Consider the following 112,630-nt stretch of genomic DNA (forward strand, 5'->3'; position numbering starts at 1 on the left):
CGGTGGTGGTCGCGGCCGTGGCACCGTGACCGCCGTGCCCGTCCCGACTGCCAGCCACCTACTGGCCGCCCTGGGCGCCGCCGGCGCGCTCGTCCTGCCCGTCGAGTGCGCCGGCTGCGGGCGGTGGGACGTGGCCCTGTGCCCGGGCTGCGCCGCCCTGCTCGCAGCGGCACCGGCGCGCTGCGACGCCGACCTGCCCCTGCTCGACGCCGCCGCCGCGTCGATGCCGGTGTGGGCGGTCGGGCCCTACCGGGGCCCGCTCCGGGCGCTGGTGGTGGCCTGGAAGAATCACCGCCGCCAGGACATCGCCGCCGACCTGCTCGCCGCGGCCCAGGCCACCGCCGCCGGCTGGATCGCCGACCCCGCGGTGCGCGCCGCCATGGGGCTGTCGGCGGAGTCGCCCCCGCGCCTGGTGCTGGTCGTGCCGGCTCCGTCCGGCTGGCGTCGGCGGTTGGCCCACCGCCTCGTCGTGCTCGACCTCGCCCAGGCGGTCGCGCGCGGCATCGCGACCGGCCTCCTTGACGCCGCCCCCGCGACCTCACCCGACGCCGCGCCCGTCGCCGCCCCCGGCTCCGCGCCCGCCGCCACCCCCGATGCCGCAGCCGACGGCCGCACCGAGGTGCTCGTCGTGGACGTGCTGCGCCGGCGCGGGGGCGCCGACCACCAGGCCGGCCGGGGCGCCCGCGCCCGGGGTGCGAACCGGGCCGGCATGGTGGTGGCGCTGGCCCCGCTGCCTGCCGAGGCCGCCGTCGTCCTGGTGGACGACGTGGTGACCACCGGGGCGACGCTGGCCGCCTGCGCGAGCGCCCTGGCCGACGCCGGCAGCCCGCCGCGCGCCGCCTGGGTGCTGGCCGCCGCGCCGCCCCCGCGGCGGGCCCGCGCAGTTCCGGGCGGTTCCCGTCCTCCCGGCGACCGCCGCCACCCGATGCCGACCACAGTGCCCGCCACGCCCTGAGACCTTGGACGTGCCCCGGCCCGAGACGGACGGCTAACGTTGGTGCATGACGGAGGGGCTCACGATCCGGGGGCCGCGCGAAGGAGCGCGGCGCAGGTCCCGGCGGGCCGCGAAGGAGGTGGTCGAGACCCCGAGCCGTCGCTGAGAGCGGCGAGCCAGCACACGTCCGGGGCCCTCGTGCCCCTACCAGAACCGATGGAGGTCATCCTCATGGAGATCGTCGTCAAGGGCCGGAACACCGAGATCGTCGACCGCTTCCGCAGCCACGTGGAGGACAAGCTCGCGAAGATCGAGCAGCTCGCCCCGCGGGCGCAGCGGGTGGACGTCGAGCTCACCCACGAGCGCAACCCCCGGCTGAGCGACCAGGCGGAGCGGATCGAGATCACCGTCCGGGACAAGGGGCCGGTGATCCGGGCCGAGGCGTGCGCCTCGAGCGAGTACGGCGCCCTCGACCTCGCCGCCGCGAAGCTCCAGGAGCGGCTGCGCCGGGCCCGTGACCGCCGCAAGGACCACCACCGGTACGCCACGCCGGCCCCGGTGGACGTCCCGGCGCCGGCCTCCGACGACACCACCGACGACGGCCCCGAGCGGCCCGTCCCGCCCAAGCGCCCCGGGGAGAGCGTGGAGGCCCAGCTGGGCGACTCCCCGGTCATCGTGCGGCAGAAGCTGCACGAGGCGAGGCCCATGTCGGTGGACCAGGCCCTGTACGAGATGGAGCTGGTCGGACACCCGTTCTACCTCTTCATCGACGAGGAGACCCGCCAGCCCTGCGCGGTCTACCACCGGCACGGCTGGACCTACGGGGTGATCCGGCTGGACACCGTCGTCGCCACTCCGGCCGCTGCGGCGGGCACGGCCACGGCCGGCCAGGTCAGCGAGGCGGTGCCGACGAGCGCCTGAGCCTGGTCGATCCCGGTCCAGGATGAGCACGACGGCGGCCGGGCCGGCCGGACGAGCGACCGGGCCGGCCGGTGAGAACGACGGCGACCGGCCGGCCGGACGAGCGACCGGGCCGGCCGCTGAGCACGACGGCGACCGGGCCGGCCGTGCGGTCCGCCGATGGGCGGTCGCACGGCCGGCCCCGGCACGTCCCGGGCGGCCCAGCCCCGTCCCGGCGCGCCGCCGGCACGGCGCCGGACCTAGAGTGCGGGACCATGGCGGGCGTCCACATCGGCATCTCCGGGTGGCGCTACCCGCCCTGGCGCGGGGTGTTCTACCCGCGCGGACTGCCGCAGCGGCGCGAGCTCGAGTACGTGGCCGGGCGCCTGTCGACGGTGGAGATCAACGGCTCCTTCTACTCCCTGCAGCGGCCGGAGAGCTACCGGGCCTGGTACGCGCAGACGCCGCCGGGGTTCGTCTTCGCGGTCAAGGGTGGCCGGTTCATCACCCACATGAAGAAGCTGCGCGACATCGAGACCGCCCTGGCCAACTTCTTCGCCTCCGGCGTGCTCGCCCTCGCCGACAAGCTCGGCCCGGTGCTCTGGCAGCTCCCGCCCGTGCTGGCCTTCGACCACGACCGCCTCGCCGCGTTCCTGGCCCAGCTGCCCCGCACCACCCTCGCCGCGGCGGACGTCGCCGCCGGGCACGACCAGCGGGTGAAGGAACCGGCCTGGACGAGCACCGACGCGGACCGGCCGGTGCGCCACGCGGTGGAGGTGCGGCACGAGAGCTACCGGGATCCGGCGTTCGCCGAGCTGCTCCGCGCGCACGACGTCGCCGTCGTCGTTGCGGACACGGCGGGCCGGTGGCCGGTGCTGGAGGAGCCGACGACGGACCTGGTGTACGTGCGCCTGCACGGGGACGAGGAGCTTTACACCAGCGGCTACACCGACGCCGCCCTGGACCGGTGGGCGCAGAAGATCCGTGCGTGGCACGCCGAGGACCGGGAGGTCTACGTGTACTTCGACAACGACGTCAAGGTCCGGGCACCGTTCGACGCCCTCGCCCTCGCCGGGCGGCTGGCCGATATCGCCGCCGTCCCGGGGTCCGCCACGGCCGGCGGCCCCGAGGCTGAAGCGGGCTTCGTGGCGGGAGCCGCGTCGGCCGCCGCCCCGGGGACTGCGGCGACCGCCGGCCCGGAGGCACCGGCCGCCGGGACGGAGGTCCGATGACCAGGGCCGCGCGCCCGGAGCGGCCGGGCGCCCAGGAGTGGGTGCCGCCCGACGGCGACCTCGCCGCGCTGCGGGCCGCCGCGCCGGGCTGCCGCGGGTGCGAGCTCTGGGCGGACGCCACCCAGGTCGTCTTCTCCGCCGGGGACGAGCGGGCCCGGATCGTCCTGGTCGGCGAGCAGCCCGGGGACCAGGAGGACCGCCGGGGCGAGCCGTTCGTGGGCCCGGCCGGCCGGGTCCTGGACGAGGCGCTGGCAGCCGCGGGCATCGACCCGGCCACCGTCTACTCGACCAACGCCGTCAAGCACTTCCGGTTCGTCGAGCGGGGCAAGCGGCGGCTGCACAAGACCCCGGGGGTCGCGCACGTCGAGGCCTGCCGGCCCTGGCTCGCGGCCGAGCTCGCCGCGGTGCGCCCGGACGTCGTCGTCTGCCTGGGCGGCACGGCCGCCCGGGCCGTTCTCGGACGGGACGTGCGGATCACCGCCGAGCGCGGCCGGGTCATGCCCGCCGGCACCGGCGACGGCGACGGCGGCGACAGCGACACCGGCGGGGACGGCACCGGTGACGGCGTCCCGGTCCTGGTCACTACCCACCCGTCGGCGGTGCTGCGGCTGCGGGGCAAAGAGGGCTGGCAGGAGGCCTTCGACGAGTTCGTCGCCGATCTGCGCACGGCGGCCGCCGTCATCGGTGGCCAGAAGGGCTGAGCTCAGTGTCGCCTAGGCTGACTGATTATGGACGGCGGCAGCGGTGACGACGGAAACGGCAGGCCAGCGCGGCTGTGACCAGCCGCGAGCAGGATGCGGTGCGGGTCTTGTTGTTGGTCGACGGCGCTGCCGAACCCCTGACCGCGTCGATCCGGGACGACGTCGCCCTGGCCGACGCTGTCGGAGTAGTGGAGGGGCAGCTTCGGCTGCAGAAGCTGGACTTCTGGCTACGGAGTCCCGACTTCCTCGCCGACGAGTTGCTCAACGTCGCCGCCGACGCGCTCGGGGTCGTCCGGATCGCGTGACCCTCGGCGCCGGACCGGCGACCGTTAGTCGGCTGACGCATCGATCTTCCCACCCGGTACGACGACCGAGAATCCTGCCGCCCGCGCGGCATCCGCCTGCCGCTTGTCATACGTCACGAACTCGGTCGCATTCACACGCTGGGCTGAAGCTACGTGAAGAGCATCGAAAGAGCGAAGGTACTGATCTGGGATGCTCATCGCGGCTCGTTCGATCCTCCGGTCGATAGGGATCAGGCTGACGCCCGCAAGCGTGTTCGCGACGGCACCCGGCACGTCATCGGCCGTGCCTTCGCGATGGAACCGCCGCGCGACCTCGACCTCTGTCACCGTCGCGGACACGAGCGCGGCGCCATGGTCGGCGACCGCCGCGTCCAGGTAGTCGACGAGGGCACTGCTCTCATTCTCGATGAGGACGCGCTTGACGACTGCCGACGTATCGACGTAGACGATCAGATCCTGTCCTCGCGCTCGGTCTCCCATTCCCACTCGCTCGTGGGGACCAGGGACGGTGTCACCCGACGGTACGGCTGTTCCGCCGGCATGAGTTCGCCGTTGTCGATGAGTGCTTGGACGTGGCGCCTCGTGCGGGCTTGCGCATCAGCAAAGTAAGCGTCCAGCGCGTCTCTGATCACGTCGGCCTGGGACCGGCGGGTACGACGTGCCTCGTCGGCAAGTGCCTTCTCACGTTCCGGGTCGAGGCGGAGATTCATGGCCATGACCGACGGTACCGCTGTGGTCGACGTGGTACTGACTCCCCGCGAGGCGTGGGGGCGCTGGTGCGGAGCGAACTTTGTGGTCGTTCACCGCCGTCAGTCCGGCAGTGCAGGATGGCGCCATGACCGACGCGCCCGCCCTCACCCCCGGACAGGCGCGCCGCATCGCCGTCGCCGCCCAGGGCCTGGACCGGCCCCGCCCAGCGCCCGGCACCGTCACCATGGCGCACCTGCAGCGGGTGATCGACCGCATCGCGCTGCTCCAGATCGACTCGGTCAACGTGCTCGCCCGGGCCCACCTGCTCCCGCTGTTCGCCCGGCTCGGCGGCTACGACGTCGCGCTGCTGGACCGGGCCACGGGCCGGGCGCCGCGGCGGCTGGTGGAGTTCTGGGCGCACGAGGCCTCCTACGTCCCGCCGCGGACCTACCAGCTCCTCCGCTGGCGGATGGATCGCTACCGCCGCCGCAATCACTGGGGCCGCGAGCTCGCCCACCACTCCGGCCTGGTCGAGGCGGTGCGCGACGTCGTCGCCGAGGCCGGCCCGGTCACCGCCCGGGAGGTGCACGCCGCCCTGGGCCACGCCCGCGGGGCCAAGGAGCACTGGGGGTGGAACTGGACGCCGGCCAAGCACGCCCTGGAGCACCTGTTCGAGGTGGGCGAGATCGCCGCGGCGTACCGCACCAGCCAGTTCGAGCGCGCCTACGACCTGACCGACCGCGTGCTGCCCGCCGCGGTCCTGGCCGAGCCGGTGCTGCCCGAGGAGGACGCCGTGCGCGCGCTCGTCGCCCTCAGCGCGCGCGCGCACGGCGTGGCCAGCGTCCGCTCGCTCGCCGACTACTTCCGGCTGCCGGCGGCGGCGACCGCCCGGGCGGTCGCCGAGCTGGTCGACGCCGGCACGCTCGAGCCGGTCACGGTCCGCGGGCTCGGCCGGCCCGCCTACCTGCACGCCGATGCGCGCCGGCCCCGCCGCACCGCCGCCCGCGCCCTGCTCGCCCCGTTCGACCCGCTCGTCTTCGAGCGCCGCCGCCTGGTGGCCGGCTGGGGCATGCACTACCGGATCGGCATCTACACCCCCGCCGGGCAGCGCACCCACGGCTACTACGTGCTGCCGTTCCTGCTCGGGGAGCACCTGGTCGGCCGGGTCGACCTCAAGGCCGACCGGGCCGCCGGGGTGCTGCGGGTGCGGGCCGCGCACGCCGAGGCACCGGCCGCCGTCCCCGGGCTGCCCGCCACCGGCGGCGGGGCGTGGCCCACGCCGGGGACGGTCGTGACGGAGCTGGCGGCCGAGCTCGCCGCGCTCGCCCGGTGGCTGGGGCTGGGGGAGGTCGTCGTGGACGCCGACGCCGGCGGTGACCTGGCCGCCCCGCTCGCCGTCCAGCGGGGGCTGCTCGGCTGAGGTGAGCCGGGGCACCGCCGGGCCGGCCGTGGCGCCGGTGAACCGGCGCCGCAGCCGGGCGGGGCCGCCGTCGGCGCAGGACCGGGCGCCGTCGTCCACACCCGCACCCGCCGACGACGACCACCGCCTACCATGGGACCGGGTGCGCCCGGCCGGGGTCACCTGCACCGGGGCGGTCCCCGGTGCCAGGAAGAGAAGCAGGAGCTCCACGCGTGCCGACGATCCTCGACAAGATCCTCCGAGCCGGCGAGGGACGCATCCTCAAGAAGCTCACCGCCATCGCCGACCAGGTCGACGCCCTCGGGGAGCCGTTCGGCGCGATGACCGACGCCGAGCTGCGCGAGGAGACCGACAAGTTCAAGGAGCGCCTGGCCGGCGGGGAGACCCTCGACGACCTGCTGCCCGAGGCCTTCGCCGCGGTGCGCGAGGCGGCCACCCGCACCCTGGGCCAGCGGCACTTCCGGGTGCAGATCATGGGCGGCGCCGCCCTCCACCTGGGCAACATCGCGGAGATGAAGACCGGCGAGGGCAAGACCCTGGTCGCCACCCTGCCCAGCTACCTCAACGCGCTGACCGGCAAGGGCGTGCACGTCGTCACCGTCAACGACTACCTGGCCGGCTACCAGAGCGAGCTCATGGGCCGGGTGTACCGCTTCCTCGGCATGAGCACCGGCACCATCCTCTCCGGGCAGAAGCCGGACGAGCGGCGCGAGCAGTACGCCGCCGACATCACCTACGGCACCAACAACGAGTTCGGCTTCGACTACCTGCGCGACAACATGGCCTGGTCCACCGACGAGCTCGTCCAGCGCGGGCACAGCTTCGCCATCGTCGACGAGGTGGACTCCATCCTCATCGACGAGGCCCGGACCCCGCTGATCATCTCCGGCCCGGCCTCCGGCGACGTGAACAAGTGGTACTCCGAGTTCGCCCGCATCGTCACCCGGATGACCCGGGAGGAGGACTACGAGGTCGACGAGAAGAAGCGCACCGTCGGCGTCCTCGAGCCGGGGATCGAGAAGGTGGAGGACTACCTCGGGATCGAGAACCTCTACGAGTCCCTCAACACCCCGCTCATCGGGTTCCTCAACAACGCCATCAAGGCGAAGGAGCTGTTCAAGCGGGACAAGGACTACATCGTCGACCGCGGCGAGGTGCTCATCGTCGACGAGCACACCGGCCGCGTCCTCGCCGGGCGCCGCTACAACGAGGGCATGCACCAGGCGATCGAGGCCAAGGAGGGGGTGGCCATCAAGGCCGAGAACCAGACCCTGGCCACCATCACCCTGCAGAACTACTTCCGGCTGTACGACAAGCTCTCCGGCATGACCGGCACCGCCGAGACCGAGGCGGCCGAGTTCGCCAGCACCTACAAGATCGGCGTCGTGCCCATCCCGACGAACCGGCCGATGATCCGCAAGGACCAGTCCGACCTCGTCTACAAGGGCGTGAAGCAGAAGTACGCCGCCATCGTCGAGGACGTCGCCGAGCGCAACGCCGCGGGCCAGCCCGTCCTGCTCGGGACCACCAGCGTGGAGAAGTCCGAGGTGGTCTCCCGCCTGCTCGCCGAGCGCGGGGTGCGCCACGAGGTCCTCAACGCCAAGCAGCACGCCCGGGAGGCCGCCGTCGTCGCCATGGCCGGGCGCAAGGGTGCCGTCACCGTGGCCACCAACATGGCCGGCCGCGGCACCGACATCATGCTCGGCGGCAACGCCGAGTACCTCGCCGTCGCCGCCCTGAAGGAGCGCGGCCTGGACCCGACGGAGACCCCGGAGGAGTACGAGGAGGCCTGGCCCGCGGCGCTGGAGTCGGCGCAGGAGGCGGTGAAGGCCGAGCACGACGAGGTCGTCGGGCTCGGCGGGCTGTACGTGCTGGGCACCGAGCGGCACGAGTCCCGCCGGATCGACAACCAGCTCCGCGGCCGCTCCGGCCGGCAGGGCGACCCGGGGGAGTCCCGCTTCTACCTGTCCCTCGAGGACGACCTCATGCGCCTGTTCAACTCCGGGCTGGCGATGCGGGTGATGGACGGCGGCGCCTACCCCGACGACATGCCGCTGGAGCACAAGTTCGTCTCCAAGGGCATCGCCTCGGCGCAGAGCCAGATCGAGGCCCGCAACTTCGAGATCCGCAAGAACGTCCTGAAGTACGACGACGTGCTGTCCCGCCAGCGCGAGGTCGTCTACGAGGCGCGCCGCCGGGTGCTGTCCGGGGAGGACCTCGAGCAGCAGGTCCGCGGCTTCATCGACGACGTCATCGCCGGCGTGGTGACCGAGCACACCGCCGAGGGCACCCCGGAGCAGTGGGACCTGGACACCTTGTTCAGCGAGCTGAAGACCGTCTACCCGGTGTCGATCACGCCCGAGGACGTCGTGGAGGAGGCCGGCAACGCCACCCGGGTGACCCGGGAGATGCTGGTCGAGGAGCTGCGCTCCGACGCCGCCCTGGCCTACCAGGCGCGCGAGGCCGAGCTCGGCGAGGCCGTCATGCGCCAGCTCGAGCGGCGCGTCGTGCTCTCCGTGCTGGACCGCAAGTGGCGCGAGCACCTGTACGAGATGGACTACCTCAAGGAGGGCATCGGGCTGCGGGCGATGGCCCAGCGCGACCCGCTCGTGGAGTACCAGCAGGAGGGCTACCAGCTCTTCCAGGCGATGAACGAGGCCATCAAGGAGGAGTCGGTCCGGTACCTGTTCAACCTGGAGGTCAAGCCCTCGGCGCCGGCCGCGGGCGCGGGTGGGCCGGTGATCACCGCGGGGTCGGCCGCGGCGACGGCGGCCGGTACCGCGGTCCCCGCCGCCTCGGGTGGGGACGGGGTGCCGGCGGGTGCCGCGCGCACGTCTGGCGACGGCGTCCCGGCGGGTGCCGCGGCAGGCGGCGGTGCGGCCGGCAACGGTGTGCCCGTGGGCGCTGCGGCGGGCAGGGGTGACGGCGTGCCGGCGGGTGCGGCCGGCTCGGGAGACGGCGTCCCGGCGGGGGCCGCCGGCTCCGGCGACGGCATGCCCGACCTCCTCGGGCTCGAGGCGCCCGAGCGGCCCAAGAACCTCACCTACTCGGCGTCGGCCACCGACGGCGCGGTGGAGACCAGCAGCGACGGCGCGCCGGTCGGCGCGCAGGGCGGCAACCGCGAGCAGCGGCGGGCGGCGGCGAAGGCGGCCAAGAAGCGCCGCTGACCGGATATTCGGCCTTTCACCTGGACCATCCCGGTCGGGGCGGAGCCGCGTATCGTGCGGTAATTCACCGATGCACGGCTTCCGGTCGGGAGGCATGCTGAAGGTCACTGCGACAAGATCCGGGGCGAGATGGTCCGAAGCGCTGCCGGACCAGGTGGGAGGAGCAACCCGTAAGATCGAGGGCACACACATTCATGCATGCAGCTTCAAGGGTCTGCGTAGGTCCAAATAGGCCAACCACCCCGAGTTTCGTCGTGACCGACGCGCAGGTTACGGAATCTGGAACGAGACGTCGTTGACGAGGATCTCGGCTAGCCAAGTATTTCCTGCGTCAGCCACAGCAACGTAGTCCTCCGCCACGGCCTCCGGCTCAGCCGTGACTGCAGCCTGAAGTAGCGATGCCGAGAACGCGAGCTCAGCGAGCTCCACCGCACCGTGGCAGCCAGCTTGGTCATTATCGCCGGCACCCTCGACCGTGTCGTAGAAGGCCTCAACCATCTCCTGGTGGTCGGCGGCCCCGCGCGAGGCAATCACCCGTTCCCAACTGCGTGTTACGAGCGGGGCTACACGCGCGGACGAAGCGCAAATCTGTGCGCCTGCAGCGGCTTCCAGTTGTTCCTGCGTCAACGTTTGTACGGCAGTGGGATCAGGAGAAGGAGTTGGAGTAGGCGCCGAGGAGGTGGCCTCAGCCGATTGTCCAGTTCCGGCAGGCTCCTCCACCTTTCGCTCTCCAGCGCAACCACCTACGACCAGTGTTGCTGCTACCAAAAACGAAAGTCCTACTTTTCGAATGTTCATGGTCCCCATCAACTGTAGTAGAAACGCGGAAAGCACCGCCAGAACGACGTGCATGCCCCGCCGACTCGATAGCGACGCGGATGTCGGAGTGTCCTCCTCACTCATCCGAGCAGCGTATGCCCGCCAAGGACTTCTGTCGAGGCTTTGCGCGGCTAACCTAAGTGTGGTTCGCGAAGCAGGTCTCGTGTGCCTCGGGCGAGTGCTGCTCGCGACTGGGCCGGGAGGGTGGGCTGGCCGGATGGGTCGGTTGTCGATCGGTGCCAAACGTGAGATCACCAAGCAGTACGCTGGCGAGGTACGCCGCGGCGGACAAGGGCAGGATTCTTGATGAACTGCGGTGCGGGGCCGGGTTGGCGCGGCCAACGCGCGCCGCACCCTGACGGTGCCATGGGGCCGGGGGGCCGAAACGGTTGCGCCGGCCATCTGCAAAGGGCACCCCTGCCGTCTACGCCATCGGGGCCGAACGACGACTGAACCGCCGCCGCCCGCTGCGCACTCTCGGGGGCAACTAGCGAGGCTCTGCTTAACGGGCACATCCTTTGGTAGGTGTTGGCCGACGTGACCCTTCCCCACCGGTGCCGCGCCTCTCCGGAGAGCGGGGCCTCCTCGAACTGATGGGCGTTTGTCCCGGTCGGAGCCGCCTTCTGCGTTGCTTCCCGACACCCTCGCCACCGGCCAGCCTGCTCAGGCGGCCGCGACCGACGCACCTCACCGACGGCCGTCAGCCGATCTCCAGCGCCGTCGCGCGCCACCGGCCACGGTGCACCTCCAGCCGCACCGCCGCCCCGCGCACCCGCTCGCCGTCGTGCAGGACGACGGCGGCCTCCACCGCACCCGGCGCGACCTCGCACACCCGGACCCGGCGCACGATGGCCGGCCGGGTGCGCACGGGCCGGCCCAGGACCCGAACAGCCAGGCCGGCGCGGCGCGCGAGCGCCTCGTAGAGGTCGGCGGTGAGCCAGCGGCCGAGCTGGGCCGCCGGCCGGACGCCGAGCAGCACCTCCACGCACGAGCGGGCGAGCGCGCCCGCCCACCGGCCCGGGTCCGGGAGCGGCTCCTCGGCCGTGACCGTGGACGGGGCGCCGGCCGCGCCGGCCGCACCCGCCGGGGCGGCGTCCGCGTCCGGCGCGGCGGGCTCCGGGGCCGGCCCGGCGAACCGCAGCCGGTCCCAGGGCCGGGCGGTGGATGTGCGGGGCACCTCTGCGGTGCCGACCCCGTGCTCGGGCGGGCGCACACCGGGCAGGGCACGGCCGGCGACGGTGGGGCGGGTGACGGTGGGGCGGGTGACGGTGGCGGTGCTCATGGCGACTCCTGGGCTGGCGGGGCCTGCAGCTGCTGGCCGGGATGGATGAGGTCGGGATCCGGGCCGATCACCGCCCGGTTCGCCGCGTACCAGCGCGGCCACTCCGCGGCGATGGCCGCGTCGTCGGCGCCGGGCGGCAGGTGCGCGGCCGCGATGCGCCACAGCGAGTCCCCTGGGACCACGGTGTGGACCGCCTCGGTGTGGTGGGGCACGACGTCCGGTGCGGGCACGGCGCCTGGCGCTGGCTCGGCTCCCGTAATCGGGGCCGGCGCCGCACCCGGTGCCGTGGCGGGGGCCTGGGTCGGCCGGGTTGGTGCCGGCGGGTCGGGCGCCGGCTCGGGCGACGGCGTGGGTGTCGGCGTGGTCTGCACCGTGGCGCCCCAGCCGAGGTCCTCCGGCGGTGGCTCCTGGTCAGCCGCCGCGCCAGCGCCGAGGGAGGACAGCCCGAGCCCGGTGGCCGCCGTCGTGACCAGGGCGTGGCGCAGCACCGGGGCTCCCCACCGCCGCACCAGCGTCTCGGCCGCGCCGATGGAGCTGCCCGCTGCCCGGGCGAGGTGGAGCGCCACGCCGGCTGCGCACGTGAGCACGTACCAGCCGGCGACCACGGCCCCGACGGTGAGCGCGCCGGCGGCGACGACGTCGGGCAGCACCGCGCCGGTGGCGTCCGGCCAGGCGCCCACCACCGCCCGCACCGCGGCCACCGTCCGCCCCGCCAGCACGACGCACAGCACCGCGCTGAGCACGAGGAGCGCGAGCAGCCCACCCAGGCCCGGTCTTGGAGCACCACGGGTCATCCCTGGCCCCTCTCAACGCGCCGATCGTGGCTGATGATGCAGTTTGGTGCTGTTCGGTGGCCATAGGTGTACGCCGACCCGGTCGCCGTGTAAACCCCTCCGGGCAGGGTCGGTGGAAAACCGCCAGGGCCAGGCCGGTGGTGGACGGGCGCAGCACGGTGGATGGTGCGGCACGGGGACAGGGGTCGGTGCGCCCTGCTGCTGGGGCCGACCTCCCTGCGCCCGGCTCCCGGGCGCCCGGGCGGCCACCGATCTCGGTCGCCCGGTCGCCGTCGGGAGCGCCCGTCGCTTCCTCGGCCGTCCCGGTCGGCGACACTCGTCGCCGTTGCCCCTACCGTGGCCGCGCCCCGTGCCTTACGGTTCCTGTCCATGAGCTGGGAAGCCCTGCTCGAGGACCTGCAAAGCCAGTTCGACGCAGCGCTGCGTACGGAGGACGACGAGCTCGTCGTCGAGCTCACCGAGGCCGAGGTGGGAGCCGTCCACCTCGCCGACCGGGTGCGGGCCCGGCTGGGCGAGGAGCTGGTGGTGCGGCTGCGCACCGGCACCCATGTCCGCGGCCGGCTGCTCGACGCCGCCCCCCAGTGGCTCCTGCTGGACGACGACGGGCGGCGGGTCCTCGTCCCGCTCGACGCCGTCGCGACGGTTTCACCGTTGGGCGCCGCCGCTCCCGACCCGGGCGACGCCGAGCGGCGCCTGCGGGTGACGCACGTGCTGCGGATGCTGGCCCGTCAGGGCACCCGGCTGCGGGTGACCAGCGAGGCCGGGGACTACGTGGGATGGGTGGTCCGGGTGGGGGCCGACCACCTGGACCTGCGCACCGACCGTGACGGGGAGGTGCTGAGCCTGGCGCTCAGCGCCGTGCTGATGGTGAGCCACCCGTGAGGGCGTCGCCGTCGGGACCGCCGCCGCGCGGCAGCGGACCGTGCGGCACCGCACCGTCGTGCACCCCGCCGTCGTGCTCCGCGCCGTGGACCCCGCCGTCCGGCTCCGCGCCGATCCGCTCCCGGGTCCGGGCGTACTGCTGCTGGATGTACTCCTCCAGCGCGGAGATCTCCACCCGCCACTGGTTCCGGCCCCCCACCTGGATGGCCGGGAGCTCGCCCGAGCGCACCAGGACGCGCACCTGCGCCACGGAGACCGCCAGGGACTCCGCGACGTCGGCGAGCGTAAGGAACCGTTGCGCCATGGCGGCATCTTCCCACTCCCGCCGGGTATCGACGGGCATCCACGCCGTCCTGTGGACAACGCCGGGCACCCTCCGGCACCCAGGACGCACCATGGAGCCTCGCGTCCACCGAGGGACCGCGAGCCCACGGAGGGAGCAGGACCGTGACGGCTGAGGACCGGGCGCAGCTGCGCCGGCTGCGCCGACCCACCTGGCGCGACCCCCGGCTCGGGATCGGCGTGCTGCTCGTCGCCGGCTCGGTCGCGCTGGGCACCTGGGCGGTGCGCGACGCCGCCGGCACGGTGCAGGTCTACGCCACCCGGGACGCCGTCACCCCCGGGGACGCCATCGACGGCGAGGACCTGACGGTCCAGGACGTCCGGCTCGGCGGCCCGCAGGACCGCTACCTACGGGTGGCGGACGGGCTGCCCGACGCCGCGGTGGCGCTGCGGGCGCTGGGCCCCGGGGAGCTGCTGCCGCGCAGCGCCCTCGGCGAGGCCACCGCCGTGGACCTGCGCCCGGTGGTCGTCCCCCTGGGGGCCGCCGTGCCCGCCGACGTCGGCCCGGGCACCACCGTGGACCTCTGGCTGACCCCACCGCCGCCCACCGGCGGCCCGCAGGACCCGCAGGCCCCCGAGCCCGTCCCCGAGATGCTCGCCGCCGACCTCCTCGTCGCCGACATCGTCCGCGAGGAGTCGATGCTCGCCGGCGGGACCGGGGTGTCCGCCGAGCTCCTCGTGCCCGCGGAGGACCTGCCCGGGGTGCTCGCCGCCCTGCCGGCCGAGGGCCAGCTCGTCATCGTCCCCACCTTCGGTGCCGGCGTCCCGGCCGCCGCGACCGGGGCCGGCTCGTGACCGTCGGCGTCCTGCTCGCCCTCACCGACGCCCGCGAGGGCGAGCTCGTCCGCGCCCTCGACGCCCCGGGGTCGGGCGTGCGGGTGGTCCGCCGCTGCGCCGACGTCCCGGAGGTGCTCGCCGCCGCGGGGGCCGGGCTCGGTGCCGTCGCCGTCGTCTCCGCGGACCTGCCCGGCGTGGACCGCACGGTGGTGGCCCGGCTCGACGACGCCGGCGTGCGCTGCGTGCTGGTCGCCGCGCCCGAGGACCTGGACCGGTGCCGGGCGCTGGGTGCCACCGCCGTCGCCGCGAGCACCGAGGACATCGCGGCGCTCGCCGACCTGGTCGCCTGGCTCGCGCACGAGGCTCCGCCGCCGGCCGGGCAGACGGCGGCCGGGCCGTCGTCGGCCGGGCCGACGGCGGCCGGGGCGGCCGGCGGGGGGCCGGCTGGGGCGGGGACGACGGGGGCTGGGGCGGCCGGGGCGGAGCCGACGGCGGCCGGAAGGGGCTGGGCGGATCGGGCCGCGGCGAACGGCATCACCGGTCGGAGCGGCCACGACCCGGCCGGCCCGGAAGTCTGGCCGGGCAACGGCGAACGGCACCCCGCCGCGCGGGGTGGCACCGGGGCCAGCGCCACGACGCCGGCGGGCGGGACGACGGTGGACGGTGGGACGGCACGGCCGGATGACGCGGGCCGCAGCGCCGCGCGGCCGGATGAGGCGGTGCGGCCGGGTGAGACGGCGCGGCCGGGTGAGGCGGCACCGACCGGTGGCTGGGCACCCGCCGGTGGGACGCCGTCGGCCGAGAGCGGTCAGCCGGCGGGCGGCGGGCCCGCGCCGCCGCCCCACGCAGGCCACAGATCCACCACCCCGGGCACCGCGGTCGTCCCGACGGGCCGCACCGCCGGGCGACCCGGCACCCGCCTGCCGGCGCCGACCGGCCGGGGCTCCGCGGCCCGTCGGCGGGAGCGGCTCGGCCGGAGCGGTGCCGCTGGCCGGAGCCGTGCCGCGGTCGCCGACCCGCCGGCTGCCCCAGCCCCGCCCCGACCTGGCCGGCTTGTGGTGGTGTGGGGGCCGGTCGGCGCCCCCGGGCGCAGCACGGTGGCCGTGACCCTCGCCGCGGAGCTCGCCGCCCTGACCGGCGGCGCGCTGCTCGTCGACGCGGACACCGAGGCCCCGTCGCTCACCCAGCTGCTTGGCCTGCTCGAGGACACCTCGGCGATCGCCGCGGTGTGCCGGCAGGCCGCCCACGGCCGGCTCGACGTCGCCACCCTGGAGCGGCTGTGCCCGGTCCTCGACGGCGGCCTGCGGGTGATGACCGGGCTGACCCGGCCGGACCGCTGGCGCGAGCTGCCGGCGGCCGCGCTCGACGTGGTGTGGGAGGTGGCCCGCGCCGCCACCGGGTGGACGGTCGTGGACGTGGGCGCCGCCGTCGACGACGACGGCCCGGACGCCACGCTGGGCCCGCGGCGGCACCAGGCCACCACGGCCGCCCTCCGCGCGGCCGACGTGGTCGTCGTCGTGGGGGCCGGCGAGCCGGTGGGGATGCGCCGCCTCGTCCTGGCCCTCGGCGAGCTCACCGACCGCGCGCTGCTCAGCCCCGGCGCCCGGCGGGTCGTCGTGGCCAACCGCGTGCGGGCGGCCACTGCCGGCCCGCGGCCGGAGCAGGCCGTCCACGAGGCCCTCGTCCGGTTCGCCGGCGTGCCCGATGCGGTCATCGTCCCCGACGACCGCGCGGCGCTGGACCGGGCCGTCCTGCAGGGCCGGACGCTGGCCGACGTCGACCCGACCTCACCGGCCTACCTCGCCCTCGCCGGCCTCGCCGCCGACCTGGCCGGCACCGGCCCCGTCCGCCGCCGCGGCCGGGCGTCCTGGCTCCGGCGGCTCAGCGCCGCACCGCGGGGCGCTGCCGCCACGCCGGCCCCGCCCGGACCGCCGCCTGCGCCGCCCCCGCCCCCGCCGGCGCCGGTCCCCTCCGCGGCAGCCCAGGACCGGTCGGACCGGCCGGCCTCCTGATACCTGGGCCGGACCGGTCCCGCCCGCCGGCGCCGAGGCAGGGGAGACTGCCCCCATGCGCCTGTACCTGCCCGCCACGACAGCCGACCTCCGCGCCGAGACGCTCGCGCCCCCCTGGGCGCACGCCGTCACGGCCGCACTGCGGGCCGCGCTGCCGGAGGAGGACGAGGAGGCTCTCGAGATGGTCGCCACCCTCGCCGCCGCCGACGACTCCGTGCGCCTGATCGCCGCGCGCGGGGCGGCGCCGCGCCGCCTCGTCGCCGCCGCGGAGGTGCCCGCCTCCGCCGTGCGGGCCGACGTGGCCCGCGGCCCGGACCAGCTGCCGAGCGTCGTCGAGCTCCGCGCGCCGGTGCCGTGGGGGTGGGTGGTGTCCCTGCACCTCGACGAGGCGGCCGCCGCCGAGGACGTCGCGGCCGCGGCCGCCGGGGACGACGACGCGTTCGAGCGGGCCGCCGAGCGGGACCTGCTGTGGTACGACGTCACCGAACTGGCCGAGCTGCGGCGCGAGGTCGCCGGCTAGCGATCCCGCCGTCAGCAGTGCACGGTCAGCGACGACCCCCCGCCGGGCAGCCGGCGCACGGCGACGCGCTCGGCGATGCGGTCCTTCAGGTCGGCGACGTGCGAGACGATGCCCACCGCCCGGCCGCCGTCGCGCAGCCGGCCGAGCTCGGCCATGACCGCGTCGAGGGTCACCGGGTCGAGCGAGCCGAACCCCTCGTCGATGAACAGGGTGCCGAGCTCGACCCCGCCCGCCTCGGCGCGGACCACGTCGGCCAGGCCCAGCGCCAGGCACAACGAGACGTAGAACGTCTCCCCGCCGGAGAGGGTGCGGGGGTCGCGCGCGGTCTCGGTCTGGTGGTCGCGCACCTGCAGGCCCAGGCCGGCCCGGGGCGAGCGCTGGCCGCCCTCGCGCTCGTCGATCCGCTCCAGCGCGTACCGCCCGTCGGAGACCACCGTCAGCCGGTCGTTGGCGGCGGCGACGACGTCCTCGAAGCGGCGCAGCAGCACGTAGGTGGCCAGCGTGGTGCTGATGGTATTGCCGTCCCCGGCGGTGGCCAGCGCGGCGGCGCGCAGCACGGGTGCGGCGCGGCTGGTCAGCTCGGCGCTCTCGGCGAGGGCGGTCCGGAGCCGGTCGGCGGCGGCGGCGCACTGCTCCGCCCGGACCCGGGCCTCCCGGGCCGCCGCGCTGGCGGCGGTGAGCGCCTGCAGGGCGGTGGCGTGTGCGGCGTCCGCGGCCGGTACATCGGCCGTCTCGGCGCCCGTCAGGCCGGCGACGGCGGGCTCGGCCAGGCCGTCGGCCACCCGGGCGAGCGCCGAGCGGTGCTGCTGGACGCGCCGCTCCAGCGCCGCCTGGTCCGCGGCGGGCAGGGTCCCGGCCCGGACGGCGGCGGCGTCGGGCAGCCCGGCGGCGGCGAGCGCGGCGGTGAGCCGTTCCTCGGCGTCGGCGAGGGCGGCGTCGGCGGCCCGGCGCTCCCGGGCCGCGTCCTGCAGCCGCCGGGCCGTCTCGGCCCGGGCGGTGAGCCGCCGGGCCCACTCGGCCACGGAGGGGGCGCCGGCGCGGCCGGCCGCGCACCGCTCGGTGTCGGCCGCCAGCTGGGCCGCCTGGCCCGCGACCCGCTCGGTCCCGGCGGCGTGGGCCGCGGCGGCGGTGGCGTGGGCGTCGGTCAGCCGCGCGGTCTCGGCGTCGAACTCGGCGAGCTCGGCGGTGAGCTCGGCGCTGCGGACGATGGCGTCGGTGGCCGCGCGCACCGCCTCCTCGGCCGCGGCCAGCTCGGCCTGGGCGGCGGGGACGTCCCGACCGCCGGCCCCGTCGTCGGCGGCGGCGAGCCGTTCCCGCAGGGCGGCCACCCGGGCGCCGAGCTCGGTGAGGGTCCGTTCGGCCGTCTCCCGGGCGGCGGCAGCTGCCTCCACGTCTGCGGTGCTGGTGCCCGGGCTGGCCGGGGCGGGCACCGGGTGCTCCGCCGCCCCGCACACCGGGCACGGGTCGCCGTCGGCCAGCCCGGCGGCCAGCGCGCCCGCCATGCCGGCCACCCAGGCCCGGCGGGCGGCCCGCTCGACGTCGGCGCGCTGTTCCGCCGTCCGGGCGGCCGTGGCGAGCTCGGTCTGGGCGGCGGTGAGCTCGCGGGTACGGTCCTCGACGGCGCGTGCGGCGGTCAGCACCCGGCCGGCCGCGGCGACCGCTGCCTCGGCACGGGCCCGCTCGGCGCCGGCGCCGCGCAGCTCCCCGAGCGCGTCCTCCCGGGCCGCGCGGCCGGCCGGCCGCACGGCCAGCGCGACCGCCAGCGCCTCCAGGTGCTCGGCGTCGCGGCCCAGGGCGGCCCGGGCCCGGGCGAGGGCGTCCGCCCGGGCCGGCAGGCCCTCCTCGAGCGTGACGAGCTCGGCCAGCGCGCCGGCGGCGGCGGTGGCGGCCTCGTGCGCGGCCGTCAGGTCGACCGACTCGTCGGCCAGGTCCGCGTCCGGACCGGCGGCCGTGGCGCCGAGCAGGTCCCGGTGGCTCGCGGCGGCCGCCGCGGCACGCTCGCCCGCCTGCTCCCGGGCCGCGACGGCGGAGACGGCCGTGGCCGCCCGGCGCGCGCGATCCAGCCGCTCGGCCGCCGTCGTCACCGCCGGCTCCGCCGCGGCCAGGGCAGCCTGCTCGGCGAGCAGCGCGCCGCGCCGGGCGAGCGCCGCGGCGAGCTCGCGCTGGTCGCGCAGGTGCTCCCGGGCCACCCGCTCGGTGTCCGCGGCCGCGTCCCGGTCGGCCTCGGCCGCGCTCGCCCGGCACTCGTGCGCCCCGACCGCCTCGTCCGCCGCGCGGGTCAGCGTGGCCGCGTCACCGTCCTCGGCGGCGCCCACCACGGCCGCCGCGTCGGTCTCCACGAGCCCGGCGGCCGAGGCAAAGGCGCGGGCGGCGGTCACCGTGCCGGCGCGGGCGGCGTCCAGCCGGCCGCGTTCCCGCCGGGCGTCCTCGGCGAGCTGGCGCTGCAGCCGCTCGTACACCGCCGTCCCGAACACCTCCTGCAGCACGGTGCGCCGGTCCTCCGGCCGGGCCCGCAGGAATGACGCGAACTGGCCCTGGGGCAGGACCACCGTCTGGGTGAACTGCGCACGGTCAAGGACCACGATGCGCCGCAGCTCGCTGCCCACCTCCTGCACGTGGGCGGAGACCGGGTCCCCGCCGTCCTGGTCCGGCCGGGCGAGTCGCCAGAGCTTCGCGCGGGCCCTCTGCGGGGTGAACCCCCCGCCCCGCTTGGGGCGCTGGTGGGCGGGGGAGCGCCACACCCGGAAGACCCCGGCCCCGGTGGACATGACGAGCTCGACGAAGGGCTCGACGCCGGGGGCGGCGTGGTGGGAGGGCAGCCGGTCCGACGAGGAGTCCGCGTCGGCGACGACGCCGTACAGGGCGAAGACGATGGCGTCGATGAGGGTGGACTTCCCGGCGCCGGTGGGTCCTTCGAGGAGGAAGAGCCCGGACGCGGACAGGGCGTCGAGGTCCACGGTGTGCCGGCCCGGGAAGGGGCCGATTGCCTGCAGGGTGAGCCGGTGGATCCGCATCAGGCGCTCCGTTCCGTCGCGAGGACCGTCTCGTAGGCCGCGGCCACCGCGGCGAGCTCGGCCGCCGTCGCCGGGCGCCCGCCGGCGGCGGCGAGGAAGTCGGCCGCCACGGCCAGCGGGTCCTGCCCGGCCGTGACGGTCCGGGCGCCCGCCCGGGCCGGTGCGTTCGCCGGCCGGTGCTGCACGACCAGGGCGTGCGGGAAGCGGCGGGTCACCTGCGCCCACAGGTCCAGCGGGCGGACGTCGTCGGTGACCGTTACCCGCAGCCAGTCCTGCGCGACGGCGTCGAGCGCCGGGCCGAGGAGCTCGGCCAGCGGGCCGGTGACGTCCCCGAGCCGGCGCGGCACCGGGGCCGGGACCAGCTCCACCGAGGTCACCCCGGCCGGGCCGAGCTCGACCAGGGCGGTGGACTTGCGGTGCCGGGCCTCGGAGAAGGAGAACGCCAGCGGGGAGCCGGCGTAGCGCATCACCGGGTCGGTGCCCTCCCGGCCGACCCGCTGCGGGCCGTGCAGGTGCCCGAGCGCGACGTAGTCCAACGCGTCAGCGGGCCCGAAGACGCCCGAGGGCACCGAGTCCACGCCGCCGACCCGGATGTCCCGCTCGGACTCGCTCGCGGCGCCGCCGGTGACGAAGGTGTGCGCGAGGAGCACGGCGGGGACCCGGGCGCCGTCGTCCCGGCGCCGGCCAGCCAGGTCCGCGTGCACCCGGCGCAGCGCGGCGGCGGTGACGGCCTGGTGGGACCGGACGGGGCGGCGGGGCCCGTCCTCGCTGGGCTCGGCCAGCGCGTCCCGGGTCAGGTCCGGGTCGAGGTAGGGCAGGGCGTAGACGTAGGCGCCGGTCCCGCCGTCGGCGTCGGGCAGGTTGACCGGGGTGGCGGCCCCGGCGACGGCGGCCCGCACGGCCAGCCGGTCCCGGAACAGGCCGGCGCCGAAGCCCAGCCGGGTGGCCGAGTCGTGGTTGCCCGGGGTGAGCACCACCCGGGTGCGGGCGGTCAGCCGGGCGAGCGCGTCGGAGAGGAGCTCGACGGACGCCACCGGCGGGACGGCACGGTCGTAGACGTCCCCGGCGACCACGACGGCGTCCACCGCCGCGGCGTCGACCAGGTCCACCAGGTGGTCGAGGAAGGCTGCGTGGTGGTCGTGCAGGTCCACCCCGTGCAGCGTGCGCCCCAGGTGCCAGTCCGAGGTGTGCAGGATCCTCATGCCGCCGACGCTAACCGCGGCCACCGACATCGCCCGGGCACGGCGCGCCGTCGGTGCTGACCGGACGGCCGAGGTCGGCGACGGCGCCGCCACCAGACCGGCCGGGGCGGTGGTGGCGCGACCCACTCGGTCTGGTCGAGACGGGCGACGGCGCCGCTCACCCGACCAGTCGGGGTGGTGGCGGCGCGACCACTCGGCCTGGTCGAGACGGGTGACGACGCCCACCCGGCCCGCCGCACCGCCCGCCTTGACAGCGCTGCCCGGCCGGGGTCTGATCAGAACCGACTGGGTCAGCAGGGCCCGGGGCGGGCGCCCGAGGGCGCACGGCGGGACCGCCCGCCGTCGGCACACGACCGGTGGTCGTGACGGAGGAGCACAACATGAGCCAGGCCGAGCAGATCCTCGCCGCCCTCGGCGGGGACGCGAACGTCCTCGACCTCGAGGCCTGCATCACCCGCCTGCGGGTGGAGGTGGAGGACCCGGCGCGGGTGGACGAGGACGCGCTGCGTGCGGCCGGCGCGTTCGGCGTCGTGCAGCAGGGCAGCGCGGTGCAGGTGGTGGTCGGCCCGCAGGCGGACACCATCGCGGAGGACATCGAGGACCTGCGGTGACCGCCCGCCGCCCCGCCGCTGCCACGTGAGCGACGCCGTCGCCCGGCTCGCCGCCACCCTCATCGAACCCGGCGCGGCCCTGCTGCTGGACATGGACGGCACGCTCGTGAACTCAGAGCCCGCCCACCGCGCCGCCTTCCGGCGGTACTTCGCCGAGCGCGGCTGGCCCCTGCCCGCGGAGGTGCTCGCCGCCTTCGGGGGGCGCCGTGCCGCGGACGTCTTCGCCGCCCTGGACGGTCCCTGGGCGGGGGAGGACGGCGTTGCGCTGGCGGCTGCGGTGACCGCCCGCCTCGACCTGGTCGCCGACCCACCGGTGCCGGTGCCGGGCGCGGCCGACGCCATTCGTGGCTGGCACGCCGCCGGTATGCCCATCGCCGTCGTCACCTCCGCCGGTCGGGCGTGGACGCAGCACGTGCTGGACCTCCTCGAGGTCGGTGACCTCGGCCTGACCCTGGTGACCGCCGAGGACACCCCCACCGGGAAGCCGGACCCGGCGCCCTACGCTCTCGCGGTGCGGCGCCTCGGCGCCGACGCCGCCGCCTGCCTCGCCGCCGAGGACACCCCCGCCGGGCTCACCGCCGCCCGCGGCGCCGGAGTTGGACACCTGCTCGGGATGACGACCTCGGCGCCGCCGGAGGCGCTCCTCGACGCCGGCGCGCACGCCACCGCGCCCGACCTCACCGCGCTCGCGGCCGCTGCGCGCGGGGTGGGCACGGACGGGTGGCTGCTGCCGGAGCCGGACGACGTCGTCCGGCCCTGATCGGGGCGCCCGGCAAGTGGGCCCGGGATCACGGGACCCCGGTGGTGGTGTCGGTGGCGCGAGTTGAGAGCCCGCCGCGATGGACACCTCTTGCTCAGGATGTGCACGGACTGTACAAGCGGCATGACTGTCGTACTATCTGTACATGAGCGCAGTGGAAGAGATCAGCGTGTCGAGTGCCCGGGAGAATCTGGCGGGCATCATCGATGCGGTGGGTGCCGAGCATCGGCCGGTCTTTCTCACACGTCGAGGACGGCGGGTCGCGGCACTTGTCGACGCCGACGACCTCGACAACCTTCTCGACCTTGCCGAGGACATGGCGGACATCCGTGCCGCCGCTGCCGCTCGGGAGGAGATGCGAAGCACTGGTCAGGAGCCGATCCCGTGGGAGAGCGTCAAGGTTGATCTCGGGCTGGCATGACTTACCGGATCTCCCTCGCACCCTCGGCGGCACGAGAACTGCGGAAGCTCGAACCGCAGGCGCGTCGCCGGATACAGGCGGCGCTCGAGCTCCTGAGCGAGAACCCCCGGCCGCCGGCGGCTACTCAACTGGTCGGGGGTGCCGGCGAGTGGCGTGTCCGGACAGGTGCGTACCGGATCGTGTATGAGATCCACGACGCGGACCTTCTCGTGCTCGTCCTCCGCGCCGCTCATCGGCGCGAGGTCTACCGTCGCTGAGGTCCGCGCCGGCGTCCTGAGGCAGGCGTGGCTCAGAAGGGGATGGGTTGGTCGGGGGCGTAGGGGTCGGGCCCGTCCCGGCCGCCCTGGTCGGGCTGGTGGGGCTGGTTGCGCCAGGGGCCGGGGGGCCGGATGGGCTGGCGGGGGTAGCGGTGGCCGGTGGGGGCGGTCCAGGTGATGACGCCGGTGGTGGGGTCGCGGGAGACGGACCACCCCCCGGAGGTCTTGGCCTCGTGGTGGCCGGTGCAGCCGGCGTGGAGGTTCTCCCTCGTGGTCTGCTCGAGCAGGCCGGCCAGGGCGTGGTCGAAAGCGGCGATGTGGTCGATCTGGCAGCGCCCGGCGGGGATCCGGCAGCCGGTGAACGTACACGTCACGTCCCGGGCGATGATGGTGCGGGTCAGGTCCGCCCCGGGGCGGTAGGTCTTGGTGCCCAGGGCGAGGAACTCTCCGGTGGCGGCGTCGGTGAACATTGCCCGCCAGGTGGCGTCCTGGGCGATCTGCCGGGCCAGGTCGGCCGGGATGGGCCCGTACCCGGCGAGCTCGGCGACCTGGTCGTCCAGGCCGAGGAGGGTGCCGGCGGCGACGGTGACCTGCAGGTGCGGGCGGCGGCCGTGCTGGGTGGGCAGGGGCGTGCCGGCGGGGCTGGTGCCGGTGTTGAGGATGCCGGTGAAGACGTCGGTGAGGGCGTCGGCGCGGCGCTGGTCCAGGGTGCGGGTCTCCCCGGGGGCCTTGGCGGCCGCGGCGAGGGCGTCCAGGGCGACCCGGACCACCTCGGCGTTGTCCGCGCGGAGGTAGGCGCTGACCCAGGCCATGGTGTCATCGGCCGGCTCGACCATCACCCGGCGCTTGGCGTAGGCGGCCTGGTGGCGGCGTTCGGCGGCGGCGACGTCGGCCTCCAGGGCGGCCCGGCGGATCTCCTCACGGAGCTGGGGGGCGGTGAGGTCCCCGGCGCCGGGCAGCACCCGGCGGTGCACGCGGCGGCGGTCGGCGTCGGGCAGGGCGGGCTCGGCGGTGCAGAGCACCTCGGCCTTGCGCGCGTCGATCTCACCGCGGGTGAGGGCGTCGGCCACGGCCGGGAAGCTCTCCAGGGTCAGGGCCAGGCCGACCTTGGCCTCGGCGGCGTACTGGGTGGTGTGCAGGCGGGCCTCGACCTCGAAGATCGCGCCCCGGTGCCTGATGCTGCTGCCCGGCCGGCCCCGGGTGCGGCGGGCGTGCAGCTCGGCCAGCGCCCTTGCCTGCTGGGAGGTCACCCAGGCGGACAGGCGTTCCCACCCGGCGATCATCTCCACCACCGTGGCGTCATCGGCATCGGCCAGGCTCGCCCCGGCCAGCCTCTGGGCCAGCCCCGGACCGGGCACGGTCCGCTCCAACGCCGCCGCCGCCGCCGAGAACACCCCCCGCACCGACGATGACGACCGAGCACCACCGGCACCAGCACCACCGCCGTCGTCAGCGCCGTCTGCGTCTGCGTCTGCGTCGTCCTGCCCGGCGGCCGGCGCGGCCTGCCCGGCGGCCGGCGCGGCCTGCTCAGCGGCGGCCTGGGCGTCCTGCCGTGCAGGTTCCCGGCCACCGGCCTCATGGTCGGCGGGAGTCAGGGTGGGGACCTCACCGTCGGGGGCGGTGGGCTGCGGCCCAGCGGGGTCGGCCACGCCGGCAGCGGCGAGCGCGGCGCCGACCTCCTCGGCCATCTCCATCGCCAGCCGTGCCTCGGCGGTGGCGACCGCGGACCACAGCACCGTCACCGCCACGAACATGCCCAGGGCGGCGTCGTTGACCACCCGGACCGAGACCGGCGAACCCTCCCCGGTCCCGCGCCCGCCCTCACCGTCCATACCCGCGACGGTAGGACCGACCACCGACATCGCCGCCCGGCCGCCGTCGGCGGCGTCGTGCTGGTCCTGCCCGTCCATGCCCTCGACGGTAGGACCGGCCACCGACATCGCCGCCCGACCGCCGTCAGTGGCGGCGCTGGCGCTGCGCTGGGGCTGTCCGTCCATACCCTCGACGGTAGGACCGGCCACCGACATCGCCGCGCAGCCGCCGTCGGCGGCACTGGCGTCGTGCTGGGCCTGCCCGTCCATACCCTCGACGGTAGGACCGGCCACCGACATCGCAGATGGCGCCTCGAGCCAGCCGGACGGGGCAGCGTCGTGGCCGCGACACCGGTGGTGTCGCGGCCACGACGTGTCGTGCGCGGGCGTCCAGGTCAGCCCTGGTCGTTCGGGCCCCGAATGGCCGCCCTATTCGGCGGAGTGCTCGTCCTCGGCGTGCTCGTTGTGGTCGTGGGCGTCGCTCTCGCCGTACTTGGTCGACCCCTCCTCGACGTTCCCGGAGATGCCGTTGATCTCGATGGGCTCGACGTCTAGCTCAGTGCTCAGCCACGTCTCGCCGGTCTCGATGTCCACGGCATGGATGGCTCGCTCGGCGGGGTCGGTGACGTAGGCCGAGCCGTCGAGCATGAAGATCGCCGGGCGCGGGGACTGCCACTCGTCGGGCTCTTCCCACTCGTCGATGACGGGGATGGACCTGACCAGCGTCTTGCTCGCCGGGTCGATGACGTGGATCTGGCCGTCGGTGCCCAGGACGAGCGCCTCGCCGTCCTCGCCGCGGGCCAGCGACCGGAAGGTGTAGCTCGCGGGCAGGTCCACGAGCGTCATCTCGCCGGTCTCGGTGTCCGTGAGCGAGACTCGCGTGGGCCGCTCCAGCTCGGCGTCCGGGTCCGACTTGTAGTCGCCGAGCACGACGCTGGACTCCTCGCTGCCGGCCTGGTTGCCGACGCGTCCGTAGGCGTCGGGGCTGTCGACCTTGGTGATGGCGCCGTCCTTGTAGATCAGCCCCCCGTCCTCGCAGCCGATCAGCACGGCCTCGTCAGCGGCGACGGCCTCGCCGTGCACCCCGGGGCACTCGTCGGACGACGCGATCTCCTCGTCGTTCTCGTCCAGCACGCGGATGCCCGTGCGTGCCTCCTCGGTGCCCTCCGAGACGACGAGGGTGCCGTCGGCCAGCTCGACCGCCACCCCGTGGTGGGCCTCGGGGGTGCTGTACCGCCGAGCCTCGCGCCCTGGGTCGGCGACGCTGCTGGCGTCAACGACCGTCACCTCCCCGGTGCCGTCGTCGAAGAGCGCGACGCGCCCCCCGTGGGCCACGACGTGGCCGGGCTTGTCCGCCTCGAGCACGACGTCGGTCAGCTCGGGGTCGGCCGAGTAGTAGTGCGAGTGGTCACCGTGCGGCTCGGCCCACGCACCGGCGTCCAGGACCCGGAACCCACCCGCGGTGGAGACCAGGAGGTGCCGGCCGTCACCGGCGCCGTTGAGTCGGTTGAAGCCGTCGAGCTCGAGCTGGCCGACGGTCTCCAGGGTTCCGGCGTCGAGCACCTGGATCCCGCCGTCATAGGTGATGGTGAGGCGGGGGGTGTACGTGGACTCCTCCGTCGCCTGGTTCTCCGCCGCCTCCGTCGTCTGTGAAGCCGCGCCATCGGCGCTAGGTGCGGCCTCGCCCGAGGAGCAGGCGGTCAGAGCTAGGAGGGGCAGGACGAGGCCGAGGGCGACCACGCCCCTCGATCGTGAGTGGGTTCGCGCGGTGGGTGTCATTCGGTTCTTCGCTCCGCCGGCGCTGGCGAGGACGGAGCTTGCTCCTTTCCTGAACGGTGCATGGAGCGGCTGGGGCCGCGGCGCAGACGCTACCAGAAATGAGAATCCTTCTCAGTTGGCCGCCAATGCCCCGGCCCGCGAGCACGGCCCCGCGATCGCGTGCAGATCCCGCCGCCAGAGCGCGATGCGGGTGCCGAATCAGTTGCCGGAGCGGGTTCCGCTGTACCGGCAGCTCGACCGACGAGATGCGGTCCAGCCACCTCCACCGGCCGCAAGCGACAGCGCTCTCGGCCGGGAGGACCGACCCGGAGGGTAAGGCTGCCGCTGCTGGTGCAGGTCGACGGCGGCCCGCCCGGCTCCGGCCACGGCCGCGGTGAGCACCGGCATGCACTGCCGGGCGAGCGGTGGCTTCGTCGGCGTCGACCTCGGCGGCTCCACCGGCTACCGGGCGCGCCTGGTGGCCCGCCTCCCGCTCGACGGCGAGCGGCACGGATCCCGGCGGGCGGAGATCGTCCGCCGGGCCTGGACGCGGAGCTGAACTCCGGCCCAGGTCCTCGGCTTCAGCCTGCCGGCGGCGGATGACATCGAGCCGGTGGCGGTCGAGAACCTCTATCCCCGGCAGGCTTGAGCGCGGGCGACCGCCGCGCCTGCCCGGCTCACGCCCGGGCCCGGATCACGTCACCCGCGTCCCCGCGGGCTCGCAGCCGTGCCCGCACCCGCGGACGCCTACGCGGGCTCCCGCCTGACGCTCCGTGCCGCGCCTACGCGGGCTCCCGCCTCACGCCCCGTGCCGCGCCCGTCTCACGCCTGCGCCCGTGCCCGGGCGTCCACCTCCTGCGCCCGGACCGCCCGCCGGACGGCGTCGAGGTTCTCCGTCACGAGGCGGCGCAGCGCGGGCGCGGCGCTGGCGTGCTCGGCCAGCCACGCCTCGGTCAGCGCCACGACGTCGACACCGTGCTCCTCGGCCAGCCCGGCCAGCCCGGACGGGTACAGCCCGATGACGATGTTCTGCGCCATCTCGTTGGTCTTCTCCGCCCACACCCGCTCCAGCGCCGCGAAGTAGGCCTCCGCCGCCGGGACGAGCAGGCCCCGGTCGTGGACGTGGGCGTAGCCGGCGATGACGTTGCTCTGCAGGGCGTTGGGCAGGGCGTCGGAGTCCACCACGTCGGCCCAGGCCCGCGCCTTGCTCTCGGCGGTGGGCACGGCGGCCCGGGCCCGCGCCGCCTGCTGCTGCCCGGCGGCCGTGGCGTCCCGCGCGAGCTCGGCGTCGATCTCCGCCTCGCCGGTCCGGCCGGCGGCGGCGAGGCCCTGCAGCAGGGCCCAGCGCAGGTCGGTGTCCACCGCCAGGCCGGGCAGCTCCTCGGTGCCGTCCAGGAGCCCGCCGAGCACGTCCGCCCGCTCGGCGGTGGCGTGCTGGGCGACCGCCCGGACGAGCTGGAGCTGGGTGTCGGAGCCGGGGTCCGCCTGGCGGGCGAGGTCGAGGAGCCGGCCGGTGACCGCGGGCACCACCGCGGCCCGGGCGGCCGGCGCCGTGTAGGACTGCAGCGCCGTGCCCAGCTGGCGCAGCAGGACCTGCACGACCGTGGAGTCGGTCTCGACGGGCAGCGCGGCCAGCACCAGGTCGAGGAAGTCCCGGGCCGGCCACTCCCCGTCCCGGGTCATGTCCCACGCCGCGCCGAGCACGAGCGCCCGGGGCAGGGACTCGGTGAACCCGCCCAGGTGCTCCGTCGCTGTGCGCAGCGACACCTCGTCCAGCCGCACCTTGGCGTAGGCGAGGTCCTCGTCGTTGACCAGCAGCAGGTCCGGCCGGGCCCGGCCGACCAGGTCGGGCACCTCGGTCCGGGCGCCGTCGACGTCGAGCTCGACCCGGGCCGTGCGCTCCAGGCGGGCGGCGGAGCCGGTCCCGACGACGTCGTAGCCGCCCAGGACGAGGCGGTGCGGGCGCAGCGTGGCGTGCTCGGCCGGGGCCTCCTGGACGATGGCCAGCGCGGTGACCGTGCCGTCGTCGTCGGTCTGCATCTCCGGGCGCAGCAGGGTGACGCCGGCCTGCTCCAGCCAGACCCGGGACCAGGAGGCCAGGTCCCGGCCGGAGGTGGCCTCGAGCTCGGCGAGCAGGTCGGCCAGCTCGGTGTTGCCGTGGGCGTGCTTGGCGAAGTACTGCCGAACGCCGGCGAGGAAGGCGTCCCGCCCGACCCAGGCCACGAGCTGCTTGAGCACCGAGGCGCCCTTGGCGTAGGTGATGCCGTCGAAGTTGACCTCCACGTCCTCCAGGTCCCGGATCGGGGCGACGATGGGGTGGGTGGACGGCAGCTGGTCCTGGTTGTACGCCCAGGACTTCTCCAGCGCGGAGAAGGTGGTCCACGCCGTCGTGAACCGGGTGGCCTCGGCGGCGGCCAGGTGGGAGACGTACTCGGCGAAGGACTCGTTCAGCCACAGGTCGTTCCACCAGCGCATGGTCACCAGGTCCCCGAACCACATGTGGGCCAGCTCGTGCAGGACGGTCACGGCGCGGCGCTCGACGGTCGCGGCGGGGACCTTGGAGCGGAAGACGTAGCTCTCCACGATGGTCACCGCGCCGGCGTTCTCCATGGCGCCGGCGTTGAACTCCGGCACGAAGAGCTGGTCGTACTTGGCGAACGGGTAGGGCCGGTCGAAGGCGGCCTCGTAGAACGCGAACCCGGCCCGGGTCAGGTCCATGATCTCCTCGGCGTCGAGGTGCTGGGCCAGCGAGGCCCGGCAGTACACGCCCAGCGGGATGGTGCGCCCGTCGGCGGAGGTCAGCTCGCCGTGCACGCCGTGGTAGGGGCCGGCCACGATCGCGGTGAGGTAGGAGGAGATGCGGTCGGTGGGCGGGAAGGTCCAGGTGGCGACGCCGTCGCCGGCCGGGGTCGGCTCGGGGGTGGGGGCGCCGGAGACGACGGTCCAGTGGTCCGGGGCGGTGACGGTGAAGGCGAAGGTGGCCTTGAGGTCGGGCTGCTCGAAGACGGCGAACATGCGCCGGGAGTCGGCGACCTCGAACTGGGTGTATAGGTACGTCTCGCCGTCGACCGGGTCGACGAAGCGGTGCAGGCCCTCCCCGGTGTGCATGTACCGGCAGGTGGCCGCCACGACGAGCTCGTTGCGGGCGGCCAGGCCGGTGAGCTGGATGCGGGAGTCGGCGAAGGCGGCCGTGTCCACCGGCTCGCCGTTGAGCGTGATGGACTCCACCGACTCGGCGATCAGGTCGACGAAGGTGGCGGCGCCGGGGGTGGCGGTGAAGGTGATCGTGGTGGTGGACCCGAAGACCCGGTCCCCGCGGGTGAGGTCCAGGACGACGGCGTAGCTCTCGGTCGCCACCGTGGCGGCTCGCTCCTGGGCCTCGGTGCGGGTGAGGTTCTGGCCGGGCATGGGTCTCCTTCGGTGGTCCGGGACGCGGGACGGGGCGCCGGCGGCGCTCCGTCGATCCTGCCACCACGGGCCGGCCCGCTCACCCCTGCCCGGCCCGACGGCGCCCGCTCGGCCCGCGGCGGACGTGCGGTCCGGGGGAGGTGGCCGACGCCGCCGCTCGCCCGGCCGCGGACGTGCGGGGGAGGATCCGTCGTCGTGCGGCGCCGGGAGTCGGTGCCCGACGGCGCCCGCCCGCCCGGCTGCCGACCTGCGGTCCGGGGGGAGAATGGGGCCATGAGCGAATCCACCAGCACGACCGAGCGCACCGACAGCACCGAGCAGGCACCCACGCAGCACGCCGACTTCTGGTTCGACCCGATGTGCCCCTGGGCGTGGATGACGTCCCGGTGGATGGGGGAGGTCCAGCGCGTCCGGAACGTCACCGTGAGCTGGCACGTGATGAGCCTCGCGGTGCTCAACGAGGGCCGGGACCTGCCCGCCGACTACGCCGAGCTGATGGACCGCGCCTGGGGCCCGGTGCGGGTGGTCAACGCCGCCCGCGAGCGGTACGGGGACGCCGTCGTCAAGCCCCTGTACGACGCCCTGGGCACCCGGATCCATCTCCAGGACCGCGGGACGGACCTCCCCGCCGTCATCGCCGAGTCGCTCGCCGAGGTGGGGCTGCCGGCGGAGCTGGCCGACATCGCGGGCTCCGACGAGCTCGACGAGTCCCTGCGCGCCTCGCACCAGGAGGCGATCGACCGGGTCGGCGACGACGTGGGCACCCCCGTCGTCGCCGTCGAGGGCGTCGCCTTCTTCGGGCCGGTGGTCACGCCGGCGCCGAAGGGCGAGGCCGCCGGGCGGCTGTGGGACGGGGCGGTGCTGGTGGCGGGCACGCCCGGGTTCTACGAGCTCAAGCGCAGCCGGACGTCCGGGCCCATCTTCGACTGAGGCCTCTCGACCGGTGCCTGCCCGCGCCCGTCTGTCCCCACCCCGTCGCCCATGCCCCCGGTGCAGGACCGTCGACCTCCGCCCGGGGACCCCGCCGGCCGGCGGACGTCCTCGCGCGGCGCCCCGGGTAGCAGCCGACGATGCCCAGGGCGGGTCGGCGGACCCGTGCCCGGGCCCGACCCGTCCTTGGCGTACCGTGTCCTGGCCCCGGCGAGAGGAGAACGGTGATGGCGGGTCGGCAGCGGCTGAGCGCGGCCGAGCGCACCCTGGTCGTGCTTGCGGTGCTGGCGATCCTGGGCTTCGCCGTCGTGCTCGGCCTGCGGCTGGCGACGGCGCCCGAGACGCGCCCGCCGGCCGACGCGGCCACCGCGCCGACGACGATCGCCGGCACCGCCGACCCGAGCGAGCCCGCCGGGGAGGACCTGTCCGGCGTCGCCTTCGACTTCGTCACGCCGAGCGGGAACATCGCCTGCACGATCGAGGCCGAGCGGGCCCTGTGCGGGATCGCCGACTTCGACTACGACGTCCCGCCGGCGGAGGCCGAGGCGTGCCCGGGCACGCTCGGGCACTTCCTCCAGGTGGACGCCGACGGCGCCGCCCTGGTCTGCGACACCTCCGGCCAGGAGCTGGGCATCGACGCCGACGGCGTCCCGGTGCTCGACTACGGCCAGGAACGCACCACCGGCGCCTACACGTGCACCTCCTCGGAGGAAGGCGTCACCTGCGCGCACGACCCGTCCGGCCACTCCTTCACCGTGCGGCGGGCCGCTTACGGCCTGTCCTGACGACCAGGCGGGGGAAGGCCCGGCGGGAATGCCCGGGGGGAAGGACCAGGGGGCGCGGAAGGACCAGGGGCGCAGCAGGACCGGGGGGCGGAGGCAGGACCGACGCCGGCCCGGCCCTGCCGGCGATCACCAGATCCGCACGCGCGATCACCAGATCCGCACGCGCTCCTGCGGGGCGAGGTAGAGGGCGTCCCCGGGGGTGACGTCGAACGCCTCGTGGAAGGTGTCCATGTTGCGCAGCACCCCGTTGCAGCGGAACTCGGCCGGGGAGTGCGGGTCGATGGTCAGCAGCCGGATGATCTCGGCGTCGCGGCTCTTCTCCCGCCAGACCCGGGCCCAGGAGTAGAACAGCCGCTGCAGCCCGGTCAGCCCGTCGATCACCGGGGCGGCGGCCAGCCCGTCGACGCCGCGGGCCCGCAGCGCGATGTCGTAGGCCTTCACCGCGATCGACAGGCCGCCGAGGTCGCCGATGTTCTCCCCGACGGTCAGCGCGCCGTTGACGTGGTGGGAGCCGTCCAGCTGGGCGGGGGAGTAGGCGTCGTACTGGGCGATGAGCGCCTTGGTCCGGGCCTCGAACTCGGTGCGGTCGGCCTCCGTCCACCAGTCGGTGAGCCGGCCGGTGCCGTCGTACTTCGACCCCTGGTCGTCGAACCCGTGGCCGATCTCGTGCCCGATGACCGCCCCGATGCCGCCGTAGTTCCAGGCGTCGTCCGCGGCCGGGTCGAAGAACGGGGGCTGGAGGATCGCGGCCGGGAAGACGATCTCGTTCATCGTCGGGTTGTAGTAGGCGTTGACCATCTGCGGCGGCATGAACCACTCGTCCCGGTCCATCGGCTTGCCGAGCTTGGCCAGGTCGCGGCGCTCCTCGAACAGGTTCGCCGCGCGCACGTTGCCGAGCAGATCGGTCTGGTCGACCTCCAGCGTGGAGTAGTCGCGCCACTTGTCCGGGTAGCCGATCTTGGGCGTGAAAGCCTCGAGCTTGGCCAGCGCCCGGGACCTGGTCTCCTCGCTCATCCAGTCCAGGGTGCTGATCGACTGCCGGTAGGCCGCCACCAGGTTGCCCACCAGCTCCTGCATGGCGGCCTTGTGCTCCGGCGGGAAGTGCCGGGCCACGTAGAGCTCGCCCACCGCCTCGCCCATGGCGCCCTCGACCAGGGCCACCCCGCGCTTCCACCGGTCGCGGAGCTGCTCGGCGCCGGTGAGGGTGCGGCCGTAGAAGTCGAAGTTCTCGTCCACGAAGGCCTGCGGCAGGTACGGCGCGCGGGCGTGGACGGCGTGCCAGGCCAGCCACAGGCGCAGGGAGTCCACCTCGGCCTGCGCCCAGGTCCGGGCGAAGTGCGTGACGTAGGACGGCATGGCGACGATGAGCTGGTCGAAGGCGCCCGCCGGCACCCCGAGGGTGGCGCGCCACAGGTCCCAGTCGAAGCCGGGCGCGGCGGCGGTCACCTCCGCCCAGGTCATGGGGTTGTTGATGAGGTCGGCCTCGCGGGACTTCACCCGGTCCCAGTGCCCGGCGGCGAGGGTGGTCTCCACCTGCATGACGCGCTCGGCGGCGCCCATCGCCTCGTCCGCGGTGACCAGGCCGGTCAGCGCCAGCATGGCGGCGACGTGCGCGACGTAGGCGGTGCGGGTGCCGGCGTGGGCGTCCTCGCGGTAGTAGGACTCGTCCGGCAGGCCCAGCCCGGACTGCCAGAAGAAGACGGTGTAGCGCTCGGGGTCGTTGAGGTCCGTGTCGACGTCGTAGCCCACCCCGCCGGTCACGCCCGTCGGCTGGAGCGCGCCGAGGGCGCGGGTGAGGGCGTCGGTGTCCCGGGCGGCGGTGAGGAGCTCCAGGTCCGCCCGCAGCGGGCTCGTGCCGAGGGTCTCGATGCGCTCGGTGGCCATGAAGGAGGCGTAGAGGTCGCCGATCTTGCGGGCGTTCTCCGGGTCGCCCGCGCCCACCTCGCCGGCGGCCGCGGCGCCGATAATGTCCCGGACCCGCTCCTCGGACAGGTCCCGCAGCTTCAGGAACGACCCGTCCCGGGCCCGGTCGGCGGGGATGACGTGCTCCCGCAGCCAGGTGCCGTTGACGTGCCGGAACAGGTCGTCCTGGGGGCGGACGCCGAGGTCCATGGCCTCGGCGTCGGTCATCGTGGGGCCGGTGTTCGTCGTCGTCATCCCCAAACCCTACGGTGCCCGGTCCGGCGGTCGGCAACGGGGGGCGACACGGCGGCACCGCGGCCGGGCTGACGGGCGGCAGCAGGCACCCCGACGGCGGCAGCAGGCGGCCCGACGGCGGCACCACGCCACGGACCGACGGTGGCACTACCCCGCGGTCGACGGCGGCCGAGCCGCCCGGTGCGCCGGCCGGGGCGCGCGAGCGGTGCCCGGCACAATGAGCTCATGCGCATCCACATCGCCGCCGACCATGCCGGGTTCGAGCTCAAGTCCGTGCTGGTCACGCACCTGGCCGCCGCCGGCCACGACGTCGTCGACCACGGGGCCGCCAGCTACGACGCCCTGGACGACTACCCACCGGTGTGCTTCGCCGCCGGCGAGGCCGTGGTCGGCGACCCGGGGTCCCTGGGCGTGGTCATCGGAGGCTCGGGCAACGGCGAGCAGATCGCCGCCAACAAGGTGCGCGGGGTCCGCGCGGCGCTGGCCTGGAACCTCGACACCGCCCGCCTCGCCCGCGCGCACAACGACGCCAACGTCGTCGCGATCGGCGCCCGGCAGCACACCACCGACGAGGCGGTGGCGCTGGTGGAGGCGTTCCTCGCCGAGCCGTTCACCGGCGACCCGCGGCACCGGCGGCGCGTCGACCTGCTCACCGCCTACGAGGCGGGCCGCCGCGGCTGAGCCCGGCCCGCCGGCGGCGGTCAGGCTCACGGCCAGCAACCGGGAGCGGAGGGGCCAGCAACGGGGGCGGAGCCCAGGCCGACACCGGGAGCGGAGCCAAGGCCGGAGCGGCAGCGGAGTCCAGGCCGACACCGGGTCGAGGCACCGGGACCGACGATCGTGGCACGGTCCCCGTGATCCGTCCGGGCTCGTTCGTCGGGGCGGCGCGGACCGGTCCCCCGGAGGGGGTCACGACGGCGTGGCGCAGCCGGGATGTCAGAGGTCGGTGCGAGGGTGAGAGCAGCACGGGTGAACCGGTCCCCGCGCCGCCCTCACGGGCCGCGGGCTGAGGAGAGGAGACCGCCATGGCCGCCATGACGACGATGGACCTGGACCTGGAGCTCGAGCTCGCGCTCGCCCCCGGGCGCGGTGCCGACAGCGGTCCGGATGTCGACGACATCGACCCCTACGCCGACCCCCTCCGGGCGTGGTGCCCGTCCTCCGACGGCCCGGCCCTGGTGCTGGACGGCTTCTGCGAGCACTGCGGGGCCTGCGACCACGACCTGTGCTGACCGCCCGCGCGGGCATCGAGCGGAGAGCCTGGCGCCCGGCCACGCCGCCGATGTCCCTTGCATGAGCGGGCGGGCGGCGCCGGCTGACCAGGCCGGCTGACCAGGCCGGGTGCCGGCAGCAGGCGTCGGCGTCAGCGCCCGTGCGGCCGAGCCGCCACGCGCTGGCCGCCGCGCATCTGCGCCACCGCCCCGACGACGGCGAGCGGCACGAGGACCAGGACGGCCGCGGGCACCGCACCGAGCAGGGCCGTCGCCGCCGCCACCGCCACGCCCTGCCCCAACCACCAGCCCGCCTGCCGGCCGGCCGACGAGCCGGCGGCAGCAGCAGCACCCGGCCGGGCGCCGTCGGCAGCCCCAGCGCTCAGCAGGCGCTGGTAGGCCCGGGCGCGCACGGCCACGGCGACGGCGCCGCAGAGCAGCCAGGCCGCCCCCGCCAGGAGAGCTTCCGGCCAGGCCGCGCCCAGGAGGGCGAGGGCCAGGCACACCAGGGGGGTGAGGGCGGCCGTGGTGAGCCCGCCCAGCACGGTGGCCCGGGCGAGCGAGCCCCGGCCGCGCGCCGCGGCGAGGACGAGGAGGCCCGCGGCGGTGACCAGGAGCCAGCCGGCGACGGTGCCGACCGCCGTGAGCAGCGCCGGGCCGGCCCCGGACCGGGCGACGACCAGGGCACCCGCGGCACCGGCCAGGACCGCGCCGCTCAGCACCAGGACCCGCGCCTGCCGCCGGGCCTTGGGGGTGTCGACGGCCTCCGCCGTGCTGCCGGACTCGGCGCGGCGGGCGGGGTCGGCGCGGTGGGCGGGGTCGGCGCAGTGCTCGCAGCCGGTCGTGGTGGTGGTGGGCTCCATCTCGCTGCGATCATAGGGGGGTGCTGCCCGCCCGGACCGAGCTGACCGAGCTCGTGCTCGACGTCGCCGACCAGGTCCCTCCGGGGCGGGCGACGACCTACGGCCTGGTCGCAGCGGCGGTCCGGGACCTCACCGGCCACGGCCACGCCCGCCACGTCGGGTCGGTGATGGCCGCCTACGGCGCCGAGGTGCCGTGGTGGCGGGTAGTGCGCGCGGACGGCACGCTGCCCCGGCAGCTGCGGGACCGTGCGCTGCGCCACTACCAGGAGGAGGGCACCGTGCTGAGCCTGCTGAGCCCCGTCCGGGTCGACCTGTCCCGCTCCGGGTGGGACGCCCCGCGGCTCTGGCGCGCCCCGGCGCTGGCCGCGCCGGCCGTGGCCGCCGCCCCGGACCTGCCCGGCACCCCCGCGCTGGACGTCCCGCATGCCTGAGGGGCACACGGTCCACCGGCTCGCGCACGCCTTCGCCGAGCTCTTCGGCGGCCAGCGGCTCGCCGCCTGCTCTCCGCAGGGCCGGTTCGCCGCCGGCGCCGACCTCCTGGACGGTCGGGTGCTGGCCGGCACCGAGGCCCACGGCAAGCAGCTCTTCCTGGCGTTCGCGCCGCCGGACGGCCACGACGGCCAGGACGGCCAGGACGGGCGGGCCGGCCCGGTCCCCGGCGACGTCGGGGTCGTGCCCGGCCTGGTGCCCGCCGGCGCCGTCGCCGGCCCGGCGGGCAGCGCCGCCGGCTCCGCCGGCGGCCGCACCGACGACGGCACCCCGGCCGAGAGCGGCAGGCCCGGCGCGGGCGCGCCGACGGCGGACCTGCGGTGGCTGCGGGTGCACCTGGGCCTGTACGGGTCCTGGACGTTCGACGGCGACGCCGACTTCCGTGCCCCGCACGCCATCGGTGCCCCGCGCCGCCGGGTCGCCGAGGAGGAGGTGGCCGTCGCCGCCGGCACCGACCAGCGGGACGGCCAGTGGTCGCCACCACCGCCGCGCGGGGCGGTGCGGCTGCGCCTGCTCGGCGCGCACGGCGTCGCCGACCTCACGGGCCCGACCGCCTGCGAGGTGGTGACCCCGGCGGAGAAGGCCGCCGTGCAGGCCCGCCTCGGGCCGGACCCGCTGCGCCCGGACGGCGACGCCGCGCGCTTCGTGGCCGCGGTCCGGGCCCGCCGCCGCCCGGTGGGCGAGCTGCTCATGGACCAGGCGGTGATCGCCGGCGTCGGCAACATCTACCGCGCGGAGTCGCTGTACCGGGCCCGGGTGCACCCGCGCCGGCTCGGCAAGGACGTCCCGGCGGCCCGGCTGCGGCAGGTGTGGGCCGACCTGGCCGAGCTCATGGCCGACGGCGTGCGGACCGGCGCCATCGTCACCACCCGTCCGGAGGACCGCCGCAGCGACGCCGACCGGTGGTACGTCTACCACCGCACCGGCGAGCCCTGCCTGGTCTGCGGCACGCGGGTCCAGGAGGCGGAGATGGCGGGCCGGCGCGTGTTCTGGTGCCCCCGCTGCCAGCGCGCCCCGCGCGGGTAGGCGCGGCCCCGAGGCGGGCGCCCGGCCGGGCCGCCCGGCCGGGCTCAGATGTAGATCGCCGGGTCGGCGTAGGGGTCCGGGGCCGGCTGGCGGGGCGCGGGCCGGGGCCGGGCGGGCACGCCCACGGCGACGGCGCCCGGCGGGATGTCCTTGACCACCACGGCGTTGGCCCCGACCTTCGCGTCGGCGCCGATGCTGACCGGGCCGAGGACCTTGGCGCCGGCGCCGATGACGGCGCGGTCGCCGACCGTCGGGTGCCGCTTCCCGCGGCTCATCGACACCCCGCCCAGGGTGGTGCCGTGGAACAGCACGACGTCCTCGCCCACCTCGGCGGTCTCCCCGATGACCACCCCCATGCCGTGGTCGATGAACAGCCGCCGGCCCAGCACCGCGCCCGGGTGGATCTCGATCCCGGTCAGCGCCCGGCCCAGCTGGGAGAGCAGCCGGGCGGGCAGCTTCAGCAGCGGGTGGGCGTGCCACATCCGGTGCGCGAGCCGGTGGATCCACAGGGCGTGCACCCCGGGGTACCCCAGCGCCACCTCCAGCAGGCTGCGCGCCGCCGGGTCGCGGCGGCGCGCAGCGCGCAGGTCCTCCAGCAGCAGCTGCCGGAAGGGCACCGGGGAGTTGTGCACGTCAGTCGACCAGGCCCTCGAACAGCACCGTGGAGAGGTAGCGCTCGCCGAAGTCGGGCAGCACGACGACGATCGTCTGGCCCGCGCTCTCGGGCCGGTTGGCCACGTTGACCGCCGCGGCGAGGGCGGTGCCGGACGAGATCCCGACGAGCAGGCCCTCCTCGGTGGCCGCCCGGCGGGCGAAGCGCACCGAGGTCTCGACGTCGACGTCGAGCACCTCGTCGTAGACGGCGGTGTCCAGCACGTCCGGCACGAAGTTCGCCCCGAGGCCCTGGATCTTGTGCGGCCCCGGCTGCCCGCCGGTCAGGATCGGGGACTCGGCCGGCTCCACCGCGACCATCCGCACGCCGGGCTTGCGCTCCTTCAGGACCTGGCCGACGCCGGTGATGGTGCCGCCGGTGCCGATCCCGGAGACGACGGTGTCGACGGTGCCGTCGGTGTCCGCCCAGATCTCCTCGGCGGTGGTGCGCCGGTGGATCTCCGGGTTGGCCGGGTTGGCGAACTGCCGGGCCAGGACGGCGCCGGGCCGCTCGGCGGCGATCGCCTCGGCCCGGGCGACGGCGCCCTTCATGCCTTCCGCCGCGGGGGTGAGGACGAGCTCGGCGCCGAACGCCCGGAGCAGGGCGCGGCGCTCCTTGCTCATCGACTCGGGCATGGCCAGCACGACCTGGTACCCGCGGGCCGCGCCCACCATGGCCAGCGCGATGCCGGTGTTGCCCGAGGTCGCCTCGACGATGGTGCCGCCGGGCGGAAGCTCGCCCGAGGCCGCGGCCGCGTCAACGATCGCGACGCCGATGCGGTCCTTGACCGAGTTGGCGGGGTTGTAGAACTCGAGCTTGGCGAGCACGGTCGCGTCCGCACCGTCGGTGATGCGGTTCAGCCGCACCAGCGGGGTGCGGCCGACGAGCGCGGTGACGTCCTGGTAGATGGTGGCCATGGTGGTCCTTCCGTTCGGGGGGAGCGGCACGACGGCGCCGTGCCAGGGCCGGTGGTCGGCCGGGGAGTGGTCGGCGGGCGGGAACCAGAGCGCCAGGCGTGCGGCAGGCGCACCCTTGAGCCGGGCGCTCTACCGACAGGAACGGCAAGCGGGCAGCGCACGGGGGCCAGCGGCGAGCGAGCAGCCCATGCGGCGTCCTTCCCGGCGTGCGGCTTGAAACCTCAACAACCCTAGCCGGTGGGCCCCGGGGCCGCACTCCCGCGCCCGGGCCCCGTCCGCATCCCCGCCCGGGCCCCGGTCCGCGCCCCCGCCCGGGGCCCCGGTCCGCGTCCCCGCCCGGGCGGCGGCACCGGCGGGCGCCTACGCTCGGAGGACCTGGATCGCGGGAGGTGAGGCATGGGCAAGCTCTCGTTCGTCGTCGGTGCCGGGCTGGGGTACGTGCTCGGCGCCCGCGCCGGCCGCGGCCGGTACGAGGCGCTCCGGCGGGCCGTCGGCGGCGTCGTGCGGAACCGTCCGGCCGAGCGCCAGGACCACGAGCGCCAGGACCACGAGCGGCCGGACCAGGAGCGGGCGGGGCGCCCCCGGCACCTGCGCCCGGAGGTCCCCGACGCCACCACCGCCCCGGGGTCGCGGCCCAGCGCCCACCCGGGCCCGGCCATGGGCAGCGCCACGGGCGCGGCCGGCGGCGACGGCCAGCCCGGCGACCCGGGGCGAACCACGCCGGCCGAGCCCTTCCCGCCGGTGTCCTGACCGGCCGGCTCGCCCGCACGCGTCAGCGTCACGCCGGACGCTCCACCACCGTCTCCCCGACAAGCCTCGGCACCGCCGTGCCGGCGGTCATGGCCGCCACCGCGCTGGTGAGCGCGGCGCCGTCGGCGCTGCGGACCACGAGCTCGACGCCGTCGTCGCCGTACCGGGTCTCCACCACCGCGAAGCCGTGCCGGCGCAGCTCGGCCTCCACCCGGCCCGCCTCGGCGTGCCCGAGCCGGACGCTCCAGAGCTCGGTGTGCTCCAGCCGGACCAGCGGGGCGGCGTCCAGCGCGGCCTGGACGGCCCCGGAGTAGGCGCGCACCAGCCCGCCGGCACCGAGCTTGACCCCGCCGAAGTACCTGCTGACGACGGCGACCACGTCGGTGACCCCGGCGCCGCGGAGCACCTGGAGCATGGGCATCCCCGCGGTGCCGGCAGGCTCGCCGTCGTCGGAGGAGCGTTCCACCCGCCCGGGTCCCGGGCCGCCGACGAGGAACGCCGAGCAGTGGTGCCGGGCGTCCGGGTAGGCGCGGCGCGCCTCGGCGACGACGGCCCGCGCGGCCGGCTCGTCCTCGGCCCGGCGCAGCCAGGCGAGGAACCGGGACCGGCGCTCGACCAGCTCGACGCGGACGTCGGCGCCGTGGGCGAGGCGAAGCTCCGTCACCCGGGCAGTATCACCGCGATGTCCCACCATGGCTGCCACGTCGCCCCACCGCGCGGCATTAGCGCCACCACCGTCGCGCCACCGGACGGCTGTCGGCCGGACCGATGCCCGCCGGACCGCCGTCGGCCCGCGCCACCGCCGTAGGAGCAACTGCCGCACCGGGGGCAATCTCACACCTGCGGTAGACTCCTCAGGCTGGCCAGCGGAACCCGTCCCGTGCGAAGGTTGCCGCTGGCGTATCCCCACCACGTACGAAAGGAGCGGCAAGGGCATGGCAGTTCCCAAGCGCAAGATGTCCCGCAGCAACACCCGCTCTCGCCGGTCCCAGTGGAAGGCCGAGCTCACCGAGCTCGTCGCCGTCCGCGTCCAGGGCCGCGAGGTCAAGGTGCCGCGGCGGCTCGCCAAGGCTTACCAGCGAGGACTCCTGGCCGACTGATCCCGGCCGGACCCGCGTCGACCCCCGCACCGCTCGGTGCGGGGGTCGTGCACGTTCGGGGCACGTGCGGCGGCTGTCAGACGTCGCGGATGGGGTTACCAGATGGGTGTGTGCGGACACCGTAGGGGCGCCGGCGGCGGCGGTGCAGAAGGGTCGTAAAGCGTTGTCATCATTGACTTCTTCGCTGTGGAGCGGGTGACCAGAATCGAACTGGCACCATCTGCTTGGAAGGCAGAGGCTCTACCATTGAGCTACACCCGCGCGGCCGTCCGGCGCTTCCGACAAGTGTAACCAGGACCGCGGGGGCGCCGTCGCCAGGCCCGTAGACTCCGCACCGGGCGCCGACGGTGCACCGGGAGCAGCCCGGGCGCCGAGCGCACCGGGATGTAGCGCAGCTTGGTAGCGCGTCCGCTTTGGGAGCGGAAGGTCGCGGGTTCAAGTCCCGCCATCCCGACCGGCGAGGCCGCGCACGGCGCGGACCCCTCGTCGGCGGCATCGGTCGCGACCGGGACCCCGCGAGCACGGGCCCCGCGGCGGTGGCGTCGATCACGGGCCCGACCCGGCCGCGCCCCGGCAGCCGCCCGTGCCCTAGCATTGGGCGGTCTGCGTGTGCGGCTCCGGGCGCGCGCGCCCACAGCACCCCGCCCTACGGGACCACCGACCACCCGATGACTGGAGACCACGCAGTGAAGAGCGCCGTCGAGAACCTGGAGCCCACCCGGGTCAAGCTGACCGTGGAGGTGTCGTACGACGAGCTCAAGCCGACCCTCGACCACGCCTACGCCCACATCGGGGAGCAGGTGAACGTCCCGGGCTTCCGCAGGGGCAAGGTGCCGCCGCGGGTGCTGGAGCAGCGGGTGGGGCGGGCCGCCGTCATCGAGCACGCGGTCAACGACGCCGTGCCGGACTTCTACACCCAGGCCGCCCTCGAGGCGGACGTCCGCCCGATGGGCCAGCCCAGCATCGAGGTGACGGAGATCCCCGCGGTGAAGGGCGCCCCCGGCGGGCAGCTGGTCTTCACCGCCGAGGTCGACGTCCGTCCCCAGATCGACCTGCCCGAGCTGTCCGACATCACGCTCACCGTCGACGACGTCACGGTCACCGACGAGGACGTCGAGGCCGCCCTGGACTCCCTGCGCGAGCGGTTCGGCTCCCTCGTCGGGGTGGACCGCCCGGTCGCCGACGGCGACTTCGTCGTCCTCGACCTCAACGCCACCGTGGGGGAGGAGGAGGTCGACTCCGTCTCCGGCGTGTCCTACCAGGTCGGTTCGGACACCATGCTGGACGGCCTCGACGACGCGCTCATCGGCCGCGAGGCCGGCGAGACGACGACCTTCACCACCCGGCTCGCCGGCGGGGATCGCGCCGGGGAGGAGGCCCAGGTCACCGTCACCCCCACCGCGGTGAAGGAGCGTGAGCTGCCCGAGCCCGACGACGAGTTCGCCCAGGTCGCCTCCGAGTTCGACACGATGGAGGAGCTGCGCACGGACCTGCGCACCCAGGCCGCCAAGGCCAAGGTCGCCGAGCAGGCCGAGCAGGCGCGGGACCGGCTCCTGGAGCGGCTGCGCGGGGACAGCGAGATCCCCGTGCCGGCCGGAGTCGTTGACGCCGAGATCGCCCGGCACCTCCAGGCGGAGGGCAAGGACGCGGACGACCCGCACGCGGAGGAGATCCGCGAGGAGATCGTCGACCTCCTGCGCGACCAGCTGGTCCTGGACGCGCTCGTGGAGGAGCTCGACGTCACGGTTACCCAGGACGAGGTGCTGCGGTTCCTGGTCACCCAGGCCCAGCAGTACGGCATCGACCCGAACGAGTTCATCCGGGCCGCGGCCGAGGCCGGCCAGATCCAGGCGTTCACCGGCGAGATTGCCCGCGACAAGTCCCTCGCCCTCGCGCTGCGCCAGGTGACCGTCACCGACACGTCGGGCAACGCCGTCGACCTGACCGAGTTCGTCGGCTCCGACAACGAGGAAGGCACGCCCGAGTCCGCTGACTCCCCGGAGTCCGGTGACTCCCCGGAGTCGGCGGACTCGCCGGAGTCTGCCGACTCGCCGGAGTCCGCCCCGTCGGCCCCCTCCGCGGAGGAGGCCGGCGACGGCGAGGAGCCCGCGGCGGAGGACGGCGAGGAGCCCGCGGCGGGGGACGCCGAGCGGGCGTAACCGCGCGAGCAGCGTATGGCCGGGGCCGGCACCGACGGGTGCCGGCCCCGGCCATCTCTTCGTGGGCAGTCGGGCGGTGGGGCGCTGGCGTGACGATGGGTGGGTGCCGCACGCGGAGCAGGTCTGGAGCGCGGAGCAGGTGTGGGCCGCGGATGAGCCCCCGCCCGGTGGTGCGCCCGGCCCGGGCCGCGCGTAGCGTGCCAGTGAACCGGGAGCCGCGGCTGCCGTCGCCGTTCCCACCTACGCCGCACGGAGAGGACGGACGATGAAGACCGCCGAGATGATGAGGACCTACCCCGCCGAGATCAACCTCGACCGGGACCTGCTCGCCCGCACGGTGGAGACCCTGGTCGCCTGCTCCCAGGCGTGTACCGCGTGCGCGGACGCCTGCCTGAGCGAGGACATGGTCGCCGAGCTGCGCAAGTGCATCCGGTCCAACCTGGACTGCGCGGACATCTGCGACACCACCGCCCGGGTGCTGTCCCGGCACACCGGCTACGACGCCAACATCACCCGGACCATGCTGCAGGCTTGCGGCCAGGCCTGCCGCTCGTGCGGCGAGCAGTGCGAGGCGCACGCCGAGCACCACGAGCACTGCCGGGTCTGCGCGGAGGCCTGCCGCGCCTGCGAGCAGGCCTGCAACGACCTGCTGGCAGCCGTCGGCTGACCGGGTGCCGGGGGCGCGTCGGCCGGACCGGCAGCGGCCACGGGCGGCGGCGTCGTCGGGGTGCCGCCCCGCGCCCTGACACGGCCCCGACGAGGGTCGGCCCGGAACCGTTCCGTACCGACCACCGCTGCCGGGCGCCGCGTCGGTCCACCCCCGCCCCCGCCGTCGTCGGGCGCGCCGACGGCCCGTCCCCCCACCGCCGTCGGCGCCGGACCGGTCAGTGCCAGACCGCCGCCCCCGGCCCCGCTCCCACCCCCGCACCCGGTGCGCCGTCAGCGAAAAGGGCCGTCCTGCGGGCGGTTCGGCGCGGCCTGCGCGTTAGTGTCCCTAGACGATCTTCCGACGGCTAGGACTGCCGGGCGGGACGCCCGGATGAAGGAGCACACGTGAGCGAGCAGATGCCGCAGGCGAGGTCCGAGAACCCCGGCATGGGCTTGAACGACACCATCTACAACCGCCTCCTCCGGGAGCGCATCATCTGGCTGGGCTCGGAGGTGCGGGACGAGAACTCCAACGCCATCTGCGCCCAGATGATGCTGCTGGCGGCCGAGGACCCCGACAAGGACATCTACCTCTACCTGAACACCCCGGGCGGCTCGATCACCGCCGGGATGGCCATCTACGACACCATGCAGTACGTCAAGCCCGACGTCGCCACGGTGGCGATGGGCATGGCGGCCTCGATGGGGCAGTTCCTGCTCTCCTCGGGCGCCAAGGGCAAGCGCTACGCCACCCCGCACGCCCGCGTCATGATGCACCAGCCCTCCGGCGGCATCGGCGGCACGGCGACGGACATCCGGATCAACGCCCAGCTCATCCTGCACATGAAGCAGGTGCTGGCCGAGCTGACCGCCGAGCAGACGGGCAAGACCGTCGAGCAGATCAACGCCGACGCGGACCGCGACCGGTGGTTCACCGCCACCGAGGCGCTGGAGTACGGCTTCATCGACCACGTCGTGGAGCACTCCGCCTCCGTCGCCGGCGGCGGCGGGACCGACAGCAAGTGACGCCGCCCCCCACCACCCCTCAGGAGCCCGCAGTGAACACCCCCTTCCTCGCCCAGGCCGGCCGGATGCCGGCCCCGACCGCGCCCGCGATGCCGAGCAGCCGGTACGTGCTGCCCCAGTTCGAGGAGCGCACCGCCTACGGCTACAAGCGCCAGGACCCCTACACCAAGCTCTTCGAGGACCGGATCATCTTCCTCGGGGTGCAGGTCGACGACGCCTCGGCGGACGACATCATGGCCCAGCTCCTCGTCCTGGAGAGCCAAGACCCGGACGGCCTCATCACCATGTACATCAACTCGCCCGGCGGCTCCTTCACCGCGCTCACGGCGATCTACGACACGATGCAGTACATCAAGCCGCAGATCCAGACCGTGTGCCTGGGCCAGGCCGCCTCGGCCGCGGCGGTGCTGCTGGCCGCCGGCACGCCGGGCAAGCGGCTGGGCCTGCCCAACGCCCGCGTGATGATCCACCAGCCCGCGATGGAGGGCGGCGGCTACGCGCAGGCGTCGGACATCGAGATCCAGGCGAACGAGATCTTCCGGATGCGCGAGTGGCTCGAGGAGACCCTCGCCCAGCACACCGGCCGGTCGGTCGAGGAGATCCGCGCCGACATCGAGCGGGACAAGATCTTCACCGCCCCGCAGGCGAAGGACTACGGGCTGCTGGACCAGGTCCTGCAGTCCCGCAAGACCCCGCAGCTGACCAGGGCCTGACCCGGCCCTGCCTCCGGCCCGGCGCCGGCGGTGCGCAACCGCCAGCGCCGGGCCGGACCGGTCTGCCCGACGGCGGCCGGCGGGGCGCCGTCGTCCGGCCCCGTCGGTCCACACTCCCGGCGCGGGAGACAGCGCCGGTGGTGGTGGTGTGGAATGGTGGGAGTCGCGGGCAGCGCCCGCTCCGCATGGACGAGACGTGAAGGTGGTGGGACCCGGTGGTGCGCACGGGTGAAGGGGCGGACCTGCTCAAGTGCTCGTTCTGTGGGAAGAGCCAGAAGCAGGTGAAGAAGCTCATCGCGGGGCCGGGGGTGTACATCTGCGACGAGTGCATCGACCTGTGCAACGAGATCATCGACGAGGAGCTGGCCGAGGCCAGCGAGCTCGGCCTGGTCGACCTGCCCAAGCCCCGGCAGATCTACGACTTCCTCGGCGACTACGTCGTCGGGCAGGACGGCGCGAAGCGGTCCCTCGCTGTCGCCGTCTACAACCACTACAAGCGGGTCCAGGCCCGGGAGTCCGGCAGCAGCGAGGACGACGGCGTGGAGATCGCCAAGTCCAACATCCTGCTCGTCGGCCCCACCGGCACCGGCAAGACCTACCTGGCCCAGACGTTGGCGAAGATGCTCAACGTGCCCTTCGCGATCGCCGACGCCACCGCCCTGACCGAGGCGGGGTACGTGGGCGAGGACGTGGAGAACATCCTCCTCAAGCTCATCCAGGCCGCCGAGTTCGACGTGAAGAAGGCCGAGAAGGGCATCATTTACATCGACGAGATCGACAAGATCGCCCGCAAGAGCGAGAACCCGTCGATCACCCGGGACGTGTCCGGGGAGGGCGTGCAGCAGGCGCTGCTGAAGATCATCGAGGGCACCCAGGCCTCGGTGCCGCCCCAGGGCGGGCGCAAGCACCCGCACCAGGACTTCCTCCAGATCGACACCACCAACGTGCTGTTCATCGTCGCCGGAGCCTTCGCCGGGCTGGAGGAGATCATCTCCTCCCGGGTGGGTCGGCGCGGGATCGGGTTCGGCGCCCCGCTGCGCTCGGCGGAGGACGCCGCCGACCTGCTGGGCGAGGTCCGCCCCGAGGACCTGCACAAGTTCGGCCTGATCCCCGAGTTCGTCGGCCGGCTGCCGGTCGTGGCCACCGTGCAGAAGCTCGACCGGGACGCCCTGGTGCGGATCCTGACCGAGCCCCGCAACGCCCTGGTGCGCCAGTACCAGCGCATGTTCGAGATCGACGGCGTGGAGCTGGAGTTCACCGACGACGCCCTGGGGGCGATCGCCGACCAGGCGCTGCTGCGCGGCACCGGCGCCCGCGGGCTGCGCGCCATCATGGAGGAGGTCCTCCGCGAGGTCATGTTCGAGGTGCCCTCCCGCGACGACGTCGCCCGCGTGGTGGTCACCCGCGAGGTGGTCCTGGAGAACGTCAACCCCACCCTCGTCCCCCGCGAGGCCGCGCCGAAGCGGCGCACCCCGCGCGAGAAGAGCGCCTGAGCCCCCGCCGAGGGCCCCTGCGCCGCCCCCACCGGGCGCCGCCGAGGGTGGCGAGCTCCCCACCGCTGTAGCACAGTGGGAGGGACCTTTCCCCCGACTCAGCGAGGTGCTTCATGCGACTGGACCGGATCACCGCCGACCTCCCCACCGACGTCCCCCTCGCCACCGTGGTGCTGGACGCCACCCGTGAGAGCGAGACCGGTGAGCAAGCCGTGCTGACCCGCTGGAAGGACCTGCAGCGGACCCTGGCGGAGAAGGGCGCCGACGACGGCACGCTGGACGCGCTCGGCGAGCGGATCCAGGCGGTGAGCCGGGGCGGCGGGCAGCACGGCCGGGTCCTGGTCGCCACCCGCGGCGAGGTCCTGCTGGACTGCGCCCTCAGCACCCCGCCGGCCGCCGACGAGGCCATCTGGGCACCCGGTCCCAACGTCTTCGCGCTGGCCCGCGCGGCCGACGAGCACGTCCGCTACCTCGTCGTCGCCGTCGACCGCTCCGGCGCGGACCTGACCCTGTACGAGTCGGCGAACGTGGCCGGCGCCGCGGGGGAGGGCACCAGCCTCGAGGGCGGGCACGACGTGGTCACCAAGGTCAACACCGGCGGCCGGTCCCACCGCCGGTTCGAGTCCCGGGCGGAGGACTCCTGGGAGCGCAACGCCGAGGCGGTCGCGGCCGAGCTCGACCGGGTCGTCGCCGCCCGCCGGCCCGAGCTCGTCCTGCTCACCGGGGACGTCCGGGCCCGGGCGCTGGTCGCCGACGAGGTCGGCGCGCAGACCCGGCAGGTCCTCACCCCCGTCGAGGGCGGCTCGCGGGCCGACGGCGTGAACCCGGACGCCTTCGCCGCCAACGTCTCCGCCGCCCTGCTGCAGTTCCGGCTGCGCCGCCGCGAGGACGTGCTGGACCGGCTCCGGGAGGCCCGCGGCCGGGAGGGCGGGGCGGTCAGCGGCCGGGACGGGGTGCTCGAGGTGCTGCGCCGCGGCCAGGTCGACGAGCTCGTCATCACCGAGGCCGTGGCCGGCCCGCCGTCGTCGCTGGCCGACCGGGAGCTGTGGGTGGGCAACGGGCCGCTGGAGATCGGGCTGACCGAGGCCGACGTGATCGACCTCGGGGCGACGGCGCCGCACCGGGTGCGGGCCGACCTCGCCCTGGGCTGGGCCGTCCTGGCGCAGGGCGGCGGCGTGACCGTGGCCGACGAGGCCAGCATCGGGCTTCCCGACGGCGCCGGCGCGGTGCTGCGGTGGAACGATGCCGCCACCCCCAGCGACCAGGTCTTCACCATGAGCGCCGACCCGCACCGGGAGGGCCGCACCCGGGTGGGCCGCCGGCAAGACCTCGACGACCCCGCTGTCTGAGGCTCGCCCCACCGCCGGCCCCAACCCCGGCCCTGGCCGTCGCCACGGCCGCGGCCGGGGAGGGGCGGTGGGCCGGGGCGGCCCGCCCCGCCCGTAGGATCGCCGCCATGACGACGCTCGGGATCCACGGCAGCCACGAGCCGGCGGAGGTGCCGGAGGGGCTGCGCGCGGCCCGCAAGACCATCGACAACATCGACGCCGCCCTGGTCCACCTGCTCGCCGAGCGGTTCCGCTGCACCCAGCAGGTCGGGCTGCTCAAGGCCCGGCTCGGGCTGCCGCCGTCGGACCCGGAGCGGGAGGGCCGTCAGGTGGCGCGGCTGCGGGCGCTCGCCGAGGAGGCCGGCCTGGACCCGGTGTTCGCCGAGAAGTTCCTCGGGTTCATCGTCGAGGAGGTCATCCGGCACCACGAGGACATCGCCGACCGCCACCAGGACGACGGCGGCGGGCCGCCGTCGGCCGCGGGCGGCACCGGGGCCGGACCTGGCCGGCCCGCCCCGGCGGCCAGCCAGCGGTAGAGGTCAGCGGGCCGGCAAGCCGGCCCGGCCCGTCGCCGGTCAGCGGTAGATCGCGTCGATCTCGTCGGCGAGGTCGGTCAGCACCTTGGCCCGCTTGACCTTCATCGACGGCGTCAGGTACCCGTTGGCCTCGGTGAAGTCCTCGGTCAGCACCCGGATCTTGCGGATCGACTCGGCCCGGGAGACCGCCGTGTTGGCGCGGGCGACCGCCCGGTCCAGGGCGGCCAGCACCGCCGGGTGCTGCGCCGCCTCGGCCACGCCCATGGCGGGCAGGCCGTGGTTGGCCAGCCAGGTGGGCAGCATCTCCGCGTCCAGGGTGACCAGGGCGGCGACGAATGGGCGCCGGTCGCCGACGACGACCACCTGGGAGACCAGCGGGTGGCCGCGCAGCCGGTCCTCCAGCACCGCCGGCGCGACGTTCTTGCCGCCGGCGGTGACGATGATCTCCTTCGCCCGGCCGGTGATCCGCAGGTACCCATCGGCGTCCAGGGTGCCGAGGTCGCCGGTGCGCAGCCACCCGTCCTCGAACGCCGCCGCCGTCGCCGCCGGGTCGTTGCGGTAGCCGCGGAACACGTTCGGCCCCTTGACGAGGACCTCCCCGCCGTCGCCGATCCGCACCGCGGTCCCCGGGTAGGGCGGGCCCACCGTGCCGATCTTGACCAGGCCGGGCCGGTTGACGGTGGTCGGCGCGGCGACCTCGGTGAGCCCGTAGCCCTCGAGCACGACCACGCCGATCCCGCGGTAGAAGTGCCCGAGCCGCTCCCCGAGCGGGGCGCCGCCGGAGACGGCGTAGCGCAGCCGCCCGCCCATCGCGGCGCGGACCTTGCCGTAGACCAGCCGGTCGGCGACGGCGCGCTGGGCCCGCAGCGCGGCGGACGGGCCGCCCGCGCGGTCCAGGGCGCGGGAGTACTCGATGGCCACCTTCGCGCCCCACCGGAAGACCCGCTGCTTGGCGCCCCGGCCGGCCTTGGCGTCGGCCGAGTTGTAGACCTTCTCGAAGACCCGGGGCACCCCGAGGAGGAAGGTCGGCTGGAAGGCGCCCAGGTCCGCGACCAGGTTCTTCACGTCCGGCACGTGGGCGAGGACGGCGCCGGAGTACACGCACAGCACCTCGACGAACCGGGCGAAGACGTGGGCCAGCGGCAGGAAGAGCAGGGTGCGCTTGTCCGGGCCGCGGACGACGTCGGCGAAGCTCGGGTCGTCGGTGCCGTTGACCACCAGGGAGAGGAAGCTGCCGTGGGTGAGCTCCACGCCCTTGGGTCGGCCGGTGGTGCCGGAGGTGTAGATGATGGTGGCGAGGGAGCCCAGGCCGAGGGCGTCGGTGCGGGCCTGGACCTCCGCCGGGGGCACCTCGGTGCCGGCGGCCGCCACCTGCGCCAGCGCGAACTCCTCGATGACCCGCACCTCGCGCAGCCCGGGCAGCTCGGCGAGCAGCGGCTCCACCAGCGCGGCCTGCGCCCGGGACTCGGTGAACACGATCGAGGCGCCGCTGTCGGTGACGATCCACCGCACCTGCTCGGCGGAGGAGGTCTCGTAGATGGGCACCGGCACCGCCCCGGCCGCCCAGGCGGCGAAGTCCAGCACCGTCCACTCGAAGCTCGTCCGGCTCATGATCGCCACCCGGTCGCCGGGCCCGACGCCCAGGGCCACCAGGCCGGCGGCGACGGCGAGCACCTCCTCGGCGAAGACCCGGGTGGTCACCGGCACGAACCCGGTGCCCAGCGCCACCTGCCGCTCGATGATGGTGCCCTCGGGGTCGCGGGCCAGCCGGTCGCGCAGCACCCCGGGGATGGACATCCCGGGCGTGAGGCGTCCGACGCCGGGGGTGCTGGCCTCGCGCCGGTCGGTCGTGACGGTCATCGGTCCTCCTCGCCTTGCCGGCTCAGCGCTTGGCCGGCGGCTCGTCGAGCTCGTGCTCGGTCACCGCGGCGACGCCGTCGGCGGTCGCGAGGATCTCCAGGTCCCCGCGCACCCGGCCGGCGGCCCGCAGGTCGCCCAGGGTCACCTGGACGGCCGGCAGGGCCGCGGCGGGCACCTGCAGCCGGGCCCGGGCGAAGGTGGTCCGCTGGGACACCTTCGCCTCGGACTTGACCTTCCGCAGCGCCGCCAGCGCCGTGCCGGTGGCATCGACCAGGGCCGGGTCGGCGCCGTCGGCCGCGGCCCGCAGCGGGGCCGGGTCGGGCCAGGGGGCCTGGTGCACGGACCCGGGGCGGTACCAGCTCCACACCTCCTCGGTGGCGAAGGGCAGCACCGGGGCCAGCAGCCGGAGGAAGGTGTCGACGGCGATCGCCAGCGCGGTGCGGGCGGAGGCGGCCTGCGCGGCGGGCAGGGCGCCGTCGCGGTTGTAGGCGCGGTCCTTGACCAGCTCGAGGTAGTCGTCGCAGAACGTCCAGAAGTAGGTCTCGGTGGTCTCCAGGGCGCGGGTGTGGTCGTAGCCGTCCAGGGCGGCGGTGGCGGTCTCCACCACGTCGGCGAGCCCGGCGAGCATGGCCCGGTCGATCGGCTCGGTGACCAGGCGCGGGTCCAGGTCGAGCGGGCCGTCCCCGCCCATGGTCAGGGCGAACCGGGAGGCGTTGAGGACCTTGATGGCCAGGCGCCGGCCGATCTTCATCTGCCCGACCTCGAACGCGGCGTCGGTGCCCAGGCGGCCCGAGGCCGCCCAGTACCGCACCGCGTCGGAGCCGTGCTCGGCGAGCAGGCCCATCGGGGTGACGACGTTGCCCTTGGACTTGGACATCTTCTTGCGGTCCGGGTCCAGGATCCAGCCGGAGATCGCCGCGTGCCGCCAGGGCAGCCCGCCGAACTCCAGGTGGGCGCGGACCACCGTGGAGAACAGCCAGGTGCGGATGATGTCCTGGGCCTGCGGGCGCAGGTCCATCGGGTAGACGCGGGCGAACAGGTCCGGGTCGCGCAGCCACCCGCCGGCGATCTGCGGGGTGAGGGAGGAGGTGGCCCAGGTGTCCATGACGTCCACCTCCCCGGCGAACCCGCCGGGGGCGTCGCGCTGGTCCGCCGTGTACCCCGGCGGGACGTCGATGCTGGGGTCCACCGGGAGCTGGGCCTCGTCGGGGACGAGCACGCGCTCGTGGTCCACCGCGCCGTCCTCGCCGACGGCGTACCAGACCGGGATCGGGACGCCGAAGAACCGCTGGCGGGAGATCAGCCAGTCGCTGTTGAGCCCGTCCACCCAGTTCTCGTAGCGCACCCGCATGAAGTCGGGGTGGAAGTCGAGCTCGCGGCCGCGGGCGAGCAGGTTCGCCCGCAGGTCGGTGCCGTCCGCCTCCCGGTAGGGGCGGCCGCCGTTGCGCAGGTACCACTGCCGGGAGGTGACGATCTCCAGCGGCTTGTCGCCCCGCTCGTAGAAGTTGGTCATGCGGGTGGTGGGCGTGGGCTCCCCGTCCAGGTCCCCGGCGGCGCGCAGGGCCTCGACGACGATGGTGCGGGCGGAGAAGACGGTCTTGCCGGCCATCTCGGCGTACGCGGCGCGACCGTCCGCGGTGGTGATCCACGGCGGGGTCTCGCGGACCAGGCGGCCGTCGCGGCCGACGACCGGCCGGGTGGGCAGGTCGAGGTCGCGCCACCACTGCACGTCGGTGAGGTCGCCGAAGGTGCAGCACATGGCGACGCCGGCGCCCTTGTCCATCTCGGCGGCCGGGTGGGGCAGGACCGGCAGCTCGACGCCGAAGACCGGGGAGGTGACGGTGGTGCCGAACAGCTGCTGGTAGCGGGGGTCGTCGGGGTGGGCGACCAGCGCGACGCAGGCGGGCAGCAGCTCGGGGCGGGTGGTCTCGACGTGGACCGGGGCACCGTCGGGGCGGTGGAAGGCGATCCGGTGGAAGAAGCCCGGGTAGTCCCGGGCCTCGAGCTCGGCCTGGGCGACGGCGGTCTGGAAGGTGACGTCCCACAGGCCGGGAGCGGCCGCCTGGTAGGCCTCCCCGCGGGCGAGGTTGCGCAAGAAGGCGGCCTGGGCGACCAGCCGAGCCTCCCGGCCGATCGTCTGGTAGTGCTGGCGCCAGTCCACGCTCAGGCCGAGGCGGCGCCAGACCGCCTCGAACTGCTGCTCGTCCTCGGCGGTGAGCCGCTCGCAGAGCTCGACGAAGTTCTGCCGGCTGACCGGCACCTGGTCCGCGGCCCGCACGGACTTGCCCTCGCCGCCCACCTGCGGCGGGGTGAAGCCCGCGTCGTAGGGCAGGGACGGGTCGCACCGGACCCCGAAGTAGTTCTGCACCCGCCGCTCGGTGGGCAGGCCGTTGTCGTCCCAGCCCATCGGGTAGAAGACCGCCTTGCCGCGCATGCGCTGGTAGCGGGCGACGACGTCGGTGTGGGTGTAGCTGAAGACGTGCCCGACGTGCAGGGAGCCGGAGACGGTGGGCGGCGGGGTGTCGATGGCGTACACCTGCTCGCGGGTGGCGGTGCGGTCGAAGGCGTAGGTGCCGGCCTGCTCCCAGGCGGCGGTCCACCGCTCCTCCAGCCCGTCCAGCCCGACCTTGTCCGGCACCGCCGGCGCCGGCAGGGTCTGGGCGTCGGCGGTCGGCAGGGGTGCGTCGCTCATGGTCCTCGATTCTTCCACGACGGCGCCCGGGGCCCGGCCGGGCGAGCCCGGCCCCGGTCAGCCCTCCCGGAGGGTGGGCACGGCGGCGGCCGGTGCCGGCCCGCCGTCGGCCTCGGCGTCGGAGAGGCGGGCCAGGGTGGCCTCCGCCCGCCGGACCCGGCCCAGGTCGTGCCCGGCGAGGGCGTCGGTGAGGAAGGCGTAGCGCTCGGCGGTGGCGCGCGCGGACCGGTCGCCGGCGCGGGCCGCCGCCACGGTCGCCGCCCACCAGTCCGCCACGTCCCCCCAGCCCGGGGCGGCGAGCGACCCGCCGAAGTGCTGGACCGCCAGCCCGGAGGTGAGCACGGCGAACCGGAGCCGCTGCTCCAGGTCCCACCCGGCCAGGGTTCCGGTGACCAGGGCGGCGGCGAAGACGTCGCCTGCCCCGGTCGGGTCCAGCGCCCGGACCTGCAGCGGGCCCACCCGCACCTCCGTCCCGGTCGCGGCGTCCACGGCGAGCGCGCCGTCGCCGCCGAGCGTCACCACGGCGAGCGGGACGTGCTCGGCGAGGGCCCGCGCCGCCGCCGCCGGGTCCTCGGTGCGGGTGTAGGCCATCGCCTCCACGGCGTTGGGGGTGAAGGCGTGGCAGCCGGCGAGCATCCGCAGCCGCGCCGGGTCCCAGGCCCCGGTGGCGTCCCAGCCGGCGTCCGCGAAGACGAGCGCGCCGTCCGCGGCGAGCGGACGCCACCACTGGGCGTCGGTGCCCGGCTCGCCCAGCTCGGCGACCACGGCCCGGGCCGGCGGCGCGGCCGCGACGAGCTCGGAGACCGGGTCGGGGTCGGGGTGGCCGTGGGTGACCATCGCCCGGTCGCCCTCGACGCCGAGAGAGACGGTCACCGCGGTGTGCCAGTACCGGTACCGGCGCGCGGCCCGCAGGTCCACCCCCTCCTGCCCGCCCAGCACTGTCCAGAGCCAGTCGGCGTAGGCGTCGTCGCCGAACGCGGCGGCCATCCCGGTGCCCAGCCCGAGCCGGGCGGCGGCGACGGCGAGGTTGGCGCTGCCGCCCGGCGCCGAGCCCATGCCCTGGGCCCACACCTCGGTGCCGGGCCGCGGCGGGTGGGGCAGGCCGGTGAAGACGAGGTCGACGAAGACCTGCCCGGTGACGAGCAGGTCCAGGCCGGGGGCGGGGGAGACGGCGCTCACCCGGGCGATCCTGCCATCGCACTACGGTGGACGGCACTCAGCCGGGCGATCCTGCCATCGCACTACGGTGGGGCGGGTGATGCTCACGATCCTCGGCGGCGGCGGCTTCCGCGTCCCGCTGGTGTACCAGGCCGTGGCCGCCGCCCGGGGCCGGGTCGACGTCGCCGAGGTGGTGCTGCTCGACGACGACGCCGACCGGCTGGCCACCATGGGGCACGTGCTGGCCCAGCTCGCCGCCGAGACCGGCGGCGGGCCGCGGGTGCGGACCACCACCGACCTGGACGCGGCGCTGGCCGGCGCGGACGTGGTCTTCGCCGCCGTCCGGGTGGGCGGCACCGCCGGCCGGACCCGGGACGAGCGGGTGGCCCTGGCCGAGGGCCTGCTCGGGCAGGAGACCGTCGGCCCGGGCGGGCTGGCCTACGCGCTGCGCACCGTGCCGGTCGCCGAGCACCTGGCCCGCCGGATCGCCGCCCGCGCGCCGGGGGCGTGGACGATCAACTTCACCAACCCCGCCTCGGTCGTCACCGAGGCGATGGCGGCGCACCTGGGCGGGCGCGTGGTGGGGATCTGTGACACGCCCATCGCCCTGGTCCGCCGGGCGCTGCGCGCCGTCGGGCTGGACCCGGCCGCGTTCGACCGGGGGGAGGCGGAGGTGGACTACGCCGGCCTGAACCACCTCGGCTGGCTGCTCGCCCTGCGCGCCGGCGGCCGGGACGTGCTGCCCGGGCTGCTCGCCGACGACGCCGCCCTGGCCACGCTGGAGGAGGCCCGCCTGATGGGCGGGGACTGGGTCCGGGCGCTGGGGGCGCTGCCGAACGAGTACCAGTACTACTACGACTTCACCCGCGAGGCGGTGGCCGGGATCAGCGCCCAGCGGTCCACCCGGGGGGAGTTCCTCGCCGACCAGCAGGGCCGGTTCTACGCCGCCGCCCGGGCCGAGCCAGTCCGGGCGCTGCCGCTGTGGCGGTCCGCGCTGGCGGAGCGGGAGGCGACCTACATGGCCACCGAGCGGGCGACGTCGGGGGCGGGCGAGCGGGCCGCGGCGGACCTGGGCGGGGGGTACCACGAGGTCGCCGTCGACCTGATGGCCGCCCTGCTCGGCGGGGAGCGGCACCGGATGATCCTCGACGTGCCCAACACCGGCGCCGACGGCCGCCCCGTCCTGGCCGGCCTGCCGGGCGACGCCGTGGTGGAGGTGCCGGTGGAGGTCGACGGCGCCGGCGTGCGGCCGCTGCCGCTGGCCCGGCAGCTGGACCCGGCCATGCTGGCCCGGGTGCAGACGGTCAAGGCGTGCGAGCGGCTCGTCCTGGACGCCGCCCGCACCGGCTCCCGGACCAGCGCGTGGCGGGCCTTCGCGGCCCACCCCCTCGTCGACTCCGTCGCCGCGGCACGCCGGCTGGCGGAGGCGGCGCTGGCGGCCCGGGACGGCTGATCCGACGGTCGCCGGGTGACCCGTGCCTCGGCGGTGGTCCGGGTACGCGTCTACGGCAACTGATGCCTGGTCCGCGTCGAACGGCACGATCTCGATGCCCGGGTCGCGCATCAGGGCGTCCAGGTCTCCGCGCTGCTGGGCGAGCCCCAACCTCGAGCCGATGACGACCCGGCACTCGACCTACGTGGCCGCAGAGATCCGCGCGGATCGAGCTCCGGCCAGCAAATGTGCCAGCGCTTCTGCCTCCGGCACGCCGGCGAGGATCGTGACGAGCGCAGAGAGGTGTCGACGACATGCCGGCCGTCGTCGTAACGGTCGTCGTCGGAGCTGAGCAAGCGCCCGACGGTCCGCTGGTGTCAGGAACAGGCTCCAGGAGGGCGGCGGCCACCCGAGATGCCCTGCTCCCTGCCCTCATGTCCGGCAAGCTCCGCGTCCGTGACGCCGAGCGAGCGGTCGAGGCACTCGCGTGAGCCCACCGGCCGAGTTTCTCGATAGTTGTGCACTGCCCTGGCAGGCAAGGGTGACGCAAAACTTGGAGGAAACCCGCCCAGGGCTCGGACACTGAGGCGTCGGACCTCGACCTCCTTGTGGAGTTCGAACCCGGCGCCGACCTGTTCAACGTCGTCGCACTCGAGCAGCGGCTCGGCGATCTTCTCGGCTGCCGGGTCGACGTCGTGCCGCGCTCGTCCTCCGGAGGTGCGGCCAGGCACGCCCGCCGCGACGCCGTCCCGCTGCCGTGAACCGGCAACGCTCGTCGCCCGACGAGGTGGCCGACGCGCTCCGGACGGCGCTGGCCCAGTGCCGGTACATCACCTCTTTCGGCCGGACCGGCTTCCTGGGGGACGGGCTCGAGGCGCAGGTCCTCCGCCTCGCCGGCGAGCGGCTGATCATCACGGTCCAGTCCGCCCTCGATGACCTGCCCGCGGCCTTCCTGGGCCAGAACGACGACCTCCCGTTCGCCCTCGTCCGCGGCATGCGTGACCGGCTCGCCCTCGGTCATGGGGACGTCGACGCGGAGATCGTCTGGGCGACCATCGCCGGACGGCTGCCCGAGCTCGTCGCGCAGGTGCTTGACCGCCTCGGTCGCTGAGTCATCCTCGTGCGGCGCTGACCCGGCTGCGAGAAGGTGGGACAGCACCGGCGCACCGGGCGCCCGGCGACGATGGAGGTCACGATGCCCGTCCACCTGTGGTCTCGCGAGGCCGAGCCGGAGAGGTCGCACGAGTTCCGGCGCGTGCTGTGGACCGGTGAGCACAGCCAGCTGGTGGTCATGACCATCCCGCCCGGCGACGAGATCGGTGAGGAGACCCACCCCGACAACGACCAGATCCGCTCCTTCGTCTCGGGCGCGGGGAAGGCGGTGGTCGACGGCGAGGAGCAGTTTGTCGCGCCCGGGGACATCGTCGCCGTCCCGGCCGGCGCCCGGCACAACGTCGTCAACGTCGGGCCCGGCCCGCTGGTGCTGTACGCGATCTGCTCCCCGCCCCGCCACGCCGAGGGCACCGTGCACGGCACCCGGGAGGAGGCGGCGACGGCCGCTGCCCTCGGCGACGACGCCTCGTAGCGGTCGCCCGACGGCTTAGTGGCCGCCCGACGGCCGCCGCCCCCGGACGGCCGCAACCGTCGTCCAGGGGTGGCCCGTCCGGCACGAGCGACGGTGGTCCCGCCGGGCCGGCCCGTGCCGCCGGTCGGCCCGGCTGGAAGGATGGACGCATGAGTCTGACCATCGGCTACGCCGCAGCCCTCGAGCAGTTCCACCCCCGCGACGCGGTCCGCTACGCCGAGCAGGCCGAGCACCACGGCTTCTCCGGCGTCATGGCCGCCGACCACTTCCAGCCCTGGACCCCGACCCAGGGGCAGGCGGCCTTCGTGTGGAACGTGCTCAGCGCCGTCGCCGAGCGCACCACCGGCGACCTCGGGCCGGGGGTGACGGCGCCGACGTTCCGGTACCACCCGGCGGTGGTGGCCCAGGCCAGCGCCACGCTCGCGGCCATGTATCCCGGCCGGCACTGGCTCGGGCTCGGCTCCGGGGAGGCGCTCAACGAGCATGTCACCGGGCAGTACTGGCCCGAGGCCCCGGAGCGGATCAACCGGATGTTCGAGGCCATCGAGATCATCCGCAAGCTCTTCACCGCCTCCCTGGCGGGCAAGGACGCCAAGCACGCCGGCACGTACTTCAGGCTGGAGTCCACCCGGCTGTGGACCATGCCCGAGCAGGCCCCGCCGATCCTGGTCGCCACCGGCGGCCCGGTCACCGCGCGCCGGGCCGGCAAGCACGCCGACGGGCTGATCACCGTCGGCGCGCCACGGGAGAAGATCGCCGGGCTGTTCGAGAAGTTCGACGCCGGCGCGCGGGAGGCCGGCAAGGACCCCGGCACCATGCCCAAGGTGCTCCAGCTGCACCTGTCCTGGGCGCCGACCGACGAGGAGGCGCTGGCCAACGCGCTGACCGAGTGGCCCAACGGGGGGATGAAGTTCCCCAAGGCGGACATCCGCTCCCCGTTCGACTTCGCCGCGATGGCCCGGCTCGTCGGGGCCGAGGACTTCGCCGGGCGGATGGTGATCTCGGCCGACCCGGACGAGCACCGCGCCGAGATCCAGCGCTACGTCGACCTCGGATTCGACCGGATCTACCTGCACAACGTCGGCCGCAACCAGGAGGAGTGGCTCGAGGTCTTCGGCCGCGACGTCCTGCCCAAGCTGGCCCGGTGAGCGAGGCTCCGACCGGGCCCGGGCCGGTGCCGGGCGGTCCGACCGCGCCCGCCGCCCTGCTCCTTGCCCAGGCCCCCGACGGCGTCCCGCGGATCACCAGCGGCGCCGACCTCGCCGCCCTGCTCACCCCCGCCCTCGCCGCGCTGGCCTGGCCGGACGGCTCGACGGGCCTGGCCGAGGGTGACGTCGTCGTCGTCGCCTCCAAGGTCGTCGCGAAGGCCGAGGGCCGCCTGGTGGCGGCCCGGGACGCCGCCGAGCGGGACCGGGTGATCGCCGGGGAGACGGTGCGGGTGGTCGCCGAGCGGCCGCACCCGGACGGGTCGGTGCTGCGGATCGTGGAGAACCGGCAGGGCCTGGTGATGGCGGCCGCGGGGGTGGACGCCTCCGACGTGCCCGCTGGCACCGCCCTCCTGCTGCCGGAGGACCCGGACGCCTCCGCCCGCCGGCTGCGCCGCGGCCTGCACGCCCGGCTCGGCGTGCGGCCCGGGGTGCTGGTCACCGACACCGCCGGCCGGCCCTGGCGGCGCGGGGTGGTGGACATGGCCATCGGCGCCGCCGGCGTGCGCCTGCTCGCCGACCACCGCGGCCGGCGCGACGCCTACGGGCGGGCGCTGCAGACCACCGTGGTCAGCCTCGCGGACGAGATCGCCGCGGCGGCGGACCTGGTCAAGGGAAAGGTCGCCGGCCGGCCGGTCGCCGTGGTGCGCGGCATGGGGCAGGCGGTGAGCGCCGAGGACGGCGACGGCGCCCGGGAGCTCATCCGACCGCCCGAGGAGGACCTGTTCCGCCGGGGGACGCCGACGGGCTGAGGATGGCAACGACGAACGCCTGCGACCCGCTTGCTGGGGCGGTTCCGCCGGCGGCGCTACTCGGTGGCGGCGCCGGCGCCGGGGCAGACGTCGTCTCCGCAGGGCGGCAGCGTGTCGGTGAACTGGGACTCGACCACGAGGTCGTACTCCTCGACGACGTCGGGTGCTCCGGGAAGGTCGTTCGGGTAGATCGTGTCCGTCTCGAGGACCTTTCCCGTGGTGGGGTCGAGGATCATGATCACCTCGATCTCGACGCTCTCGCCCTCGTCCTCCTCGAAGCGAGAGGCGCCGAAGGCGACTCCGTCGCGGCCCTCGCGGTCGGTGACCTGACCGTACGAGGTGACGTCTGGCGCGAGCGCGATCGCGTCGAGGAACGTAGCCCGGCCTTCGCTGCCGAGCAGGTTTGCCTCGTATTGGTAGTCGCTGATGAGGTAGTGACCGGGGAACCGCTGGTGCTGCTCGTTGGTCAGCACCCGAAGGTCGTAGAGGGCCTGGGGCGTGTCGGCCACATCAGCCTGGCCGAGGTCCACCTCGCCGGCCGGGATGGCCGCGTCGACGATGGCTTCACCATTCATGAGATACAGCTGTCCGCCGGAGCGGTCTGTCGTGTCGAACCAGAAGTACACGTGATCCTCGCGAGGCTCGAGCCTGTCGATCTCCCAGTACTCGGGCGACACCTCGACCTCGTGCGCCATATAGCCGACGTAGTGCCGTCGCTCGAAGTAGTACCGGCCGGTCTCCTCGGCTGCCGAGGAGCCGCGCAGCTGCTGCGCGAGCTGCTGGAGCTCACTGGTCCCGTCGACGCCGCCCGGCTGCGAGTAGCCCAGCATCGGGATTGCGGCAGCCGGCGCCGCGGTCCCCGCGTCACCAAGGACGTTCGGCAGCACCCCGACCATGCCGAGCACCATCACCGCGGCCGCCCCCACCACGGCGACCCGTCGGCGTGTGCGTCGGATCGGCGTGCCCTGCGCGGTCGCCCGTTCCTGCTCGAGCCGGTCGTGCTCGAGCACCCACCGCCGGGTCTGCTCGATGATCGCCGGGCTGGTCGGGACCTTCTGGCTGGCGGGGTCGAGCACGGCGAGCTGGCGGAGGGTTGGGCTGTCGGTGGTCATGAGAGGGCTCCCTCGGTGATCGGACGTGCGGGCCAGGCCTCGACGGCCGGAAGCCGGTCCAGGACGTGCAGCAGGTGGCGCCGGGCTCTCATGAGCCGCATCCGGAAGGTCCCGGCCCGGCAGCCGAGCACGGCGGCCGCATCAGCGACGGAGAGGCCGTCCCAGGCGATGAGGGTGAGCACCTCTCGTTCGCCGGGGGTGAGCCTGCCCCAGGCGCGGACCAGGTCGGTGCGGGTGGCGACATCGCTGGCGAGCTCGTCGGCCTGGGCCGGTGGCTCGGCGGCGAGCCGCAGGTGCAGGGCGTGCCAGCGTCCGGAGGAACGTGCGCTGCGGAGCATCACGTTGCGGGCGATGCCGAACAGCCACGGTCTCGGGTCGGCGGGAAGATCGTCCAGGCGGCGCCATGCCACGAGGAACGTCTCGGCGACGACGTCCTCGACCTGGGCCGGCGGGGTGCGGCGGTAGACGAACCTCTCGAGGTCGGCCCGATGCGCCTGGTAGAGACGATCGAACCGTTCTTCGTCGGACATCGGCGACCACCTCGCGCTCGGGGACGAAACCCTGCTGTCACCCCGTACATCCCCGGCAGGTGCTCGTCCGTCACGGGGCATCTTGCGCGTTCGGTCACCGCCGGGCTTGATTCTGCCGGAACCGGCACGGTCCACAGCGGTCTTGGTCAGCTTCCGGCGTCAGCTCCAGTCCAGTGGCGTACTTGGGCCGGTTGTTCGTGCTGAGCACGGTCGGTGCGCTGGCCAGGGCCTGCCCCGCCGCGCGGGCGGCACGCCTCACCCCGGCCAGCGCCCTGCGCTGCTGGACGGCCGCAGCGGGGGGCGGTCGCGGGTCGCGGGGCGGGCGGCCCGGGTCAGGCGGGGTCGAACACCAGCAGCGCGCGGTCCGCGGCGACCACCCGGCGCGCCCGGACCCGGTAGACCGCCGAGACGACCTCCTCGGTGAGCACCTGCGCCGGCGGGCCGGCCGCGACCACGGTCCCGCCGACGAGCAGGAGGACGTGGTCGCAGAACCGCAGCGCATGGTTGAGGTCGTGCAGCGCGGCGAGCACGGTCACGCCGGCGGCCGCGAGGTCCCGGGCGAGGCCGAGCACGGCGAGCTGGGCGGCGACGTCGAGGTGGTTGGTCGGCTCGTCGAGCAGGAGCACCCCGGGCTCCTGGGCCAGCGCGCGGGCCAGGTGGACCCGCTGCCGCTCCCCGCCGGAGAGGGTGGCCACGTCCCGGCCGGCGAGGGCGTCGGCGCCGGTGCGGGCCATCGCCCGCCGGGCGACGTCGAGGTCGCGGGGGGAGTCGGCGCCCCACCGGGGCCGGTGCGGGGTGCGCCCGAGCAGGACGACATCGAGGACGTCCCGGGAGACGTCCGCGGTCACGTCCTGCTCCACCAGGGCCAGCCGGCGGGCGCGGTCCCGCCGGGCCATCCCTACCAGGTCCCGCCCGGCGAGCAGGACGACGCCGTCGGCCGGGGCCAGCGCACCGACGAGCGTGCGCAGCAGGGTGGTCTTCCCCGCCCCGTTCGGGCCGACGACGGCGCTGACCGCGCCGGCCGGCACGGCGGCGTCCACGCCTCGCAGCAGGGTCACCGGGCCGACGTCGACCGTCAGGCCGGCCAGCTCCAGGGCGGGCACCGGGGCGTCCGGCGGCGCCGGGCGGAGGGCCGGCCGCCGGTCGGCGGTGCCCTGGCGGCCGGTCACGACGCCGCCCGGCGGCGGAGCAGCACGGCGAAGACCGGCGCGCCGATGGCCGCGGTGAGGATGCCGACGGGCAGCTCGCGCGGCTCGAAGAGGCTGCGCGCCGCGGTGTCGGCGAGGAGCAGGAAGGTGGCGCCGGCGAGCGCGGCGACCGGGAGCAGCCGGTGGTGGCGCGGGCCGACCAGGAACCGCACGGCGTGCGGCATCACCAGGCCGACGAACCCGATCGAGCCGGCCACGGAGACGAGGAGGCCGGTGAGCAGCGCGGCGGCGGTGAGCAGCGCCCACCGCGCGCGGGTGACCGCGACGCCGAGCGAGGCGGCCGAGACGTCGCCGAAGGTGAAGGCGTCCAGGGTCCGGCCCTGGGCCGCGAGCACCGCCCCGACCACCACCGCCGCACCCGCGGCGACCAGCGCGTCCGGCCAGGTCGCCCCGCCGAAGGAGCCCATCAGCCAGGAGAGGACCTCCCGGTAGGAGTCCCCGGTGGCGGACCAGACGATGACGAAGCTGACGACCGCCGAGGCAGCCTGCGCCACCGCCACCCCCGCCAGCACCGTGCGGCCCGGGGACAGCCCGCCGCCCCGGCCGGTGGCCAGCGCGAGGGTGATGACCAGCGCGGCCAGGGCGCCGACGAACGCGGCCACCGGCAGCGCCGCGGTCAGGCCGAGCACCAGCACGAGCACCGCGCCCACCGACGCGCCGGAGGAGACCCCGAGGAGGTAGGGGTCGGCCAGCGGGTTGCGGGTCAGGGCCTGCATGACGGCGCCGGCCACCGCGAGCCCGGCACCGGTGGCGGCGGCGGCCACCACGCGGGGGGCCCGGCCCTGCCAGACGATCGCGTCCTGGACCCGGGTCAGCGGGTCCGCCGGGCACCCGCCCAGGCCGACCCCGGCGCACAGGTGGTGAGCCGCGGAGGCGCCGAGCCGGGCCACCGAGATGTCCGCCTGGCCCAGGGTCAGGGCCCAGGCGGCGGTGAGCAGCAGCAGGGCGAGCAGCACCAGGAGCAGGACCGGGAGCGGGATCCGGCGCCGGGAGGGGCCGGCACCGTCGTCGGTCCCCGCCCGGTCGGCCCGGCCCCGGCGGCGCGGCCGGCCCGGGGGCACCTCCGGCGGGCCGGCGTGCCGGCCGGCCTGGCCGGACCGCGCCGAGGTGACGTCCGGCGGCGTGGTGCCGGTCATGACCGCGCCCTCACCCGGCACCCTCGAGCGCGGCGAGCTGGGCGGCGAGGTCGACGGCGGCCGGGACGTTGCGCACGCCGGCCTCGGTCGCCGGGAAGGGCACGGTGAGGAACCGCTCCGCGCGCACCGCGGGCAGCGCGGCGGTGACCGGGTTGTCCCGGAGCACCTGGCGCTTGTGCTCGGCGGTGTTCCAGGCCGAGTCCACCAGCACGATGACCTCCGGGTCGCGCTCCGCGACGGCCTCCCAGGACAGGGAGGTCCAGGTGTCGGCGACATCGCCGGCCACGTTCTCCAGGCCCACCGCGTCCATGATCATCTGCGGGGCGCCGATCCCCGCCCCCACGTACGGGGTCTCCGAGCCGGAGGAGTACCACAGCGCCCGCCGGGACGGGCTGGCGGGGGCCACCGCGGCCAGGTCGGCGCGCTGCGCGGCCACCAGCTCTTCGGCCGCCGCGGGCTCCCCGAGCATGGCGCCGACCTCGGTGATCTCGTCGAAGACCAGGTCGAAGGTGAGCCGGTCGGGCTGGTGCTCCGGGGACTTGCACGCCGAGGGGGAGACGTAGGTGGCGATGCCCAGATCGGCGTACGTGGACCGCTCGCCGGCGCCGTCGGCGGAGAGGTTGGACTCCCAGCCGGCGTAGACCAGGTCTGGCTCGAGGTTGAGCACCGCCTCGCTGGACGGGTTCTTCTCGGCCAGGACCGGGGCGGCGGCGACGGCGTCCGCCAGGTCGGCCGGCGGCGGGCCGTCCGCGTAGGCGGTCCCGACCAGCCGGTCGGCGGCGCCGAGGGCGGCCACCATCTCGGTGGCCGAGGACTTGATCGTGACGATGCGCTCCGGCGGTGCGGCCAGCGTCGCCGGCACGCCGCAGCTGGTGACGGTGAGCGGGAAGCCCCCGCCTCCGCCCCCGTCGGTGGCGGTGGGCGCGGCGGTGCCGCTCGCGGTGGCGGACGGACCGCCGTCGTCGGCGCCGCCGGGCGCACCGGCGGCGGCGCAGGCGGTCAGGGGCAGGGCGGTGAGCAGGGCGACGACGAGCGTGCGGCGCACGGGACTCCTCGGGCGGGGGCGGCTGGTCGGCACGCGGAGTCACTGCGCTGCGCGCCCGGCCGGGCGGGGACCGGGACCTATGACCAGGCCCTGTGCCCGGGTCACGTCCGGCCCGGGGTCCGCGGCCATCGTAGACGCCCCGGGGCAGGGTGGCGGGAGCCGGCAACCTCAGCCGGGCGGCGCGAGGCGGGGCCGGCGGAGAGCCGGAGGTGCCACTGGCGCGCTGGCTCGCTCGGCCGAGGCGGCAGGACCTACCTCACGCGGCGTCGTCCTCCAGAGCAGCGGCACGCCGGCGCTCGAGGAGCAGCTCACCGACGAGGTCGGCGCCCTCAAGCTGTCGCTGCAGGTGGGTGCGGGCCTGCTGACGCGTCATGACGACGAGCCCCGTCGGGCTCTCGACAAGGAGGAGCGGCGTGCCGGTGCTCAGCCCGGCGCGCTCGCGCAGCTCGGCCGGTACGCCGAGCCGGCCGCGGTCACCCATGGTGACGGCGTACGCCGCCTGCAGGTCCCGCAAGCACCACTGGGTCGGGGCGGGTGGGACGTCGTCCGAAGCCATCGGGGTCTCTCAGGCTCAGCGCAGGCCGGGCACGTGCAGGTCCACCCAGACCATGCGGTGGTCGGAGGTGGGGAAGGGGTACTGCCCGGTCAGCTCCGAGCCCGGCTGGTCCGCGGCGGGCCAGAAGACCCCGGCGTCCCGGACGGGCAGGCCCCGCGAGGGCAAGACGTAGTCGACGCGCAGGTTCCCCGGGCCGGGGTCGTCGGTGAAGTCGGCGGTGTCCAGCGCCGGGTCGCCGTCGTGCACGACGTTGGCCCGGCCCTGCTCGGCGGCCGCCTCGACGGCACCGACCGAGGTGGGGGACGGGTCGCGCAGCAGCCGGTGCTCGAGGACCTGGTCCACCGCGCCCGGGTAGGAGTCGCCGTCGACCGGGTCCGCATTGAGGTCCCCGAGGACGACGAACCGCTCGCCGCGGTCGAGCCCGCCGGTGCCACCCTGGTCGTCGTAGATGTACCGGGCGGTGCGCCCGCCGGTGACGTAGTCCGCCCAGAAGCGGATCTCGTCGTGGTTGCGGCGGCCGTTGCGGTCCTCGGCCCCGTCGAAGGTGGGCGGGGTGGGGTGCGCGGCGAGCACGTGCACCGTGCTGCGGCCGACCTGCACCGGGACGTCCCAGTGCGACTTGCTGGACAGCCGCACCGCCGCCAGCTCCTCCGGGCTGAACCAGTCCGCCGGGGCGTCGGTGGCGGGGTCGTCGGGCAGGAGCGCACCCGGCATGTCCCGCCAGCGGAAGCCCTGGAAGGTGCGCACCTCGTCCGTGGCGATGGGGTAGCGGGACAGCACGACCATCCCGTACTGGCCGGGGAACTCCCCGAAGCCGAACGCGTCACCCGGGCCGCCCACGGCGCCGTCGTTGTCCAGGTCGAGCCCGGAGGGCTCGCCGGTGTTGACCGGCGCGGCGTACGCGTAGGGGTAGGTGATCGGTGCGGCGCCGTGCTGGGGCACCTCGAGGTAGCGCTCCCGGAAGAGGTCCACGCTCTCGCCGGCGGCGTCGTAGTCGAACTCGTTGAGCAGCACCACGTCCGGCCGGGCCGTCTGGAGCACCTGGGCCAGGGCCTGGGCCTGCGGGTCCGGCTCGGCGGCGGCCAGGTCCGCGGCGAGCTCGCCGGCCGCCGGCCGGTTGAGGGAGACGTTGTAGGTGGCCACCCGCAGCGACCGCTGCTCCGGGCGCACGAGGGCCCCGGGCGCCGGCTGGTCCGCGGCGGCCGGGCCGACCGCGGTGCCGGCGCCGAGGGCCGCGAGGGCGGCAACCGCCAGCATCTTGCGCATGTGGTCACCGTAACAACGGACGCCGACGTCGGGAAGGAGTCCGGCGGGCGGTGACGGGTCGGGCGGGGGCGGGCCGGGGGTGAGGGCGAGGGTGAGGCGGGTGGGGCCGACCGGCGACGGCGCCCGGGCGGCCGTCGGCCCGCCGTCTGCCCGGGGTCGGACGCCCGCCGTCGGCCCGGGGTCGGCCGGGCGCTGTCGGCCCGGGCCGGTCGGCCGGCCGTCAGCCGCGCGCCATCTCCTGGTCCCGGTCGATCGTCGCCTGCACGCCCCGCACGACGGCCGCGGAGAACCCGGCGTCCTCCAGCGCGCACAGCCCGGCGATCGTGGTGCCGCCGGGGGAGGAGACCATGTCCGCGAGCTGGGTGGGGGAGGTGCCGCCGTCGAGGATCATCCGGGCGCTGCCCTGCACCACCTGGGCGGCGATCCGGGTGGCGAGCGCCTTGGGCAGGCCGGCGCGCAGCGCCCCGCGGGCGAGGGCCTCGACGAACAGCGCCGCGAACGCCGGCGCCGACCCGGCGATCGCGGTGTAGGCGGGGAAGTCCCGCTCCGGCAGCACCACCGCGCTGCCGACCGTCTCGAACAGCCCGACGACGGCGTCGAGCTGGTCCTCGTCGGTCTCGGCGTTGCCGCACACGGCAGTCATGCCGGCCCCGACGACGGCGTTGACGTTCGGCATGGCCCGCACCACCGCCTGCCCCGGCACGAGCAGCCCGGCGAGGCGGGCCAGCGGCGTGCCGGCGGCGAGGGAGATGACGACGGATCCCTGCTCGGCCAGCAGGTCCGCCAGCGGGGCGAGCACCCCGGCGACGGCGTGCGGCTTGACCGCCAGCACCACCAGCCCGCCCGGGCCGGTCTGCTCGACCAACTCCTCGTTGGTGCCGAGGACGTCCACCCCCGCCTCCCGGGCCAGGGCCTGGGCGGAGTGGCCGTGCAGGGACGTCACCGCCACGTCCTCGGCCGGGAAGCGTCCGGCGGCCACGATGCCGCGCACGAGTGCGCCGGCCATGTTGCCGGCCCCGATGAATCCGACCTTCATGCTGCTCCCCTCCTCGTGCTGCTCCCGTCCGCACCGGTCGCCGTGACGGCAGCCCGGGCGGCCGGCGCCGCGTCTGCTCGCCGGCGTCGCTGCCGCGGCGTGCACCGGGGTCCCGCTGGGGCACGGTGCACGCCCTCGCGCCAGTATCGCGGAGAGCCGCATCAGAACCGCGGAGCCGCGCCCGCGCCGCGCAGCCGCGCGCAGCGTGGAGCGCCCGCAGCGTGAAGCCGCGCCAGCGCAAGTGGAGCCGTACCCACGCCGCGGAGCGGCGCCAGCGCCGCGGTGGGCTGGGCGGACCGCGGACCGCGGACCGCGCCGCGGCCGGGCGGAGGGCTACACTGCCCGCCACAGGCATCGACCCGGCCATCACCGGTGAGCCTCCGGAAGAACGGGGCGACCAGCCCTCAGTAGAACCGGACGGGAGGGCCCGTCACAGCCCTTCTCGAGCGGTCCCGCCACCGCCCAGCGGCGGAGGGGCAAGCGAGGTGGTACCGCGGCTGCGCGGTCCCCGGCCCGGCCGGGGCCCCGTCGTCGTCCTCGCAGACATGCCCCGCCGGACCGAGGAGACGCCTTGCCCGACCAGCCGCAGCGCTACCCCCTGCACCGCCCCGGCGCCGAGGTGAACCCCTCGCCGTCGTTCCCCGCCGTCGAGCAGGACATCCTGCAGTACTGGGCGCAGGACGACACCTTCCGCGCCTCGGTGGCCGACCGCCCCGCCGGGCCGGACGGGGCGAACGAGTTCGTCTTCTACGACGGCCCGCCGTTCGCCAACGGCCTGCCGCACTACGGCCACCTGCTCACCGGCTACGTCAAGGACCTCGTCGGCCGGTTCCAGACCCAGCTCGGCCGCCGGGTGGAGCGCCGCTTCGGGTGGGACACCCACGGCCTGCCCGCCGAGCTCGAGGCCGAGCGGATCCTCGGGATCACCGACAAGTCCCAGATCGAGGAGATGGGCATCGAGGCCTTCAACAAGGCCTGCCGCGACTCGGTGCTGCGCTACACCGACGAGTGGCGCGACTACGTCACCCGGCAGGCCCGCTGGGTGGACTTCGACAACGACTACAAGACCCTCGACGTGAGCTTCATGGAGTCGGTCATCTGGGCCTTCAAGCAGCTCTACGACAAGGGCCTGGCCTACGAGGGCTACCGGGTGCTGCCGTACTGCTGGCACGACCAGACCCCGCTGTCCAACCACGAGCTGCGGATGGACGAGGACGTCTACCAGATGCGCCAGGACCCGGCGGTCACCGTCGGGCTGCGGCTGGAGACCGGGGAGCTGGCGCTGATCTGGACCACCACCCCCTGGACGCTGCCGTCCAACCTGGCGGTCGCCGTCGGCCCGGACGTGGACTACGTCACGCTCGCCCCGCGGCAGGGCCCGCTGGCCGGCGAGCGGGTCCTCCTCGCCGCCGCCCGGGTCCCGGCCTACGCCCGCGAGCTGGGCGAGGACCCCGAGGTGCTCCGCACCGTGAAGGGCGCGGACCTGGTCGGCCTGCACTACGCGCCCATCTTCGACTACTACCTGGCCCGCCCGGCCGAGGAGGCGCCCGGCCCCAACGCCTGGACCGTCCTCGCCGCGGACTACGTCACCACCGAGGACGGCACCGGGCTGGTGCACCAGGCCCCCGCCTTCGGCGAGGAGGACATGGCCGCCTGCGAGGCGGCCGGGATCCGCCCGGTGGTCCCGGTGGACGACGGCGGCCGGTTCACCGCCGAGGTCGCCGACTACGCCGGCACCCAGGTCCTCGCCGCCAACAAGGCGATCATCGCCGACCTCAAGCACGCCACCGGCCCGCTGGCCCGCCGCCCGGCGGCGGAGCGGGCCGTCCTGGTGCGCCAGGAGACCTACGACCACTCCTACCCGCACTGCTGGCGGTGCGGGAACCCGCTGATCTACAAGGCGGTGTCGAGCTGGTTCGTCCGGGTCACCGCCTTCCGGGACCGGATGGTCGAGCTCAACCAGGAGGTCACCTGGGTCCCCGAGCACATCAAGGACGGCCAGTTCGGGCACTGGCTCGCCGGCGCCCGGGACTGGTCCGTCTCCCGCAACCGCTACTGGGGCACCCCCATCCCGGTGTGGGTCTCCGACGACCCGGCCTACCCCCGCATCGACGTCTACGGCTCCCTGGCCGAGCTCGAGGCCGACTTCGGCCGCCTCCCGCTGGACCGGGACGGCCAGCCCAACCTGCACCGGCCCTTCGTCGACGAGCTCACCCGGCCCAACCCGGACGACCCCACCGGGGCGGCCACCATGCGCCGCATCCCCGACGTCCTGGACGTCTGGTTCGACTCGGGGTCGATGCCCTACGCCCAGGTGCACTACCCGTTCGAGAACCGGGACTGGTTCGACCACCACTTCCCCGGCGACTTCATCGTGGAGTACATCGGGCAGACCCGCGGCTGGTTCTACACCCTGCACGTGCTCGCCACCGCGCTGTTCGACCGGCCGGCGTTCCGCTCCTGCCTCTCCCACGGCATCGTGCTGGGCTCGGACGGGCGCAAGATGAGCAAGTCCCTGCGCAACTACCCAGACGTGCGGGAGGTCCTGGACCGGGACGGCTCGGACGCCATGCGGTGGTTCCTGATGAGCTCCCCGGTGCTGCGCGGCGGGAACCTCGTCGTCACCGAGGAGGGCATCCGCGAGGGGGTGCGCCAGGTGCTGCTGCCGCTGTGGAACACCTGGTACTTCTTCGCCCTCTACGCCGGGACCGTCGACGGCGGCCGCGGGTACCTGGCCCAGCCGGTGGAAGCCGACGGCGACCGGGCCGGCGGGCTGGACGTGATGGACCGCTACCTCCTCGCCCGCACCCGGGTGCTGGCCGACACCGTGCGCGAGCAGCTCCAGGCCTACGACGTGCCCGCCGCGGCCCAGTCCGTCCGCGAGCACCTGGACCTGCTGACCAACTGGTACGTCCGCACCTCCCGGCAGCGGTTCTGGGACGAGGACACCGGCGCCTTCGACACCCTCTACACCGCCCTGGAGGTCCTCACCCGGGTGCTGGCCCCCCTCGCGCCGCTGGTGAGCGAGGAGATCTGGCGCGGCCTGACCGGCGGGCGCAGCGTGCACCTGACCGACTGGCCGGTGCTGCCCGCCCCGGCCGACGGCGCCGCCGAGGCGGCGCTGGTGGCGGCGATGGACACCGTGCGGGAGGTCGTCTCCACCGCGCACGCGCTGCGCAAGGCGGCAAAGGTGAGGGTGCGCCAGCCGCTGCGCACCCTCACCGTGGTCGTCCCCGACCCAGGCGCGCTGGCCCCGTTCGCCGACCTGGTGGCGGGGGAGGTCAACGTCAAGGAGGTCCTCCTGCGCACCCCGGAGCAGTCCGCGCACCGGGTGAGCACCGAGCTCAGGGTGCTCCCGCGCGAGCTCGACCCGGCCAAGCGCCGGCACACCCAGCAGATCTTCGCCGCCGCCCGGGAGGGCCGCTGGCACGGCGAGCCGGGCGGGACGCTGACCCTGGCCGGCGCCGGCGTGGACGGCCTGACCCTGGCCCCCGGGGAGTACGAGACGACGACCAGCGTGGACCTGGGCGAGGCGCCGGGCGCGGCCGCCGAGGTGCTGCCCGGGGGCGGGTTCGTGGTCCTGGACCTCGCCGTCGACGACGCCCTGGCCGCCGAGGGCTACGCCCGGGACCTGGTCCGCCAGGTGCAGGACGAGCGCAAGGCCGCCGGGCTCTACGTCGCCGACCGGATCGCCCTGACCCTCACCGTCCCGGCGGACAAGGCGGCCTGGGTGCAGGAGCACCGCGACCTCATCGCCACCGAGACCCTGGCCACCGAGCTGACCGTCACGCCCGACGACGTGGCGGCGCCCACCGTGGCCCTGACCAAGCAGGAGGCGTGATGAGCGCACAGACCCCAGACGGGACCGATGATCCGCCGCGCCGCACCCCGGAGGAGGCCGAGCGGGAGGCGCGCGAGCGCCTCGACGCCCTGCTGGCCGCCGCCGAGGAGGACGGGACCGACGACGTCGCCGCCGCGCCCGGCGGCGCCGGCGGCACCACCGGGGCGGGCGGGGCACCGGGCGGGACCGGCGACGCCGAGGAGACCGGGCTGCGCGCCCTGCTCTCCTCCTCGCTCATCGCCGGCCCGGACCCGACGGTCGCCGACGAGCTCCTCGAGGACGACGAGCTGGACGACGACGAGGCGGACGACGACGACCTGGGCGTCTGGGCCGAGGACGAGGCGAGCGACGAGGACGACGAGGCGGCCGGCCGGGCCCGGGCGGGCGGCGGCCGACCCGGGTCCCGCGGCGGCCGGCCCGCCACCGACGACGCCGCCCGGGCCGCCGCCGTCGCCGACGCCCAGGCCGAGGAGGAGGTGCGGCAGATCTACCGGGACATCCTGACCCGGGCGCCCGAGCACGACGTCCAGCCCTCGTTGGACCGGGTCCGGGACGTCCTGGAGCTCCTCGGCGACCCGCAGCGCGCCTACCCCGTCATCCACCTCACCGGGACCAACGGCAAGACCTCCACCGCCCGGATGATCGAGCAGCTGCTCCGCGAGCGGGGGCTGCGCACCGGCCGGTTCACCTCCCCGCACCTGCACACGGTGCGGGAACGGATCGCGCTGGACGGGGAGCCCATCGCCCCGGCCGCCTTCGTCAGCACCTGGGCCGAGGTCGCGCCGTACATCGCGCTGGTGGATGAGCGCTCCCAGGCCGCCGGCGGGCCCCGGCTGAGCTTCTTCGAGGTCTTCACCGTCATGGCCTACGCCGCCTTCGCCGACGCCCCGGTCGACGTCGCCGTCGTCGAGGTCGGCATGGGCGGGCGGTGGGACGCCACCAACGTCGCCGACGGCGAGGTCGCCGTCCTCACCACCGTCGAGCGGGACCACGAGCGGTGGCTGGGGCACGCTCTGACCGACATCGCCGGGGAGAAGGTGGGCATCATCAAGGACCGGGCCACCGTCGTCGTCGCCGCGCAGCACGAGGAGGTCGACGGCGTGGTGCACACCGCCGCGGCCACCCACGGCGCTCGGCTGCTGCGCGAGGGCGCCGAGCTGGCGGTCCTCGACCGGCAGGTCGGGGTGGGCGGCCAGATGGTCACGCTGCGCACCCCGGCGGCGGTCTACGAGGACGTCTTCGTCCCGCTGCACGGCGCCCACCAGGCCCGCAACGCCCTCCTCGCGCTCGCGGCGGTGGAGGCGTTCTTCGGCGGCGGCGCGCTGGACGCCGGGCTGGTGGAGCAGGGCTTCGCCGGGGTCAGCTCCCCGGCCCGGCTGGAGGTGGTGCGCCGCAGCCCCACCGTCCTGGTCGACGCCGCCCACAACCCCGCCGGCGTGGATGCGCTGCGCGAGGCGGTGGAGGAGGCCTTCGACTTCCACCGGCTCGTCGGCGTCGTCGGGGTCATGGCGGACAAGGACGCCGAGGCGATCCTCGCCGGGCTCGAGCCCTTCCTCGCCGAGGTCGTGGTCACCCGCGCCAGCACCGAGCGGGCGATGGACGCCGAGGACCTGGGCGAGATCGCCCGGGACGTCTTCGGCGAGGACCGGGTGCAGGTGGCCGAGGGGCTCGCCGAGGCCATCGATCTCGCCGCCGCCCGGGCCGAGGCCGACACGTCCGAGGTGATGACCTCCACCGGGGTGCTGGTGGTGGGGTCGGTGCTGCTCGCCGCCGAGGCGCGGGCGATGCTGCGGCGGGGGTAGCCGGGAGACAGGCAGGGCGCGTCGCCGGGCCGTCACCCGGGCCCGGGGCGCCCTGCTGCCGGCGCGCCTGACCGGCCCCGCACGCCGCTGCCGACGCGCCTGACCGGCCCCCGCACGCTCCCGGCCTGCACGTCCGTGCCCGGCCGGGCGCCGTCGGCGGGAATCGGTCCCCGGCGGTGGCGGCCCGAGCGCCTCAGGCGCAAGGATGACGGACGGGGCCCGGTGGCGGGCCCGTCGGACCAACCGAAGGAGTCGTCGGTGAAGAAGCTGATCAACGACCCGCAGAACGTCGTCGCGGAGTCCATGCGCGGGTTCGGCCTGGCCTACCCCGACCTCGTCCGGGTCAACGCCGACCCGCTGTTCGCCTGTCGGGCGGGCGGGGCGGTCGCCGGCAAGGTGGGCCTGGTCTCCGGCGGCGGCAGCGGGCACGAGCCGCTGCACGCCGGGTACGTCGGCATCGGCATGCTGGACGCCGCGGTCCCCGGCGCGATGTTCACCTCGCCCACCCCCGACCCCATCCTCGAGGCGACCAAGGCTGCCGACGGCGGCGCCGGCGTCGTGCACATCGTGAAGAACTACACCGGGGACGTGCTGAACTTCGAGACCGCCGCCGAGCTGGCCGAGGCCGAGGACATCACGGTGCGGGCCGTCGTCGTCAACGACGACGTGGCGGTGGAGGACTCGCTGTACACCGCCGGCCGGCGCGGGGTGGCCGGCACCGTGCTCGTGGAGAAGATCGCCGGCGCCGCCGCCGAGCGCGGGGACGACGTGGACGCCGTCGCCGCCGTAGCCCAGAAGGTGGTCGACAACGTCCGGTCCATGGGGGTGGCGCTGACCGCCTGCACCGTCCCGCACGCCGGCAAGCCGTCCTTCGACCTGGGCGAGGACGAGATCGAGATCGGCATCGGCATCCACGGCGAGCCGGGCCGGCACCGCATCCCGATGGCCCCCGCCGACGAGATCACCGAGCGGCTCCTCGACCCCGTCCTGGACGACCTGGGCGTGGAGGCCGGGGAGGAGGTGCTGCTCCTGGTCAACGGCATGGGCGGGACGCCGCTGTCGGAGCTGTACGTCGTCTTCGGGCACGCCCACGACGTGCTCGTCGGCCGCGGGCTGAGCGTGGCCCGGTCCCTGGTCGGCAACTACATCACCGCCCTGGAGATGCAGGGCGCCTCGATCACCGTGCTGCGCCTGGACGCCGAGCTGCGCGAGCTGTGGGACGCTCCGGTGTGCACCCCGGCGCTGCGGAAGGGGATGTGAGCCCCGGACGTGAGCCGGGTCCGGCGGCGACGGACACCGCCGGCCACGCCGGGTAGGGCCGCCGCCCAGACCGGCCGACCGCGGCCGGTCCCGCCGGCCACCGCTGCCCCCGACCAGGGGACGGCCCCGCACCAAGAAGGAGGACGGATGAGCGCCACGCTGGGCGCCCCCTGGGCGCTGGACTGGATGGCCCGCGCCGCGAAGGTCATCGCCGAGAACCGGATCGAGCTCATCGAGCTGGACCGGGCGATCGGCGACGGCGACCACGGCGAGAACCTCGACCGGGGGTTCACCGCGGTGACGGCCAAGCTCGACGGCGCCAGCCCGGCCACGCCCGGGGAGGTGCTCAAGACCGTCGCCACCACCCTGATGTCCAGCGTCGGCGGGGCCGCCGGCCCGCTGTACGGCACGGCCTTCCTGCGCGGGTCGAAGGTGGCCGACGGCGACCTCGACGGCGCCGCCGTGGCGGCCCTGCTGGAGGCCGGCCTGACGGGCATCAAGGCCCGCGGCAAGGCCGAGCCCGGGGAGAAGACGATGGTCGACGCCTGGAGCCGGGCGGCCGAGGCGGCCCGGGCCGCCGCGGACGGCGGCGCTGACCCGGCCACGGTGCTGCGGGCGGCCGCCGAGGCCGCCGTTGCCGGCTCGGACGCCACCGTCGACATGGTGGCCACCAAGGGCCGGGCCAGCTACCTCGGCGAACGCTCGGCGGGGCACCGGGACCCCGGTGCGCAGTCCTCCGCGCTGCTGCTGCAGGCCGCCGCCGAGGCCGCCGAGGCGGCGGCCGGGTCCGGGGGCGCCGGATGAGCGTCCGGACCGGCATCGTCGTCGTCTCCCACTCCGCCCGGCTCGCCGAGGGCCTGGTGGAGGTCGCCGCCCAGATGGCGCCGGACGTGGCCCTGCGCGCCGCCGGCGGCACCGACGAGGGCGGGATCGGCACCAGCTTCGCCAAGGTCGAGGCCGCCGTCGAGGAGCTCGCCGGCGCCGGAGAGGTGGTGGTGGTGACGGACCTCGGCTCGGCCACCATGACGGCGGAGTCCGTGCTGGAGACGCTCGACGACGCCACCGCCGTCCTCGCCGACGGCCCGCTCGTGGAGGGCACCGTCGCCGGGGCGGTGGCCGCCCAGGGCGGCGCCGACGCCGCGGCGGTGGCCCGGGCGGTCGGCGAGGCGGCAGGCAGCTTCCGGGCTGCGGGGACTGCGGGTGCTCCCGACGGTGGGGGAGCGGGGGACGCGGACACCGCGGGCAGCGGAGCCGATGGCGGCGCCGTCGGGGACAGCGACACCGGCGCCGGCGGCAGTGGCGCCGGTGCCGAGGACACCGACGCCGACACCGAAGACCGCGCCGCCGGGGACGGGACCGCCGTCGAGGCGACGCTGCGGCTGACCAACAAGGTCGGGCTGCACGCCCGGCCGGCCGCCCTCCTCGCCCGCCTCGTTGGCGGGTTCGACGCCGAGGTGACCGTCAACGACGTCGACGCCGACAGCGTTCTGGCCCTGATGGGTCTGGGCCTGGAGCAGGGCGACGAGATGCGGGTCCGCGCCAGCGGCGCCGAGGCGGCCCAGGCGGTGTCCGCCGTGCGGCAGGCGGTGGCCGAGGGCTTCGGCGAGGAGTAGGTAGCCTGCTGCCGTGAGCAGCCAGCCCGACGGTCCCGCGGAGCCCCGCCCACCGGCGTCGGCCGAGCCCCGTCAGCCGGTGTCGGCCGAGCCCCGCCCGCCCGGTTCGGCCCGGCGGATGTTCGCCTCCACCGTCCTGGTCAGCGAGCTGCTCGTGGTCGGCTTCGCCACCCTCGTCGCGCACGGCCTGCGCCTGGCCGACCTGGGCCTGGTCTGGGCCGCCGGCGGCGCCGTCATGGCCGTCTGCGCCGTCGCCGCCGCGCTGCTGCGCACCCGGGCCGGGTACCTGCTGGGCTGGGCGGTCCAGGCGCTCCTCATCGCCACCGGCGTCGCGGTGCCGATGATGTTCGCCGTCGGGATCATCTTCGCGATCCTGTGGGCGGCGAGCATGACCATCGGCGCCCGGATCGACCGCGAGCGGCAGGAGCGCTACGCCGCCGAGGTGGCGCACTACCGGTCGGGGGCCGCGGCCGCCGGCTGAGCGCCGCGGACCGTCAGGACCAGTGGCCGTCAGGACGGGCGGGCGGTCAGCACCAGCGGACCTTCCTCCGTGATCGCGACGGTGTGCTCGCTGTGCGCGCCGCGCGAGCCGTCGGCGCTGCGCAGGGTCCACCCGTCGGGGTCGGTGTAGATCTCGTCGGTGCCCACCAGGAACCACGGCTCGAGCGCGACGACCAGCCCCGGCCGGAGCCGGTAGCCCCGGCCCGGGCGCCCGTCGTTGGGCACGTGCGGGTCCTCGTGCATGGCCCGGCCGACCCCGTGCCCGCCGAACTGGGTGTTGACGCGGAAGCCCTCCGCCCGGGCCACCTCGCCGATCGCGGCGGAGATGTCCCCGAGCGTGCTCCCCACCTGCGCCGCGGCGATCGCCCGCTCCAGCGCCCGCTCGGTCGCGGCGATCAGGCGCCGGTCCTCCTCCCGCTGCCGGCCGACGACGATGCTCACCGCCGAGTCCGCGACCCACCCGTCGACGCTCGCGGCGAAGTCCAGGGACAGCAGGTCGCCGTCGCGCAGCGCGTACCCGCTCGGCAGCCCGTGGAGGACGGCGTCGTTGACCGAGGTGCACAGCACGTGGCCGAACGGGCTCGCGCCAAAGGAGGGGTGGTAGTCGAGGTAGGACGACTCGGCGCCGGCGTCGCGGATCATGCGGTGCGCGAGGGCGTCGAGGTCGAGCAGGGTGACGCCCACCTCCGCGGCGTCGCGCAGCGCCGTCAGCACCTCGGCCACGAACGCCCCGGCGGGACGCATCGCCGCCACCTCTGCCGATGTCTTGAGCTCGATCACGGACCCAGGCTATGGCGTCCCCCGGCCCCGCCCGGCAGCCGGCCGGCGCGGACCCGGACCCGGGTCGGGGGCGGCGGACGGCGGACCGCGACCGGTAGTCTCGCTGCACGTGACCACATCAACGCCCCCGGCCGCCGTCGAGCGCACCCTCGTCCTGATCAAGCCCGACGGCGTCGCCCGCGGCCTGACCGGGGAGGTGCTGCGGCGCATCGAGGCCAAGGGCTACCGCCTGGCGGCGCTGGACCTGCGCACCGCCGGCGCCGACCTGCTCGCCCAGCACTACGCCGAGCACGAGGGCAAGCCCTTCTACCAGCCGCTGATGGACTTCATGAGCTCGGGGCCGGTGGTCGCCGCGGTCGTCGAGGGCCAGCGGGTGATCGAGGGCTTCCGCGCCCTCGCCGGCGCCACCGACCCCACCACCGCCGCCCCCGGCACCATCCGCGGGGACCTGGGCCGGGACTGGGGCACCACGGTGGTGCAGAACCTCGTGCACGGCTCGGACTCCGCCGCGTCCGCGGCCCGCGAGATCGGGCTGTGGTTCCCCGGGCGGTGACGCCGCTCGGCGCGCCCCGGCACGGGACCGGGGCCCGGGCGGGCTGCGCCGGGGTCCGCCGACACGCCGTGACACGGGTTGTGGACAGCCCGGCCGGCCGCGCGGATGGCGGCCCGTAGGCTTCCGCCGTGCACCTGAAGACGCTGACGCTGCGGGGATTCAAGTCCTTCGCGTCCGCGACGACCCTCCGGCTGGAGCCGGGGATCACCTGCGTCGTCGGGCCCAACGGCTCGGGCAAGTCCAACGTCGTCGACGCGCTGGCCTGGGTGATGGGGGAGCAGGGCGCCAAGACCCTCCGCGGCGGCTCGATGGCCGACGTCATCTTCGCCGGCACCTCCGCCCGGGCCCCGCTCGGCCGCGCCGAGGTCTCCCTCACCATCGACAACACCGACGGCGTCCTGCCCATCGAGTACACCGAGGTGACCATCTCGCGGACCATGTTCCGCTCCGGCGGCTCGGAGTACGCCATCAACGGCACGCCCTGCCGCCTGCTCGACATCCAGGAGCTCCTCTCGGACACCGGCATGGGCCGGGAGATGCACGTCATCGTCGGCCAGGGCCGGCTGGACTCCGTGCTCCAGGCCACCGCCGAGGACCGCCGCGGCTTCATCGAGGAGGCCGCGGGCGTCCTGAAGCACCGGCGCCGCAAGGAGAAGGCGCTGCGCAAGCTCGAGGCGATGGCCGCCAACCTCGCCCGGGTCACCGACCTCACCGCGGAGATCCGCCGCCAGCTCGGGCCGCTCGCCCGCCAGGCCGACGTCGCCCGCCGCGCCCAGGTGGTCCAGGCCGACCTGCGCGACGCCCGCGCCCGCCTGCTCGCCGACGACCTCGTCCAGCTCACCGCCACCCTGGCCCGGGACGAGGCCGACGAGACCGCGCTGCGGGCCCGGCGCGCCGAGGTCGAGGCCGCCCAGGACGCCGCCCGCGCCCGGCTCGCCGCGCTGGAGCAGGCCGCCGCCGCGGCGGCGCCCCGCCTCGGCGAGGCCACCGACGTCTGGTACCAGCTCTCCGGCCTGCGGGAACGGCTGCGGGCCCTGGCCGAGGTGGCCGCCGAGCGGTGCCGCCACCTCGGCACCCCCGAGCCCGCCGCCGAGGGCCGGGACCCCGACGAGCTCGCCGCCCGGGCGGCCGCCGTCGCCGAGCAGGAGGCGGCGCTGGCCGCGGACCTCGACGCCGCCCGGGAGACGCTCGCCGCCGCCGTCGCCGAGCGCACCGCCGCCGAGGACGCCGAGCGGGAGGCCGAACGGGCGCTGGCCGCCGTGCACAGGGGGGTGGCGGACCGCCGGGAGGGCCTGGCCCGGCTGACCGGGCAGGTCGGGGCGCGGCGCTCCCGGCTGGAGGCCGCCGAGGCCGAGCTGGGCCGGCTCCGGGAGACCGCCGCGGCCGCCGAGGAGCGGGCCCGGCGGGCCCGGGCCGAGTTCGCCGCCCTGGAGCAGCAGGTCGCCGGGGACGAGGAGGGCGAGGAGGGGCTGGACGAGGCGCACGAGGCCGCAACGGCCGAGCTCGCCGACGCCGAGGCGGCCCTCGCCGCGCTGCACGAGGAGGAGCGGGCGGCCGAGGCCGCGCGGACGACCGCCGGCGCCCGCCGGGACGCCCTCGCGCTGTCGCTGCGCCGCAAGGACGGCACCGGAGCTCTGCTGGCCGCCGGGCTGCCCGGGGTGCTGGGCCCGGTGCCGGAGCGGATCACCGTCGCGCCGGGCTGGGAGAACGCGGTGGCCGCGGCGCTCGGCCCGGCCGCCGACGCCGCGGTCGTGGAGTCGGTGGGCAGCGCCGTCGACGCCCTGCGGCACGCCCGGGACACCGAAGCGGGGCAGGTGCGGGTGGTCGTGGCCGGGCCGGGGACGGGCGACGGTGAGGACGGTGCCGGTGCCGGTGGGGCTGCCGGCGACGCCGACGCCGACGCCGGCCTCACCGACGCCCACGCGCCGCAGGCGCTGCCCGCCGACGGCGACGCGCCGCAGGCGCTGCCCGCCGACGCCCAGCCAGCCGCGACGCTCGTCACCGCCGACGACCCCGCCCTACGCGCCACGCTGCACCGGCTGCTCGCCGACGTCGTCGTCGTGGAAGACCTGACGGCCGCCCGCCGGGTGCTCGCCGCCGCCCCGTGCCGCACCGCCGTCACCCGCGCCGGGGACCTGCTCTCCACCGTGCACGGCGTCGGTGGCGCCACCGGGGCGCCGAGCGTGCTGGAGCTGCAGGCCGCCCACGAGGAGGCGGCCGGTGAGGTCGAGGCCGCCACCGCCCGGCTGGAGCGGACCCGGTTCGCCCTCGGCCCAGCCCGGGAGCGGGTGAGCGCGGCGCAGGAGCGCGCCGCCGCCACGCTCGACGCCCTGCACACCTCCGACGCCCGGTTGGCCGCCGTCGCCGAGCAGCTCGGCCGGCTCGGCCAGACGCTGCGCGCGGCCGAGGCGGAGGTCGAGCGCGCCGGTCCGGCGATCGCCCGGGTGGAGGCCGAGATCGCTGAGCACGGCGCCGAGCTCGCTGCCCTCGCCGAGCGGCTCGAGGTCGCCCGGCGCGAGCCCGCCGACGCCGAGGCCGACCTGGCGAGTGCGACCGCGGAGCGGACCGCGCGGACCGAGGTCGCCCGCGCCGCCCGCACCGCCGAGACCGACGCCCGCCTCGCCCTGCGCACCCTGGAGGAGCAGGCGAAGTCCCTCGCCGGCCGGGCGGCCTCCCTCCGGGCGGCCGCCGACGCCGAGCGTGCGGCCCGCCGCCGGGCCGCCGAGCGGGAGGCCCGCCGGGCCGCCCAGGCCGCCGTCGCCCAGGAGGTCCGCACCGGCGCGGAACGGGCCGCGGCCGCCATCGAGGAGTCCGTGGCCGCGGCCGCCGCCGAGCGGGCGGCGGTGGAGGCCGAGCGCGCGGAGCGGGAGGAGGCCATCGCGGCGGTGCGGGCGGAGCTGGCGGAGGCCGCCGAGGCGCTGGCCCGGCTCACCGACGCCGCGCACCGGGACGAGGTCGCCCGGGCCGAGCAGCGGCTGCGGATCAGCCAGCTCCAGGAGCGGGCGGTGGCCGAGCTCGGGCTGGACCCCGAGGTGCTGGTCGACGAGTTCGGCCCGGACCGCCCGGTCCCCGCCGCCCCGCCGGCCGACGGCGAGGAGGCCCCGCTGCCGCGGCCCTACGTCCGGGACGAGCAGGTCAAGCGGCTGCGGGCCGCCGAGCGGGACCTGGGTCGCCTGGGCAAGGTCAACCCGCTCGCCCTGGAGGAGCACGCCGCGCTGGCCGAGCGGCACAAGTTCCTCACCGACCAGCTCGCCGACCTGAAGAAGTCCCGCGCCGACCTGCTCCAGATCGTCAAGGAGGTCGACGACCGCGTCGAGCAGGTGTTCAGCGAGGCCTACCGGGACACGGCGCGGGAGTTCGAGGGGGTCTTCGCCCGGCTCTTCCCCGGCGGCGAGGGCCGGCTGGTCCTCACCGACCCCGACGACATGCTCACCACCGGCGTCGAGATCGAGGCCCGCCCGGCCGGGAAGAAGGTCAAGCGGCTCTCGCTGCTCTCCGGCGGGGAGCGGTCGCTGACCGCCACCGCCCTGCTCGTGGCGATCTTCAAGGCCCGGCCGAGCCCGTTCTACGTCATGGACGAGGTCGAGGCCGCGCTCGACGACGTCAACCTGGGCCGCCTGCTGGACATCTTCACCGAGCTGCGCAAGGACTCCCAGCTCATCGTCATCACCCACCAGAAGCGCACGATGGAGATCGCCGACGCCCTCTACGGGGTGACCATGCGCGGGGACGGGGTCACCACGGTGATCTCCCAGCGGCTGGCACGGGAGCGGGAGCCGGTGGCCTGACGGCGACGGGGCCGCCGGCGGGCTGGCGAGGACCGAGGCGCCTGGTCGTGGTGAAACTCACCCCGACCAGGCGCGCCGGCACCGCCCGGTGCTTGGCCACCCGTCCCTCAGCCCCTGATACTTGGCACATGACCGGGGCCATCGTCGCGCTGCTGCTGGCCGCCCTCGTCGCGGCCGGTGTCCTGCTCATGCCGCTGGCCGACAGCCGGCCCGAGGGCGGGTGGAAGGCCTGGTTCCGGGAGAGCCTGACCGCCTGGCGCAGCAAGGAGCTGCGGGCCGCCGAGCCGCAGGACAGCGGGACCACGGAGGTGCGCGAGGCCGGCATCGAGGACCTCTTCGACCTCGGCCAGCCGGTGCAGGAACCGGCCTACACCCGGCCCGAGGAGATCGTCGCGCGCCTCGAGCAGGCCCGGGCGAGCACCCGCCGCTGACCCGCCGCTGACCGCCTGGTCACGCAGGAGGCCTGGCCGCCGGGCTGCGGCCGGAACGGCGCCCAGTGCTGGCCGGCCTCGCCCCGCACCGCCGCCCTGGGCCAGACTGGGCGGGTGAACGACCTGACCTGGATCCTCATCGTCGCCGGGCTGCTGCTGCTCGTCGTCATCGTCGCCGGCGCCGTCGCCCTGACCTCCGGCCGCCGCCGCCGCGGCCCGAGCGCCCCCCTGCCGCCGGTGGACGTCAGCCCCTACGAGCCGGACCAGGCCGAACCGGCCGGCGCGACCGCCGTCGAGACGCTGCCCCGGCCCGAGCCCGAGCCCGAGGCGCCGGCCGAGCCGGTGTCCACCCCCACCCTGGAGCGGCCCGCACCGGTGGCCGGCCGGATGCAGCGGCTGCGGGCCCGCCTGGCCCGGTCCGGCACACTCGGCCAGAGCCTGCTGTCCATCCTCTCCCGCGGGGAGCTCAGCGAGACGGACTGGGAGGAGATCGAGGAGACCCTGCTCCTCGCCGACGTCGGCATCGGCCCCACCACCGAACTGATGGACACCCTGCGCACCCGGACCAAGGTGCTCGGCACCACCGACGCCGAGACCGTCCGCGGCGTGCTCCGCGAGGAGCTGCTGCAGCTCGTCGACCCCACCATGGACCGCGCGCTGCGGCTCGGGCCCGTCCTGGGCGACGACGGCGAGCCGCACCCGGCGACGGTGCTGGTCGTCGGGGTCAACGGCACGGGCAAGACCACCACGGTCGGCAAGCTCGCCCGGGTGCTGGTGGCCGAGGACCACGACGTCGTCCTCGGCGCCGCCGACACCTTCCGCGCCGCCGCCGCCGACCAGCTCAGCACCTGGGGCCAGCGGGTGGGGGTGCCGGTGGTCCGCTCCGACCGCGAGGGCGCCGACCCCGCCTCGGTCGCCTTCGACGCCGTGCGGCACGGCCGGGAGAGCGGCGCCGACGTCGTCCTCGTCGACACCGCCGGACGGCTGCAGAACAAGGCTGACCTGATGGACGAGCTGGGCAAGATCAAGCGGGTGATGTCCCGGCAGGCGCCGGTGACCGAGGTGCTGCTGGTCCTGGACGCCACCACCGGCCAGAACGGCCTGCGCCAGGCCCAGGTCTTCGCCGACGTCGTCGACATCACCGGGATCGTGCTCACCAAGCTCGACGGCACCGCCAAGGGTGGCATCGTCGTGGCCGTCCAGCGCGAGCTCGGCGTGCCGGTGAAGTTCGTCGGCCTGGGCGAGGGGCCAGACGACCTGGCCCCGTTCGAGCCCGCGGAGTTCGTCGACGCGCTGCTGTCCTGACCCCGGGTCCGGGGCCGCCCGGCAGCTGCCGCGGAGCCCAGCGAGCGCCGCGTCTCACCTGCTGAGCCAGGCGGCGGGCCGTCACGAGATCGTCACCGGGGCCGCCGGCCCGTCACGCGCCGTTAACACCGCGGTGCGGCCACCGAAACGTGCGGCCAGGACCGTTGTCCCCGCAGCCAGCCGCCCGCGCTGGCGAGGGAGGAACAATGGACCTGGACACCGGAGCCACCGCGTGGATGCTGATGGCGGCGTCCCTCGTGCTCCTCATGACCCCCGGGCTGGCGCTGTTCTACGGCGGCATGACCCGGTCCAAGTCGACGCTGAACATGATGATGATGTCCTTCGGGGCGATGGCCGTCATCGGCGTCGTCTACGTGTTGTGGGGCTGGTCGATGTCCTACGGCTCCGACATCGCCGGCGTCGTCGGCAACCCGCTGGAGCACTTCGGCCTCGCCGGGACCATCTACGACGGCGACGGCAACTTCCTGATCGACGACTACGGCGTCCCGGCCGTCGTCGGCGTCGCCTTCCAGTCGACGTTCGCGATCATCACCACCGCGCTCATCTCCGGCGCCATCGCGGACCGGACGAAGTTCTCCACCTGGATGGTCTTCGTCGCCATCTGGGTCACCCTCGGGTACTTCCCGATGGCGCACATGGTGTGGGGCGGCGGGCTGCTCGGCCCCGAGGGCCCGCTCGCCTCCCTCGCCGCGCCGATCGACTTCGCCGGCGGCACGGTCGTGCACATCAACGCCGGCGTCGCCGGGCTCGTCCTCGCCCTCGTCGTCGGCCGCCGCAAGGGCTTCCGGGAGCAGCAGATGCGGCCGCACAGCCTGCCGCTGACCATGCTCGGCGCGGCCCTGCTGTGGTTCGGCTGGTTCGGGTTCAACGCCGGCTCGGCGTTCACCGCCGACGGCGTGGCCGGTCTGGCGTGGGTGAACACCACCACCGCGACCGCCGCGGCGGTCCTGGGCTGGCTGGCCACCGAGAAGCTCCGGCACGGGCGCGCCACCTCCCTGGGCGCCGCCTCGGGCGTCGTCGCCGGCCTGGTCGCTATCACCCCCGCGGCCGCGACGGTCAGCCCGCTCGGGGCGATCCTGCTCGGCGCCGTCGCCGGCGCGGCGTGCGCGCTCGCGGTCGGCCTGAAGTACCGGCTGGGCTTCGACGACTCCCTCGACGTCGTCGGCGTCCACCTGGTCGGCGGGCTCGTCGGCACCGTCCTGATCGGCTTCCTGAGCACCGACACCGGCCTGTTCTACGGCGGCGGCATCGCCCAGCTCGTGGTCCAGGCGGCCATCGCCGTCGCCGCGATGCTGTTCTCCGCCGTGGTGACCGCCGTCATCGCGCTCGCCCTGCGGGCGACCATGGGCTGGCGGGTGCCGGAGCCGGTGGAGGTGGACGGGATCGACCTCGCCGAGCACGGGGAGAGCGCGTACGAGAGCCTGGCAGGCCGCATGATTGAGGCAACACCGGCGGCCCCGCCCTCCCCGGCGGCGCCGACCGACCCGACCGCCCGCCGCATGGAGGCAGACGCATGAAGCTCGTGACCGCGATCGTCCAGCCGCACCGGCTCGACGACGTCAAGAACGCCCTGGAGGCCGCTGGCGTGAAGGGCATGACCGTCTCGGAGGCCAACGGGTTCGGCCGCCAGCACGGCCACACCGAGGTCTACCGCGGCGCGGAGTACACCATCGAGCTCGTGCCCAAGGTCCGGGTGGAGGTCGTGACGGACGACCTCGACGCCCCGGCCGTCGTCGACGCGATCGTCGGTGCCGCGCACTCCGGGCGGATCGGTGACGGCAAGGTCTGGACGGTGCCGGTGGAGGACGTCGTCCGGGTCCGCACCGGCGAGCGCGGCCGCGAGGCGGTGTGACCCCGGCGCGTACCTGAGCGGAGCCGACCGGGCCCGGCGCAGCCACCGAGCTGCGCCGGGCCCGGTCGCGTCCGGTGCCCCGGCCCGCCGGCGCCCGCGCCGGCGGCACCTCGGGCCCGGCGCCGTACGCCGGTGGCACCTCGGTCCCGTCGCCGGACGCCGGCGCAACCTCGGCCACCGGCGCCGGACGCCGGCGCAACCTCGGCCACCGGCGCCCGCACCCGTCCACCTTCCCCCCGGTCGCCGTCGTGCGGGCATTACCCTGGCACCAGATCCACCCGCCGACCCGAGGTAGTCATGTTCGCCAACCTGTCCGACCGGCTCACCGCCTCCTTCAAGCAGCTGCGGAGCCGGGGACGCCTGTCCGAGGCCGACGTCGACGCCACCGTGGCCGAGATCCGCCGGGCGCTGCTCGAGGCCGACGTCGCCCTGCCGGTGGTGCGCTCCTTCACCGCCAACGTGCGGGAGAAGGCGCGGGCCGCCGCGGCCTCCGCCGCCCTCAACCCGGCTCAGCAGGTCATCAAGATCGTCAACGACGAGCTCGTCGAGATCCTCGGCGGGCAGGCCCGCGACCTGCACTTCGCCAAGCACCTGCCGACCGTCATCATGCTCGCCGGCCTCCAGGGCTCCGGGAAGACCACCCTGGCCGGCAAGCTCGGCCGGTGGCTGCGCGAGCAGGGCCACACCCCCCTCCTCGTCGCCGCCGACCTCCAGCGACCCAACGCCGTCACCCAGCTGCAGGTGGTGGGGGAGCGGGCCGGGGTGCCGGTCTGGGCACCCGAGCCGGGCAACGGGGTGGGCGACCCCGTCGCGGTGGCCCGCTCCGGCGTCGCCGAGGCCCGGACCCGTCAGCACTCCGTCGTCGTCGTCGACACTGCCGGGCGCCTCGGGGTGGACGCGGAGATGATGCAGCAGGCCGCCGACATCCGCGACGCCACCGACCCCGACGAGATCCTCTTCGTCCTCGACGCCATGATCGGCCAGGACGCCGTCACCACCGCCAACGCCTTCGCCGAGGGGGTCGGGTTCACCGGCGTGGTCCTGACCAAGCTCGACGGCGACGCCCGCGGCGGCGCGGCGCTGTCGGTGCGCGGGGTGACCGGGCGGCCGGTGCTGTTCGCCTCCACCGGGGAGAAGCTCACCGACTTCGAGCGCTTCCACGCCGACCGGATGGCCTCCCGCATCCTCGACATGGGCGACGTCCTCACCCTCATCGAGCAGGCCGAGCGGACCTTCGACGCCGCCCAGGCCGAGGAGATGGCCGCCAAGCTCGCCGGCGACGGCGACTTCACCCTCGCCGACTTCCTCGCCCAGCTCGCCCAGGTCCGGAAGATGGGCTCGATGAAGAAGATGCTCGGCATGCTGCCGGGCATGGGCCAGATGCGCGAGCAGCTGGAGAGCTTCGACGAGCGCGAGGTCGACCGGGTCGAGGCGATCGTGCACTCCATGACCCCGGCCGAGCGGGCCAACCCCAAGATCCTCAACGGCTCGCGCCGCCAGCGCATCGCCCGCGGCTCGGGCACCACCGTCGCCGACGTCAACGGGCTGGTGGAGCGGTTCGAGCAGGCCAAGACGATGATGCGGCAGATGGCCCGCGGCGGCGGGCGGGGCGGCGTCCCCGGCATGGGGATGATGCCGGGCGGCGGGAAGAAGTCCAAGGGCCGGATGGCGCCCCCGCCGAAGGCCAAGAAGGGCAAGAGCGGCAACCCGGCCAAGCGCCGGCAGCAGGAGCTCCAGGCCGCCCAGCGCGCCAGCGCGCCCGCGCCGGCCGGGTCCGCCTTCGGCCTCGGCGACCAGGGCGGGCAGGCGGACGAGGTGCCGGACCTGGACGAGCTGGCCAAGTACCTGCGGTAGCGGCCGGCGCCCGCTGACGCCATGGCCGAGGTCCTCCACCTGACCGGCACGGTCGTCGTCGACGACCGCACCGAGCTCGACGAGCTCTGGGTCGCAGGTGGGCGCATCGCGCTCGCCCCGCCGGCCGGCACGACGGCGGTCCGCACCCTCTCCGGCTGGGTCCTGCCCGGCCTCGTCGACGTCCACTGCCACATCGGCCTGGGCCCCGACGGCGCGGTCACGGTCGCGGAGGCCCTGGTGCAGGGCACGGCCGACCGCGACGCCGGCACCCTGCTGGTCCGCGACGCCGGCTCGCCGATGGACAACCGCTGGGTCCACGACCGCCCGGAGATGCCGCGCCTGATCCGCGCCGGCCGTCACCTCGCCCGGCCGAAGCGGTACCTGCGCCACTACGGCCGGGAGCTGGACGCCGTCGCCGAGCTGCCCGGCGCCGTCGCCGAGGAGGCCCGGTCCGGGGACGGGTGGGTGAAGATCGTCGCGGACTGGATCGACCGCTCGCTCGGCGCCGACGCCGACCTGACGCCCCTGTGGCCGCCGGACGTCCTCGCCGACGCCGTCGCCGCCGCCCACGAGAACGGCGCCCGGGTCACCGCCCACACCTTCGCCCGGGAGGCGGTGGGCCCGCTGCTCGACGCCGGGATCGACGGGATCGAGCACGGCACCGGGATGGACGCCGACCACATCGCCGAGGCGGCCCGGCGCGGCATCCCGGTCACGCCCACCCTGCTGCAGGTCGACCGGTTCGCCGACCTCGCCGGCCAGGCCGGGCGGAAGTACCCCCGCTACGCGGCCCGGATGCGGCAGATGCACGCCCGCCGGCACCAGCACGTGCGCGACCTGCACGCCGCCGGCGTCCCGCTGCTCATGGGCTCCGACGCCGGCGGCACCATCGCGCACGGCTCGCTGCCCGCCGAGCTCGCCGCGGTCGCCCGGGCCGGCGTCCCGGCCCCGGACGTCGTGGCCGCCGCCAGCTGGCGCGCCCGGGCCTTCCTCGGCGCGGCCGGGATCGCCGACGGCGCGAGCGCCGACCTCGTCGTCTACGACGCCGACCCGCGGGCGGACGTCACCGTGCTGGCCCGGCCGGCCGCCGTCGTGCTGCGCGGGCGGCTCTGCTGACCCCAGCCGCCACCGGCGCCTGCCTCCCGCGGGCAGGAGACGGAACGACGGCGGACTGACGCCCGGCCCATGGCGGGCCGAGACCGGGTGGACGGCGGACTGACGCCGGGCCCACGGCCGGGGCCGGACCGACGCTCGGCCGACGGCGACCGGGCGCCCGCTGGCAGCACCGTCGGCGCCTGGTTACCGTTCCCCCAGCGCGGTCGCGCGACGACGGCGGACGGCCGGCCCCGGACCGCAGGGGGGAGCCCGATGACCCCGCCGTCCCGCCGTGCGATGCTGCACCGCCTCCTCGACTCCGACTCCACGGCCGCCGGGGCGCTGACCCTGGCCACCCTGGTCGCCCTCGTGTGGGCCAACGTGGGGGAGAGCTACGCGACGTTCTGGTCCACCGAGGCCGGGGTGCGGGTCGGGAGCTTCGAGCTGTCGATGACGCTGCAGCGGTGGGTCAGCGAGGGGTTGATGACCTTCTTCTTCTTCTCCGTCGGGCTGGACGTGCGCCGCGAGTTCGCCCTGGGCGAGCTCCGCGACCGCACCCGCGCCGTGCTGCCGGTGTGCGCGGCCGTCGGCGGCATGGTGGTCCCGGCGGCGGTCTTCCTGCTCATCAACGGCGGCGGCCCGGCCGCCGGCGCCTGGGGCGTGGTGATCTCCTCCGACACCGCCTTTGCCCTCGGCATGCTGGCCCTGGTCGGCCCCGCCCACGCCCCGCGGCTGCGGGTCTTCCTGCTGACCCTCGCCGTGGTCGACGACATCGGCGCCCTGACCGTCATCGCGGTCTTCTACACCCAGGACCTGGCGCCGGCCTACCTCCTCCTCGCCGCCGCTGGCCTCGCCGCCGTCTGGGTGCTGCAGCGCACCGACCGCTGGCAGGTGGCCCCGTACCTCCTCGTCGGTGCGGTCACCTGGTGGGCCGTGTACCGCTCCGGCGTGCACGCCACCCTCGCCGGGGTGCTCATCGCCCTGCTCATGCCGGTCCACCCAACCCGGCTGGACGACGTCGACGTCGCCTCCCGGGTCGTGCACCTCTTCCGGCAGGCCCCCCGGGCGCGCACTGCCCGGCTGGCGCGGCGCAGCATCGACCGGTCGGTCCCGCTGAACCAGCGCCTGACCGAGAAGATGGCCCGGTCCGTCAACTACCTCGTGGTCCCGGTCTTCGCCCTGGCCAACGCCGGGGTGTCGCTGTCCGGCGGCACCCTCGCCGCCGCCCTGACGTCGCCGCTGACCTGGGGCGTGGTCGTGGCGCTGGTGGGCGGGAAGTTCGTCGGGGTGACCGGCGGCGCCACGCTCGTGCGCCGCCTCGTGCCCGCCGCCCGCGTCCCCGGGCTGGACGGCCCGCGCATCGCCGGGGTCGGTGCCCTGTCCGGGATCGGCTTCACCATCTCCCTGCTCGTGGTCAACCTCGCCCTGGACGACCCCGCGCTCCAGGACCAGGCCCGGGTCGGGGTCCTGCTCGCCGCCCTCCTCGCCCTGCTGGCCGCCTGGGCGATCTTCGCCGTCGGCTCGCGCCGCCGGGCGCTCCCGGAGCCCGCCGGCCAGCGTCTGCCCCGCGAGGTCGACCCCGCCCGGGACCACATCCGCGGGCCGGTCGACGCGCCCGCGACCCTGGTGGTCTACGCCGCCCTCGACCACGCCTACCGCACCCGGACGGCCGAGGTCGAGCGGGAGGTCCTCGACCGCGGGGCGGGACGGGTGCGCCTGGTCCTGCGCCACCACACCACGACGGACGAGGACCTGGTGCGCGCCCTGGGTCTGGAGGCGGCCGGCCGGCAGGGCGCGTTCTGGGAGATGCACGACGCCGTCGTCGGCCTCCGCGAGGACGCCACCGCCGAGGACCTGTGCATGCTGGCTGCGCGGCAGGACCTGGACGTGACCGCGTTCCGGCGCGACCTGCGCACCTCCGCCCACCTCGGCCGGGTCGAGGACGACAACCTCGACGCGAGCGCAGCGGAGCTGCCCCGCACCGCCGTCTTCTACGTCAACGGCCACCGGCTGGAGGGTCCCCCGGACTCCTTCTACATCAGCCGGGCCCTGGCGGGCACGGCCGCCGCCGCCGAGGCGGTGCCGCCGCCGGAGGTGCCGCCGCCCGGCTGAGCGGGGCCGGCGGGGGGACCCGTCGGCGACGCCGGGTGGTCGCGCCCGTCGCCCCGCGCCCCGGCGTGGCCGGTCCCACGCCGGCCCCGGTTCCGGCCGGGCCGGCCGGTCTGGCAGAATGACCCGCTGTACTCAGCCCGGGCGGCCCCTCTCACCGGCCGGTGCTGCGTCCTGCGACCAACCGAGACGCCGACACCCACCGGGGTCCTGCGCGGTCCACCCCCACGAAACCAGGAGTGACCACCTAGTGGCAGTCAAGATCCGTCTCAAGCGTCTGGGTAAGATCCGGGCGCCGTACTACCGCGTCGTCGTCATGGACTCCCGCACCCGGCGGGACGGCCGGGCGATCGAGGAGATCGGCAAGTACCACCCCACCGAGGAGCCCTCGCTCATCGAGATCGACTCCGAGCGCGCGCAGTACTGGCTCTCGGTGGGCGCCCAGCCCACCGAGCAGGTCGCCGCGCTGCTGAAGGTCACCGGCGACTGGCAGCGGCACAAGGGCCTGCCCGGCGCCGAGGGCACGCTGCGGACCAAGGACACCGGGGCCGGCACGGAGGCCACGGCCGCCGCGGTGCGGGCCGCCGAGGAGGAGGCCGAGCGGCGCAAGGCCCGGGCCGCCGAGGCCCAGGCCGCCGAGACCGCCGCGGCGCCCGCCGCCGAGCCCGCCGGGGCCGCGCCCGAGGACGCCTGAGTTGCTCGCCGACGCCCTCGAGCACCTGGTGCGGGGCATCGTCGACCACCCCGACGACGTGCGCGTCACCGCCCGGTCGCTGCGCCGCGGGGAGCTGCTCGAGGTCCGGGTCCACCCCGACGACCTCGGCCGGGTGATCGGCCGCGCCGGCCGCACCGCCCGCGCCCTGCGCACGGTCATCGGCGGGCTGTCGACCACCGGCCCGGTCCGGGTCGACGTCGTCGACACCGACCGGCGCTGACCCACCACGGCCCGGCCCGCCCACCGGCGGGCCGGGCCGGCGCCTGCGAAGGAGCCTGCGTGCTGCTCACCGTCGCCGTCGTCGGCGCCCCGCACGGCCTGAAGGGGGAGGTCCGGCTGGACCTGCGCACCGACGACCCCGCCCGCCGCCTCGCCGTCGGGAACGTCCTGGAGACCGACCCCGCCGACGCGGGGCCGCTGACCCTGACCCGCACCCGGCAGGCCCAGGGCGTCACCTATGCCGTCTTCGCCGAGGCCCGCGACCGCACCGCGGCGGAGTCGCTGCGTGGGGTGCGGCTGGTGGTGGAGTCGGACGAGGACGACGACGCCGGCGAGGAGGGCTGGTACGCCCACGAGCTGCGCGGCCTGGCCGTGACCCACGTCGACGGCCGGGACCTCGGCGTCGTCACCGACCTGGAGACCCTGCCCGGGCACGACGTCCTCGTCGTCGCCGAGCCCGACGGCGCCACCGCCCGGGTGCCGTTCGTCGCCGCCCTGGTCCCGGCGGTGGACGTCGACGCCGGCGTCGTCACCGTCGACCCGCCCCGCGGCCTGTTCGCCGCCGACCCGGCCGAGGAGGACGAGGACGACGACGGCGCCGCGGCGGACGAGACGGCCGCCGGCTCCGCGGCGGACGGGGCGGAGGCGCGCCCGCCCGCGGAGGACGAGACGAGCACCGTCGGCCCGGCCGCCGTCGGCGGGCAGGACGAGACGGCCGACGGCGACCCGACCGGGACCCGCTGACGTGCGCATCGACGTCGTCACCATCTTCCCCGCCTACCTCGCCCCCCTCGACCTGTCCCTGGTGGGCAAGGCCCGCCGGGACGGGCGGCTGGACCTGCGCGTGCACGACCTGCGCGCCTGGACCACCGACCGGCACCGCACCGTGGACGACACCCCGTTCGGCGGCGGCGCCGGGATGGTCATGCGCCCGGACGTGTGGGGCCGGGCGCTCGACGACGTCCTGCCCGCCGCCGGGACCCCCGGCCGGCACGTGCTGGTCGTCCCCACCCCGGGCGGGGAGCGGCTGACCCAGGCCCGGGTCCAGGACCTCGCCGCCGCCGACCAGCTCGTCATCGCCTGCGGGCGCTACGAGGGCATCGACGCGCGGGTGGCCGAGCACTACGCCGCGACCGGCCGGGAGGTGCTCGAGCTCTCCCTCGGCGACTACGTCCTCAACGGCGGGGAGGCCGCCGCCCTGGTCCTGGTCGAGGCCGTCGCCCGCCTGCTGCCCGGGGTCCTCGGCAACCCCGCCTCGCTGGTGGAGGAGTCCCACGCCGCCGGGCTGCTGGAGTACCCGGTCTACACCAAGCCGCCGGTCTGGGCCGGCCTGGCCGTCCCCGAGGTGCTGACCTCCGGCCACCACGGCCAGGTCGGCCGGTGGCGCCGGGACCAGGCGCTGGCCCGCACCGCCACCCGCCGGCCGGACCTGCTCGCCGCCCTCGACCCCGCCGCGCTGGACCGGGCGGACCGCGCGGTCCTCGCCCCGCACGGCTGGTACGTCCCGGCCGGGGCGCCCGCCCCCGTCCCGGTCCGGGTGCGGCCGGCCCGCGACGACGACGCCGCCGCCCTGGCCGAGCTGGCCGCCGCCACCTTCCCGCTGGCCTGCCCGCCGCACATGCCCGCCGCGGACGTGGCCGCCTTCGTCGCCGACCACCTCACCACCGAGCACATGGCCGCCTACCTCGCCGACGACGCCCGCTACCTCCTGCACGTCGCCGACGCCGAGGGAGAGCTCGTGGGCTACACCCTCACCGTGCTGCCGCGCGCTGCCGACGAGCCGCCCGCGGCCGCCGACGTCGCCGCCGCCGTCACCGCCCGGCCCGCCGCCGAGCTCAGCAAGTGCTACCTGCTCCCGCCCTACCAGGGCACCGGCCTCGCCGCCGCGCTGGTGGAGACGGCCGCCGCCGCGGCGGCGGCCACCACCGTGGCGGGGGAGCCGGTCGCCGTGCTGTGGCTGGGCACCAACCGGGCCAACCGGCGCGCCCAGCGCAGCTACGCCCGCCAGGGGTTCACCGTGGTGGGCACCCGACGGTTCCGGGTCGGCGGCTCGCTCGAGGAGGACGTGGTCATGGCCCGGCCGCTGACGACGGGCCAGGAGTAGCCGCCGCGGCGGTGCCCGGCGGGGGAGCGTCGCCGGCCCGTCCTGCCCGCACCCGTCGTCGGAAGGCCCGCCGCCGCAGTGCCGCAGGCCACACCCGATCGGGGTCACCCCGGTCGAGGCGCCGGGACCGCTGTGGCAGAATGGCACGGCCGCGCGCCGAGACGATGCCCACGGGTCCTGCCACAGGGGGACCGCCGGGGCGGGCGTGTACCGAACCTCCACGGAGCAGCGCACGCTGCCCAGAACCAGCCCGTGACCTGTGGCACGAGCGGGAAGAGACCACCATGCAGACCCTGGACTTCGTCGACACCGCCTCGCTGCGGGACGACATCCCCGACTTCCGCCCCGGCGACACCATCAAGGTCAACGTCAAGGTCGTCGAGGGCAACCGGTCCCGCATCCAGGCGTTCCAGGGCGTCGTGATCGCCCGCTCCGGCGGCGGCGTGCGCGAGACCTTCAAGGTCCGCAAGATCAGCTTCGGCGTCGGCGTCGAGCGCACCTTCCCGGTGCACTCCCCGTCCATCGACTCCGTCGAGGTCGTCACCCGCGGCGACGTGCGCCGCGCGAAGCTGTACTACCTGCGCGAGCTCCGCGGCAAGAAGGCCAAGATCAAGGAGAAGCGGGACACCACCGCCCGGTGACCCACCCGCCGGCTGCCCGGCCCGCACCCGCGGGCCGGGCAGCGGCGTGAACGGGACGGGTATGGTCGTCCCACGGCCGCGTCGGGTGCGCCGGCCCGGTCAGGAGCGCACCGGACGAGGGGACCGAAGGTGACCAGCGAGAGCGCCGGAGCGGCGGAACGGCGGGTCGGGCAGCAGCGGCCCGGGCCCCGGGACGGGTCGGTAGGCCAGGAGCGGCCGCCGGCGCAGGAGGCGGCCCACGGGCCGGCCCGCCCCGCCGACCAGGTACCTCCCGCCGGTCCCGGACATGCCAGGCCCGCCGGCCACGACGGCGCCGGCCAGGCACCGGCCGGGCCCGGCGCCCAGACACCCCCGGCCGGCCCCGGCGGCCACGGACGCCCGGCCGGGCCCGCCGACCGGTCGGCACCGATGCCGCCGAGCTTCCCCCCGGCCGAGCCCGGCCCCGGCCCCGGTCCCGGCACCGCGCCCGCGCGTCGCCCGGGCCGCGGCACCGACCACCCCCGCAGCGCCGGCGCCGCACCCGCCGGTCGGGCCGGTCGCCGGGGGAAGGACGCGCGCCCGCGCCGGGGCGGCTGGTTCCGCGAGACCTTCACCGTCCTGGTCAGCGCGCTCGTCCTGTCGGTCCTGATCAAGACCTTCCTCGCCCAGGCCTTCTACATCCCCTCCGGCTCGATGGAGGACACCCTCGAGCTCGGCGACCGGGTCATGGTCAACAAGCTGGCGCCCAACCCCTTCGACCTCCAGCGCGGCGACGTCGTCGTGTTCGTCGACCCCGACGGCTGGCTCGGGGAGCTGCCGCCGGACACCCGCCCCGCGTGGCAGCGCACCGTGGCCGAGGTGCTCACCTGGGTCGGGCTGCTCCCGCAAGACGCCGGCCAGCACCTGATCAAGCGGGTCATCGGCCTGGGCGGGGACGAGGTCGCCTGCTGCACCGCCGAGGGCCAGCTCACCGTCAACGGCGAGCCCCTCGAGGAGCCCTACCTCAAGCCCGGCGCGGCGCCCAGCGAGACCGAGTTCGACGTCGTCGTCCCCGCCGACCACGTCTGGGTGATGGGCGACAACCGGTCCAACTCCGCCGACTCCCGCGCCCACCTCGGCGACCCCGGCGGCGGCATGGTGCCGGTGGACGAGATCGTCGGCCGGGCCTTCGTCGTGCTGTGGCCGCTGGACCGCATCGCGCTGCTCAACAACCCCGAGGACACCTTCGCCGGCGTCCCCGACCCCGCGCGATGACCCCGCCCCGCCGGTCCCGCCCGGCCGGGCCGGGCCGGGCCGCCCGCGCGCCGCGCCGCCCCACCCGCTCCCTGGAGCGGGCCCTGCTCGCCGAGCACGGCGCCGGCGCGCTGGTCGCCGGGATGGACGAGGTGGGCCGCGGCGCCCTCGCCGGGCCGGTCAGCGTGGGCGTCGCCGTCGTCGACGCCCGGACCTCCCGGCGGATGCCCCCCGGGCTCGCCGACTCCAAGCAGCTCACCCCCCGGGCCCGGGAGGACCTGGTCGAACCGGTCCGCGCCTGGTGCGCCGCGGCCGCGGTGGGCCACGCCAGCCCCGCCGAGATCGACGCGCACGGCATCATCGCCGCGCTGCGGCTCGCCGGCCGCCGCGCGCTCGCCGAGCTCGCCGCCGCCGGGGTGCTGCCCGCGGTCGTCATCCTCGACGGCTCGCACGACTGGCTCAGCGAGCCCGCCGACCTCCTCGGCCCCCTGGAGGCGGCCGTCCCCGTCCCGGGCACCGACCGCGCCGTCCCCGTGCCGCCGGTGCGCACGCAGGTCAAGGCGGACGCCGGCTGCGCCGTCGTCGCCGCCGCGTCCGTGCTGGCCAAGGTCACCCGGGACCGCCTCATGGTCACCCTGCACGAGGACCACCCCGGCTACGGCTGGGCCGGGAACAAGGGCTACGCCTCGCCCGAGCACGTCGCCGCCCTCGGCGCCCACGGCCCGTGCCCGCTGCACCGCCGGTCCTGGCACCTGCCCGGGACGGCCGACCCGGACGGGGCGGCCGACGAGGCGGCCGAGATCGCCGAGCTGCAGGAGGCCGGGCCCGCGCTGGTGGCCGACGACCCGTGGGCCGAGGAGCACGACAGGCCTCTCGACGCGGTGGCCGGTGACCCGTGGGGCGAGGAGCACGACGGCGCGCCCGACCTGGCCGGCGCCGCGCCCCCTCCCGCCGGCGAGGACGGGCCGGAGGCCGCTGCCGACGGCGAGCCGGACGGTGCTGCCGACGGCGAGCCGGACCGTGTCGCTTGCGGCGAGCCGGACGCCGCGGGCGGTGAGGACGGTGCCGGTTCGGCCGCCGCGGACGCGTCCGGCCGGCCCTCCCTGCGCGTGCTCGCCGGGGCCCACCGCGCCGGGGGCATGATGGACTCGTGAGTGCCGAGGACCTGGAGAACTACGAGACCGAGCTCGAGCTCGACCTGTACCGGGAGTACCGCGACGTCGTCGGGCTCTTCAACTACGTGGTCGAGACCGAACGGCGCTTCTACCTGGCCAACCAGGTCGACGTCCAGGTCCGCTCCACCGGCGGGGAGGTCTTCTTCGAGCTCAGCCTCACCGACGCGTGGGTCTGGGACGTCTACCGCTCCGCCCGGTTCGTGAAGTCGGTGCGGGTGGTCACCTTCAAGGACGTCAACGTCGAAGAGCTCGCCAAGCGCGACCTCGAGCTGCCCTGACCCGCCTGGGAGCCGGTCGACCCGTCCACCACCGCTCGCCGGTGACGCCGCACCCCCGGCCGTCCCACCGGTGACGCCGCATCCCCAGCCGCCCCGTCGCTGACGCCGCACCCCCAGCCATCCCGCCGGTGACGCCGCGCCCCCAGCCCGCCCGGGCCGGCGGGACGTCACCGGCCGCGGCCGGGCACGGTGGCCGCGGAGGTGAGGCCGGTGCGCGCCAAGGACGCCGTGGGGGCCTACGGGGAGCGGGTGGCGGTGCGGCTCCTCGCCGACCAGGGGCTGGAGGTGCTGGCCCGGAACTGGCGCTGCGCCGTCGGGGAGATCGACGTCGTCGCCCTGGACCGGGACCGTGACGAGGTCGTCTTCGTCGAGGTCAAGACCCGCCGCTCGACGGCCTACGGCGACCCCGCCGAGGCGGTCACCGCCGTCAAGCTCGCCCGCCTGCGCCGCCTGGCCGGGCAGTGGCTCGCCGCGCACGACGCCCACCCCGCCCGGGTGCGGATCGACGTCGTCGCCGTCCTCGCCCGCACCGCCGGCCCGGCCCAGGTCCGCCACCTCAAGGCCGTGGGCTGATGGGCCTCGGCCGCACCCGCACCGTCACGCTCGTCGGCATCGAGGGCCACATGGTGGAGGTGGAGGCGCACATCGCCAACGGCCTGCCGGCCTTCACCCTCGTCGGCCTGCCCGACGCCGCCGTCAACGAGGCCCGCGAGCGGGTCCGCGCCGCGGTGACCTCCACCGGGCTGAGCTGGCCCGCCCGGCGCACCACCGTCAACCTCTCCCCGGCGTCCCTGCCCAAGTCCGGCACCGGCCTGGACCTCGCCCTCGCCGTCGCCGTCCTGGCGGCCGACGGGCTGCCGGGCGCGGACGCCGTCGCCGCCCGGGTCCACCTCGGCGAGCTCGGCCTGGACGGCCGCGTCCACCCCGTCCGGGGCGTCCTGCCGGCGGTGGCCGCCGCGGTGGCGGCCGGCCACCGGGAGGTCGTCGTCCCGGCCGGCAACGCCGTCGAGGCGGGCCTCGTGCCGGGCGCGCGGGTGCACCCCGTCCACCACCTCGCCGAGCTGGTCCGCGCCTACGGCGGCCCCGGCCTGCCCGCGCCGCCGCTGCCCTCGCCGCCCGGCCCGCCGCCGGCCGCCGAGCCCGCCGGCCCGCCGCCGGACCTGGCCGAGGTGCTCGGCCAGGACGACGCCCGGTTCGCCCTGGAGGTGGCCGCGGCCGGCGGGCACCACCTCTTCCTGCTCGGGCCGCCGGGGGCGGGGAAGTCCATGCTCGCCGCCTGCCTGCCCGGGCTGCTGCCGGACCTGACCGACGCCGAGGCGGTGGAGGTCACCGCCGTGCACTCCGTCGCCGGCACCCTCGACGCCGTCACCGGGCTGCTGCGCCGCCCGCCGTTCGAGGACCCGCACCACACCGCCACCCCGGCGGCTGTGGTGGGCGGCGGCAGCGGCCTGCCCCGCCCCGGCGCGGCCAGCCGCGCCCACCGCGGCGTGCTGCTGCTGGACGAGGCCCCCGAGTTCTCCCCCCGGGTGCTGCAGACCCTGCGCCAGCCGCTCGAGCGCGGCGAGCTCGTCCTGCACCGCGCCGCCGGCACCGCCCGCTACCCCGCCCGCTTCCAGCTCGTCCTCGCCGCCAACCCCTGCCCCTGCGGGCAGGCGACCGGCAAGGGCCTGCGGTGCACCTGCACCCCGATGGAGCGGCGCCGCTACCTCGGCCGGCTCTCCGGGCCGCTGCTGGACCGGATCGACATCCAGGTGGACGTCGACCGGGTCACCCGCGCCGCGCTCGCCGTCGCCGCCGCGGCGGAGCCGTCGGCGGCCGTGGCGCGGCGGGTGGCGGCCGCCCGGGCCCGGCAGCGCCACCGGCTGGCCGGCACCCCCTGGCGCACCAACGCCGAGGTCCCCGGCTCCTGGCTCCGCGGGCCCGAGGGGCACCTGCCGCCGGCGGTCCGGCGGCCGCTGGAGCGGGCGCTGGACCGCGGGACGCTGAGCATGCGCGGGCTGGACCGGGTGCTGCGCCTGTCCTGGACGCTGGCCGACCTGGCCGGCGCGCCCGCCCCCACCGCGGCGGACGTGGGCACCGCCATCGGCCTGCGCACCCGAGGAGAGCACGATGCCTGACCTGCCCTTTGACGCCGCCGACCCGCGGCTGGCCGCCGCGGCCTGGAGCCGGCTGGTCGAGCCCGGGGACCCGGCGGCGGGCGCCCTGGTCGCCCACCTCGGCCCCGTCGACGCGCTGGGCTGGCTGTGCTCCGCCGCCCGGGTGGGCACCACCGCCCGGGGCGGGCGGCCCTGGGAGCAGGCGGTGAGCCGCTGGTTGCCGCGGCTGCCCGGCCTGGACGTGCGCCGCGAGCTCGACACCCTGGACCGGCTCGGCGGCACCCTCGTCCTGCCCGGGGAGGAGCACTGGCCGGCCGGCCTGGACGACCTGCCCGTCCCGCCGTTCGTGCTCTGGGTGCGCGGGGACCCGGCCGCGCTGCACGGGCGGTCCGCCGCCGTCGTCGGCGCCCGGGCCGCCACCACCTACGGGCAGCGGGTGGCGGCGGACATCGGCCTCGGCCTGGCCGAGGCCGGGGTCGCCGTCGTCTCCGGCGGCGCCTACGGCATCGACGCCGCCGCGCACCGTGGGGCCCTGGCCGGGGAAGGGGTGACGGTCGCCGTCCTGGCCGGCGGGGTGGACCGGCTCTACCCCGCCGGCAACGCCGCCCTGCTCGAGTCGGTCCTGGCGAGCGGTGCGGTGGCGGCCGAGGTCCCGCCCGGGTGCGCGCCCAGCCGCAGCCGGTTCCTCGCCCGGAACCGGCTTATCGCCGCGATGACCGGGGCCACCGTGGTGGTCGAGGCCGCCTGGCGCTCGGGGGCCCTGTCGACGGCGGCCCGCGCCGCCGAGGTCGGCCGGCCGGTCGCGGCGGTGCCGGGTCCGGTGACGTCGATGGCGTCGGCGGGGTGCCACCGGCTGCTGCGCGAGGGTGCGGTCTGCGTCACCGACGCCGCGGAGGTCCGCGAGCTCCTCGCCCCGGCGGGGGAGGACCTGCCGGCCGAGCCCGCGGTCCAGCCCGGGCTGCTCGACGACCTGGACCCGGTGGCGGCCCGGGTGCTGGACGCCCTGCCGGTCCGCGGCGCCGCGCCGGTGGCCAGCGTGGCGCGCACCGCCGGGCTGGACCCCGCCCAGGTCCGCGCCGCCCTCGGCCACCTCGAGCTGGCCGGCCGCGCCGAGCGGCACGGCAGCTCCTGGCGCCGCCCCCGGGTCCGGGCCTGACCGGCACCCGGCCCGGCCCGGCCGCCGCGCGCCCGGCCCGGCCGCCGCCCGCCCTGCCCGGGCGGCCGCGCCGTCGTACCGTAGGCCGGTGGCCAGCTCGCGCGGGGAGATCCTCGAGGCGTTCGGCCGGCACCTCGCCCTGCAGCGCGGCCGCAGCGCCCACACCGTCCGGGCCTACACCGCCGACGTCGCCGACCTGCTGCACCACCTCGACCCCGGCGCCGACCCGGCCACCGCCACCGGCCTGCCGCCGATGGACCTCACCACCCTGCGGGCCTGGCTGGCCGCGCAGCAGCGCCGCGGGATGTCCCGCGCCACCCTCGCCCGGCGCGCGGCCGCCGCCCGGACCTTCTCCCGATGGGCGCACCGCTCCGGCCACCTGCCGGCCGACGTCGGCGCCCGGCTGCGCAGCCCGCGCCCGGACCAGCACCTGCCCACCGTGCTCCGCGTGCCGGACGCGACCGCCCTGCTCGCGGTGGCCCGGGAGCGCGCCACCGGGCCGGTCCAGCTCCGGGACTGGGCCGCCCTGGAGCTGCTCTACGCCACCGGCGTCCGGGTGGCCGAGCTCACCGCCGTGGACACCACGGACGTGGACCTGCGCGAGCGGACCCTGCGGGTCACCGGCAAGGGCGACAAGCAGCGGGTGGTGCCCTTCGGGGTGCCCGCCGCCGAGGCCGTGCAGGCCTGGCTGGCCCGGGGCCGGCCCGCCTTGGTCACCCCGGCCAGCGGCGCCGCCCTCTTCCTCGGCGCCCGCGGCGCCCGGCTCGACCCGCGCACGGTCCGTGCCGTGCTGCACCGCCTCACCGCCCTCGCCGGCGTCCACGACATCGCCCCGCACGGCCTGCGGCACAGCGCCGCGACGCACCTGCTCGACGGCGGCTCGGACCTGCGCAGCGTCCAGGAGCTCCTCGGGCACGCCTCCCTGGCGACCACCCAGCGGTACACCCACGTCACGCCGGAGCGGCTCCGCGCCGCCTACACCCAGGCGCACCCGCGGGCCTAGCCGGACCGGACCCCGCCGCGCGCCGAGCGCGACCACACCCAGCCGGGCGGCTACCACGACGGGGCCGGCCCGGGTGGCGAGCGCGCGCGACCGGGCCGCCCGCGCCGCCTTATCGCGCGACCGGGCCGCCCGCGCCGGCTTATCGCGCGACCAGGTCCAGGTCCGGGGGCAGCAGCCGGACCACCGCCCGGGCGCCGAGCAGCCGCATCGGGTCCAGGTAGGTGTCCCGCCCGGTGCGGGCCCCGAAGTGCAGGCAGGTGGTCAGCGTCCACACCGGGCAGTGCCCGGCCACCAGGTGCCCGAGCGTCTCGCCCGCCCTCACCCGCTGCCCGGCGACGACGGCCGGCTCGACCGGCTCGTAGGTGGTGCGGATCCCGTCGGGGTGGTCCACCGAGACCACCGGCCGGCCGGCGACCATGCCGGCGAACGCGACCACGCCGTCGCCGGCCGCGAGCACCGCCGAGCCCTCCGCCGCCTCCAGGTCGACGCCGCGGTGCCCGGCGAGCCACCGCTCGGCCGGCGGGGCGAAGTCCCGCACCAGGGCCGCCTCCTCGCCGGTGGGCCACCGGTAGCGCGGCGCGCGACGCCCGGACGCCTCCGGGCCGCCCGGGCCCGGGCCGGGCGGTGCGGGCTGGGCCACGGCGGCGGGGCCGGCCGGGCCGGCGAGCGCCGCGCCGGCGGCCGGCGGGCCTGATCGTGCGCATCGCGCAGGGCTCCGGGACGAGGCCGCGACGGCCACCGCCAGCGCGGCGGCCGCGGCGGCGGCGAGCAGGGTCAGGAGCGTGCGCGGAGCGATCATCGCCCCACGGTGGCGCGGCCGGTGCCGGTGGTGCCGGGCGATGGCCGCGGGCTGTGGAGAGCCGGGCAGGAGCGGCGGCCTGAGGACGGCCGCCCCGCGCCCCCCGGACGCCCGCGCCGCCGCGCCCCCCGGGCGGTCCCACCGGGGCATCCGGTAGCATGGCCACCGCAGCCGGCACCCGTCGGCTGATATCGCGTGCCCGCACCCCCGTCCAGCCCCGGCCCCGCCGGCGGCCTTGCGGGGCGGCCCGCCGTCGGTCCCGTGCCTGGCACGGGCGGCCGGGACGCCGCGGGCACCAGGGAGCAGCAGCTCAGAACCGAGAACCCGGGCCCTGGCCTCGCGAGGCCGGGCCCCCACGGCGTGCGGGACCCGCACGCGGAAGGGACGCGCCATGGCCGTCGTCACCATGCGCCAGCTCCTCGAGAGCGGCGTGCACTTCGGGCACCAGACCCGCCGGTGGAACCCCAAGATGAAGCGGTTCATCTTCACCGAGCGCAACGGCATCTACATCATCGACCTGCAGCAGTCGCTGCGGGACATCGACCGCGCCTACGAGTTCGTCAAGGAGACCGTCGCGCACGGCGGCACCATCCTGTTCGTCGGCACCAAGAAGCAGGCCCAGGAGGCCATCGCCGAGCAGGCCCAGCGGGTGGGCATGCCCTACGTCAACCAGCGCTGGCTGGGCGGGATGCTGACCAACTTCGGCACCGTGCACAAGCGCCTGCAGCGGCTCAAGGAGCTCGAGCAGGTCGACTTCGACGACGTCGCCGCCTCCGGCTTCACCAAGAAGGAGCTGCTTATGCAGCGCCGGGAGAAGGAGAAGCTCGAGCGCACCCTCGGCGGGATCCGGGACATGGCCAAGGTGCCCTCCGCGGTCTGGGTGGTGGACACCAAGAAGGAGCACCTCGCCGTCGCCGAGGCCCGCAAGCTGAACATCCCGGTCGTGGCGATCCTGGACACCAACTGCGACCCGGACGAGGTGGACTACCGCATCCCGGGCAACGACGACGCCATCCGCGCCGTCGCCCTGCTCACCCGGGTGGTCGCCGACGCCGCCGCCGAGGGCCTGGTCAAGCGGCACGGCGGCGGGGAGACCACCGGCGCGCCGACGGCCGAGGAGCCGCTGGCCGAGTGGGAGCGCGAGCTGCTCGCCACCCACGAGGCGCAGCAGAGCGAGACCGCCTCCGTCGTCGCCGCCGACGCCCCCGACCCCGGCGGGGAGGCCGCCGCGCACACCGCCGGGTCGACGCACGACGCCGACGAGGTCGCCGCGGCGGCCGAGGCCGGGGACACCGTCCCGCCGGTCGTCGACGGCGCGGACGCCGACACCACCCAGGTGGCGGACAACTCCGTCGCCGCCCAGGACGCGCAGTCCGCCGAGCAGGCCGAGCAGGCCTGAGCACGAACCACGAGAGGATCACCATCGATGGCGAACTACACCGCCGCTGACATCAGGACCCTGCGCGAGAGGACCGGCGCGGGCATGCTCGACGTGAAGCGGGCCCTCGAGGAGGCCGACGGCGACCAGGACCGGGCGCAGGAGATCATCCGCGTCAAGGGCCTCAAGGGCGTCGCCAAGCGCGAGGGCCGCGCCGCCGCCGAGGGCCTCGTCGCGATCGACGTCGTGCCCACCCCGGACGGGGAGGGCGAGACCGGGGTGATGGTCGAGGTCAACTCCGAGACGGACTTCGTCGCGAAGAACCAGACCTTCATCTCCTTCGCCGACCGGGTCCTCGCCGCCGCCGTCGCCTCCGGCGCGCGGGACGTCGACGCGCTGCTCGCCGCCGACTCCGACGGCGTCGGCGTGCAGTCCGTCGTCGACGACGTCGCCGCGACCCTGGGCGAGAAGATTCAGGTCCGCCGCCTCGCCCGGGTCTCCGGGCAGAAGGTGGCCAGCTACCTGCACCGCACCGCCAAGGACCTGCCCCCGGCGGTCGGGGTGCTGGTCGCCACCGACGCGGCCGGCGCGGACGTGGCCCACGACGTGGCCCTGCACGTCGCGGCCTACTCCCCGACCTACCTCTCCCGGGAGGAGGTGCCCGCCGAGACGGTCGCCGACGAGCGCCGCATCGCCGAGGACACCGCCCGCAACGAGGGCAAGCCGGAGGGCGCGCTGCCCAAGATCATCGAGGGCCGGCTGAACGGCTTCTTCAAGGAGAACTGCCTGCTGGACCAGGCGTTCGCCAAGGACCCGAAGAAGACCGTCGGCCAGGTCGTCCGCGAGGCGGGCGGCACGGTCACCGGCTTCGCCCGGTTCCGCGTCGGGGCCTGACCCCGCCGTCCGGTGGCCCCGGCCCGCTCGGGCCGGGGCCACCGGCGCGCCGCCGCCCGTCGGCCGCGCACCCGCCGGCGCCCGTCGGCCGCGCACCCGCCGGAGACCCGGCCGCCCGGCCGGAGCCGCGCCGGCCAGCCCCCGCCCCCGCCCCGCCACCGCCCGAGCCCGCAGGAGTGAGATGACCGACCAGCGCAACCCCGACCGCCGGCGCCGGGTGCTCCTGAAGCTCTCCGGGGAGGTCTTCGGCGGCGGCAAGGTAGGGCTGGACGCCGACGTCGTCGCCGCCGTGGCCCGGGAGATCGCCGAGGCCGTGACCACCGGCGTGGAGGTCGCCGTCGTCGTCGGCGGGGGGAACTTCTTCCGCGGCGCCGAGCTCTCCCAGCGCGGCATCGACCGCTCCCGGGCGGACTACATGGGCATGCTCGGCACGGTCATGAACGCCCTGGCCCTGCAGGACTTCCTCGAGCAGGCCGGGGTGCGCACCCGGGTGCAGACCGCCATCACCATGGGCCAGGTCGCCGAGCCGTACATCCCGCTGCGCGCCATCCGGCACCTGGAGAAGGGCCGCGTCGTCGTGTTCGGCGCCGGCGCCGGGATGCCGTTCTTCTCCACCGACACCGTCGCCGCCCAGCGGGCCCTGGAGACCCACTGCACCGAGCTGCTGGTCGGGAAGAACGGCGTCGACGGCGTCTACACCGCCGACCCGCGGCTGGACCCCACCGCCACCCGGCTGGACCACCTCACCTACGCCGAGGCGATCAGCAAGGGCCTGCGGGTGGTCGACGCCGCCGCGTTCAGCCTGTGCCAGGAGAACGGCCTGACCATGCGCGTCTTCGGCATGGCCGCCCCGGGCAACGTGGCCCGCGCGCTGCGGGGTGAGAGGATCGGGACGCTCGTGACCGCCCACCAGAACCAAGGAGTGACGCCGTGATCGACGACGCCCTGCTCGAGGCCGAGGAGAAGATGGACCGGGCCGTGGAGGTGGCCCGGGAGGAGATGGGCCACATCCGCACCGGCCGGGCCAACGCCGGCATGTTCAACCCCATCCTCGTCGACTACTACGGCGCCCCCACCCCGCTCCAGCAGCTCGCCGGGATCACCATCCCCGAGGCCCGCACCGTCCTGGTCACCCCCTACGACCGCTCCTCCACCCAGGCCATCGTCAAGGCGCTGCGCGAGTCCGACCTCGGCGTCAACCCCACCGACGACGGCCACGTCATCCGCGTCGTCCTGCCGGCCCTGACCCAGGAGCGGCGCCGGGACTACGTCCGGCTCGCCAAGGCCCGCGGCGAGGAGGCCCGCATCGCCATCCGCGCAGTGCGCCGCCGCGCCAAGGAGGAGCTCGACCGCATCGCCCGGGACGGCGACGCCGGCCAGGACGAGGTGGACCGCGCCGAGAAGGAGCTCGAGGCGCTGACCCGCCGACACGTGGACGTCGTCGAGAAGATCCTCGACGCCAAGGAGACCGAGCTGCTCGAGGTCTGAGCGTGACCGCGCCGCCCGACCCGCCCGAGCCCCTCCCCGGCGCCGTCCAGCGCCTGCGCGAGGCCCGCCGTCGTGCCCGCTCGGCGCTCGTCGAGCCGGCCCCGCCCACCCCGCGGGACCCGGTCCCGCCGCCGGGCCGGGCCGGGCGCAACCTGCCCGCCGCGGTCGGCGTCGGCCTGGTCCTGCTCGCCCTGGTCGCGGCCACCCTGTTCGTCCGCCGCGAGGCCTTCGTCGCCCTCGTCGTGCTGGCCACCGGCGGGGCGCTGTGGGAGCTGGCCCGCGCCGTCGCCCAGCGCGGCATCGCCGTGCCGCTGCCCCCGCTGTGGGTGGGCGCGGTGGGCATCGCGGTCGCCGCCTGGGTCGGCGGCGCCCCGGCCATGCTGATGGCCTTCGTCCTCACCGCCGGCGGGGTGTTCCTCTGGCGGGTGCTCGACGGCGGGGGGCTGGCCGCCGTCCGGGACGCCGCGGCCGGGATCTTCGCCGCCGCCTACGTGCCCTACCTGGCCGGGTTCGCGGTGCTGCTGCTGCGGATGGAGGACGGGGCGTGGCTGGTGGCCACCTTCCTGCTGGTCGCCATCGCTAACGACACCGGCGGGTACGCCGCCGGGGTCCTCCTCGGCCGGACGCCGATGGCGCCGTCGATCAGCCCGAAGAAGTCCTGGGAGGGGCTGGCCGGGTCGGTGCTGCTGGCCGCCGCCGTCGGCGTGGTCCTGACGACGGCGGCCCTGGCGCTGCCGTGGTGGGTCGGCGCCGGGCTGGGGGTGGCCGCCGTCGCCGCCGCGACCACCGGGGACCTGGCCGAGTCGCTGCTCAAGCGGGACCTGGGGCTGAAGGACATGGGGTCGCTGCTGCCCGGGCACGGGGGGATCATGGACCGGCTGGACTCGATGCTGGCGTCCGCGCCGGTGTGCTACGTCATCCTCGGGGCGGCGACCGGCGGGCTGACCTTCTGAGAGGATGACGGGCGTCATGGAGCACACCACCGCGCCGGTCCAGGTCCGGCCCGCCCACGAGGCCGGCCCGGGCCCGCGGCCCACGCTGTCCTTCACCGCCCGCCGGCGCGGGAAGCCGCCCCGGCACCTGGCCGACCTCACCCCCGCCGAGCGGGCCGGCGCCGTCGCCGAGCTCGGGCTGCCGGCCTTCCGGGCCGACCAGCTCGCCCGGCACTACTTCGGCCACCTCACCCGGGACCCGGACCGGATGACCGACCTGCCGGCCGCGGACCGGGCCGCCCTCGCCGGCGCGCTGCTGCCGGACCTGGTCACCCGGGTCCGGGACCTCACCGCCGACGGCGGCACCACGGTGAAGTCGCTGTGGCGGCTGCACGACGCCGCGATGGTGGAGTCGGTGCTCATGCGCTACCCCGGGCGGACCACCCTGTGCGTGTCCTCCCAGGCCGGCTGCGGGATGGCCTGCCCGTTCTGCGCCACCGGCCAGCAGGGCCTGACCCGCAACCTGTCCACCGCCGAGATCGTCGAGCAGGTCCGCCTGGCCGCGCGGGCCTGCCGGGACGGGGACCTGGCCGGCGGCCCGACCCGGCTACGCAACGTCGTGTTCATGGGCATGGGCGAGCCGCTGGCCAACTACCGGGCCGTCCTCGGCGCCGTCCGGGCCATCGTCGCCCCCGCCCCGGCCGGGCTGGGGCTCTCCGCCCGCAACGTCACCGTCTCCACCGTCGGGCTGGTCCCCGCGATCGACCGGCTCGCCGCCGAGGGCCTGCCGGTCACCCTGGCGGTGTCCCTGCACGCCCCCGACGACGCCCTGCGGGACGAGCTGATCCCGATTAACTCCCGCTGGAAGGTCGGGGAGCTCCTCGACGCCGCGCACCGGTACTTCACCGCCACGGGGCGCCGGGTGAGCATCGAGTACGCCCTGATCAAGGACATGAACGACCACGCCTGGCGCGCCCAGCTGCTCGCCGACGAGCTCCTCGCCCGCGGCCGCGGCTGGGTGCACGTCAACCCCATCCCGCTCAACCCGACCCCCGGGTCGATCTGGACGGCGAGCGAGCCGGCGGTCGCGGCGGAGTTCGTCGCCACCCTGCGGCGCGCCGGGATCCCGACCACGGTGCGGGACACCCGGGGCAGCGACATCGACGGCGCGTGCGGGCAGCTGGCGGCGGAGGTCCTGGTGGCCCCGGGGCAGGAGCGCCGATGACCACGATGTTCCCGACGGCCGGCCGGGCCCGGCTCGGGTACGACCGGGAGCAGGTCGAGGAGTTCTTCGCCCGGGCCCGCGCGGCGTATGAGGCCGGCGACAGCCGGGTGGGCGACGGCGAGACCGGGGCCGGCGGGGCCGGGGCCAGCGCGGTCGGCGACGGTGCCCGGGCCGGGGCCAGCCCGGCCGGCCGGGCCGCGGCCGGCGACGAGGACGCCGGTGCCGGCGACGACGCCCGGCCGACCGGTGGCGACGACGGCCGGCCGACCGGTGGCGACGACGGCCGGCCGGCGGGCGGCGACGCCCGGCCGGCGGGGGACGACCGGCTGGACGCGGACGACGTGCGCGGCGCCGCGTTCGACCTGGTGCGCGACGGGTACGCGACCGCCGCGGTGGACGGCGCGCTGGACCGGCTGGAGGCCGCGTTCGTCCAGCGCCGGCGCAGCGCGTTCGTCGCCGCGCGCGGCGAGCAGGCCTGGATGGACCGGGTCGCCGACCGGGCCACCACCCTCTACCCCCGCCTGCTGCGCCCCGCCGGGCAGCGCTTCGCCCCGCCGCCGTCGGGCCGGGGCTACGAGCGGGCCGCCGTCGACGCGCTGCTGGACCGGCTGATCGCCTACTTCGACGACGGCGGGGCGCTGACCTCCACCGAGCTGCGGACGGCGACGTTCCCCTCCGCCCGCGCGTCCCGCGCCTACCACGAGGGCACCGTGGACGCCTACCTCGACCGGGCCGTCGAGGTGCTGCTGGCGGTGGAGTGACGGTGCGTCCCACCGACCTGGTCCTGCTCGGTTCCACCGGCTCGATCGGCACCCAGGCCCTCGACGTCGTCGCCGCGGCGCCGCCGGGGACCTTCCGGGTGCGGGCGCTGGCCGCCGGCGGGGGGAACCTGGCCCTGCTCGCCGAGCAGGCGCTCGCCCACGACGTCCCCGTGCTGGCCGTGGCGAGCGCCGACCCGGCGGTGCCCGGCCGGCTGCGCGAGCTGCTCGCCGACGAGCGGGCCCGCACCGGCCGCGCCGACGGGCCCGAGCCGGAGATCCGCACCGGCCCGGACGCGGTGACCGAGGTCGCCGGCTCGCTCGGGCCGGCGGCGGGCCCGGCGGCCGGCGGGGACGGGCGCCGCGCCGTTGTCCTCAACGGCATCACCGGCTCGGTCGGGCTGGCGCCCACCCTGGCGGCGCTGCGTTCCGGGGCGACCCTCGCCCTGGCCAACAAGGAGTCCCTGGTGGTCGGCGGGGCCCTTGTCAAGGCCGCCCAGCAGCGGCCCGGCCAGGTGGTCCCGGTGGACTCCGAGCACTCCGCGCTCGCCCAGGCGCTGCGCGCCGGCCGGCACGAGAAGGGGATGACCGCCGACGTCGTCACCGGCCGCACCGAGGTCCGCCGGCTGGTGCTGACCGCCTCCGGCGGGCCGTTCCGCGGCGCCACCCGCGACCGGCTCGCCCGGGTCACCCCCGCCCAGGCCCTCGCCCACCCGACCTGGACCATGGGTCCGGTGGTGACCGTGAACTCCGCGACCCTGGTCAACAAGGGCCTGGAGCTCATCGAGGCGCACCTGCTCTTCGACGTCCCCGTCCCCGACATCACCGTCGTGGTCCACCCGCAGTCGGTGGTGCACTCCATGGTGGAGTTCCACGACGGGTCCACCGTCGCCCAGGCCTCCCCGCCGGACATGCACCTGCCCATCGCGCTCGGGCTGACCTGGCCGGACCGCGCCGTCGGGGTGGCGGCGCCGTGCGCCTGGGACCAGGCCACCGCCTGGACGTTCGAGCCGCTCGACGACGCCACCTTCCCGGCGGTCGGGCTCGCCCGGTCGGCCGCCACCGCCTCGCCCAGCCACCCGGCGGTGCTCAACGCGGCGAACGAGCAGTGCGTCGCGGCGTTCCTCCAGGGCCGGCTGACCTACCTCGGCATCACCGACGTCGTCCAGGAGGTCCTCGCCGCGTACAGCCCGCCGCCCGCGGGCCCCGGCGGCGCGCTCGCGCTGGCGGACGTCCTCGGCGCCGAGGAGTGGGCGCGGGCCCGCGCCGAGGAGCTCATCGCCCGCCGCGGCTGAGGAGCAGCACCGATGTCGGAGACCTCGTCACCCATGGCGCTCCTGGCCGCCCGCCTCGTGGGTCCTGCCGGTTTCTCTCCATCCTCGACGCCCTCGCGCCGATGGCTGACGACGCGGTGACCGTGGCAGCGGACTCGCTCGCCGATGCGCTTTCCGGCCTCAGCGCCGAGGCGCGCGTCGCACGGCGTCTGCGCGTCTCACGGCGTCTGGTCGGCGCACCGTGATCGGCCGGCGCACGACCGAGGTCCCGCCGTGGTCGATGGCGGTTGCGGCGATGCTCGCCGTGCAGCTCGCCAACGCGCTGTCGGTGAGCGTGATCGACCAGGTCGGGGCGGCAGGGACGGCTTGGCTGCGGATGAGCTTCGGGGTGGTCTTCCTCTGGGTGATCGCCCGCCCGGCGGTCCGTTCCGTCCGCCGGCGGGACGTCCCGGCGCTGCTCGCGCTCGGCGTGGTCACCGGGTTCATGGCGACGTTCTTCCTCACCGCGGTCGAACGCATCCCGCTCGGCACGGCCGTCGCGATCGAGTTTCTCGGCCCGCTCACGGTGGCGGGCCTGATGAGCAAGCGCCGAGGGGCGCGCGTGTGGCCGGTGCTGGCCTTCGTCGGCGTCGTGCTGCTGACCGAGCCCTGGCACGGGGAGATCGACCTCGCCGGTGTCGGGTTCGCCCTCGCCGCCGGATGCTGCTGGGGCCTGTACAACCTCCTCACCCAGCACGTCGGTGACCGGTTCTCCGGCATCAGCGGGCTCTCGCTCACGATCCCGGTCGCCGCCCTCGCCACGCTGCCGGTCGGCCTCCCGCAAGTCATCACCGGGAGCTTCACCTGGTGGGTCCTGCCCGCGGCAGCGGGGATCGCGCTGCTCACGCCGGTGATCGCGTTCGGGCTCGAGATGCTCGCCCTGCGCCGGATGACCCACACCGCGTTCGGCACGCTGCTGTCCATCGAGCCAGCCTTCGGCATCCTCATCGGCCTGCTCGTGCTCGCCCAGACCCCCACGATCGTGCAGCTGATCGGCATCACCCTCGTCGTCGTGGCGGGAACGGCCGCGCAGCGAGGTGGGGCCCGCGCTGCCGACCCCTTCCGAGCCAGGACCACGACGACGGAAGGCGCATGACCGCGACCCCGAGATGCGGTTCGAGTCGTCGAGACCCGGAACCTGACCTCCTCACCAGTCTCGATCGCTAGCCCCCACGTCCGGGCTCCACGGTGGCCGCACCGCGGCCCCGGCCACTGAGCCGAGCTGCCGCCGTCGGCCAGGAACCGGCGGCGCGGGCGCCGCGTTGTCCCCGCGGAGAGGCATGATGGACGCGGCACGGGCCGCCCCGTCAGGGGCGTCTCCCCGGGGCCCCGCCCGGGCCGTGACCGTGTCGCCGGTTGCCGCCCCGCCCGGCAGCGGCCGGAGCCAGACCCAGCCCAGGAAGGGAGGAGCCGCGTGGAGTTCGTCGTCGGGGTGCTCATCCTCCTCGTGGGCCTCGTCGTCTCGATCGCGCTGCACGAGATCGGCCACCTCGTCCCCGCCAAGCGCTTCGGGGTGCTCGTGCCGCAGTACATGGTCGGCTTCGGCAAGACGCTGTGGTCCAGGACCGTGCGGGGGACCGAGTACGGCATCAAGGCGCTGCCGCTGGGCGGCTACGTCCGGATGGTCGGGATGTACCCCCCGGCGCGCCGGGCCGAGCGGACCCGCCCGGACGGCCGGCCCACCCTGGTGCAGGAGGCGCGCGCGGCCGCCCTCGAGGAGGTCCCGCCGGGCCAGGAGCACCGCACCTTCTACCGGCTGAGCGTGCCCCGCAAGCTGGTCGTCATGCTCGGCGGCCCGACGATGAACCTGCTCATCTCGGCGGTGCTGCTTGCCGTCATCGCGACCGGGCTCGGCGTGGGGCAGAACACCACGACGCTCGGCGCCGTCCAGGAGTGCCTGCCCGCCCAGACGACCGCCGCCGACGCCGACGACGCCGGCACCGCTGCCGGCACCGCGGAGTGCACCCCCGCCGACCCGGCCGCCCCCGGCGCGGCCGCCGGCCTGCGCCCGGGCGACCAGGTGCTGGCCTGGGGCGGGACGCCGGTGGACAGCTGGGCGGACATCTCGGCCGCGATCGCCGCCGGGCCCGCCGCCCCCACCGAGGTCACCGTGGAGCGGGACGGGCAGCGCCTGACGCTCACCGTCACCCCGGCGCTGGCCGAGCGGCCCGTCCTCGGCGACGACGGCCAGCCGGTCCGGGGGGAGGACGGGGAGGTCCGCACCGAGCAGCGGCCCTTCGTCGGGATCGGGCCGACCTTCGCCCTGGTCCGCCAGCCGCTGAGCGCGGTGCCCGGGCTGGTCTGGGACACCTTCACCGGCACCGTCGAGGTGCTGCTCACGCTGCCGCAGCGGCTCGTCGACATCGCCCAGGCCGCGTTCGGCGCCGAAGAGCGCGACCCCTCCGTCGTCGGGCTGGTCGGCGTCGGCCGGTTCGCCGGGGAGATCGCCTCGGTCGAGGGCGAGGGGTACGGGCTGGCCGAGCGGAGCGCCGACATGCTCTCCCTGCTCGTCTCGCTGAACATGGCCCTGTTCGTCTTCAACCTCATCCCGCTGCTGCCGCTGGACGGCGGGCACGTCGCCGGGGCGCTGTGGGAGGGTGGTCGGCGGGCGGTCGCCCGGGTGCGGGACCGGTCCGACCCCGGCCCGGTGGACACCGCCCGGATGCTGCCGGTGACCTACGCCGTCGTCGCCGTCATGCTGGGCATGAGCGTGCTGCTCGCCTACGCCGACATCGTCCGGCCGGTGACCCTCGGCTGACCGGTACGCGGCCGCCGTCGCCGGCCCCCGCCGTCGTCCGCGCCGGCGGCGTCAGGTGACCCACCGCCGTCGCCGGCCATGGCGCCCCTCACCCCCGACCGCCGGGTCCCGGCCGGGGCCGGGTGCGATACTGGGCGGGTGAGCGCACCCATCAACCTCGGCATGCCGACCGTCAAGGAGCCGCCGCCCGTGCTGGCTCCCCGGCGCCAGACCCGCAAGATCCGGGTCGGCCCGGTCGAGGTCGGGGGGGACGCGCCGGTCTCCGTGCAGTCCATGACCACCACGAAGACGCACGACATCAACGCC

Annotated in this window: 103 protein-coding genes, 2 tRNA genes and 3 pseudogenes (1 of these 108 only partly in view); 78 read left to right on the top strand and 30 right to left on the bottom strand. The window is 75.9% G+C overall.

The genetic code is table 11. The annotated features are described in order from the left end of the window. Window positions 1-34 precede the first annotated feature (34 nt). From MF406_RS06170 to MF406_RS06190, 5 genes are all read left to right on the top strand, one after another. Window positions 35-955 (top strand): ComF family protein, encoded by a 921-nt coding sequence (locus tag MF406_RS06170; RefSeq protein ID WP_242897083.1) that lies wholly within the window; start codon window positions 35-37, stop codon window positions 953-955. Window positions 956-1,165: 210 nt separating this feature from the next. Next, a complete protein-coding gene (hpf, locus tag MF406_RS06175; RefSeq protein WP_242897704.1) occupies window positions 1,166-1,855 on the top strand; it encodes a ribosome hibernation-promoting factor, HPF/YfiA family in 690 nt (229 codons plus the stop codon). Window positions 1,856-2,109: 254 nt separating this feature from the next. Beyond that, window positions 2,110-3,066, top strand: coding sequence for a DUF72 domain-containing protein (locus MF406_RS06180; RefSeq protein ID WP_242897084.1), 957 nt, complete (start codon window positions 2,110-2,112; stop codon window positions 3,064-3,066). Then, window positions 3,063-3,767, top strand: coding sequence for a UdgX family uracil-DNA binding protein (locus MF406_RS06185; RefSeq protein WP_242897085.1), 705 nt, complete (start codon window positions 3,063-3,065; stop codon window positions 3,765-3,767). The genes MF406_RS06180 and MF406_RS06185 overlap by 4 nt, the downstream gene beginning before the upstream one ends. A 74-nt stretch (window positions 3,768-3,841) precedes the next feature. Continuing rightward, on the top strand, window positions 3,842-4,072 hold the full coding sequence (locus MF406_RS06190) for a hypothetical protein (protein WP_242897086.1): 231 nt from the start codon (window positions 3,842-3,844) through the stop codon (window positions 4,070-4,072). A gap of 24 nt (window positions 4,073-4,096) precedes the next feature. Here MF406_RS06190 and MF406_RS06195 read toward each other — a convergent pair whose 3' ends face one another. After that, window positions 4,097-4,552, bottom strand: coding sequence for a type II toxin-antitoxin system VapC family toxin (locus tag MF406_RS06195; RefSeq protein WP_242897087.1), 456 nt, complete (start codon window positions 4,550-4,552; stop codon window positions 4,097-4,099). Continuing rightward, a complete protein-coding gene (locus tag MF406_RS06200) occupies window positions 4,522-4,788 on the bottom strand; it encodes a hypothetical protein (protein WP_242897089.1) in 267 nt (88 codons plus the stop codon). The genes MF406_RS06195 and MF406_RS06200 overlap by 31 nt, the downstream gene beginning before the upstream one ends. 119 nt (window positions 4,789-4,907) lie before the next feature. Here MF406_RS06200 and MF406_RS06205 point away from each other — a divergent pair, with 119 nt between their 5' ends. Both MF406_RS06205 and secA read left to right on the top strand, forming a co-directional pair. Beyond that, a complete protein-coding gene (locus tag MF406_RS06205; RefSeq protein WP_242897090.1) occupies window positions 4,908-6,182 on the top strand; it encodes a winged helix-turn-helix domain-containing protein in 1,275 nt (424 codons plus the stop codon). A gap of 212 nt (window positions 6,183-6,394) precedes the next feature. Then, window positions 6,395-9,349: a preprotein translocase subunit SecA gene (gene secA, locus MF406_RS06210; RefSeq protein ID WP_242897091.1), complete on the top strand. Its 2,955-nt coding sequence runs from the start codon at window positions 6,395-6,397 to the stop codon at window positions 9,347-9,349. A 270-nt stretch (window positions 9,350-9,619) separates the two neighbouring features. Here secA and MF406_RS06215 read toward each other — a convergent pair whose 3' ends face one another. The 3 genes from MF406_RS06215 to MF406_RS06225 all read right to left on the bottom strand — a co-directional run bounded on the left by MF406_RS06215 (window position 9,620) and on the right by MF406_RS06225 (window position 12,244). Further along, window positions 9,620-10,252, bottom strand: a complete 633-nt coding sequence (locus tag MF406_RS06215) for a hypothetical protein (RefSeq protein ID WP_242897092.1) — start codon at window positions 10,250-10,252, stop codon at window positions 9,620-9,622. Between the two features lie 616 nt (window positions 10,253-10,868). Then, window positions 10,869-11,450, bottom strand: a complete 582-nt coding sequence (locus MF406_RS06220; protein ID WP_242897093.1) for an Rv3235 family protein — start codon at window positions 11,448-11,450, stop codon at window positions 10,869-10,871. Further along, window positions 11,447-12,244, bottom strand: coding sequence for a LysM peptidoglycan-binding domain-containing protein (locus MF406_RS06225; protein ID WP_242897094.1), 798 nt, complete (start codon window positions 12,242-12,244; stop codon window positions 11,447-11,449). The genes MF406_RS06220 and MF406_RS06225 overlap by 4 nt, the downstream gene beginning before the upstream one ends. A 369-nt stretch (window positions 12,245-12,613) precedes the next feature. Here MF406_RS06225 and MF406_RS06230 point away from each other — a divergent pair, with 369 nt between their 5' ends. Further along, window positions 12,614-13,126 carry a hypothetical protein gene (locus MF406_RS06230; protein ID WP_242897095.1) on the top strand — a complete coding sequence of 171 codons (513 nt, stop codon included), beginning with the start codon at window positions 12,614-12,616 and terminating at the stop codon, window positions 13,124-13,126. 106 nt (window positions 13,127-13,232) lie between these two features. Here the strand turns inward: MF406_RS06230 and MF406_RS06235 are convergent. Further along, window positions 13,233-13,430 (bottom strand): annotated as a pseudogene (locus MF406_RS06235) (helix-turn-helix domain-containing protein); the annotation flags it as partial. 143 nt (window positions 13,431-13,573) lie between these two features. On the opposite strand from MF406_RS06235, the gene MF406_RS06240 reads away from it, so the two are divergent. The 3 genes from MF406_RS06240 to MF406_RS06250 are packed head-to-tail and all read left to right on the top strand — an operon-like array spanning window position 13,574 to window position 16,777. Further along, window positions 13,574-14,263: a hypothetical protein gene (locus tag MF406_RS06240; RefSeq protein WP_242897096.1), complete on the top strand. Its 690-nt coding sequence runs from the start codon at window positions 13,574-13,576 to the stop codon at window positions 14,261-14,263. Beyond that, on the top strand, window positions 14,260-16,257 hold the full coding sequence (locus MF406_RS06245) for a hypothetical protein (protein ID WP_242897097.1): 1,998 nt from the start codon (window positions 14,260-14,262) through the stop codon (window positions 16,255-16,257). The genes MF406_RS06240 and MF406_RS06245 overlap by 4 nt, the downstream gene beginning before the upstream one ends. A gap of 55 nt (window positions 16,258-16,312) precedes the next feature. Then, window positions 16,313-16,777 (top strand): hypothetical protein, encoded by a 465-nt coding sequence (locus MF406_RS06250; protein WP_242897098.1) that lies wholly within the window; start codon window positions 16,313-16,315, stop codon window positions 16,775-16,777. Window positions 16,778-16,788: 11 nt separating this feature from the next. Here MF406_RS06250 and MF406_RS18870 read toward each other — a convergent pair whose 3' ends face one another. Continuing rightward, window positions 16,789-19,791, bottom strand: coding sequence for an AAA family ATPase (locus MF406_RS18870; protein ID WP_305852993.1), 3,003 nt, complete (start codon window positions 19,789-19,791; stop codon window positions 16,789-16,791). Then, the gene (locus MF406_RS06265) at window positions 19,791-20,993 is read right to left on the bottom strand and encodes an exonuclease SbcCD subunit D C-terminal domain-containing protein (protein WP_242897099.1); all 1,203 of its coding nucleotides are present in this window, start codon (window positions 20,991-20,993) and stop codon (window positions 19,791-19,793) included. The genes MF406_RS18870 and MF406_RS06265 overlap by 1 nt, the downstream gene beginning before the upstream one ends. A gap of 380 nt (window positions 20,994-21,373) precedes the next feature. Between MF406_RS06265 and MF406_RS06270 the strand changes: the two genes are divergently transcribed. From MF406_RS06270 to MF406_RS06285, 4 genes are all read left to right on the top strand, one after another. Further along, window positions 21,374-21,604, top strand: a complete 231-nt coding sequence (locus tag MF406_RS06270) for a glucose PTS transporter subunit EIIB (RefSeq protein WP_242897100.1) — start codon at window positions 21,374-21,376, stop codon at window positions 21,602-21,604. A 25-nt stretch (window positions 21,605-21,629) separates the two neighbouring features. Beyond that, window positions 21,630-22,364: an HAD family phosphatase gene (locus tag MF406_RS06275; RefSeq protein WP_242897101.1), complete on the top strand. Its 735-nt coding sequence runs from the start codon at window positions 21,630-21,632 to the stop codon at window positions 22,362-22,364. Between the two features lie 145 nt (window positions 22,365-22,509). Next, on the top strand, window positions 22,510-22,785 hold the full coding sequence (locus tag MF406_RS06280; protein WP_242897102.1) for a type II toxin-antitoxin system prevent-host-death family antitoxin: 276 nt from the start codon (window positions 22,510-22,512) through the stop codon (window positions 22,783-22,785). Continuing rightward, window positions 22,782-23,042 (top strand): type II toxin-antitoxin system RelE/ParE family toxin, encoded by a 261-nt coding sequence (locus MF406_RS06285; RefSeq protein ID WP_242897103.1) that lies wholly within the window; start codon window positions 22,782-22,784, stop codon window positions 23,040-23,042. Before MF406_RS06280 ends, MF406_RS06285 begins: the two co-directional genes overlap by 4 nt. A gap of 32 nt (window positions 23,043-23,074) precedes the next feature. Here MF406_RS06285 and MF406_RS06290 read toward each other — a convergent pair whose 3' ends face one another. Together MF406_RS06290 and aztD are read right to left on the bottom strand one after the other, a co-directional pair. Beyond that, the gene (locus MF406_RS06290; RefSeq protein ID WP_242897104.1) at window positions 23,075-25,123 is read right to left on the bottom strand and encodes a DUF222 domain-containing protein; all 2,049 of its coding nucleotides are present in this window, start codon (window positions 25,121-25,123) and stop codon (window positions 23,075-23,077) included. 159 nt (window positions 25,124-25,282) lie between these two features. Then, window positions 25,283-26,593, bottom strand: a complete 1,311-nt coding sequence (aztD, locus tag MF406_RS06295) for a zinc metallochaperone AztD (RefSeq protein ID WP_242897105.1) — start codon at window positions 26,591-26,593, stop codon at window positions 25,283-25,285. A 412-nt stretch (window positions 26,594-27,005) separates the two neighbouring features. Between aztD and MF406_RS06300 the strand changes: the two genes are divergently transcribed. Then, on the top strand, window positions 27,006-27,170 hold the full coding sequence (locus MF406_RS06300) for a hypothetical protein (RefSeq protein WP_242897106.1): 165 nt from the start codon (window positions 27,006-27,008) through the stop codon (window positions 27,168-27,170). A gap of 263 nt (window positions 27,171-27,433) precedes the next feature. Here MF406_RS06300 and pepN read toward each other — a convergent pair whose 3' ends face one another. Further along, window positions 27,434-30,019 (bottom strand): aminopeptidase N, encoded by a 2,586-nt coding sequence (gene pepN / locus MF406_RS06305; protein ID WP_242897107.1) that lies wholly within the window; start codon window positions 30,017-30,019, stop codon window positions 27,434-27,436. Window positions 30,020-30,292: 273 nt separating this feature from the next. On the opposite strand from pepN, the gene MF406_RS06310 reads away from it, so the two are divergent. Both MF406_RS06310 and MF406_RS06315 read left to right on the top strand, forming a co-directional pair. Then, a complete protein-coding gene (locus MF406_RS06310) occupies window positions 30,293-30,949 on the top strand; it encodes a DsbA family protein (protein ID WP_242897108.1) in 657 nt (218 codons plus the stop codon). A 227-nt stretch (window positions 30,950-31,176) separates the two neighbouring features. Further along, a complete protein-coding gene (locus tag MF406_RS06315; protein ID WP_242897109.1) occupies window positions 31,177-31,734 on the top strand; it encodes a hypothetical protein in 558 nt (185 codons plus the stop codon). 147 nt (window positions 31,735-31,881) lie between these two features. Here the strand turns inward: MF406_RS06315 and MF406_RS06320 are convergent, their stop codons facing one another. Next, window positions 31,882-33,891, bottom strand: a complete 2,010-nt coding sequence (locus tag MF406_RS06320) for a M13 family metallopeptidase (protein WP_242897110.1) — start codon at window positions 33,889-33,891, stop codon at window positions 31,882-31,884. Window positions 33,892-34,116: 225 nt separating this feature from the next. Here MF406_RS06320 and MF406_RS06325 point away from each other — a divergent pair, with 225 nt between their 5' ends. Both MF406_RS06325 and MF406_RS06330 read left to right on the top strand, forming a co-directional pair. Then, window positions 34,117-34,572, top strand: coding sequence for a ribose-5-phosphate isomerase (locus MF406_RS06325; RefSeq protein ID WP_242897111.1), 456 nt, complete (start codon window positions 34,117-34,119; stop codon window positions 34,570-34,572). 344 nt (window positions 34,573-34,916) lie between these two features. Then, window positions 34,917-35,123, top strand: a complete 207-nt coding sequence (locus tag MF406_RS06330) for a hypothetical protein (protein ID WP_242897112.1) — start codon at window positions 34,917-34,919, stop codon at window positions 35,121-35,123. A 131-nt stretch (window positions 35,124-35,254) separates the two neighbouring features. Here the strand turns inward: MF406_RS06330 and MF406_RS06335 are convergent, their stop codons facing one another. Further along, window positions 35,255-35,965, bottom strand: a complete 711-nt coding sequence (locus MF406_RS06335) for a hypothetical protein (RefSeq protein ID WP_242897113.1) — start codon at window positions 35,963-35,965, stop codon at window positions 35,255-35,257. Window positions 35,966-35,985: 20 nt separating this feature from the next. Here MF406_RS06335 and MF406_RS06340 point away from each other — a divergent pair, with 20 nt between their 5' ends. Both MF406_RS06340 and MF406_RS06345 read left to right on the top strand, forming a co-directional pair. Next, on the top strand, window positions 35,986-36,396 hold the full coding sequence (locus tag MF406_RS06340) for an MGMT family protein (protein WP_242897114.1): 411 nt from the start codon (window positions 35,986-35,988) through the stop codon (window positions 36,394-36,396). Continuing rightward, complete coding sequence (locus MF406_RS06345; protein WP_242897115.1) at window positions 36,389-37,480, top strand: Fpg/Nei family DNA glycosylase; 1,092 nt, start codon at window positions 36,389-36,391, stop codon at window positions 37,478-37,480. The genes MF406_RS06340 and MF406_RS06345 overlap by 8 nt, the downstream gene beginning before the upstream one ends. A gap of 44 nt (window positions 37,481-37,524) precedes the next feature. On the opposite strand, the gene epsC is transcribed toward MF406_RS06345, so the two are convergent. Beyond that, complete coding sequence (gene epsC / locus MF406_RS06350; protein WP_242897116.1) at window positions 37,525-38,097, bottom strand: serine O-acetyltransferase EpsC; 573 nt, start codon at window positions 38,095-38,097, stop codon at window positions 37,525-37,527. 16 nt (window positions 38,098-38,113) lie between these two features. Then, a complete protein-coding gene (gene cysK / locus MF406_RS06355; RefSeq protein WP_242897117.1) occupies window positions 38,114-39,049 on the bottom strand; it encodes a cysteine synthase A in 936 nt (311 codons plus the stop codon). Window positions 39,050-39,445: 396 nt separating this feature from the next. Between cysK and MF406_RS06360 the strand changes: the two genes are divergently transcribed. Further along, on the top strand, window positions 39,446-39,799 hold the full coding sequence (locus MF406_RS06360) for a hypothetical protein (RefSeq protein WP_242897118.1): 354 nt from the start codon (window positions 39,446-39,448) through the stop codon (window positions 39,797-39,799). Between the two features lie 28 nt (window positions 39,800-39,827). Here MF406_RS06360 and MF406_RS06365 read toward each other — a convergent pair whose 3' ends face one another. Continuing rightward, window positions 39,828-40,463, bottom strand: a complete 636-nt coding sequence (locus MF406_RS06365; RefSeq protein WP_242897119.1) for a YigZ family protein — start codon at window positions 40,461-40,463, stop codon at window positions 39,828-39,830. 271 nt (window positions 40,464-40,734) lie between these two features. Between MF406_RS06365 and rpmF the strand changes: the two genes are divergently transcribed. Continuing rightward, window positions 40,735-40,899, top strand: a complete 165-nt coding sequence (gene rpmF, locus MF406_RS06370) for a 50S ribosomal protein L32 (RefSeq protein ID WP_242897120.1) — start codon at window positions 40,735-40,737, stop codon at window positions 40,897-40,899. Window positions 40,900-41,086: 187 nt separating this feature from the next. On the opposite strand, the gene MF406_RS06375 is transcribed toward rpmF, so the two are convergent. Beyond that, a tRNA-Gly gene (locus tag MF406_RS06375) sits at window positions 41,087-41,160 on the bottom strand. Between the two features lie 119 nt (window positions 41,161-41,279). On the opposite strand from MF406_RS06375, the gene MF406_RS06380 reads away from it, so the two are divergent. From MF406_RS06380 to MF406_RS06415, 8 genes are all read left to right on the top strand, one after another. After that, window positions 41,280-41,353, top strand: a tRNA-Pro gene (locus MF406_RS06380). A gap of 232 nt (window positions 41,354-41,585) precedes the next feature. Beyond that, complete coding sequence (tig, locus tag MF406_RS06385) at window positions 41,586-43,058, top strand: trigger factor (RefSeq protein WP_242897121.1); 1,473 nt, start codon at window positions 41,586-41,588, stop codon at window positions 43,056-43,058. 265 nt (window positions 43,059-43,323) lie between these two features. After that, complete coding sequence (locus MF406_RS06390; protein ID WP_242897122.1) at window positions 43,324-43,725, top strand: four-helix bundle copper-binding protein; 402 nt, start codon at window positions 43,324-43,326, stop codon at window positions 43,723-43,725. A gap of 398 nt (window positions 43,726-44,123) precedes the next feature. Then, a complete protein-coding gene (locus MF406_RS06395; protein ID WP_242897706.1) occupies window positions 44,124-44,732 on the top strand; it encodes an ATP-dependent Clp protease proteolytic subunit in 609 nt (202 codons plus the stop codon). Window positions 44,733-44,797: 65 nt separating this feature from the next. Continuing rightward, window positions 44,798-45,445 carry an ATP-dependent Clp protease proteolytic subunit gene (locus tag MF406_RS06400; RefSeq protein WP_242897707.1) on the top strand — a complete coding sequence of 216 codons (648 nt, stop codon included), beginning with the start codon at window positions 44,798-44,800 and terminating at the stop codon, window positions 45,443-45,445. Between the two features lie 215 nt (window positions 45,446-45,660). Continuing rightward, the gene (gene clpX, locus MF406_RS06405; protein WP_242897123.1) at window positions 45,661-46,938 is read left to right on the top strand and encodes an ATP-dependent Clp protease ATP-binding subunit ClpX; all 1,278 of its coding nucleotides are present in this window, start codon (window positions 45,661-45,663) and stop codon (window positions 46,936-46,938) included. Between the two features lie 113 nt (window positions 46,939-47,051). After that, a complete protein-coding gene (locus MF406_RS06410) occupies window positions 47,052-48,287 on the top strand; it encodes a Vms1/Ankzf1 family peptidyl-tRNA hydrolase (protein ID WP_242897124.1) in 1,236 nt (411 codons plus the stop codon). A gap of 107 nt (window positions 48,288-48,394) precedes the next feature. Next, a complete protein-coding gene (locus tag MF406_RS06415) occupies window positions 48,395-48,802 on the top strand; it encodes a chorismate mutase (protein ID WP_242897125.1) in 408 nt (135 codons plus the stop codon). A gap of 39 nt (window positions 48,803-48,841) precedes the next feature. Here MF406_RS06415 and MF406_RS06420 read toward each other — a convergent pair whose 3' ends face one another. Genes MF406_RS06420 through MF406_RS06430 form a run of 3 tightly spaced genes read right to left on the bottom strand, consistent with a single transcriptional unit; the run spans window position 48,842 to window position 54,533 of the window. Then, the gene (locus MF406_RS06420; RefSeq protein WP_371744616.1) at window positions 48,842-50,662 is read right to left on the bottom strand and encodes a long-chain fatty acid--CoA ligase; all 1,821 of its coding nucleotides are present in this window, start codon (window positions 50,660-50,662) and stop codon (window positions 48,842-48,844) included. A gap of 22 nt (window positions 50,663-50,684) precedes the next feature. Continuing rightward, window positions 50,685-53,354, bottom strand: coding sequence for a valine--tRNA ligase (gene valS / locus MF406_RS06425; protein WP_242897126.1), 2,670 nt, complete (start codon window positions 53,352-53,354; stop codon window positions 50,685-50,687). Window positions 53,355-53,411: 57 nt separating this feature from the next. Continuing rightward, entirely contained in the window at window positions 53,412-54,533 is a 1,122-nt protein-coding gene (locus MF406_RS06430) for a PfkB family carbohydrate kinase (RefSeq protein WP_242897127.1), read from the bottom strand. Window positions 54,534-54,612: 79 nt separating this feature from the next. Here MF406_RS06430 and MF406_RS06435 point away from each other — a divergent pair, with 79 nt between their 5' ends. The 6 genes and pseudogenes from MF406_RS06435 (at window position 54,613) to cofE (ending at window position 59,486) form a co-directional block, all read left to right on the top strand. Next, complete coding sequence (locus MF406_RS06435; protein ID WP_371744653.1) at window positions 54,613-55,965, top strand: 6-phospho-beta-glucosidase; 1,353 nt, start codon at window positions 54,613-54,615, stop codon at window positions 55,963-55,965. Between the two features lie 560 nt (window positions 55,966-56,525). After that, a pseudogene (locus MF406_RS06440) lies at window positions 56,526-56,705 on the top strand (nucleotidyltransferase family protein); the annotation flags it as partial. Between the two features lie 26 nt (window positions 56,706-56,731). Further along, the gene (locus MF406_RS06445; RefSeq protein WP_242897130.1) at window positions 56,732-57,055 is read left to right on the top strand and encodes a DUF86 domain-containing protein; all 324 of its coding nucleotides are present in this window, start codon (window positions 56,732-56,734) and stop codon (window positions 57,053-57,055) included. Between the two features lie 84 nt (window positions 57,056-57,139). Continuing rightward, a complete protein-coding gene (locus MF406_RS06450) occupies window positions 57,140-57,529 on the top strand; it encodes a cupin domain-containing protein (RefSeq protein WP_242897131.1) in 390 nt (129 codons plus the stop codon). 149 nt (window positions 57,530-57,678) lie between these two features. After that, window positions 57,679-58,677 (top strand): TIGR03557 family F420-dependent LLM class oxidoreductase, encoded by a 999-nt coding sequence (locus MF406_RS06455; protein ID WP_242897132.1) that lies wholly within the window; start codon window positions 57,679-57,681, stop codon window positions 58,675-58,677. Next, a complete protein-coding gene (gene cofE, locus MF406_RS06460) occupies window positions 58,674-59,486 on the top strand; it encodes a coenzyme F420-0:L-glutamate ligase (RefSeq protein ID WP_371744617.1) in 813 nt (270 codons plus the stop codon). Before MF406_RS06455 ends, cofE begins: the two co-directional genes overlap by 4 nt. Before the next feature lie 56 nt (window positions 59,487-59,542). Here cofE and MF406_RS06465 read toward each other — a convergent pair whose 3' ends face one another. The 8 genes from MF406_RS06465 to proC form a co-directional block, all read right to left on the bottom strand. Further along, window positions 59,543-60,598, bottom strand: coding sequence for a hypothetical protein (locus MF406_RS06465; protein WP_242897133.1), 1,056 nt, complete (start codon window positions 60,596-60,598; stop codon window positions 59,543-59,545). Continuing rightward, window positions 60,595-61,128 carry an RNA polymerase sigma factor gene (locus MF406_RS06470; RefSeq protein ID WP_242897134.1) on the bottom strand — a complete coding sequence of 178 codons (534 nt, stop codon included), beginning with the start codon at window positions 61,126-61,128 and terminating at the stop codon, window positions 60,595-60,597. Before MF406_RS06470 ends, MF406_RS06465 begins: the two co-directional genes overlap by 4 nt. A 332-nt stretch (window positions 61,129-61,460) precedes the next feature. Beyond that, entirely contained in the window at window positions 61,461-62,297 is an 837-nt protein-coding gene (locus MF406_RS06475) for an ABC transporter ATP-binding protein (RefSeq protein ID WP_242897135.1), read from the bottom strand. Then, window positions 62,294-63,472 (bottom strand): putative F420-0 ABC transporter permease subunit, encoded by a 1,179-nt coding sequence (locus tag MF406_RS06480; protein WP_242897136.1) that lies wholly within the window; start codon window positions 63,470-63,472, stop codon window positions 62,294-62,296. The genes MF406_RS06475 and MF406_RS06480 overlap by 4 nt, the downstream gene beginning before the upstream one ends. A 10-nt stretch (window positions 63,473-63,482) precedes the next feature. Continuing rightward, window positions 63,483-64,517 carry a putative F420-0 ABC transporter substrate-binding protein gene (locus MF406_RS06485; protein WP_242897137.1) on the bottom strand — a complete coding sequence of 345 codons (1,035 nt, stop codon included), beginning with the start codon at window positions 64,515-64,517 and terminating at the stop codon, window positions 63,483-63,485. A gap of 256 nt (window positions 64,518-64,773) precedes the next feature. After that, window positions 64,774-65,073: an AbrB/MazE/SpoVT family DNA-binding domain-containing protein gene (locus tag MF406_RS06490; protein ID WP_242897138.1), complete on the bottom strand. Its 300-nt coding sequence runs from the start codon at window positions 65,071-65,073 to the stop codon at window positions 64,774-64,776. Between the two features lie 15 nt (window positions 65,074-65,088). Then, window positions 65,089-66,339 carry an endonuclease/exonuclease/phosphatase family protein gene (locus MF406_RS06495; protein WP_242897139.1) on the bottom strand — a complete coding sequence of 417 codons (1,251 nt, stop codon included), beginning with the start codon at window positions 66,337-66,339 and terminating at the stop codon, window positions 65,089-65,091. A gap of 220 nt (window positions 66,340-66,559) precedes the next feature. After that, window positions 66,560-67,375 (bottom strand): pyrroline-5-carboxylate reductase, encoded by an 816-nt coding sequence (gene proC / locus MF406_RS06500; RefSeq protein WP_242897140.1) that lies wholly within the window; start codon window positions 67,373-67,375, stop codon window positions 66,560-66,562. Between the two features lie 571 nt (window positions 67,376-67,946). On the opposite strand from proC, the gene ileS reads away from it, so the two are divergent. From ileS to MF406_RS06530, 6 genes are all read left to right on the top strand, one after another. Beyond that, window positions 67,947-71,216, top strand: a complete 3,270-nt coding sequence (ileS, locus tag MF406_RS06505; protein ID WP_242897141.1) for an isoleucine--tRNA ligase — start codon at window positions 67,947-67,949, stop codon at window positions 71,214-71,216. Next, window positions 71,216-73,018: a folylpolyglutamate synthase/dihydrofolate synthase family protein gene (locus tag MF406_RS06510; protein WP_371744618.1), complete on the top strand. Its 1,803-nt coding sequence runs from the start codon at window positions 71,216-71,218 to the stop codon at window positions 73,016-73,018. Before ileS ends, MF406_RS06510 begins: the two co-directional genes overlap by 1 nt. A gap of 258 nt (window positions 73,019-73,276) precedes the next feature. Next, window positions 73,277-74,278 carry a dihydroxyacetone kinase subunit DhaK gene (gene dhaK / locus MF406_RS06515; protein WP_242897142.1) on the top strand — a complete coding sequence of 334 codons (1,002 nt, stop codon included), beginning with the start codon at window positions 73,277-73,279 and terminating at the stop codon, window positions 74,276-74,278. 147 nt (window positions 74,279-74,425) lie between these two features. Beyond that, a complete protein-coding gene (dhaL, locus tag MF406_RS06520; protein ID WP_242897143.1) occupies window positions 74,426-75,082 on the top strand; it encodes a dihydroxyacetone kinase subunit DhaL in 657 nt (218 codons plus the stop codon). Next, entirely contained in the window at window positions 75,079-75,891 is an 813-nt protein-coding gene (gene dhaM, locus MF406_RS06525; RefSeq protein WP_242897144.1) for a dihydroxyacetone kinase phosphoryl donor subunit DhaM, read from the top strand. Before dhaL ends, dhaM begins: the two co-directional genes overlap by 4 nt. A gap of 13 nt (window positions 75,892-75,904) precedes the next feature. Further along, window positions 75,905-76,372: a DUF4233 domain-containing protein gene (locus MF406_RS06530; protein ID WP_242897145.1), complete on the top strand. Its 468-nt coding sequence runs from the start codon at window positions 75,905-75,907 to the stop codon at window positions 76,370-76,372. A 29-nt stretch (window positions 76,373-76,401) separates the two neighbouring features. On the opposite strand, the gene map is transcribed toward MF406_RS06530, so the two are convergent. Next, window positions 76,402-77,172, bottom strand: coding sequence for a type I methionyl aminopeptidase (map, locus tag MF406_RS06535; protein ID WP_242897146.1), 771 nt, complete (start codon window positions 77,170-77,172; stop codon window positions 76,402-76,404). Between the two features lie 109 nt (window positions 77,173-77,281). Here map and ndk point away from each other — a divergent pair, with 109 nt between their 5' ends. The 22 genes and pseudogenes from ndk to MF406_RS06640 all read left to right on the top strand — a co-directional run bounded on the left by ndk (window position 77,282) and on the right by MF406_RS06640 (window position 100,779). After that, window positions 77,282-77,725: a nucleoside-diphosphate kinase gene (gene ndk / locus MF406_RS06540; protein ID WP_242897147.1), complete on the top strand. Its 444-nt coding sequence runs from the start codon at window positions 77,282-77,284 to the stop codon at window positions 77,723-77,725. A 128-nt stretch (window positions 77,726-77,853) separates the two neighbouring features. Continuing rightward, window positions 77,854-81,513: a chromosome segregation SMC family protein gene (locus MF406_RS06545; RefSeq protein WP_242897148.1), complete on the top strand. Its 3,660-nt coding sequence runs from the start codon at window positions 77,854-77,856 to the stop codon at window positions 81,511-81,513. 128 nt (window positions 81,514-81,641) lie between these two features. After that, entirely contained in the window at window positions 81,642-81,944 is a 303-nt protein-coding gene (locus tag MF406_RS06550; protein ID WP_242897149.1) for a hypothetical protein, read from the top strand. A gap of 114 nt (window positions 81,945-82,058) precedes the next feature. Then, entirely contained in the window at window positions 82,059-83,249 is a 1,191-nt protein-coding gene (ftsY, locus tag MF406_RS06555) for a signal recognition particle-docking protein FtsY (RefSeq protein ID WP_242897150.1), read from the top strand. Window positions 83,250-83,455: 206 nt separating this feature from the next. Further along, a complete protein-coding gene (locus MF406_RS06560; protein ID WP_242897151.1) occupies window positions 83,456-84,787 on the top strand; it encodes an ammonium transporter in 1,332 nt (443 codons plus the stop codon). Next, window positions 84,784-85,122 (top strand): P-II family nitrogen regulator, encoded by a 339-nt coding sequence (locus MF406_RS06565; RefSeq protein ID WP_242897152.1) that lies wholly within the window; start codon window positions 84,784-84,786, stop codon window positions 85,120-85,122. The genes MF406_RS06560 and MF406_RS06565 overlap by 4 nt, the downstream gene beginning before the upstream one ends. A gap of 297 nt (window positions 85,123-85,419) precedes the next feature. Then, window positions 85,420-86,976 (top strand): signal recognition particle protein, encoded by a 1,557-nt coding sequence (gene ffh, locus MF406_RS06570; protein WP_242897153.1) that lies wholly within the window; start codon window positions 85,420-85,422, stop codon window positions 86,974-86,976. 21 nt (window positions 86,977-86,997) lie between these two features. Next, the gene (locus MF406_RS06575) at window positions 86,998-88,092 is read left to right on the top strand and encodes an amidohydrolase family protein (protein WP_242897154.1); all 1,095 of its coding nucleotides are present in this window, start codon (window positions 86,998-87,000) and stop codon (window positions 88,090-88,092) included. A gap of 252 nt (window positions 88,093-88,344) precedes the next feature. Beyond that, complete coding sequence (gene nhaA / locus MF406_RS06580; protein WP_242897155.1) at window positions 88,345-90,183, top strand: Na+/H+ antiporter NhaA; 1,839 nt, start codon at window positions 88,345-88,347, stop codon at window positions 90,181-90,183. 247 nt (window positions 90,184-90,430) lie between these two features. Further along, on the top strand, window positions 90,431-90,874 hold the full coding sequence (rpsP, locus tag MF406_RS06585; RefSeq protein WP_242897156.1) for a 30S ribosomal protein S16: 444 nt from the start codon (window positions 90,431-90,433) through the stop codon (window positions 90,872-90,874). Between the two features lies 1 nt (window position 90,875). After that, window positions 90,876-91,115, top strand: coding sequence for an RNA-binding protein (locus MF406_RS06590; protein ID WP_242897157.1), 240 nt, complete (start codon window positions 90,876-90,878; stop codon window positions 91,113-91,115). A 59-nt stretch (window positions 91,116-91,174) separates the two neighbouring features. Then, entirely contained in the window at window positions 91,175-91,858 is a 684-nt protein-coding gene (rimM, locus tag MF406_RS06595) for a ribosome maturation factor RimM (protein ID WP_242897158.1), read from the top strand. A 1-nt stretch (window position 91,859) separates the two neighbouring features. Continuing rightward, window positions 91,860-92,669 (top strand): annotated as a pseudogene (gene trmD, locus MF406_RS19055) (tRNA (guanosine(37)-N1)-methyltransferase TrmD); the annotation flags it as partial. 63 nt (window positions 92,670-92,732) lie between these two features. Beyond that, window positions 92,733-93,218, top strand: a complete 486-nt coding sequence (locus MF406_RS19060; RefSeq protein ID WP_371744655.1) for a GNAT family N-acetyltransferase — start codon at window positions 92,733-92,735, stop codon at window positions 93,216-93,218. A gap of 284 nt (window positions 93,219-93,502) precedes the next feature. Beyond that, on the top strand, window positions 93,503-93,859 hold the full coding sequence (rplS, locus tag MF406_RS06605) for a 50S ribosomal protein L19 (RefSeq protein ID WP_242897160.1): 357 nt from the start codon (window positions 93,503-93,505) through the stop codon (window positions 93,857-93,859). Window positions 93,860-93,988: 129 nt separating this feature from the next. Further along, window positions 93,989-95,092, top strand: a complete 1,104-nt coding sequence (gene lepB / locus MF406_RS06610) for a signal peptidase I (protein ID WP_242897161.1) — start codon at window positions 93,989-93,991, stop codon at window positions 95,090-95,092. Beyond that, window positions 95,089-96,225 carry a ribonuclease HII gene (locus MF406_RS06615; RefSeq protein ID WP_371744619.1) on the top strand — a complete coding sequence of 379 codons (1,137 nt, stop codon included), beginning with the start codon at window positions 95,089-95,091 and terminating at the stop codon, window positions 96,223-96,225. Before lepB ends, MF406_RS06615 begins: the two co-directional genes overlap by 4 nt. Then, the gene (locus tag MF406_RS06620; RefSeq protein WP_242897162.1) at window positions 96,222-96,524 is read left to right on the top strand and encodes a DUF2469 domain-containing protein; all 303 of its coding nucleotides are present in this window, start codon (window positions 96,222-96,224) and stop codon (window positions 96,522-96,524) included. The genes MF406_RS06615 and MF406_RS06620 overlap by 4 nt, the downstream gene beginning before the upstream one ends. Before the next feature lie 210 nt (window positions 96,525-96,734). Next, window positions 96,735-97,097 (top strand): YraN family protein, encoded by a 363-nt coding sequence (locus tag MF406_RS06625; RefSeq protein ID WP_242897163.1) that lies wholly within the window; start codon window positions 96,735-96,737, stop codon window positions 97,095-97,097. Then, a complete protein-coding gene (locus MF406_RS06630; RefSeq protein ID WP_242897164.1) occupies window positions 97,097-98,641 on the top strand; it encodes a YifB family Mg chelatase-like AAA ATPase in 1,545 nt (514 codons plus the stop codon). Before MF406_RS06625 ends, MF406_RS06630 begins: the two co-directional genes overlap by 1 nt. Continuing rightward, window positions 98,634-99,776 (top strand): DNA-processing protein DprA, encoded by a 1,143-nt coding sequence (dprA, locus tag MF406_RS06635; RefSeq protein WP_242897165.1) that lies wholly within the window; start codon window positions 98,634-98,636, stop codon window positions 99,774-99,776. The genes MF406_RS06630 and dprA overlap by 8 nt, the downstream gene beginning before the upstream one ends. A gap of 88 nt (window positions 99,777-99,864) precedes the next feature. Beyond that, the gene (locus MF406_RS06640) at window positions 99,865-100,779 is read left to right on the top strand and encodes a tyrosine recombinase XerC (RefSeq protein ID WP_242897166.1); all 915 of its coding nucleotides are present in this window, start codon (window positions 99,865-99,867) and stop codon (window positions 100,777-100,779) included. Window positions 100,780-100,918: 139 nt separating this feature from the next. On the opposite strand, the gene MF406_RS06645 is transcribed toward MF406_RS06640, so the two are convergent. After that, window positions 100,919-101,578, bottom strand: a complete 660-nt coding sequence (locus tag MF406_RS06645; RefSeq protein WP_242897167.1) for a M23 family metallopeptidase — start codon at window positions 101,576-101,578, stop codon at window positions 100,919-100,921. Between the two features lie 391 nt (window positions 101,579-101,969). On the opposite strand from MF406_RS06645, the gene rpsB reads away from it, so the two are divergent. The 12 genes from rpsB to ispG form a co-directional block, all read left to right on the top strand. After that, the gene (gene rpsB, locus MF406_RS06650) at window positions 101,970-102,977 is read left to right on the top strand and encodes a 30S ribosomal protein S2 (protein WP_242897168.1); all 1,008 of its coding nucleotides are present in this window, start codon (window positions 101,970-101,972) and stop codon (window positions 102,975-102,977) included. Between the two features lie 27 nt (window positions 102,978-103,004). After that, window positions 103,005-103,850, top strand: a complete 846-nt coding sequence (gene tsf, locus MF406_RS06655; RefSeq protein ID WP_242897169.1) for a translation elongation factor Ts — start codon at window positions 103,005-103,007, stop codon at window positions 103,848-103,850. 181 nt (window positions 103,851-104,031) lie between these two features. Beyond that, entirely contained in the window at window positions 104,032-104,784 is a 753-nt protein-coding gene (gene pyrH / locus MF406_RS06660; RefSeq protein ID WP_242897170.1) for a UMP kinase, read from the top strand. Beyond that, window positions 104,781-105,338 (top strand): ribosome recycling factor, encoded by a 558-nt coding sequence (gene frr, locus MF406_RS06665; protein WP_242897171.1) that lies wholly within the window; start codon window positions 104,781-104,783, stop codon window positions 105,336-105,338. Before pyrH ends, frr begins: the two co-directional genes overlap by 4 nt. A gap of 2 nt (window positions 105,339-105,340) precedes the next feature. Beyond that, entirely contained in the window at window positions 105,341-106,291 is a 951-nt protein-coding gene (locus MF406_RS06670) for a phosphatidate cytidylyltransferase (protein WP_242897172.1), read from the top strand. 16 nt (window positions 106,292-106,307) lie between these two features. Then, a complete protein-coding gene (rlmN, locus tag MF406_RS06675; RefSeq protein ID WP_242897173.1) occupies window positions 106,308-107,495 on the top strand; it encodes a 23S rRNA (adenine(2503)-C(2))-methyltransferase RlmN in 1,188 nt (395 codons plus the stop codon). Next, window positions 107,492-108,256 carry a DivIVA domain-containing protein gene (locus MF406_RS06680; RefSeq protein WP_242897174.1) on the top strand — a complete coding sequence of 255 codons (765 nt, stop codon included), beginning with the start codon at window positions 107,492-107,494 and terminating at the stop codon, window positions 108,254-108,256. Before rlmN ends, MF406_RS06680 begins: the two co-directional genes overlap by 4 nt. A 2-nt stretch (window positions 108,257-108,258) precedes the next feature. Continuing rightward, window positions 108,259-109,548: a 1-deoxy-D-xylulose-5-phosphate reductoisomerase gene (dxr, locus tag MF406_RS06685; protein WP_242897175.1), complete on the top strand. Its 1,290-nt coding sequence runs from the start codon at window positions 108,259-108,261 to the stop codon at window positions 109,546-109,548. Between the two features lie 101 nt (window positions 109,549-109,649). Beyond that, complete coding sequence (locus MF406_RS18705) at window positions 109,650-109,772, top strand: hypothetical protein (protein ID WP_256463941.1); 123 nt, start codon at window positions 109,650-109,652, stop codon at window positions 109,770-109,772. 50 nt (window positions 109,773-109,822) lie between these two features. Further along, window positions 109,823-110,662, top strand: a complete 840-nt coding sequence (locus tag MF406_RS06690) for a DMT family transporter (RefSeq protein ID WP_242897176.1) — start codon at window positions 109,823-109,825, stop codon at window positions 110,660-110,662. Between the two features lie 318 nt (window positions 110,663-110,980). Further along, complete coding sequence (locus tag MF406_RS06695) at window positions 110,981-112,324, top strand: RIP metalloprotease (protein WP_242897177.1); 1,344 nt, start codon at window positions 110,981-110,983, stop codon at window positions 112,322-112,324. 162 nt (window positions 112,325-112,486) lie between these two features. Continuing rightward, a protein-coding gene (gene ispG, locus MF406_RS06700) for a flavodoxin-dependent (E)-4-hydroxy-3-methylbut-2-enyl-diphosphate synthase (protein WP_242897711.1) crosses the window boundary here: on the top strand, window positions 112,487-112,630 show its 5' end (the start). 1,011 nt of this gene lie beyond the right edge of the window; the window shows 144 of its 1,155 coding nt (coding positions 1-144); its start codon is at window positions 112,487-112,489; its stop codon lies off the right edge, out of view.

The organism is Georgenia sp. TF02-10 (assembly GCF_022759505.1).
Classification (GTDB): Bacteria; Actinomycetota; Actinomycetes; order Actinomycetales; family Actinomycetaceae; genus TF02-10.

What these genes read in the sequence shown, in the direction of transcription:
- hpf (WP_242897704.1), top strand. Translation starts at nt 1,166, where the DNA reads ATGGAGATCGTCGTCAAGGGCCGGAACACCGAGATCGTCGACCGCTTC.
- MF406_RS06180 (WP_242897084.1), top strand. Translation starts at nt 2,110, where the DNA reads ATGGCGGGCGTCCACATCGGCATCTCCGGGTGGCGCTACCCGCCCTGG.
- MF406_RS06185 (WP_242897085.1), top strand. Translation starts at nt 3,063, where the DNA reads ATGACCAGGGCCGCGCGCCCGGAGCGGCCGGGCGCCCAGGAGTGGGTG.
- MF406_RS06195 (WP_242897087.1), bottom strand. Translation starts at nt 4,552, where the DNA reads ATGGGAGACCGAGCGCGAGGACAGGATCTGATCGTCTACGTCGATACG.
- MF406_RS06200 (WP_242897089.1), bottom strand. Translation starts at nt 4,788, where the DNA reads ATGGCCATGAATCTCCGCCTCGACCCGGAACGTGAGAAGGCACTTGCC.
- MF406_RS06205 (WP_242897090.1), top strand. Translation starts at nt 4,908, where the DNA reads ATGACCGACGCGCCCGCCCTCACCCCCGGACAGGCGCGCCGCATCGCC.
- MF406_RS06215 (WP_242897092.1), bottom strand. Translation starts at nt 10,252, where the DNA reads ATGAGTGAGGAGGACACTCCGACATCCGCGTCGCTATCGAGTCGGCGG.
- MF406_RS06220 (WP_242897093.1), bottom strand. Translation starts at nt 11,450, where the DNA reads ATGAGCACCGCCACCGTCACCCGCCCCACCGTCACCCGCCCCACCGTC.
- MF406_RS06225 (WP_242897094.1), bottom strand. Translation starts at nt 12,244, where the DNA reads ATGACCCGTGGTGCTCCAAGACCGGGCCTGGGTGGGCTGCTCGCGCTC.
- MF406_RS06230 (WP_242897095.1), top strand. Translation starts at nt 12,614, where the DNA reads ATGAGCTGGGAAGCCCTGCTCGAGGACCTGCAAAGCCAGTTCGACGCA.
- MF406_RS06250 (WP_242897098.1), top strand. Translation starts at nt 16,313, where the DNA reads ATGCGCCTGTACCTGCCCGCCACGACAGCCGACCTCCGCGCCGAGACG.
- MF406_RS18870 (WP_305852993.1), bottom strand. Translation starts at nt 19,791, where the DNA reads ATGCGGATCCACCGGCTCACCCTGCAGGCAATCGGCCCCTTCCCGGGC.
- MF406_RS06265 (WP_242897099.1), bottom strand. Translation starts at nt 20,993, where the DNA reads ATGAGGATCCTGCACACCTCGGACTGGCACCTGGGGCGCACGCTGCAC.
- MF406_RS06270 (WP_242897100.1), top strand. Translation starts at nt 21,374, where the DNA reads ATGAGCCAGGCCGAGCAGATCCTCGCCGCCCTCGGCGGGGACGCGAAC.
- MF406_RS06280 (WP_242897102.1), top strand. Translation starts at nt 22,510, where the DNA reads ATGAGCGCAGTGGAAGAGATCAGCGTGTCGAGTGCCCGGGAGAATCTG.
- MF406_RS06285 (WP_242897103.1), top strand. Translation starts at nt 22,782, where the DNA reads ATGACTTACCGGATCTCCCTCGCACCCTCGGCGGCACGAGAACTGCGG.
- MF406_RS06290 (WP_242897104.1), bottom strand. Translation starts at nt 25,123, where the DNA reads ATGGACGGGCAGGCCCAGCACGACGCCAGTGCCGCCGACGGCGGCTGC.
- pepN (WP_242897107.1), bottom strand. Translation starts at nt 30,019, where the DNA reads ATGCCCGGCCAGAACCTCACCCGCACCGAGGCCCAGGAGCGAGCCGCC.
- MF406_RS06310 (WP_242897108.1), top strand. Translation starts at nt 30,293, where the DNA reads ATGAGCGAATCCACCAGCACGACCGAGCGCACCGACAGCACCGAGCAG.
- MF406_RS06315 (WP_242897109.1), top strand. Translation starts at nt 31,177, where the DNA reads ATGGCGGGTCGGCAGCGGCTGAGCGCGGCCGAGCGCACCCTGGTCGTG.
- MF406_RS06320 (WP_242897110.1), bottom strand. Translation starts at nt 33,891, where the DNA reads ATGACGACGACGAACACCGGCCCCACGATGACCGACGCCGAGGCCATG.
- MF406_RS06325 (WP_242897111.1), top strand. Translation starts at nt 34,117, where the DNA reads ATGCGCATCCACATCGCCGCCGACCATGCCGGGTTCGAGCTCAAGTCC.
- MF406_RS06330 (WP_242897112.1), top strand. Translation starts at nt 34,917, where the DNA reads ATGGCCGCCATGACGACGATGGACCTGGACCTGGAGCTCGAGCTCGCG.
- MF406_RS06335 (WP_242897113.1), bottom strand. Translation starts at nt 35,965, where the DNA reads ATGGAGCCCACCACCACCACGACCGGCTGCGAGCACTGCGCCGACCCC.
- MF406_RS06345 (WP_242897115.1), top strand. Translation starts at nt 36,389, where the DNA reads ATGCCTGAGGGGCACACGGTCCACCGGCTCGCGCACGCCTTCGCCGAG.
- cysK (WP_242897117.1), bottom strand. Translation starts at nt 39,049, where the DNA reads ATGGCCACCATCTACCAGGACGTCACCGCGCTCGTCGGCCGCACCCCG.
- MF406_RS06360 (WP_242897118.1), top strand. Translation starts at nt 39,446, where the DNA reads ATGGGCAAGCTCTCGTTCGTCGTCGGTGCCGGGCTGGGGTACGTGCTC.
- rpmF (WP_242897120.1), top strand. Translation starts at nt 40,735, where the DNA reads ATGGCAGTTCCCAAGCGCAAGATGTCCCGCAGCAACACCCGCTCTCGC.
- MF406_RS06390 (WP_242897122.1), top strand. Translation starts at nt 43,324, where the DNA reads ATGAAGACCGCCGAGATGATGAGGACCTACCCCGCCGAGATCAACCTC.
- MF406_RS06395 (WP_242897706.1), top strand. Translation starts at nt 44,124, where the DNA reads ATGCCGCAGGCGAGGTCCGAGAACCCCGGCATGGGCTTGAACGACACC.
- MF406_RS06400 (WP_242897707.1), top strand. Translation starts at nt 44,798, where the DNA reads ATGCCGGCCCCGACCGCGCCCGCGATGCCGAGCAGCCGGTACGTGCTG.
- MF406_RS06410 (WP_242897124.1), top strand. Translation starts at nt 47,052, where the DNA reads ATGCGACTGGACCGGATCACCGCCGACCTCCCCACCGACGTCCCCCTC.
- MF406_RS06415 (WP_242897125.1), top strand. Translation starts at nt 48,395, where the DNA reads ATGACGACGCTCGGGATCCACGGCAGCCACGAGCCGGCGGAGGTGCCG.
- MF406_RS06420 (WP_371744616.1), bottom strand. Translation starts at nt 50,662, where the DNA reads ATGACCGTCACGACCGACCGGCGCGAGGCCAGCACCCCCGGCGTCGGA.
- valS (WP_242897126.1), bottom strand. Translation starts at nt 53,354, where the DNA reads ATGAGCGACGCACCCCTGCCGACCGCCGACGCCCAGACCCTGCCGGCG.
- MF406_RS06435 (WP_371744653.1), top strand. Translation starts at nt 54,613, where the DNA reads ATGCTCACGATCCTCGGCGGCGGCGGCTTCCGCGTCCCGCTGGTGTAC.
- MF406_RS06450 (WP_242897131.1), top strand. Translation starts at nt 57,140, where the DNA reads ATGCCCGTCCACCTGTGGTCTCGCGAGGCCGAGCCGGAGAGGTCGCAC.
- MF406_RS06455 (WP_242897132.1), top strand. Translation starts at nt 57,679, where the DNA reads ATGAGTCTGACCATCGGCTACGCCGCAGCCCTCGAGCAGTTCCACCCC.
- MF406_RS06465 (WP_242897133.1), bottom strand. Translation starts at nt 60,598, where the DNA reads ATGACCACCGACAGCCCAACCCTCCGCCAGCTCGCCGTGCTCGACCCC.
- MF406_RS06470 (WP_242897134.1), bottom strand. Translation starts at nt 61,128, where the DNA reads ATGTCCGACGAAGAACGGTTCGATCGTCTCTACCAGGCGCATCGGGCC.
- MF406_RS06480 (WP_242897136.1), bottom strand. Translation starts at nt 63,472, where the DNA reads ATGACCGGCACCACGCCGCCGGACGTCACCTCGGCGCGGTCCGGCCAG.
- MF406_RS06490 (WP_242897138.1), bottom strand. Translation starts at nt 65,073, where the DNA reads ATGGCTTCGGACGACGTCCCACCCGCCCCGACCCAGTGGTGCTTGCGG.
- MF406_RS06495 (WP_242897139.1), bottom strand. Translation starts at nt 66,339, where the DNA reads ATGCGCAAGATGCTGGCGGTTGCCGCCCTCGCGGCCCTCGGCGCCGGC.
- proC (WP_242897140.1), bottom strand. Translation starts at nt 67,375, where the DNA reads ATGAAGGTCGGATTCATCGGGGCCGGCAACATGGCCGGCGCACTCGTG.
- MF406_RS06510 (WP_371744618.1), top strand. Translation starts at nt 71,216, where the DNA reads ATGAGCGCACAGACCCCAGACGGGACCGATGATCCGCCGCGCCGCACC.
- dhaL (WP_242897143.1), top strand. Translation starts at nt 74,426, where the DNA reads ATGAGCGCCACGCTGGGCGCCCCCTGGGCGCTGGACTGGATGGCCCGC.
- dhaM (WP_242897144.1), top strand. Translation starts at nt 75,079, where the DNA reads ATGAGCGTCCGGACCGGCATCGTCGTCGTCTCCCACTCCGCCCGGCTC.
- MF406_RS06550 (WP_242897149.1), top strand. Translation starts at nt 81,642, where the DNA reads ATGACCGGGGCCATCGTCGCGCTGCTGCTGGCCGCCCTCGTCGCGGCC.
- MF406_RS06560 (WP_242897151.1), top strand. Translation starts at nt 83,456, where the DNA reads ATGGACCTGGACACCGGAGCCACCGCGTGGATGCTGATGGCGGCGTCC.
- MF406_RS06565 (WP_242897152.1), top strand. Translation starts at nt 84,784, where the DNA reads ATGAAGCTCGTGACCGCGATCGTCCAGCCGCACCGGCTCGACGACGTC.
- ffh (WP_242897153.1), top strand. Translation starts at nt 85,420, where the DNA reads ATGTTCGCCAACCTGTCCGACCGGCTCACCGCCTCCTTCAAGCAGCTG.
- MF406_RS06575 (WP_242897154.1), top strand. Translation starts at nt 86,998, where the DNA reads ATGGCCGAGGTCCTCCACCTGACCGGCACGGTCGTCGTCGACGACCGC.
- nhaA (WP_242897155.1), top strand. Translation starts at nt 88,345, where the DNA reads ATGACCCCGCCGTCCCGCCGTGCGATGCTGCACCGCCTCCTCGACTCC.
- MF406_RS19060 (WP_371744655.1), top strand. Translation starts at nt 92,733, where the DNA reads ATGCCCGCCGCGGACGTGGCCGCCTTCGTCGCCGACCACCTCACCACC.
- rplS (WP_242897160.1), top strand. Translation starts at nt 93,503, where the DNA reads ATGCAGACCCTGGACTTCGTCGACACCGCCTCGCTGCGGGACGACATC.
- MF406_RS06615 (WP_371744619.1), top strand. Translation starts at nt 95,089, where the DNA reads ATGACCCCGCCCCGCCGGTCCCGCCCGGCCGGGCCGGGCCGGGCCGCC.
- MF406_RS06630 (WP_242897164.1), top strand. Translation starts at nt 97,097, where the DNA reads ATGGGCCTCGGCCGCACCCGCACCGTCACGCTCGTCGGCATCGAGGGC.
- dprA (WP_242897165.1), top strand. Translation starts at nt 98,634, where the DNA reads ATGCCTGACCTGCCCTTTGACGCCGCCGACCCGCGGCTGGCCGCCGCG.
- MF406_RS06645 (WP_242897167.1), bottom strand. Translation starts at nt 101,578, where the DNA reads ATGATCGCTCCGCGCACGCTCCTGACCCTGCTCGCCGCCGCCGCGGCC.
- rpsB (WP_242897168.1), top strand. Translation starts at nt 101,970, where the DNA reads ATGGCCGTCGTCACCATGCGCCAGCTCCTCGAGAGCGGCGTGCACTTC.
- tsf (WP_242897169.1), top strand. Translation starts at nt 103,005, where the DNA reads ATGGCGAACTACACCGCCGCTGACATCAGGACCCTGCGCGAGAGGACC.
- pyrH (WP_242897170.1), top strand. Translation starts at nt 104,032, where the DNA reads ATGACCGACCAGCGCAACCCCGACCGCCGGCGCCGGGTGCTCCTGAAG.
- rlmN (WP_242897173.1), top strand. Translation starts at nt 106,308, where the DNA reads ATGGAGCACACCACCGCGCCGGTCCAGGTCCGGCCCGCCCACGAGGCC.
- MF406_RS06680 (WP_242897174.1), top strand. Translation starts at nt 107,492, where the DNA reads ATGACCACGATGTTCCCGACGGCCGGCCGGGCCCGGCTCGGGTACGAC.
- MF406_RS18705 (WP_256463941.1), top strand. Translation starts at nt 109,650, where the DNA reads ATGGCTGACGACGCGGTGACCGTGGCAGCGGACTCGCTCGCCGATGCG.
- MF406_RS06690 (WP_242897176.1), top strand. Translation starts at nt 109,823, where the DNA reads ATGCTCGCCGTGCAGCTCGCCAACGCGCTGTCGGTGAGCGTGATCGAC.